Here is a 115,343-nt window from a genome sequence, read left to right on the forward strand (position 1 = left end):
GAAGTCGTTGACGACGAGCAGCGTGTCGAAGCCGAGCGTGCGGCGCGTCGCTTCGATCGAAAAGGTCCAGTCGTGATTGGTCATGCTGACCTGGTCGCCGTCGACCGGGTTCGCAATCGCGATCGCCGCGTGATTGACGCGGCCGATCTTCGTGTCCCTCAGATACTTCTTGATGACGTCGGCGACGCTCGGATACTCGGCGCAAGGATAGACCTGCACCGAACCGATTTCGCCGGGGCCCGTCTCGAGCGCGAAACGCGCATTGGTACCGCCGATGTCGGCCAGCAGCCTCGGTCCATCGGCGTGCTGGGCCGCCCCCGGCACAGCTTTAGTTTGCACACCAGTAGACATCGAGTCTCACTCCCTTGTCGTTTGCCAGTTGCGAGATGGCATTTTTTTGTAGCGCAGCGGATGCGGCGTTGAGCACGTCCATCTTGCGCGGTCCTGCGATCAGCAGAAACAGATGCTTCACGTCCTTCAGCGCGGACAGCGACCAGCTCACCCGCGCGTGCGGCGCGGCGCCCGGATGCACGGCGACGAAACGCTCGGTCGTGGTGATCGCGTGATCCCATTCGGGCGCGTCGGCGAAGATCGACGCGGTGTGGCCGTCTTCGCCCATGCCCAGCACCGCGACGTCGGGCGCCGTGGCAAAGCGCGCGTCCGCGTTCAGCGCGGCGACGTGCGAGTGCAGATCCTGGCTGGTGTCGACGAGCGGCCAGAAGGTCGCTTGTTGCGCGGCGTTCTGCAGCAACGTGGCGCGCGCGAGCTGCGCGTTGCTCGCGCTATCGGTCTCCGGCACCCAGCGGTCGTCGACCAGCGTGATCGCGATGCGGGGCCAGTCGAACGTCTGCGTCGACAACGTTTGCAGAAACGGACGCGGGCTGCTGCCGCCGGACACGGCCAGCATGGCCGGGCGCGCGAGCGGGGTTGACGTGCCGGTGCCGGCTGCCTGTGCGGCAAGCGACGCATGTAACGCATCGCCCACCGCTTTCGCCAGCGCGTCGGATTGGGCGCGCTGGTCGTCGAAAGCGTGAAGCTCGATCACTTCTCCTCCGTGCTGCATTCTTGTTGGATCTGCGGAATCAGCCTGACAGCTCTCGCGCGATGCCTGCATGGCGGGGTGGCCCGCAGACGCCTGACGCGATACCGGCGCGACTCCGTTCAGTTCGTCGGTGGTGTTGCCGTCGCCGCGCGCCGAGATGTTCATCGCGCGCGGCGCCGTCCGTCAATTCATCAAACTCAATTCTCTTCTTCGAGCCAGCAGGTGCCGTGCTGGGCGAGCATCGCGCTCGCCGCGGCCGGTCCCCACGTGCCCGCCGCGTACGGCTTGGGCGGCTTGGTGGAGGCCTTCCATTCGTTCAGGATCGGCTCGACCCAACGCCACGCGGCTTCCTGTTCGTCGCGCCGCACGAACAGCGCGAGGCGCCCGTGAATCACGTCGAGCAGCAGCCGTTGATACGCCTCCATCTGGCCTTCGCGGAAGAACCGGTCGAACGCGAGATCGAGGTATACGCTCGCGAGGTTCATACCCTCGCCGGGCTGCTTCGCGAGACAGTACAGACGGATCGTCTCGTTCGGCTGCAGCCGGATCACGAGGCGGTTCGCGCCCGCGCGCAGCGCCGACGCGCCAAGCGCCGAATGCGGCACCGCACGGAAGTTCACGACGATCTCGGCGACGCGATCGGCGAGCCGCTTGCCGGTGCGCAGAAAAAACGGCACGCCGGCCCAGCGCCAGTTCTCGATCTCGACCTTCAGCGCGACGAAGGTCTCGGTCGAGCTATCCGGCTTCACGCCTTGCTCGGTCGCGTAGGCCGGCACCGTGTTGCCGCGGATCACGCCCGAATGATACTGGCCGCGCACCGCGACCTTGCGGATTTCCTGCGAATCGACCGGTTTTAGCGCGCGCAGCACGCGCAGCTTTTCGTCGCGAACCGAGTCGGAGTCCATCGAGTGGGGCGGCTCCATCGCGACGATCGACAGCAGCTGCAGCAGGTGGTTCTGCACCATGTCGCGCAGCGCGCCAGTATTGTCGTAGAAATCGCCGCGCGCTTCGACACCGAGTTCCTCGGCGATCGTGATCTGGATGCTCTCCACCCACTCGCGGCGCCACAGCGGTTCGAACAGCGCATTGCCGAAACGCAGCGCGAGCAGGTTCTGCACCGGCTCCTTGCCGAGGTAATGGTCGATCCGGTAGATCTGCTCTTCCGCGAAGATTTCGCCGACCGCGTCATTGATCGCATTCGACGACTTCAGATCGTAGCCGAGCGGCTTCTCGAGCACGATGCGCGCGTTGTTATTCAGACCCACCGCGGCGAGCGCATGGCAGATCGGCACGAACAGCGACGGACCGGTCGCCAGATAGAACACGCGGATGCCGGGCATATCCTGGATCGCGTCGCGCAGTTGCGCGAAGTCATCCGGATTGCCGAGATCGATCTTCACGAACTCGATGCGCGCGAGGAAGCTCGTCCACGCGGCTTCGTCGAGGCCGTTTTTCGACACGTGCGGCTTGACGTGCCCCTCGACCCACTGCAGGTACTCGCCGCGATCCGCGATGTGCCGCGCGACCGCGACGATCTTGCCGTTGTCGGCGAGCATGCCGCCCGCGCGGTGCGCCTCGAACAGCGCGGGCAGGATCTTGCGCATCGACAGATCGCCGGTGCCGCCGAAGAGAACGAAGGTGAAGCTTGAGTCGGTATGCATGAGTCTCCGTCGATGTCCTGAAAGGCCGCCGCGCTGATCGGACACTGCACGTGCAGCGACCCGGAAAAGCGACCGTAGTCCAATAAAATATTTTTTGACACTGAATTGTAGTTTAACTACAATCCAAATCAAGAGGTAGCGTTAATTCGAAGAAAAAAGCGTGTGCTGTGCAGACGAAATGCACGCTTTTTGCGAATCGGCGGGCGTCCCCGGCATGCGAACGGACAATGGGGCAACGCTTTCCGGTACGCGCCAGCAGGGTGCCGGCGGACCTTACGGAAAGTCGGGGAGTCGACGGGCCTGCGGATCGTTTCCGTGGCCGACGTCAGGCTGGCGTCGGATTGGTGTATGAGGTACCTCGAGTCTGCCGCGCGACGCGGGCAGGCAAAAATCAAAAGAGGAGACAGTCAGTTGCATCCCGAACCACTCACCTCTTGAGCGTCCAGCGGCCGGACATCGGTCCGCCGGCACATGCCCTCGCGCATGCGCCCGACCGTGCTCGATCGCCCGGTGTTTTGCCTGTTAGAACCAACCACAGCACCCTGGCGACATCAGGGGCCATTCGTTTTTTTGTTCAGGTGTCTGGAGGAGATAAGCAATGAAATTTCGCGCGATCATGGGCGCTCTGTGCGCTGCGGGTCTGATGTGTGGCGTGTCGGCCGTGCAGGCCGCCGAGTCGATCGAAGTGCTGCACTGGTGGACTTCGGGCGGCGAATCCAAGGCCGTCGGCGTCCTCAAGGACGACATGACGAAGCAGGGCTACACGTGGAAGGACTTCGCGGTCGCAGGCGGCGCTGGCGCGGCTGCGATGACGGCACTGAAGACGCAGGTGATCTCGGGCAACGCGCCGAGCGCCGCGCAGATCAAGGGTCCGCTGATCCAGGACTGGGCTTCGCAGGGCGTGCTGGTGCCGATCGACTCGGTCGCGGGCGACTGGAAGAAGAACCTGCCGCCGCAAATCGACAAGATCATGCAAGCGGACGGCCACTATGTCGGCGCGCCGTTCTCGGTGCATCGCGTGAACTGGCTGTACATCAACAAGGCAGCGCTGGACAAGGCGGGCGGCAAGGTGCCGACCACGTGGCCTGAGTTCTTCGCGGTGGCCGACAAGATGAAGGCCGCGGGCATCCAGCCGATCGCGATGGGCGGCCAGCCGTGGCAAGACCTGACGCTGTGGGAAGACGTCGTGCTGTCGGAAGGCGCGGACTTCTACAAGAAGGCGCTCGTCGACCTCGACGAGAAGACGCTGACCTCGGAGAAGATGGTTCAGGTGTTCGACACGGTCCGCAAGATCCAGGGCTACTTCGACGCGGGCCGCACGGGCCGTGACTGGAACCTCGCCACGGCGATGGTCATCAACGGCAAGGCCGGCATGCAGTTCATGGGCGACTGGGCGAAGGGCGAGTTCACCAACGCCGGCAAGAAGTCGGGCACGGACTACATCTGCGCGGTGGTGCCGCAAACGGACAAGGCGTACACGTTCAACGTCGACTCGTTCGTGTTCTTCCAGCAGAAGGGCCAGAAGGCGGCGACGCCGGGCCAGCTCTCGCTCGCCAAGACGATCATGTCGCCGGAGTTCCAGGAGCAGTTCAGCCTGTACAAGGGTTCGATCCCGGTGCGTCTCGGCGTGCCGATGGACAAGTTCGACGACTGCGCGAAGAAGTCGTACGCGGATGAGCAGATCGCGATCAAGGCCGGCGGTTATGTGCCGTCGCTCGCTCACGGCATGGCTCAGCCGGATGCCGCTGCAGGCGCGATCTCCGACGTCGTGACGAAGTTCATGAACTCGCAGCAAGATTCGAAGACCGCGGTTCAGGCTCTCGCGAAGGCAGCGAAGACCAAGTAAGCGTAGGTACGAAGCGTTGCGCCCGGCCGCTTGCATCTGAAGCGCCGGGCGCGCCCTTCGGGCCGTGTCGGGTCGGACCTCGAGCTGCTTCGGTTCGCAGCGCAGTCCGGCACGACGCGGCTTACCCGGGTTTCATGGAGTCACACCCAGGCCGTCGCGGTCCCGCGCCATGTGCGCACGGGCAGCCCGGCGGTACAGTTTCAGCAGGAGTCGAGTAGTGACTGCTTCCATCAGCGGGAACGGGAAAACGGCCACCGTCGCCCGCCGCACGTCGCCCATGGCGGCCCTTGCCGATCGCTATATTCCGAAGCTGGTGCTCGCACCCAGCGTCGTGATCAGCCTGATCTTCGTGTATGGCTTTATCGCAATCACCGGCTATCTGTCGCTGTCTACTTCGCGACTGATGCCTCGTTGGGAATTCGCGGGTCTCGACCGCTATCGCGAGCTGTTCCAGAACGACGTGTTCTGGACTTCGGCCGAGAACCTCGGCTGGTTCGGCATTCCGTTCATCGGTATCTGCATCGGTCTGGGTCTGTTGCTTGCGATCCTGCTCGATCAGCAGATCCGCAACGAAGGCGCGCTGCGCGCCGTGTTCCTTTATCCGATGGCGCTGTCGTTCATCGTGACCGGCACCGCGTGGCAATGGATTCTGTCGCCGGGCATCGGCATCGAAAAGGTGTTTCACGACTGGGGCTGGACGAGCTTCGAGTTCAACTGGCTCGGCGACCCGGACCGGGCGATCTTCTGTATCGTGATCGCCGCGGTCTGGCAGTCCACCGGCTTCGTGATGGCGCTGTTCCTCGCCGGTTTGCGCGGCGTCGACAGTGAAATCTTCAAGGCCGCGCAGATGGACGGCGCGGGCCTGCCGACCATCTACCGCAAGATCGTGATTCCGAGCATGCGGCCGGTGTTCTTCTCCGTGCTGCTGATTCTTTGCCACATCACCATCAAGACGTTCGACCTGGTCGTCGCGCTGACCGCCGGCGGTCCGGGCACGTCGTCGTCGCTGCCGGCCATCTTCATGTACACGTTTTCGTTTAATCGCGGGCAGCTCGGCGTCGGCGCGGCCTCGTCGATCATGATGCTCGCCACCGTGGTGGCCGTGCTCGTGCCGCTGATGTATCTGGAATCGAGGAGCACCCGCAATGCAACCTAAGATGACGATGAGCCGTGCCGTCATTTACGCGGCCCTGCTTCTGTTCGCGCTGTACTTCCTGTTTCCGCTGTACGTGATGCTGTCCACATCATTCAAGGACATCGATCAGCTGCGCACCGGCAACCTGCTGACGCCGCCGACGAGCTGGACCTTCGCGCCGTGGGTCAAGGCGTGGAGCGGCGCGTGTACGGGGGTGCGTTGCGAAGGCATGCAGCCGTTCTTCATGAACTCGGTGCGCATGGTGATTCCGGCCGTGCTGATCTCGTCGATCATCGGCGCGTTCAACGGCTACGTGCTCACGCACTGGCGTTTCCGCGGCGCCGATCCGATCTTCACGATGCTGCTGGTCGGCTGCTTCATCCCGTTCCAGGCGATCCTGCTGCCGATGGCGCGCCTCGAAGGCATCCTCGGCCTGTCGAACACGGTGAGCGGTCTGGTGCTCGTGCACGTGATCTACGGTATCGCGTTCACGACGATGTTCTTCCGCAACTTCTACGTGAGCGTGCCGGCTGAACTCGTGAAGGCCGCGCGTATCGACGGTGCGGGCTTCTTCACGATCTTCACGAAGATTCTGCTGCCGGTGTCGCTGCCGATCTTCATGGTGTGCCTGATCTGGCAATTCACGCAGATCTGGAACGACTTCCTGTTCGGTATCGTGTTCTCCGGCGTCGATTCGATGCCGATCACCGTGGCGCTGAACAATCTCGTGAACACCTCGACCGGCGTGAAGGAATACAACGTGGACATGGCCGGCGCGATCATCGCGGCGCTGCCCACGCTGCTCGTCTACATCATCGCCGGACGTTACTTCGTGCGCGGCCTGACCGCGGGCGCGGTGAAGGGTTAAATCATCGTAGAGCGACGGCGTTTCACCGAATGCGTGCCGCCGTCACCTGACAAGACGTTTTCAAGCAGTACCAGAGACTAGAGGATTCACAGCATGGCAAGCCTTTCCATCCGTGACGTGTACAAGACCTACCCGAACGGGGTGCCGGTTCTGAAGGGTGTCAACATCGACATCGAAGACGGCCAGTTCCTGATTCTGGTCGGCGGCTCGGGCTGCGGTAAGTCGACGCTGCTCAACATGATTGCCGGTCTCGAAACCGTGACCAAGGGCGAGATCCAGATCGACGGCAAGACCGTCAACAACCTGTCGCCGAAAGATCGCGACATCGCGATGGTGTTCCAGTCGTACGCGCTGTATCCGTCGATGACGGTGCGCGACAACATCTCGTTCGGGCTGAACATCCGCAAGGTGCCGAAGCAGGAGCAGACGCAGATCGTCGAGCGCGTGTCGAACACGCTGCAGATCAAGCATCTGCTCGACCGCAAGCCGGGTCAGCTGTCGGGCGGCCAGCGTCAGCGCGTCGCGATGGGCCGCGCACTGGCGCGCGATCCGGTGATGTTCCTGTTCGACGAGCCGCTGTCGAACCTCGACGCGAAGCTGCGTATCGAGATGCGCTCGGAAATCAAGCTGCTGCATCAGCGCCTCGGCACGACGATCGTCTACGTGACGCACGATCAGATCGAAGCGATGACGCTCGGCGACCGCATCGCGGTGATGAAGGACGGCATCGTCCAGCAGTTCGGCGCGCCGCAGGAAATCTACGACTCGCCGTCGAACCTGTTCGTCGCGGGCTTCATCGGCGCGCCTCCGATGAACTTCATCGAAGGCAAGCTGGTCGAGCAGGGCTCGGGTGTCGGCATCGAACTCGATACGGGCATCGCGCGCAAGGTGCTGGTGCTGCCGTTCGATTCAGCGAAGGTGCGCTCGCACATCGGCAACAACGTGATTCTCGGTCTGCGTCCGGAGCGCATCACCGATGCGCGCAGCGCGCACGGCGACGACTCGAAGCTGCAGCCGGTCGAAGTGAAGGTCGACGTGATCGAGCCGACCGGTCCGGACACGCTGGTGTTCGCACAGGTCAACGGCAAGCGCATCGTGAGCCGCGTGCACCCGGCGTCGAACCCGCAGCCGGAGAAGAATGCGACGCTGCTGTTCGATACGTCGAAGGCGGTGCTGTTCGATCCGTCGAATGAAGAGCGGATTGCGTAAGCGGTCGCATACGCGCTAGAGACGTCGCATCAGAAAAGCCCCATGCGTTCAGTTGCGCATGGGGCTTTTGCTTTTGGAGCCGTCATGCCGACTCGGGCAAACGCAAATCCGGATTGCTGCGCGCGAGCTCGCCGACCCAATCGATGAACGCGCGCAGCCGCGAACTCAGATTGCGGCGATGCGCATACAGGATCGACAGCGGCGTGCCGGGGCTCGTGTAGTTGCCGAGAATCTCCGTGAGCGCGCCTTGCTCGATCAGCTCGGCGACCATGAAGCGCGACGGCTGGATGATGCCGTGGCCCAGCACGCCCGCGGTGATGTAGACCGAGCCGTCGTTGACGGCGAGCGTGCTATCCATCGCGACGCGCTCGATTTCGCCGTCCACTTCGAATTCGAACGGGAAGGTGCGGCCGCTGCGCGCGGACACGTAGTTGACCGCGCGATGCTCGCCGAGGTCGGCCAGCGTGGTCGGCGTGCCGAACTTCTGCAGATACGCCGGAGACGCGCATGTGACGATGCGCGCAAGCCCGATGCGCTTCGCGACGAGGCTCGACTCTTCGAGCGTGCCCATGCGGATCACGCAATCGACGCCGTCCTGAATCAGATCGATGTTGCGATCCGCGAGACCGAGACGTACGTCGATCGCGGGATATTGTTCGTAGAAGTCGTCGAGCGCGGGCAGCAGCAGCGAGCGCGCGAGCGTGCCGGACGTGTCGACGCGGATCGTGCCGGCCGGATTCTCACGCTTGTTCGATAGCGACGACTCGGCATCGGCGACGTCGGCGAGAATGCGCACGCAGCGCTCGTAGAACGACGCGCCGTCTTCGGTCACGCTGACCTGGCGCGTCGAGCGGTTCAGGAGGCGCACGCCGACGTGTTCCTCGAGCGCCTGGATCGTGCGGCTGACCTTCGCGCGCGGCAGATCGAGCGATTCCGAAACCTTGGTGAAGCTGTTCGCTTCGACCACGCGCGTGAAGATCTCCATCGCTTCGAAACGGTCCATAGGGTGCCTTGTGGTGGTGAGCCAAGAGAAGAGCGGGGCAGGTTTGCGACACGACACGAAGTCTACAGCCACGAAATCAGGTTGTCTGCCGCGCCTCTTTCGCGCGAATCAGCCACCGCCGCTCGCGGCTCAATCCCGGTCCGGCGCGCCGAGCGGAAATAGCGGCCGATACGGCCGCGCCTCGTCGACCGCGCGGGCGAACGACGGCCGCGCGAGCAGCCGCTGCCGGTACGCGCGCACGTGCGCGAACGCGGGGTCGATCGGATGCGTCCAGTCGGCGTAGAACAGGAACGGGGCGGCGCCGCAGTCGGCGAGGCTGAAGCTGTCGCCAGCGGCCCATTCGCGCTCGGCCATGTGGCGATTGAGCCAGGCGTAAGCGGTGTCGAGCATCGCGCGCGCATCGGCGACGCCACGCGCGTCGCGCTCGGATTCGGGGCGCAGGCTATCGAACACGACCTTTTGCTGCGGCGTCGAAATGTAGTTGTCGAAGAAGCGGTCCAGCATGCGCACCTCGAGCGCGGCGCGCGGGTCGGCCGGCAACAACGCGACAGGCCCCGGATAGTGCAGGCCCAGATATTCGATGATGATGGTCGCCTCGACCACCGTGCGCCCGCCGTCGACGAGCACCGGGAAGCGCTTGATCGGCCACAGCGCGGCGAATTCGGCCATGATCTGCGGGTCGTCGTATGCGAGCACGCGCATCTCGAACGGCGTGTGGTTTTCGTACAACGCGGTCAGGGCCTTCTGGCAGTACGACGAGAACGGATGGGCATAAAGCTTCAGGGGCATCGCGATCACCTTTGAAGGTTGCACAGCACGAATCCACGGTGGCGGCGAGAGCCACCGCGCGACGGCCGGGCTGGCCGTTTACCCCACGACGAACGACGGCCGAAAAAATCGACCTCAGACCTTCACGTTTGCCCCATGCGGCGGCAACGACCCCGGCTGCAGCAGCACGACCACCGCGCCGGCGCCGCCGTCATGCGGGCGCGCCTGACAGAACGCGATCACTTCGGCTTTCTGCACGAGCCACGCGCGCACCTTGCCTTTCAGCACCGGCTCCTTGCCGATCGACCCCAAACCCTTGCCGTGAATCACGCGCAGGCAGCGCAGGCCGCGCTTGACCGATTCGCGAATGAATTCCGCGAGCGCCTCGCGTGCTTCTTCGCGCCGCATGCCATGCAGGTCGATCTGCGCCTGCACGATCCAGTCGCCACGCCGCAGCTTGCGCACGACGTCGCGGCTCACGCCGGGGCGGCAATACGACAGCGTTTCGTCGGTTTCCAGCAGCACTTCGGGGTCGAATTCGTCGGAGATCGCTTCGTGCAGCACCGCTTCCTCATCGAGCAGCGTCTGCACCGGCAGCGGCGGCGGGGGATTGCGCGTGAGCGTCGCACGTGGCGGAATCGCGAGCGGCGCGACTTCGCCGATCTCGCGGCGGAACAGATCGGCGTCGGCGGCCGCTACGCGCTGCGCCGCTCGCGCCGCAGCCTGTTCACGCTCGCGTCGCTCGGCGTCACCCTTCAACGCGTTACGCAACGCGCCGAGCCCGGCGAGCCCGGACGCGCGATCGAGCTTCGGCGCGACGGCGGGTGCAGCCGTCGCGGGCGCGGGGCGCGCGCGGGCCTGCGGACGTTTCGGTTCGTTCGGATGGGGCTGATTCTTCGGCATGTCGGCAATACAGGCGGAAAGGTCGGTGGGTGGTGCGAAGCCGAGGCGGCAAAAACGACAAAGGCCGCCGGCATTGCAGCCGCGGCCTTCGTGAGCCAATGACGGCTGCGCTGCGCGCTACCGTCATTTTACTGTCGCGACCGTGGTCGCGAGTTCGCGCCGCCCGATGGCGGCGCGCCGTGGATCAGCGGATCACCGGTCCGCTTCCGCGCTCATCGCGTGCTCGCCGGCCATCTCGTTGATGGTCTCGAGATAGCGCTGCGCATCCAGTGCGGCCATACAGCCGGTGCCCGCGCTCGTGATCGCCTGGCGATAGATATGGTCCTGCACGTCGCCGGCGGCGAACACACCCGGCACGCTGGTCGCGGTCGCGAAACCGTTCAGGCCGCCCTTGGTGATGATGTAGCCGTTCTTCATCTCGAGCTGGCCTTCGAAGATGTCCGTGTTCGGCTTGTGACCGATCGCGACGAACAGGCCCTGCAGCGCGATGTCAGTGGTCTCGCCAGTCTGCGTGTGCTTGATGCGCAGGCCGGTCACGCCGGAATTGTCACCGGTCACTTCTTCGAGCACATGGTTCCACTTGATCTCGACGACGCCTTCCTTCTCCTTCGCGAGCAGACGGTCGATCAGGATCGGCTCGGCGCGGAACTTGTCGCGGCGATGGATCACGGTGACCTTCTTCGCGATGCCGGCGAGGTACAGCGCCTCTTCGACGGCCGTATTGCCGCCGCCGATCACGGCGACGTGCTGCTGCTTGTAGAAGAAGCCGTCGCAGGTCGCGCAGGCCGACACGCCCTTGCCCATGAACGCCTCTTCCGACGGCAGGCCGAGATATTGCGCCGATGCACCCGTCGAGATGATCAGCGAGTCGCAGGTGTATTCGCCCGAATCGCCGATCAGGCGAATCGGCTTCTCATCGAGCTTCGCCGTGTGGATGTGGTCGAAGATGATTTCGGTGTTGAAGCGCTCGGCGTGCTCGAGGAAGCGCGCCATCAGTTCCGGGCCTTGCACGCCGTTGGCGTCGGCGGGCCAGTTTTCGACGTCGGTCGTGGTCATCAGCTGGCCGCCTTGCGCGAGGCCGGTGACGAGTACCGGCGCGAGGTTGGCGCGCGCCGCGTAAACCGCCGCCGTATAGCCGGCGGGGCCGGAACCGAGAATCAGAACCTTGGCGTGTTTCGTAGCAGTTGCGGGCATGATCGAATCCTTGTACGGCGCGCGGCTCGCCATTGCGTAGCCGTGCGTTTTTGAACTGAAACTGTAGATGGGTATCAGACCGGCATTATAAAGGGCGGGGCGTAGGACTGCGCCATCAAGCTTTCTCATCGCCGCGATAGCGTGGCGGCGTGGGCGCGCGGGGCGAGCACGCGGCGCGATACGACGAATTCAGCGCGCGTCGCGCATCCATTGTGGTCAAACCGCCAAGTTACCGTCATTTACAGCCTCGCGCGGGACACAGCGTTTACAATAGCCCGGATCGAAGTTTCCGGTAGCCGGGATCGGGCCCGAAGCCGCGCGCGGCGAGGCTCGGGCCGCGTTCCCGGCGGCAGTTTCAGCCTGAACCGGCTACCCCAGGCAACAGGATCAATGGCAAAAGCTCCCTATACCGCGAGCGCGCAGGCATTGCCTCACCGCATGTCGCGCCTCCTCACCGAAATCCGCTGGATTCTGCAGGTGGCCCTCGGCGTGTTCCTGCTGATGTCCCTCGTCAGCTACAGCAGGCACGACCCGAGCTGGACCCATGCAGCGCAGGTCGACCATATCTCGAACTGGGCGGGCCGCGTCGGCGCATGGACTTCAGACATCCTGCTGCTGCTGTTCGGCCTGTCCGCCTACTGGTGGATCGTGCTGCTCGGCCGCCACATCTCCGCGAACTACAAGCGCATCACCCGCAACGAAGAGCCGCAGGACGACGACGCGCCGCGCGGCGTCAGCTGGCTCGCGGACGCGTTCGCGTTCATGCTCGTGCTGCTGTCGTGCAACGGCCTGGAGGCGCTGCGCATGTGGTCGCTGAGAGTGCAGTTGCCGCGTGCGCCTGGCGGCGTGATCGGCGAGGCTGTCGCGCGCGGCATCTCGCATGCGCTCGGCTTCACCGGCGGCACGCTCGCGCTTCTGCTCGGTCTCGGCATCGGGCTGTCGCTGTACTTCCGTTTTTCGTGGCTGTCGGTCGCGGAGAAGGTCGGCGAATCGATCATTTCTGCGGTGACCTTCGCGAAGCTGCGCCGCGAGGCCGGGCTCGATCGCAAGCTCGGTGAAGCGGCCGCCGTGAAGCGCGAAGGCAAGGTCGAGAAGGGCCGCGTGCGCATCGAGGAGCACGAGCCCGTGGTGATCGTGCCGCCGCTCGCCGCGCCGGCGAAGTCGGAGCGTGTCGAGAAGGAACGCCAGGTGCCGCTCTTCACCGATCTGCCAGGCGACTCCACGCTGCCGCCCATCTCGTTGCTCGACCCCGCGCCCGCCGCGCAGGAAACCATTTCCGCGGACACGCTCGAATTCACTTCGCGCCTGATCGAGAAGAAGCTGAAGGACTTCGGCGTCGAAGTGAGCGTGGTCGCCGCGTATCCGGGCCCGGTCGTCACGCGCTATGAAATCGAGCCGGCCACCGGTGTGAAGGGCAGTCAGATCGTCAACCTCGCGAAGGACCTCGCGCGTTCGCTGTCGCTCGTGTCGATCCGCGTCGTCGAAACGATTCCGGGCAAGAACTACATGGCCTTGGAACTGCCGAACCAGCGCCGTCAGACCGTGAGCCTGTCCGAAATTCTCGGCTCGACCGTGTATGCGGATGCCGCGTCGCCGCTCACGATGGGCCTCGGCAAGGACATCGGCGGCAAGCCGGTGTGCGCTGATCTCGCGAAGATGCCGCATTTGCTCGTCGCCGGCACGACCGGTTCCGGCAAGTCGGTCGGTATCAACGCGATGATCCTGTCGCTGTTGTACAAGGCGAGCGCCGAGCAGGTGCGCATGATCCTGATCGATCCGAAGATGCTCGAAATGAGCGTCTACGAAGGCATTCCGCATCTGCTGTGTCCGGTCGTCACCGACATGCGTCAGGCGGGCCATGCGCTGAACTGGGCGGTCGCCGAAATGGAGCGCCGCTACAAGCTGATGAGCAAGGTCGGCGTGCGCAACCTCGCCGGCTACAACAACAAGATCGACGAAGCGGCCAAGCGCGAAGAGAAGCTGCCGAATCCGTTCAGTCTGACGCCTGACGATCCGGAACCGCTCACGCGTCTGCCGAACATCGTGATCGTCATCGACGAACTGGCCGACCTGATGATGGTCGTCGGCAAGAAGGTCGAAGAGCTGATCGCGCGAATCGCGCAGAAGGCACGCGCGGCCGGCATCCATCTGATCCTCGCGACGCAGCGTCCGTCGGTCGACGTGATCACCGGCCTGATCAAGGCCAACGTGCCGACCCGCATGGCGTTCCAGGTGTCGTCGAAAATCGACTCGCGCACGATCCTCGATCAGCAGGGCGCCGAGTCGCTGCTCGGCATGGGCGACATGCTGTATCTGCCGCCGGGCACTGGTTTGCCGGTGCGGGTGCACGGCGCGTTCGTGTCGGATGACGAAGTGCATCGCGTCGTCGACAAGCTCAAGGAGCAGGGCGAGCCGAACTATATCGAGGGCATTCTCGAGGGCGGCGTGAGCGGCGAGGGCGACGAAGGCTCGGCGGGAACCGCGTCCACCGAAGGCGAGTCGGACCCGTTATACGATCAGGCGGTCGACGTCGTGCTGAAGAATCGTCGGGCGTCGATTTCGCTGGTGCAGCGGCACCTGCGCATCGGCTACAACCGGGCGGCGCGTCTGCTCGAACAGATGGAGAATTCGGGCGTGGTGTCGGCGATGTCGTCGAACGGCAATCGCGAGATTCTGGCGCCGGCGCGCGAAGCGGAATAGCCGCAACAAGCCATTGCAGCTATTGCGAGCGCCGCTGGGTCTAGCGCCATGTGCGCCATGTGCGCCATCGCGGCTCGACGCCGGCCCAGGTCACTTTGTGTTCAGCGAGTGCGGCGAACCGGCGCAGCCCATCACCGAATTCATTCAACGGAGAAATACCTATGCAAGCAATCGCGCAGCAGGATGCCCGACAGCGTCGAGCGGGCCGCCTCGGCGAGCGCGTGTGCCGCGGCATGCGCAAGATCGCGCGCGCCGCCGGCAGTGTCGCGATTGGTGCGTCGCTGCTCGTCGCGTCGCACGCGTTCGCGAGCGGCACCGAGCAACTGAAGGCCTTCGTCTCGCAGGTCCATTCCGCGCGCGGCACCTTCGTGCAGCAGGAAGTGCGCGCGCCGAGCAAGGCGCAGGGTGCGAGCGGCGCGCTGTCTACCGCGAATCCGGGCAAGCCGACCACGTCGAGCGGCACGTTCATGTTCGCGCGGCCCGGCAAGTTCATCTGGCAATACGAGAAGCCCTACTCGCAATTGCTGCAGGCGGACGGCGACAAGCTCTTCGTCTATGACAAGGATCTGAACCAGGTGACGGTGCGCGCGCTCGGCAACGCGCTCGGCGCGAGCCCGGCGGCGATCCTGTTCGGCAGCAACGACCTGGACAAGAATTTCACGCTGCGCGATGCGGGCGTGAAGGCCGGCATCGACTGGCTCGAACTGACGCCGAAGGCGAAGGACACGCAGTTCGAGCGTGTTGGCATCGGCTTCAAGGACGGTAATCTCGAAGCGATGGAATTGCACGACGTGTTCGGTAACGTCACCCTGCTGACGTTCTCGAACATCCAGAAAAATCCGCAACTGCCGTCCGATGCATTCAAGTTCACGGTGCCGAAGGGCGCGGACGTGATCAACGGATGAATCGCGCGGTGCGCGCCGGCGAAGCCGCGCTTGTCGAGCGCGGCTTTTTTATTTCGCCTGGCACGAGGCGCGCGGATTGCTTAAGATGCGCGCTCTGTGCCGCGATGAAAATCAAATCGTCGTACCGGCAGACGTAATGATTTAGTGCGAGACTGTAAAGACCGGCATCGCTGATGGGCTGAGTTAGCGCGTCCGATCATTTCCAGAATTGGGCGCGCAGTCTCTAACAATTTTTTGCTGCAACGCAACAAAATAACGCCTAAACTGGTCGAAGCTGGTTGTCGCTTCGAATGTCTGGAAAGGTGAGGCATGTCATGAGATTGTCTACGTCACACGATTTACGCTTGTCCCCGTCCCTCCATGTATTCGAACAGGAGGGTGGGTGGCATTGGGGGATCACGGTTCCACGGTCGGCGGGAAGTGGTTTCAAGGTCATTGCATATAGCGAAAAAACTTTTATCGATGAGGCCGAAGCCCATCGGGAAGGCAATCGCGCGCTTGAACGTTTTGCCGATGCGCCGTCGGTTTCCTTTGAACGGCAATAGCCGTGAGATTTTTCATGCACATAACGTGCACATTATTTGGGTTTGTCGGGCAAAAACCGCAATGATTACCTGTCGGTAATATTTCAATATGCAACGAATTGCATATCCTTTTTGACTTCCGAAAAATGGTAGAGATATTGTCTCGTTTTTGAGATATCGCTCTTCCTTTGACTTTCGCGGAATACGAGACCACCCACGCGCTCAGTGTCGAATTGGATGGCGTGAACTATGCCGGAACCTATCGCATCATGACGGGCAACGTCGTCGTCCATTTCTCGAACGAGAGCAAATTCGCGTCGTACGCGCCGAACCGCCCCGAGACTGTCGCCCGTTGGCTGCTCACGGACCTGTGTCGAAAGGTCGAATCGCGTCGGCGCAAAGCCGCGAAGAAATAGCCGGCGGCGCGAACGGCGGCAGGCGGTTTTACCGCCATAAAAAAGACCTGCAACTGCATTGCAGGTCTTTTTATTTTCTGGCGGCCGCGTCTAATGCAACGCGCTCAGACTGGCGCGCTCATGCATACGCAGTCTTGCGCGCCGATACGAACACGTAGTAGCACACCGCGCCGATCGCGAGCGACGGCAGCGTGGCGCCGAGATTCGGCAGCCATTGATTGATCACCTGATACGACGCAATGCCGATCGCCCACGCGACGAACGCGCTCAGGTGCCAACCGCCCGAGAAGCCGTAGCGGCCGCGCGGATCGGCGAGGACCGCGGCATCGATGCGGCGCTTGCGCACGATGAAGTGATCCATCAGCACGACGCCGAACAGCGGCGCGAATACCGAGCCGATCAACAGCAGGAAGTTCTGGTATTTCGCCATCGGCACGAGCAGCGCGATCAGCGTGCACAGCGCGCCGAACGCAGCCGACAGCAACGGCACGCTCGCGCGCGTCCAGAACGTGCCGGTCGACACCGCGGCCGAATGGATATCGGCGAACGCATTGTCGATTTCGTCGATCAGGATCAGCAGCAGCGCAAACCCGCCGCCTGCTTGCGCGAGCGCACCGGTGAGCAATGCATCGCCGCCGCCGGCCGCGAGGCCATAGACCGCGCCGAGCGCATAGAACCAGATGTTCGCGATGCCATAGCCGTACAGCGTGCCGCGGAACGTCTCGCCAGCGCGACGGCCGAAGCGCGTGTAGTCGGCGATCAGCGGCAGCCACGACAGCGGCATCGCGACCACGAGGTCGACCGCGCCGCCGAACGACATCTCGCCGGTTCCGGGGCGCTGCATCAGGTCCGCGAGATTGTGGCGCGCGAGCAGGTTCCACGTGAGCCACGCGGCGCCCGCGAGCAGCAGCCAGATCCCCCACTTGCGCAGAAAGCGCCGCACGAACGACAGCGGGCCGCTGATCGCGAGCAAGGTTGCGAGCAGGCCGAAGATCACGGTCCACACGAGCGGCATCGACAGGCCGAATGCCTGTTTCGCGAGCGCGTCGGCGGAATCGCGCATCACGATCACCTCGAACGAGCCCCAGCCGACCAGTTGCACCATGTTCAGCACGGCCGGCACCGACGCGCCGCGCACGCCGAGCGTCGGACGCAGCGACGACATCGCCGCGAGGCCGGTGTCGGTGCCGATCACGCCCGCGAGCGCGAGCAGCACGACGCCGATCACGCTGCCCAGTACGATTGCGACGAGCGCGTGCGGCAGCGACAGCCCCGGCACCAGCAGCGCGCCCGCCTGGGCGACGAGCAGGCCGATGCCGAGTGAGAACCACAGCGCGAACGCGTCGCCGGTACGGAACGCGCGGCGCGCGTCGGGCACCGGCGTGAGCGGCGCGTAGGTGGAGCCGGCCTCGCCGGCGACAGAATCTTGAGCCATCTGATGTGTGTTCCTCGTGGTGGTGCGGTGAAGCTCTGTGCTGTGAATTTATGCGCTGTCGGCGCGCCGGGTCGGCCGTCGCGCCGCCGCCGTCACTGTCATAATGCAGGACGTTGCCCGCGTTGTTGCGTCTGCTTGCGGCCGTGCGCGGGCTTTGCGCTTGTCCCGCGCGGCGCCGCTTCAACGCGGCGCGTACCCGGAAAGCCGAGATTATCCCCAAAACGTCATGTTTGAAGAAACCCGTGCCAATGTTCCGCTTGCCGAACGCCTGCGGCCACGCAATATCGACGAAGTGATCGGCCAGTCGCATCTGCTCGGTCCGAACAAGCCGCTCAGGGTCGCGTTCGAATCGGGCGAGGCCCATTCGATGATCCTGTGGGGCCCGCCCGGCGTCGGCAAGACCACGCTCGCGCGGCTGATGTCCGATGCGTTCGACGCACAGTTCATCGCGTTGTCCGCGGTGCTGTCGGGCGTGAAGGATATCCGCGAGGCGGTCGAGACCGCGCAGATCCATCGCGCGAACGGACATCAGACGCTGGTGTTCGTCGACGAAGTGCATCGCTTCAACAAGAGCCAGCAAGACGCGTTCTTGCCGCACGTCGAGTCGGGCCTGTTCGTGTTCGTTGGCGCGACGACCGAGAATCCGTCGTTCGAGGTCAATAGCGCGTTGCTGTCGCGCGCCGCGGTCTACGTGCTGAAGAGCCTGACCGACGACGAACAGCGCGAGCTGCTCGAACGCGCGCAGAAGGAGCTCGGCGGCCTCACGTTCACCGACGAAGCACGCGCCGCGCTGATCGGCTCCGCCGACGGCGACGGCCGCAAGCTGCTGAACAACCTCGAGATCGTCGCGCGCGCGGCCGCCCAGCAGAAGACCACTGAAATCGACGGCGCGCTGTTGGGCAGTGCGCTTGCGGAAAATCTGCGCCGCTTCGACAAGGGCGGCGACGCGTTCTACGACCAGATCAGCGCGCTGCATAAATCGGTGCGCGGCAGCAACCCGGACGGCGCGCTGTACTGGTTCTGCCGCATGCTCGACGGCGGCGCGGACCCGCGTTATCTTGCGCGGCGCATCGTGCGCATGGCGTGGGAAGACATCGGCCTCGCGGACCCGCGCGCCGCGCGCATCACGCTCGACGCCGCCGAGACCTACGAGCGTCTCGGCTCGCCCGAAGGCGAACTCGCGCTCGCGCAGGCGATCATCTATCTGGCGGTCGCGCCGAAATCGAATGCCGGGTACAACGCGTACAACGAGGCGCGGCGCTTCGTCGGCAAGGACCAGTCGCGCGCGGTGCCGGTGCATCTGCGCAACGCGCCGACCAAGCTGATGAAGGAACTCGGCTACGGCCACGACTATCGCTATGCGCACGATGAACCCGATGCGTACGCGGCCGGCGAGACCTATCTGCCAGACGGCATGCGCGAGCCGCATTGGTACGAGCCGACGCCGCGGGGCCTGGAAGGCAAGATCGGCGAAAAGCTCGCGCGCCTTGGCGAGCTCGATGCGCGGTGGCGCGCCGAGAACAAGCCGAAGAAGGCTTGAGGCGTTTCGCCTGTGCCGGTGCGCTAAAATCGCGTTTTCATACAACGAACATCCGTCCCATCCCATGCTCGACATCCAGTTGCTGCGCAAAGACCTCGACGGCGTCGCCAAGCGCCTCGCCGACCGCGGCTATACCCTCGACGTCGCGGCCTTCACCGCGCTCGAAGCGGAACGCCGCGATACCCAGACCCGTACCGAAGAACTGCAGGCGCGCCGCAACAGCCTGTCGAAGCAGATCGGCGCGATGAAAGGGCGTGGCGAAGATACGTCGGCGGTAATGGCCGAAGTGAGCGGCATCGGCGACGAGATGAAGGCGTCGGCGGTCAAGCTCGAAGACATCCAGAAGCGTCTGTCGGACCTACTGCTCGGCGTGCCGAACCTTGCGCACGAAAGCGTGCCGGTCGGCAACGACGAAGCCCATAACGTCGAAGTGCGCCGCTGGGGCACGCCGCGCCAGTTCGACTTCGAAGTCAAGGATCACGTCGACGTCGGCACGCCGCTCGGCCTCGACTTCGAGACAGGCGCGAAGCTGTCGGGCGCGCGCTTCACGATGCTGCGCGGCCAGATTGCGCGGCTGCATCGCGCGCTCGCGCAGTTCATGATCGACACGCACACGCAGCAGCACGGCTATACCGAGATCTACACGCCGTACATCGTGAATCCGGACATCTTGTACGGCACCGGCCAGCTGCCGAAGTTCGCGGACGATATGTTCCGCGTCGAGAAGGGCGGCGGTGAAAGCACGGTCACGCAGTACCTCATCTCGACCTCGGAAATTTCGCTGACCAACACGGTGCGTGAGAGCATCGTCGAAGCGGACGCACTGCCGATCAAGCTGACCGCGCACTCGCCGTGCTTCCGCTCGGAGGCGGGCTCGTACGGCCGCGACACGCGCGGCATGATCCGCCAGCATCAGTTCGACAAGGTCGAGATGGTGCAGATCGTCGCTCCTGATGCATCGTACGACGCGCTCGAGCAGATGGTCGGCCATGCCGAGGCGATTCTGCAGAAGCTCGAACTGCCGTATCGCGTGATCACGCTGTGCACCGGCGACATGGGTTTCTCCGCAGCGAAGACCTATGACCTCGAAGTATGGCTGCCCGCGCAGAACACCTATCGTGAGATTTCGAGCTGTTCGAATACCGAGTCGTTCCAGGCGCGACGCATGCAGGCGCGTTTCCGCAACGCGCAGGGCAAGCCGGAACTCGTGCATACGCTGAACGGCTCGGGTCTCGCGGTGGGCCGCACGCTCGTCGCGGTGCTCGAGAACTTCCAGAACGCCGATGGCTCGGTGACGGTGCCCACGGCATTGCGGCCATACCTCGGCGGAGTGGAGCGGCTGGAAGTGCCGGCGGCCTGAGCGTCACCGGCGTGTGCGTAGACGCGGTATCGTCAGCTTGGCTGACAGTGCCGCTGCCGGCACCCACGCCTCTCGGAAAAAATTTAGAAGTTTTTTCGTCGAGGGGCTTGGAAAACTGATTCGAGCTGTTTTATAATCTTTTTCTCCCAAGCAACGGCCCGCTTGGATCCGACGAAGCAGCAACAAGTTGGAATACCCGGAAAGGTGGCAGAGTGGTCGAATGTACCTGACTCGAAATCAGGCGTACGGTTTCCCCGTACCGTGGGTTCGAATCCCACCCTTTCCGCCAAATTCTGAAACCCCTTGATCATCGTGATCAAGGGGTTTTTTGTTTTTTGGTTTTCGAATTGTTTTGCCAAGTCAATCCGATATTGTTGAAGCATCATTTCTATTGGCGAAATCGATTGTTTCAATTTCTTGTACATGAGCTATTCGTTGCTCGTGGTCTTTTTCATTCCCATTTCCATACAAATCCCTTAAGCGATACGTGCTGTGCTCTCCCCTGAGTCATATGCGGGGACGCATTCAGGACATGGCCGCCGCGCGCTATAAGGGGTCGAAGTCAGAAAATTTGCGGGCGACCCGCCCCCCGATCGACTTCTTAAAGCGCGAATCTTCGCCGACCCCACAGATCTCGGCAAGATCTGCCCTTTTTTACAAATAAATACGATTTTTGGTTGGGCTCGGTCATTCATTCAGGGTACGATTTACGCCGTCAGCAGCTTTTACGGGAAGAATTTTCCTGGAAAACAACAGCTGCGGCAGTAATCGGTAAAAGGTTCGCAAGGCAAACGTTTGCGGACTGACGCGCACCAGCATTGTCAATCTGGACCACCGCGAGGAGCCTCTTCGCGAGCATCGGTTCAATCGGACATCACAGACGTGCGTTCCACGGCACCTCGGGACAAATGTTTTTAAGGAATGCAAATTCGTTTGCATCGAATCCTTACGCATTGTCCGTCCGAATCACAGCGAATTCACCTTTGGTCTTTTTATCGGGAATTTTCCCGACATTTGGAATTACTCCGCGATGATAAAACGACGTCAATTCATTGGGGGCCTGACGGCCCTGAGCGCAAGTTATCTTTTGGCCGCATGCGGTGGCGGCGGATCCGGAACCGCGGACGACAAGACTGCCGCTGCTGCCGCTGCAAGCGGCGCTTCAGGTACCGCGGCTTCCAAAACGGCCGTCGCGAAGACGAGCGATCCGAACAGTGTCTCCATTCCGCCCGCCTCGTCCATCACGGACAACTCCGGCAACGTCTGGACGCTGTCCGGAGGTGTCGGTGGCTCGGTCTACCGCAACGGTTCGCCGGCAAGCAACACCTACAACGTGCAGATGGTCCTGTTTTACGCCGGCGTGATCTATCACGAGGGCACGGGTGGTCAGTTCTATCAATGGACGGGCTCGGGCTGGAAGGGTTGCCTCGACCCGCGCCTCGGCGGCACCTCGGCTGATGGCACCACGATCCCCGGTTCGTCGTACATCATCGACAAGTCCAACAACATCTGGACGGTGACCAACGGTGTCATTTACTGCAATGGGGCGACCGTAGGCAACACGTACAACGTCTCGCTTCTGTTGTGGTACGGCGGCAAGATCTGGCATTGCGGCACGGGTGGCCAGTTCTACGTGAACAACGAAACCGCCGGTCATTGGCTGCCATGTAACGATCCGCGCACCGCGATCGCACCGGCCGCGGGCATGTTCTACGGCATGAACGGCCACTTCGACTACACCTACACGCCTCAACAGGTCGTATCGATCCTGAAGGGCATGGGCTGCACCAGCTATCGCGTGGGCTGCACCAACACTTCGACCCAGCTGAACGCACTGATCGGGCTTGCGCAGGCTTTCCAGTCGGCGGGCATGACGTTGATCGTGCTGGTCAATCAGGGCGTCTACGACTCCAATGGCAACCTGTTCGCCAACGAGAGTGCCGCTTACAACCAGGGTTACTCGGTCGCCCAAGGCATCGCGAACGCACTGAAGCCGTATGGCGTGACCATTTACGAATGCGGCAACGAGTTGACGCGCACTAACGCCACAGTGTTGGACTTCACCTGTGCGGGCACGAAGGCGTCGGACTTCAACAACACGAACTGGCCGGTGATGCGCGGCGTGATGCGCGGCATGATCGACGGTGTGAAGTCGGTTCAGTCCAACGCGAAATGCGGCATCAATTTCTGTGTGAACGATGTCGGCGCGGCGGACGCGCTGTGGGACGGTATGCAGCCCGATGGTAGCAGCGGCCACCCGACCGTGCGCTGGGACATCACCACGTGGCACAACTACGAGGTGTATGGCGACGTGTTCTCCCTCGGTGCGGACGGCGCCCAACCGGGCTTCGATCTGCCGATCTATTGCAAGGCGCGTTACGGCGTGCCGTTCCTCATCACCGAGTGGAACACCGGGCCGGAACGAGACGAGACCTATCGTGGGAACTACATCACGACGAGGCTCGGCGAGTTCTATCAGAATCGCAAGACGCACAATATCCAGGGCGTCATGTACTACGTGCTCGACAGCGGCGACCAGACGTTCGGCATCATGAAAAACGGCACACCGTTGAATCCGGCGTACAGTGCGTTCCAAAGCTTTACGGCGGCGAATCCCGACAACTAAGCCGCAGATATCGACGCAAGCAACCCTGAGCGTCGGTAAGAACCGCGCCCGACCCCTTGCCTCAGCGTATCGAGGCGAGGGGTTGGGCGCCTCATGCCACCCGCAACCCCTTCATCACCATCCGCGAGCGACGCGGCCGCCGCCGCGCTTTCCCCGAAGCAGCCACACGCAATTCGCGTGATCCGTACGATATGCGAAGAGCGGGATGCAGCGGTCGGCCTGACTGGACGTCCGCGATTTAGTTCGGGAAACTGAGCGATGGCGTTGCATGGCTCGATGAACGTTCGAGCTTTTTTCCCAAAGTCCATGTGAGCGCGCAGGCCGGGCAAGCCCACCACGCACGAACGGGGTCACTCTGATTCGGGCGCGAGCCCGAAATCGCCCCGCCAGCGCCGCCGCCTGCCGAGCATCTCTTCAGCCGGTTTGCTCGGGGTCCCTCCGCGATCCTCTGTACAATTGCCCGAAATCGCCCATCGAGCGGCGGTTGCGGGCCGCCGGGCTTTCGGGCGCGGAGGGTCATTTCGCGTTTGACCCGCGACTCACATCGACTGAATTCATGGCCATTACCTACAAGACTCCCGACGATATCGCGAAACTGCGCATTGCGGGCCGCCTCGCGGCCGATGTGCTGGCAATGATCGGCGAGCACGTCAAGGCAGGCGTCTCCACCGACGACCTCGACGCGCTGTGCAACGACTACATCGTCCACACGCAGAAGGCGATTCCGGCCAACGTCGGCTACCTGGGCTTTCCGAAGACCGTCTGCACGTCGGTCAACCATGTCGTGTGTCACGGCATTCCGAATCGCGGCGAGATCCTGAAGGACGGCGACATCATCAACATCGACGTCGCGATCATCAAGGACGGTTATTTCGGCGACACCAGCCGCATGTACTGCGTCGGCCAGCCGAGCACGGTCGCGCGTGCGCTGATCGACACGACCTACGAGGCAATGGTGGCCGGCATCCGCGAGGTGAAGCCGGGCGCGACGCTCGGCGACGTCGGCCACGCGATCCAGAAGGTCGCGCAGCGCGAGGGCTTCTCGATCGTGCGCGACTACTGCGGGCACGGCATTGGCAAGATCTATCACGAGGACCCGCAGGTGCTGCACTACGGCCAGCCGGGGCAGGGCGTGCGGCTGAAGCCGGGCATGGTCTTCACGATCGAGCCGATGATCAACGCGGGCCGCGCCGGCACGTCGGTGCAGCGCGACGGCTGGACGGTGATCACGAAGGACCGCTCGCTGTCGGCGCAATGGGAACACATGGTCGCCGTGACCGACGACGGCTATGAGCTGCTGACGCCGTGGCCGGACGGCACCGGCAACTACGACGCGCCGTGAGCGGGATCGCATATTCTGGTCAATAATAAATTTGACTCGCCGGCCGGTTCGGTTAAAGCTACGCGTTAGGGTTTCCAGGGGTTTTCGTCTGCATGAGTCCGTCATTGACCGTTCGCCGCATCACTGCTGATCAGGGCGCCGTATTTCGCGAACTCCGCACCGCCTCGCTGCGGGAGGCGCCATATGCCTTTGGCGCGACGCTCGAGGATGCGTTGTCGGCCGATGCCGCCAGTTTCGACGCGACCGCGGCGAATCACGCGGTTTCGCAGTCCGTCGGCACGTTCCTGCTTTACACCGAGGGCCATCCGGCCGGCCTCGTCGAGGCGCATTTCGACGACACCGCGGCGCGCCGCGCGTTCGTCTGCGAATTGTGGGTGGCGCCGGCCGTGCGTCATCTGCGCGGCGGCGAACTGCTCGTCGACACGGCGAGCAGCTGGCTCGCGAATGCGGGCGCCACGGAAATCTACGCGTGGGTCGCCGACACGAACCGCAACGCGATGCGCTTCTACGAGGCGCTCGGCTTTGGCCCGACCGGCGAGCACCGGCGCGTCGAGCGCGCGCCCGAGCAGGTCGAAAGTCTGCTGGTGCGGCACGTGCCGACTACCTCGCAGGTGCTTCAACAGTGATCACCCAAGCGGCGCGTCACGCGTGCCGCTCGTCTTCGCCGTCCGTTCATCACGGTTTTTTCCCGCCAGTATTTCTTTGCGCCGTCGCGCGTCGATCGCATCGACGACACGCGTCGCGCCCACGCGCGCGAGCACCGATTCTCCCGGGAAAAATAGTGGCCGCGCGCACGTACGCCTGTAAAATACGCAAAATTTTTTGCCGAACGCTATGTCGCCCAAGAAATCGCCCTTTTTCGAACTGCGCAGCGGCTCTGTCGACACGCTGATGTTCGTGGTCAAAACGACCGACCTCGATGCGATGCGTGCCGAACTGACGCGACGCTTCGAGGCGACGCCCGCATTCTTCGCTAACGACGTCGTCGCGATCGACGTACGGCGTGTCGCCGACAACGAACGCGTGCCGCTCGCCGACATCGCGCAACTGCTCGACAGCGTGCGCATGCGTCCGGTCGGCGTGGTCGCGAATGCGGAGCAACAGTGGGCGACGGAGTCGGGATTGCCGCTGCTCGAAGCGCGCGACCGACGCGGCGCGCCGGCCAGGCAGACCGATGAGGACGGCACGGCGAGCGCGGCAAGCGCGGCGGCGGGCCCCGATGCAGCCGCCGGCACGAGCGCATCCGCCAGCACCGCTTCCGGCGCCGTCGAACCCACCTCCGCCGTCGAGCCGGTGCGCCTCGCCACGTCGCCGCAAACGATGGTGGTCGACAAGCCGCTGCGCTCCGGCCAGCGCATCTACGCGAAAGGCGATCTGGTGGTGCTCGGTCTCGTCAGCTATGGCGCCGAGGTGATCGCGGAAGGCAACATCCATATTTACGCGCCGCTGCGCGGCCGGGCATTGGCCGGCGTGCAGGGCAATCACGACGCGCGCATCTTCTGTACATGTCTCGAACCGGAACTGATCTCGATCGCGGGCATCTATCGAACGACCGAGAACCCGCTGCCGGCCGACGTGCTCGGCAAGCCGGTGCAGATCTGGCTCGAAGACGAAAAACTGATGATCGAACCGCTGCGGCTCACGTAAAGCGCCGAGAAACGCGCGCTGCCCGAGCGATTTCGGCATGCGGCGTTTCAGGGCGACGCGCGCCGCGCATAAATTGACGCATTTGACGAACACAAGGTAAGGGTAATGGCAAAAATCATTGTGGTGACTTCGGGCAAGGGTGGCGTGGGCAAGACGACCACGAGCGCGAGCTTTGCGTCGGCCCTCGCGTTGCGCGGCAGCAAGACCGCCGTGATCGACTTCGACGTCGGCCTGCGCAACCTCGACCTCATCATGGGCTGCGAGCGCCGCGTCGTGTACGACCTGATCAACGTGATCCAGGGCGAAGCGAATCTGAACCAGGCGCTGATCAAGGACAAGAAGTGCGAGAACCTGTTCATCCTGCCGGCCTCGCAGACGCGCGATAAGGACGCGCTGACGATGGAAGGCGTCGAGAAGGTCATCAATGATCTGATCGCGATGGACTTCGAATACATCGTCTGCGATTCGCCGGCCGGTATCGAGTCGGGCGCGCTGCTGGCGATGCACTTCGCCGACGAAGCGCTGATCGTGACGAACCCGGAAGTGTCGTCGGTGCGCGACTCCGATCGCATTCTCGGCATCCTGTCGTCGAAGACCAAGCGTGCGATCGAAGGCAAGGAGCCGATCAAGGAGCATCTGCTGATTACCCGCTACAACCCGAAGCGCGTCAGCGAAGGCGAAATGCTGTCGCTGACCGACATCCAGGAAATTCTGCGCATCGATCTGATCGGCGTGATTCCGGAGTCGGAAGCGGTGCTGCACGCGTCGAACCAGGGGCTGCCGGCCGTGCATCTGGACGGCACCGATGTGGCCGAAGCCTATAAGGACGTCGTGTCGCGTTTCCTCGGCGAGCAGAAATCGCTTCGCTTTGTCGATTACCAGAAGCCCGGGCTGCTGCAGCGCCTCTTCGGCACCAAGTAAGGGGAGCGCACGTAATGTCGATTCTTTCGTTTTTGCTGGGCGAGAAAAAGAAGTCCGCGTCGGTAGCGAAGGAACGCCTGCAGTTGATCATCGCGCACGAGCGCGCCGGCGGCCATGCGCCAGCCGATTATCTGCCTGCGTTGCAACGCGAACTGGTGGCCGTGATCTCGAAGTATGTGAAGATTTCCGATGACGACATACGCGTGAGTCTCGAGCGTCAGGACGATCTCGAAGTGCTCGAAGTCAAGATCGAAATACCGCAGGCCTGAGCTTCCGATGGACCGCGGTCCATCTCGCATCATGTGCAGGACGCCGCATTGCATCGCGTTGGATCGACGCGATGCAATGCGGCGTTCGGCTGTTCCTCTGGCTTCTGTCTGAAGCCCGCTCTTCGCGCCCCCACGGCGCTCGTCATTTCCCGGTCGAAATAAACCGTTGCACTTCAGCGGGTGCCGTTACACGCACATCGTCAGCCTCGTGTCGCCCTCGCGCATTAAACCGGTAACGCCGCATCCGGTGTTCAACCTGAGAGGGAAATCATGAACCGAACCTTTCGCCTGCTGCTTGCCAACACCGTTCTGATTGCCGCGGGGGCCGCCGCGATGGCCTCGGCTTCGGCCGCGGAAGTCGTCATCGTCGCGCCGTCCGCGCCGCCCGTCGAACGCTTCGAAGCGGTGCCCGCGGCGCGCGCCGGCTATGTGTGGGATCACGGTCACTGGCGCTGGGATCGCGGCCGCTACGTGTGGATCGCCGGACACTGGCAGGCCGAGCGCGTCGGCTATCGCTGGATGCCCGGCCACTGGGTCGAGCATGGTCCGAACTATCGCTGGGTACCGGGACACTGGGCGTGATGCGGCCGTCGATCGTGCTTGCGACGCGCCTGTGACCGTGGAGAAATTGCGAATGAAAAAGAACCTGCTCGTGCTCGCCGCGCTGGCGGTGATGCTGTCCGGCTGCGTCGTCGTGCCGGCGCGGCCGCTATATGTGCATGCGCCGCGCGTGGTCGTCTACTGACGCGGCGAGCCGGAAGGATCCGTCGTGATGTCGTCGGCGGCATCACCGGCGGGCGGCTCGCCGTCGACGCTTTGCGCTTCCGGCACCTCGGCCTCGGGCACTTCCGGCACCGGCGCGGGCGCCGGTTGCGGCAGCGGCGCCATGTAGCGCTGGGCGAGCGACTCGTAGAGCGGCGGCGCGAACAGGCGCGACACGCGGCTCGCGATCAACGCGGTGGCCATCAGCGAAATCACGAGCGCGTGACCGTCGATCATCTCCATCACGATCACGAACGACGTGATCGGCGACTGCGTGACCGCGGCCAGATAACCGACCATCGCGAGTGCGATCAGCATCGGCAACTGCATCGAATCGAACACCATGTGCAGCAGATTGCCGAAGCCCGCGCCGATCGACAGCGACGGCGCGAAGATGCCGCCCGGAATGCCTGGCAGGTACGAGCCCACCATCGCGATCATCTTCAGGAACGGATAGAACACCGACAACTGCCCGTGTCCCTCCAGCAGGCCACGCGCTTCGGTATAGCCGCTGCCGAACGTCGCGCCGCCCGCGATCACGCCGACCACGGCGATCGCGAAGCCGCACAGCGCGGCGAACACGACCGGCCGCTTGCCGTGCAACTGGCGCAGCGGCGCCGGAATCCAGCGCGCGGTATTGAGCAGCAGCCAGCCGAAAATGCCGCCCGCGATTCCCGTGACGATTGCGGTGATCACCACCGCGACGGCGAGCAGATCGGGGAAATGCGCGCCGATCCTGATCGTGCCGAAATATGTGTAGTTGCCGTTCAGGCCGAGCGCGACGACACCCGCAACGACGATCGCGGTGATCAGCACACCGCTCGTGCGCGCCTCGAAGCTGCGCGTCAATTCCTCGATTGCGAACACGACGCCCGCGAGCGGCGTATTGAACGCAGCCGATAAACCCGCTGCCGCGCCCGCCAGTGCGAGCTGCCGTTCGATCTGCGCATTCGAGCGCGGATAGAAGCGGCGCAGATTGAACATCAGCGCGGCGCCGACCTGCACGGTCGGTCCTTCACGGCCGATCGTCAAGCCGCCGAGAATCGCGATAAAAGACACGCCGATCTTGCCGAGCAGAATCCGCAGCGATAGCAGCCTCGCGCCATACCCGCGCTGCTTCGTGTGCAGCGTTGCGATGACCTGCGGGATGCCGCTGCCCTCGGAGCCGCGAAAGAACTTGCGCGTGAGCCAGACCGCGAGTGCCGCGACCGCGGGTGTGATCACGAGCGGTGCCCACGGATACCGCTGCCGGACATCGAGAAACGCGTCATAGCCCCAGTCGATCAGGCGCGCATAGAGCACCGCGACCAGGCCGACGGCGATGGCACCGAGCCAGAAGATGCCGTATTGCCGCCACAGGCGTTTCGTGCGACGCATGACAGCGTGCGAACGGGAGGGGAAGGGCCGGGACATGAATTGGGTTCGTGCAAAGGGCCAAGTATAAAACGTGCGGGACCGACCAGAATGCGTGAAAGACATTTGAAAAAATGAACTACGCTGGATCGTCAGGGGTATCTTTTGTTGTAATTCGCCGTATTGAAAACAGGACCGGGCACGATGCCCATTTGGCAGGGAGGCGGTAAAAACGTCGGCTAGAATAGTTTCCACTTCGGAAAACGAAGAGACCCTCAATGAAGCGAATCCTAATCGTCAAGGTCACTTCACTAGGCGATATCGTGCAGGCGTTGCCAGTCGTCGCCGATATCAAACGCGCATTTCCTGGTGTTCAGGTGGATTGGGCGGCGGACGAAGCATTTGCGCAAGTCGTGCAGTGGAGCCAGGGCGTCGACCGCGTGCTATGCGCGCCGCTGCGCCGCTTCAAGAAGGCGCGTCGCTGGAGCGATCTGAAGGCGATCTTGGCATCGATCGGCGAGCTGCGCGCATACCGCTACGACTACATCATCGACATTCACGGCGTCTACAAGAGCGCGATCATCGCCTTCCTCGCGCGCTCGTCGCGGCGCTTCGGCTATCAATCTCAGGATCTTGGCGAGCGGGGCGCCGCGTTCGCCTATACCGGGCGTTTCGGTCCACGCCCGCAAGGCAGCGCGTGGCACGGCATGCGCATCAGCGCTAGCGAGGCGCTCGGCTACGAAGTGGAAGGCCCGCCCATCTACGACCTGCGGCTACCCGCAGCCGTCCCGCAGCCGTTCGCGACACAGGACGCGCCTGTCGCCGCGCTCTTTCATGCCACCTCGAAAGCCGACAAGAAATGGCCGCTCACGCATTGGGTGGCTGTCGGGCGCGAGTTGAGCGAGCGCGGTTTTCGTGTGGTTCTGCCGTGGGGCTCGGACGGCGAGCTTGCCGAAGCCTCGCAGATCTGCGCACAGGTACCGGGCGCGACCGTGCTGCCGCAAATGAGCGTGACCGAAGTCGCGCAGATGATCGACGCGTGCGCGCTCGTGGTCGGTACCGATACGGGCTTCGTGCACCTCGCGCATGCGCTGCAGAAGCGCACCGTGATGATCTTCGTCGCGACGTCGCCATCGCATTGCGGCGTCGAGACGCCGTATCGCTCGACATCGATCGGTGACGGTCGCTCGGTACCGCCCGTTAGCGCGGCGCTCGACGCGATCGACTACGTTCACGGGGCGGAGCCGGTGCTCGCGATGCAGCAAGGATCGGCCGCCGCCTGAGATCGCGCAATCGTTTGCGCAAAAGAAAAAGAGGCGCGACGCGTAGTCCACCCGTGCGGGCGGGGACTGCATCGTCGCGCCTCAAAGAACGCCCGTGTCGGGGAACAGCGGGCGGAGAGGAATCGATTACACGTCTGTTAAAACTGTCGCTTTTCGTTGGACGCCGCAGTGTCCGATGCGCACACGCCAAGGCGGCCAGCTGGCAGCTCGCGGTGCATCGAGGCTCGCGCGGCGCGCGTCGAACCGCTCCATTACGGCGACGCTGGCGCGGCCAGCAAGGCTTCTATCGCGACAGTGCGCTCAATCGAGTATAGGCGCTGTTTTTCGCCATGGTGGCGCGATCAGGTGAGAGCGGGGCAGGTCGTTCGAACACGCCCGTCCAACGCGCCGATCCTGTAACAGCCCAGTGATCTTCCCTTACAAATGGCAACGTTCGCCGGGGCGCGCATCGTGTCCAATCGGGTCATTCGGGGTTTGCGCTCGAATCAATCTGACTCGATGGAGAACAACATGAAACGCCTGATCCTGACTCTCGTGGCCGGCGCACTGCTGGCGTCGGCGCTCGGCGGCTGCGTCATCGCGCCGGCGCCGGGCTACTACTACGGCGGCGGTGGCTACTACCATCACGGCTACTACCGCTAAGCCGCGCTCGAGTTCCTCGAGCCGCTGGCCTCAGGCGACCAGCATTTCGAATGCGACCACCGCGGCAATAGCCGCGGCGTTCGCGGCCAGCGCTTCGACGACGATGGATTTCCACGACGCCGGACGAAAGCGCAGCGCGAGCAGCAGCGAGCCGAGCAAGGCCAGCGCGATGATCATCACGATATCGGCATTGTGAAGATGGACGTTCATGCGAGTCTCCCTGGTTTTTATAGGGTTATGTCAGGGAGTATAGGCAAGTCAAAAAGACGCGCAAGGCGGGGGATTTACCAAACGCGAATCGACGCAAGCGGGGTTGCGTCGATTCGCAATGCATCACTTCATCAGACTCGCGTCACGCGTCTCGCGCATGCACAGCACGCCGACGAGGCTCACGGCCGCCGCGACCGAGACGTACGCGCCAACCCACGGCAAGCCGCCATGCGCGGCCAGCATCTGCGCGATATACGGCGCGACCGACGCGCCGAGAATCCCGCCGAGGTTGTATGCAACGCCGGCGCCCGTATAGCGTACGTTGGTCGGAAACAGCTCCGGCAGCAGCGCGCCCATTGGCGCGAACGTCACGCCCATCAGGAACAGCTGGATCACGAGGAACAGCAGCACCAGCAGCGGCTCACCGCTGCCGAGCAGCGGCGCCATCGTGAAGCCCGACAGGATCGCCGCGATGATGCCGACGATCAGCACCGGCTTGCGCCCGAAGCGGTCGCTCGCGCGGGCCGACAGCGGCGTCGCGATTGCCATGAACACGACCGCGATGCACAGCAGTCCGAGGAACGTCTGCCGCGGAATATGCAGCGAGCCGACGCCGTACGACAGCGAGAAGGTCGTCGCGTTGTAGAACAGCGTATAGCAGACCACCATCGCGAGCGCGCCGAGCACGGTTGGCACCCAGTGCTGCGAGAACAGCTTCGCGATCGGCACGCGCACGCGTTCCTTGCGCTCGATCGCTGCCTGGAACGCGGGCGTCTCGGCGATCTTCAGCCGCACGTACAGGCCGAGCGCGACCAGCACCGAGCTGACGAGGAACGGCACGCGCCAGCCCCAGCTGCGGAACTGCTCGTCGGACAGCGACATGGCGAGCGCGAAGAACAGGCCGTTGGATGCGAGAAAGCCGATCGACGGTCCAAGCTGCGGGAACATGCCGAACCAGCCGCGTTTGCCGGCCGGCGCGTTTTCGGTGGCGAGCAGCGCGGCACCGCCCCATTCGCCGCCGAGGCCGATACCCTGGCCGAAACGCAGCACGCACAGCAGGATCGGCGCGAGGCTGCCGATCGCGTCGTAGCCCGGCACGAAGCCGATCAGCGTGGTCGACACGCCCATCACGAGCAGCGACGCAACCAAAGTCGACTTACGGCCGATGCGGTCGCCGAAGTGGCCGAACAGGAACGAGCCGATCGGTCGCGCGACGAACGCGATGCCGAACGTGACGAAGGCCGACAGCGCTTGCGCGGTGGCCGAGCCGTGCGGGAAGAACACCGGTCCGATCACGAGCGCGGCGGCGGTCGCGTAGACATAGAAATCGTAGAACTCGATCGCGGTGCCGATGAAGCTCGCGAAGATGATCCGCGCGCTACTGTTTTGCCCGCTTGCGGGCTGAGCCGCGGAAATCGGCGAAGTGGACATGCAGGGGTCTCCAATTGTCGTGAGGCCGCGGCGCGCTGAGCCTTGCTTCGCAGACTGGCGGCGCGCGACGGCGGCATCCTCGTTGAGGTATAGGTTTGGGCGCCGCACGCGGGTGGCGCCGCGGCACTGCAGTCGGCTCATGCGCCGCGCCGGCGGGTGTGCGGGCGGCGTGAGCCATGCCGGAAGGCTCCGGCGCGGGGAATCCGAAAATTATAGCGAGCGCGCTCGTCGCGCAGCAATGGCGGCGTAAGCTTGCGCGGCAACGAGGGGTGCGTTAAGAGCGATGCGCAATGACTCGAGCAGGTCATGTGTGGCCTGCTCGAACGCGGCGATGCGCGTGATGGCGCGGGTTGGCGCACGCGCCAACCGCGCTCAGTCGTACGTTTCCGCTTGCGGCGAGGCGAGCTCGCGCAGCTGGAACTTGCCGTTGTCGTTGAACAGCCAGTCTTCGAACAGCTCGAGCTGGCCGCGGCCGTTCAGCAGCTTGCCGGGCGGTAGCGGCAGCGGCGCCGAGCGGCGCAGCGACGCAAGCGCGGTGCTTTCGGCTTCGTCGTCGCCGTTGGTGCGATACACCGACGACTGGACGATGCGTCCATCACGATCGACCGTGAACGACACCACCACCAGCGAGCGCAGCATCGGCTGAGGCCTGCCCTGGAGCACGTACGACGGATTGCGCTCGACGATTCGTCGGGCGACCGCGTCGCGATATTGATCGAGCGTCGCGCTGTTGATCGCGGCGACCGGTGTGCTGACGGTTTCGTGCTTCGTCAGCGGAGTGATCGTGCAACCGGCCACGGCAACGACACCAAGCGCGGCGAGCAACAGCCGATGCCTGGGTGCTGCGGTGAAGAAGTGCGGGGCCACACGGGGAACAGGACGGGGAGAAGTGCGCGAGAGCATCGTCGACGAACCGCGAGAAGAACCTGATTGAATGGTAGTCAAAAACCGGCGGGATTCAATTGGCGTTCGCCCGCTGAATGTCATTGCGCGTGCCGCGACGACGCGCTTTGCTTTCCGATGTAATGGCCGGAAATATGCACGCGTTGGTCGGCGGGCGGAACCCGCCTACACTCTGGCGGCCTCATGCTGAGGCATCGGTGGAAGTCTTTTCAGCCCGCTTCTCGCGGGCTTTCTTTTACCTGCGATTCGCCAATTACACGCGGCAACAAAAAAGGCGAACCCGCCAAACGGGTCCGCCTTTTCGCTCTCGGTTCAACCGGTCGCGCCGCAAGCCATGCTCACGGCGCTGCACGATCATCGATTACTTCAAAGCCGCACGCGCCGCCTTCACCGCGGCCAGCACCTGCTCGGGCGCGGTGCCGCCCGGATGATTGCGGCTCGCCACCGAGCCCTCGAGCGTCAGATACGAGAACACGTCGTCGCCGATCAGATGCGCGACGTTCGGCAGTTCGCTGCGCATTTCGTCGAGCGTCAGGTCGGCGAGATCGCAGCCGCGATCGGCACAGACGCGAACCGCGAGCGCGACGGCTTCGTGCGCGTCGCGGAACGGCAGGCCTCGCTTGACCAGATAGTCGGCGAGGTCCGTCGCGGTCGAGAAGCCTTGCAGCGCGGCCTCGCGCATCGCCTGCGGCTTGACCGTGATGCCGGCGACCATTTCAGCGAAGATGCGCAGCGTGTCGGCGACCGTATCGACGGTGTCGAACAGCGGCTCCTTGTCTTCCTGGTTGTCCTTGTTGTACGCGAGCGGCTGGCCTTTCATCAGCGTGAGCAGCGCCATCAGATGGCCGTTCACGCGGCCGGTCTTGCCGCGCGCGAGTTCGGGCACATCCGGGTTCTTCTTCTGCGGCATGATCGACGAGCCGGTGCAGAAACGGTCGGCCAGATCGATGAAGCCGACGCGCGGGCTCATCCACAGCACCAGTTCTTCGGAGAAGCGCGACACGTGCGTCATCACCAGCGCGGACGCGGCCGTGAATTCGATCGCGAAGTCACGGTCGGAAACCGCATCCAGCGAATTCGCGCAGATGCCGTCGAAGCCGAGCGTCTTCGCGACGGCGTGACGGTCGATCGGATAGCTGGTGCCGGCGAGCGCGGCCGCGCCGAGCGGCAGACGGTTCACGCGCTTGCGGCAGTCGACCATGCGCTCGGCGTCGCGCGAGAACATCTCGACGTAGGCGAGCAGATGGTGGCCGAACGTGACCGGCTGCGCGACCTGCAGGTGCGTGAAGCCCGGCATGATGGTCGCGGCGTTCTTCTCGGCGATTTCGAGCAGCGCTACGCGAAGTTCGGTCAGCAGTTCGCCGATGCGGTCGATCTCGCCGCGCAGCCACAGGCGGATGTCGGTCGCGACCTGGTCGTTGCGCGAGCGGCCGGTATGGAGGCGCTTGCCGGCATCGCCGATCAGCGCGGTCAGGCGCGCTTCGATGTTCAGGTGCACGTCTTCGAGATCGAGCTGCCATTCGAACTCGCCGCGCTCGATTTCACCCTTGATCTGCGCCATGCCGCGCTGGATCGCGGCGAGGTCGTCGGCGGAAATGATCTTCTGCGCGGCGAGCATCGACGCGTGCGCGAGCGACCCTTCGATGTCGACGAACGCCAGACGCTTGTCGAAGAAGACCGACGACGTATAGCGTTTGACGAGCTCCGACATCGGCTCCGAGAAGCGAGCCGACCAGGCTTCGCCTTTTTTGTGCAGTTGGGACGTCATGGTGTTGGGCGGTAAAAACGAGCGGTGAAGAGGCTGGCGACGCGAGTGCGCGAGTCGTGCAGAAGCGCCGCCGCAGCGAAGAAAGACGGAGATTTTAACACCGGGCGAGGGCGGCCAAGGCGCTGCCGCCGCTCGCGGACCCATTAGCGGACCCATTCGCGAGCCTATTCGCGCACCAGCACCACCAGCTTCAGATCTTCGCGATGCGCGGGCTTGAACGTGATCTGGTCATAAACGATGCGCCCGTCGCGCGGATGGTTGAACTCGCGCCTGCCGCCCTCGCGCCCGCCGACGTCCTGCGAGGCCCAGTAGCGCGCGAACTCGTCGCTCGCGGCCGACAGCGAATCGATCAGCCCGCGCGTGGGCGCATCGTTCAGATGGCGGATCGAGTCGGCGCGGAATTCGGCGGCGAGCCGCCGCGCGCGCGTTTCCCAATCGACGATCAACGCGCGCGCGGCCGGCTCGGTGAACGTGTAGCGCAGCAGGTTGCGGTCGTGCGCGCCGTCGAGCCAGCCGACGAACAGATCGGCCGCGCGCCCGTTCCACGCGAGCGCATTCCACTGCCGGTCGAGCACATAGGCCGGCGTGTCGATGAGCTGCACGGTTTGCAGCAGCGTGGCGGGCGCATCGGCGGCGGCGGGGTCGGGCTCGGCCGGATCACGCTGCGCGGCCAGCTCGAACAGATACGCGCGCTCGGCGCGCGACAGCTGCAACGCGACCGCGATGCGCGCGAGCGCATCGGCGGAAGCGGACACCGGCCGGCCCTGCTCGATCCACGTGTACCAGGTCGGGCTCACGCCGCATAACTGCGCGACTTCCTCGCGCCGCAGACCGGGCGTGCGGCGGCGCGGCCCCGGCGGCAGACCGACCGCCTGCGGCGACAGCCGCTCGCGATGGGCGCGGATGAAGTCGCCGAGCGCGCGCGCCGGCGTGGCGTCGAGCGGCGGCGGATGATCGGCGGAGGACGGCGTCGTCATGCTATCGGCTGCGCGTGGAGGGGAGTAATAGAGATACCAGAATAATTGCCGAACTTGTACTGGTACACGGCGGGCTCTATTGTAGCGGCTGGATTCGCGCAACGCGTTGTTCGCCATCTCGACGCGCGATGAAAAAAGCCGGGTGTGGCCTGCGTCGGCCACACCCGGCTTCTGCCTGCTTCAGCGTCGATCTCAACCGGTATTGCGCAACCCCGCCGCGATCCCGTTGATGCACAAATGAATGCCGCGCCGCACGCGCGCATTGGTGTCGCCCGCGCGATAGCGTTTGAGCAGTTCGACCTGCAGGTGATTGAGCGGGTCGAGGTACGGGAAGCGGTTCTTGATCGAACGCGCGAGCAGCGGATTCTCGGCGAGCCGCTCGCTCTTGCCGGTGATCTCCGACAGCACCTTCGACGTGCGTTCCCACTCGGCAACGATGCGCTCGAACACGTGCTTGCGCAGCTTCTTGTCGGTCACGAGCGCGGCATAGCGCGACGCGACCGCGAGGTCGGTCTTCGCGATGACCATGTCCATGTTCGACATCAGGTTGGAAAAGAACGGCCAGCTCTTGTGCATCTTCTTCAGCAGCGCGAGACGGCGCGCGCGCTCGGCGTCCGACGGCGCGCTGTCCAGATGCTCGGTGACCGCGCTGCCGAAGCCGTACCAGCCGGTCAGCAGCAGCCGGCATTGGCCCCACGAGAAGCCCCACGGAATCGCACGCAGATCCTCGATCTTGCGCTGCTTCGGGTCCTGCAGCTTGCGCGACGCGGGGCGGCTGCCGATGTTCAGCTCGGCGATCTCCGCGATCGGCGTCGACTCGAAGAAATATTCCTTGAAGCCCGGCGTTTCGTAGACGAGCGCGCGATACGCGGCCATCGCCGTATCGGACAGCTGCTGCATCGTTTCCTCGTACACCGGCAGCTCGGCCAACGTGTGGTCGTGCGGCAGCAGCGACGCTTCGAGCGTCGCTGCCACGACGGTCTCCAGGTTGCGCCGGCCGATTTCCGGATTCGCGAACTTGCTCGCGATCACCTCGCCCTGCTCGGTCAAACGGATCTGACCGTCGACGGTGCCCGGCGGCTGCGACAGGATCGCCTGATAGGTCGGGCCGCCGCCGCGGCCGACGGTGCCGCCGCGTCCATGGAACAGACGCAGCGTCACGCCGCGTTCGTTGAACAGCGACAGGAGCGCCAGCTCCGCGCGATACAGCTCCCAGTTCGACGTCAGGAAGCCGCCGTCCTTGTTGCTGTCCGAGTAGCCGAGCATCACTTCCTGCTCGTTGCCCTGATGTTCGATCAGCGTGCTGATGCCCGGCAGCGCGAAGAGATCGCGCATGATGTGCGGCGCGTTGCGCAGATCGGGGATCGTCTCGAACAGCGGGATCACCATCAGGCCCGCGCGCGCGGGGTCGTGCTCGTCGCCCAGACGCCCGCGCAACAGACCCGTTTCCTTCTGCAGCAGCATCACCTCGACCAGATCGCTGACGGTTTCCGTGTGCGAAATGATGTAGTTGCGCACCGCGCGCGCGCCGAATTTCTCGCGCGTGAGGCGTGCTTCTTCGAGCACCGCGAGCTCGCTCTTCACGAGGTCGGAGTACTCGGCGTAGGGCACGCGCAGCGCGCGCGGCTGCGCGAGTTCGGCGAGCAGCACGTTCAGCTTGTCCGCTTCGGAGAGCGCCGCGTAATCGTCTTCGACGCCTGCGCACTTGAACAGCTCGGCGATCACCGCTTCGTGGATGTCCGAGCTTTGCCGCAGATCGATGCTCGCGAGATGGAAGCCGAACACTTCGGCCGCGCGAGCGAGCGGTGCGAGACGCGGCGCGGCGAGCGGCGCGCCGTGATGCTCGGCGAGCGAGTCGATCAGCACGTGCAGGTCGCGCACGAAGTCGGCGGCGTCGTCGTAGGGGGTCGCGCGAATCGGCGCGACGCCGCGGCCGGCGCTGCGCAGCGGCACGCTGCCTTCGCCGAGACGCACGCGCGCGCTCGCCGCGAGCCGCGTGTAGATGCCGATCAGCGCGCGACGATACGGCTCGTCGGTGCGATGCGGCGAGTGGTCGGGCGAGATGTCCGCGAGCTCATTGAGCGCATCGCTCACGCCGACGAGCACATTCGACATCGACAGCTCCTCGCCGAGCTTGTGCACCTGCACCAGGTAGTGCTCGAAAATCACCGCGGCCTGACGGGTGATCGCGTTTTCGAGCGTGTCGGCGGTGACGTTCGGATTGCCGTCGCGATCGCCGCCGATCCAGCTGCCCATCTGGAAGAACGGCGGCAGGCGCGCTTCGAGGCCATGCTCCTTCAGCGCCTCCTCGATGTCGGCGTACAGCGCCGGCAGTTCTTCGAGGAAGGTGCTGCGGTAGTACGACAGCGCGTTCTCGATTTCATCGGCGACCGTCAGACGCGCGTCGCGCAGCATCCGCGTTTGCCACAGCGACGTGACGCGCGCGCGCAGCATCGCTTCGTTGTGTGCGCGCTCGCGGTTCGTGAGCGGCTGGTCGCGCTCGGCGAGCAGCCGCGCGATGTCGTGCTGCGCGTCGAGAATGCTCTTGCGCTGCACCTCGGTCGGGTGCGCGGTCAGCACCGGCATGATCAGCGCGTCGTCGAAAAACCGCTGCAGCACCGGCCTCGCGGCGGCGCCGGCCGCGACGAGCCGCTCGAGCGCATGCGCGATCGTGCCCGGCTGCGAGGCCGAGCCCGCGAGCGCGTGAATGCGGTGACGACGGTTGCGGTGACGGTCCTCGGCGATGTTCGCGAGATGCGAAAAATAGCTGAACGCGCGCACGACGCTAACGGTCTGCTCGGGCGTCAGCGAGCGCAGCTTCTTGTCGAGCGTCTGCGCGGCGGCGCTGTCGTCCTCGCGACGGAAGCGCACCGCGTTCTGCCGGATCGTTTCGACAACGTCGAATATGGCGTCGCCTTCCTGCTCGCGCAGCACGTCGCCGAGCAGCCGGCCGAGATAGCGGATGTCCTGGAACAGCGGGTGGTCCTTGTCTTCGCGCGTGCGGCCGCCGTTCTTCACGGCGGGCGCGGCGGCTGGCTCAGCTTGCGACACGCCCTGGAGCTCTGCCGTTTTCGCGGCGCGCGGGAGTGTCGCGTCGCCTTCGATCTTGATCTTGACCTTGGCCGGCTTGCTGGCGGTGGCCGAAGTCGCGGCCTTTTCGGCCTTGCCGGATTTGTTTGCTTTTGGCGCCTTGTCCTGCTTGACGGGCACAGAGGTTTGCGAGGCCTTCGAGGCCTTGGCGGCTTGCGCGGCAGCGTTGGACAGGACGTCGGGCGCCGCGGCGTCGGCCGGGCGAGCGGTGGGCGAGGCAGTGTTGCGGCGGGCGGGGCGCGCCGATCCGGAAGACGTCACGATGAGTTTCCTCGGGGAAGCCAGGGTCTGTTGATTGATGAACTGCGACTGCGGAACTGCAACCAGCAAGTACAACGTGAACTGCGTGCAACAGGGACTGCGCAACGGACTACAAGACAGACTGCTAATGCGACTGCAACAAAGAGTCGAGACGGCGACCGCAAACGGCGCTTGCCGACCCACTTCGAAGCGAGCCGCGCGTGCCGCACCGCGTGCGAGGAACGACGCAAGCGCTGCCGATCGCGCGACGCCGACGAGGGAGAAGGGAGCCACGGGCAGCCAGCCCGCGAAGAGACTGAACGCACGGCACACATTGCCGCAGCATGTTCGCCGCATTGCATCATCCCGCATGCCGCCGCCCGGCGCGCGAACGACCGTGCACGACAACGCTGAATGGGGGCCTTCGCGCGCGACGCGAAGCCCGTCTCCTCCGTCGATACCGCTTGCGCACGGCGCCCCGCGGTGCTCTGGAACCCAAGGGCACAAATAAGGGCGCGTGCTAACATTGATTGTTATTCCATCCCGACATCCAGCAGCAAGCTAATGAACACCGAGACGTTTTCCACGCCACCCCACACGCTTGTGATTGCGTCGCGAGAGAGCCGTCTTGCCATGTGGCAAGCCGAGCACGTGCGATGTGCGCTGCACAAATTATATCCATCTTGTGACGTAAAAATCCTCGGAATGACGACACGTGGTGATCAGATTCTCGATCGCACGCTGTCCAAGGTTGGTGGTAAAGGGCTCTTCGTGAAAGAGCTCGAAGCCGCGCTCGCCGATGGCCGCGCCGACCTCGCGGTGCATTCGCTGAAAGACGTGCCGATGGAGTTGCCCGCCGGTTTCGCGCTGTCCACCATCATGGAGCGCGAGGACCCGCGCGATGCGCTCGTATCCAATCAATACGACTCGCTCGCCGCGTTGCCGGCCGGTGCGGTGGTCGGCACCTCGAGCCTGCGGCGTGAAGCGATGCTGCGCATGCGCTATCCGCATCTCGACGTGCGGCCGTTGCGCGGCAATCTCGATACCCGACTCGCCAAGCTCGATCGCGGCGACTACGCGGCGATCATTCTGGCCGCGGCCGGGCTGAAGCGTCTCGGTCTCGCCGAGCGCATCCGCGCGCTGCTCGATCCGGAAGATAGTCTGCCCGCGGCTGGCCAGGGCGCGCTCGGCATCGAGATTCGCGCCGATCGCGCGGACCTCGCCGCATGGCTTGCGCCGCTGCATCATCAGCACACGGCGGCGGCCGTCGAAGCGGAGCGGATGGTGTCGCGCGCGCTCGGCGGCAGCTGCGAGGTGCCGCTCGCCGCCTACGCAACGTGGGGCGACGGCGCGCTGCATCTGCGCGGCATCGTCGCGACGCCGGACGGCCAGCGCGTGCTGAGCGCGCAGGCGTCGGCGCCGGCGCCCACCATCGAACGCGCGCTCGCGCTCGGCGAGGAAGTGGCGCATTCGCTCGCGCAGCAAGGGGCACTCGAGATCGTCCGCGCGCTCAGCACCGCGAGCGGTCCCGCGGCCGCGCCCGGCGCGGCGGCCAGCGAGTGATGGCCGCCGGTACGCCCGAGAAGGCGCCGTTCACGGTCGTGATCACACGGCCGGCCGGCCAGTCGAGCGAGCTCGTCGAACGGCTCGAAGCAGCCGGCATCGCGTCGCTCGACTTCCCGCTGATCGACATCGCACCCGTCATCGACGACGCGCCGTTGTGCGCCGCGCTCGCGTCGCTCGAACGCTACGCGCTGGTCGTGTTCGTGTCGCCGAACGCGGTCGATCACGCGTTCGCGCGCCATCACGAAATCTGGCCGCACGCGCTGCCGGTCGGCGTGGTCGGCCCGGGCAGCGTGCATGCGCTCGCGCGCCACGGCGTCAGCGCGCCGGAGCATCGCGTGATCAGCCCCGCGGCGGGCGCCGACGACGAATCCACGAGCTTCGACTCTGAGGGCCTGTTTGCCGCGATCGAGGCGCAATTCGGCGCCGCGGGCTTCGAAGGCAAGCGCGTGCTGATCGTGCGCGGCGACGGCGGCCGCGAATGGCTGAGCGAGCGCCTGCGTGAAGCCGGCGCCGAAGTCGACACGGTCGCCGCGTACCGGCGCATCGTGCCGGAGCCGTCGATCGGCGCTTGGGCGCGCGTGCACGAACTGCTCGCGGGCGCGCCGCACGCATGGCTTCTGACCAGCTCCGAGGGCGTACGCAATCTGCAGGAACTTGCCCACGAGCATCTGACCGCCGGCGAGATCGAGCAGCTCAAACACGCGCCGCTCGTCACGCCGCATCCTCGCATCGCGCAGACCGCGCGGGCATTGGGTTTTGATAGGATTACGGTGTCCGGCGCGGGCGACGAGCGCATAGTCCGCGCCCTCGTGGCCGCGGCCGCCGTGCCTCCCGTCGTCCAACCGGTATCGTCCAACCCGGCTCAACCACGCATGACTGAAACGAACGCATCCACGAACGCCTCACCTCAGCCGCCGGCAAGCGCCGCCTTGCCGCCGAACCAACCTTTCACGCCGTACGAAGCGCAAAAGCGCAGCAGCACGAGCGGACCGCTGCTGTGGTTTGTCATCGTGGTGATCGCGTGCGCGGTGGGCGTGGGCGGCTTCGCGATGAACCGCAAGCTGGTGCGCACCGAGCAGGAACTCGCGCAGCGTCAGCAGGCCAACGACACGCAGACCAACGAACTGCGCATCAAGATCGACCAGGCGCTCGCCACCGTGCATCAATCGGACTCGCAGGTCGCGCAACTCGAAGGCAAGCTCGCCGATGCGCAGGCCGCGCAGCAGGCGCTGCAACAGCAGTACGCGGACCTCGCGCGCAATCGCGACGACTGGACGCTCGCCGAAGTCGGGCAGATGCTGTCGGCGGCCAGCCAGCAGTTGCAGTTGACCGGCAATACGCAGCTCGCGCTGTTCGCATTGCAAAGCGCCGATACGCGCCTCGCCGCGTCCGATAGCCCGCAGGCGCTTGCGGTGCGCAAGGCGATCGCGCAAGACATCGACAAGCTGAAGGCCGCGCCGTCCACCGATCTGACCGGCCTCGCGATCAAACTCGACAACGCGATCGATCACGTGAGCGGCCTGCCGCTGTCGGGTGAAGCACCCATTCCTCGTGCCACGCCGCACGCGGCCACGTGGGCCGACACCGCGAAGGTGGCCGCCGCCACCGGCAAGCCGCGCTGGGAAGTGTGGATCGACGAGGTCACGCACGGCATCGGCGAACAGCTGTCGAGCCTCGTGCAGGTGCGCCGTATAGATAACGCCGACGCGATGCTGGTCTCGCCGGATCAAGGCTACTTCGTGCGCCAGAACCTGAAGCTGCGTCTGCTGTCGGCGCGCCTCGCGCTGCTGTCGCGCAACCAGACCACGCTGAAGTCCGATCTGCAGGCGGCGCAGTCCGCGTTGACGCGCTACTTCGACACTTCGTCGAAAGACACGCAGATGGTCATCGATCTCGTCAAGCAGGTGGACGCCGGTTCGGCCGCGGTCGAGCTGCCGAACCTCGATACGAGCCTGCAGGCCGTCAATCAATACCGGAACCGGGGTTAATCATGGCGATCCGGGGACTTCTATGGCTCGCGGCACTGTTCGCCGTCGCGGTCATGCTCGCGGTGGGTGGGCGCTTCGACGCGGGGCAGGTGCTGTTGATCTATCCGCCGTACCGCGTCGACATGTCGCTGAATCTGTTCATCGTCGGGCTGGTGGTGCTGTTCATCCTGCTCTACGCGCTGTTGCGCATCATCCGCAATATCTGGCGCATGCCGCAGCGCGTCGCCGCGTACCGCGCACGCGCGCGTGTCGCGAAAGCGCACGCGGCGTTGCGCGACGCGATCGGCAACCTGTACGCGGGCCGTTTCTCGCGCGCGGAAAAGGCTGCCAAGGACGCGCTCACGAATGGCGACAACAAGGGCGCGGCCGGTTTGATCGCGGCGACCGCCGCGCATCGCATGCATGAATACGGGCGGCGCGACGAATGGCTCGCGCAGATCGACGAAGCCGAGTGGCAGGACGCGCGCCTGATGGCCACCGCCGACATGCGCGCCGACGGCCGCGACGCCGACGGAGCGCTCCATGCGCTGACCGAGATGCAATCGCAAGGCGCGCGGCGCATCCACGCGCAGCAGATCATGCTGCGAGCGCAGCAGCAATTGAAGAACTGGGGCGAAGTGCTGAAGCTCGTGAAGACGCTCGAGAAGCGCGAGGCGATCCATCCGGCGGTCGCGGTGCGGCTGCGTCAGCTGGCGGCGGAAAATCTGCTGCGCGACCGTCGCCACAATGCCGAGGCGCTGCTCGAATTGTGGAATTCGCTGTCGGCGACCGAGCGTCATTCGCCGCGCCTCGCCGATACCGCCGCCGAACTGCTGGTCGCGCTGAACCGCCCGCAGGAGGCGCGCAAGATCGTCGAGGAAGCGCTTGCACAGAACTGGGATGCGCGGCTGTTGCGCCGCTATCCGGACACGGCCGGCGGCGATGCGTTGCCGCTGATCCAGAAGGCCGAGGCGTGGCAGAAGGATCGGCCGGAAGACGCGCACCTGATGTTCGCGCTGGGGCGTCTGTGCCTGCATCAGCAGTTGTGGGGCAAGGCGCAGTCGTTCCTCGAACGCGCGCTGAAGCTCGCCGACAACGAGACGCTGAAAATCCGCTCGCATCGCGCGCTCGCGCGTCTGCACGAGCAGCTTGGAGACACCGATAAGGCGAGCGAGCACTATCGCGAGAGTGCGTTGGCGATGAACGTGACTTGAGTTAAGCCTCTTTAGCCGCTACCAGATGGCCGCAGCCTCGTGCTGCGGCCATTTGTTTTTCCGGCGCCGCTGTCCGGCTCGAATCGGCGGGACTGCGCTTTGCTTCACACCTCATCGGATGCGCAACCTCGGAGGTGTTCAAAGTGGCCAGCGACACTATGACGGTGCAAACCGACACCCGCAGCGGCGACGTCGAGCGCAAGGGCGTCGTCGTCATTACTGGGGCAAGTGCCGGCGTGGGGCGCGCCACCGCGTCCGAGTTCGCGCGGCAGGGCTATGACGTTGGGCTGATCGCGCGCGAACCGCGACGGCTCGCGCGTGCCGCCGAGGAGATCGCCGCGACCTATGGCGTGCGCGCACTCGCGCTGCCCGCCGACGTCGCCGATGCGGATGCGATCGAGCGCGCCGCGCAGCGCGTGGATCGCGAGTTGGGCGGCATCGACGTGTGGGTCAACGTCGCGATGGCGACCGCGTTTGCGCCGGTGTCCGCGCTCAGTGCGCGCGATGTCGAACGCGGCACGCAGGTGACCTATCTGGGCCAGGTCAACGGCATGCTGGCGGCGCTCCCCGTGATGCGCGCGCGGGGGCACGGGACGATCGTCAATGTCGGCTCGGCGCTCGGGTACCGGTCGGTGCCATTGCAGTCGATCTATTGCGGCGCGAAGTTCGCCGTGCGCGGCTTTACCGATTCATTGCGTTCCGAGTTGCTGCATGACGGAGTCGATATCCATCTGACGATGGTCGATCTGCCCGCGGTCAATACTCCGCAATTCGACTGGGCACTCAATCGCACGGGGCGCAGGGCGCGGCCGGTGGCGCCGGTATTTCAGCCCGAGGTGGCGGCGCGGGCGATTTACTTTGCGGCCACCCATCGGCGGCGGCAGGTGTGGGTCGGGTGGTCGACGGTCAAGGCGATCCTCGCGAACCGCATCGCGCCGACGCTGCTCGACCACTATCTCGCGCGGGCGGGTTACGACGGGCAACTGACCGATGAACCATTGCCCGCCGATGCGCCCGCGAATCTCTACGAGCCGGTGCCCGGCCACTACACCGCGCATGGCCGCTTCGATGATGAAGCGCGCGCGTACTGCTGGGAGTTGTTTACCGACCGCCATCGCAATGCGGTGTATGGCGCGGCGGTGCTGGCGCTGGCTGGGGGCGTCGGGTGGCTGCTGAGGCGCAGGCGGCCTTGATGCGCAATCGGTGTGCGTCCTCCCTGTCGCCGATGAAAGCTCTGGACTATCCTACGAAGGACAGTGCCGCCCGCAATCCGTGGCGCGGCGTCCTCGACTGCGAACATTCCAAAAATGGAAGCGGACAGGCCCGTTCCTCAGAAAGAGCAGACCATTGCAAGCAGCGCGCACCGCTGGATGCGCTGGCTGCCGGGACTGACGGTGCTCAAGGCGTACCGCTTGAGCTGGCTGCCGAGCGATCTGACGGCCGGACTGGTACTGACCACGATGCTGGTGCCAGTCGGGATCGCTTACGCGGAGGCATCGGGGGTCCCCGGCGTGTTCGGCCTCTACGCGACGATCGTCCCTTTGTTGGCGTATGCGCTGTTCGGCCCGAGCCAGATTCTCGTGCTCGGCCCCGACTCCGCGCTTGCGGCTCCGATTCTGGCGGTGGTCGTGCAAGTCGCGGCGGGCGACCCGTCGCGCGCGATTGCGGCGGCCAGCATGATGGCGATCGTGTCCGGCGTGTTCTGTATCGTGATGGGCTTGCTGCGGCTGGGATTCATCACTGAATTGCTGTCTAAGCCCATTCGATACGGCTATATGAACGGCATCGCGCTCGCGGTGCTGATCAGTCAGCTGCCCAAACTGTTTGCCATTTCGATCGAAGAGCGCGGGCCATTGCGGGACATAGTGAGCCTCGTGCAGGCCATCGCCGATGGCAAATCCAACTGGTACAGCTTCGCGGTGGGCGCGGGAAGCCTCGTGCTGATCCTGTTTCTCAAGCGCTTCGAGAAGTTGCCGGGCATTCTGATCGCCGTGATCGTCGCGACGTTGTGCGTGACCGCATTGCACCTCGATAGCGTCGGCGTGAAAGTGCTCGGCAAGATCCCTCAAGGCCTGCCGACCTTTGCGCTACCGTGGGTCACCGACGCCGATCTGGTGAAGATACTGCTCGGCGGCTGCGCGGTCGCGCTGATTTCGTTCGCCGATACCAGCGTGCTGTCGCGGACTTTCGCGGCACGTTTTCGCAGCCGCGTCGACCCTAATCAGGAGATGGTCGGGCTCGGCGCGGCCAATCTCGCGGCCGGCCTGTTCCACGGTTTCCCGATCAGCAGCAGTTCGTCGCGCACGCCGGTCGCCGAGGCGGCGGGCGCGAAGACGCAACTGACGGGCGTCGTCGGCGCGCTGGCGGTCGCGGCGCTGCTGCTGGTCGCGCCGAACCTGATGCACTACCTGCCCAACAGCGCGCTTGCCGCGGTTGTCATCGCGGCGGCGATCGGTCTGTTCGAGATCACGGACCTGAAGCGGATATTCCGCATCCAGCAATGGGAGTTCTGGCTGTCGATGGCCTGCTTTGCCGGCGTCGCGGTGTTCGGCGCGATTCCGGGCATCGGCTTCGCGGTGGTGATCGCGGTTATCGAGTTTCTGTGGGACGGCTGGCGACCACACTACGCGGTGCTCGGCCGCGTCGAGGGTTTGCGCGGCTATCACGACGTGGAGCGTTATCCGGACGCGAAGCGAATCCCCGGACTGGTGCTGTTTCGCTGGGATGCGCCGCTGTTCTTTGCGAATGCCGAGCAGTTTCAGGAGCGCCTGCTCGAAGCCGTCGCGGAATCGCCGGCACCGGTCAAGCGCGTGGTGGTGGCGGCCGAACCGGTGACGAGCGTGGACGTCACCTCGGCCGATATGCTGCGGGAGCTGACGCGCACGCTCGACGAGCGCGGGATTGCATTGCACTTTGCGGAGATGAAAGATCCGGTTCGCGACAAGCTAAAACGCTTCGAGTTGACCGATCTGATTGGCGATGCGCGCTTTCATCCGACGGTCAGTAGTGCGGTCGATAACTATGTCGAGACGGTTGGGGAGGAATAGACGCCCTTTGCCACCAGTTGTTCACGACGGATTCTGTTCACGGTGTCGCGGTCGCAGCGCGGAATAGTCGCGATTCAGAAGAACGTCCATCAGGACGGGCGTTTTGGGTGCGTCCGGCGCCGGATCCTTTGGATCGCGGGCGCCGAAAGCAAATTCGACGTCCACCGGAAATCGGCTCGTCGGCAGATTCGAAGCACGATAGCGATAGCTATGCAGCCGGATCTGCGACAGAGCCGTGCCCATATCATTGCCGGGCCGCCGCTCGCCATTGCCGTCGATCCAGTAACCGATATCGACCTGGAGGAGATCTTCCAGTGTCGAGCGGTTAATGCCGGTCGATAGTGGACTGAAGCGGATCGTGAAGTGCGTCGCGACTTGCTTCACTTTTGCGCGGTCGGCGGAGGGGGCAGCGGATCGGGTATCGCAACTACGATGATTTGCGTATCCGGCAAGACCGGATTCACGAAGGAATACTCCGTAACACCCGCCACGCCGCGCTCAGGCCGCGCCGCAAGAATGCGGCCGAATATCGTACGAGCGGGATCGAAGGACTGGTCGTCCCGCAGGATTGCAGTGGTCGATATGCTGAAGGCAATGTCGCGCTGCGCGTCGGTCACAGTCTCTCTCGTCTCAGTTTCTGGCGCTGACGGTCCTGTGAGCGTCGACGTACTGGGCTGTGCAGGTACTGAGGTTGCGAACGAGAGGATCATCAGAATGATGTCAGTAGGTCTTAACCACCTCCGAGCAAGCGTCGGCATGTTCTTCATGAAGTTGGCTCTATAGCCGGTTTCGAATTTCGCCATTTTTTGTGTGGGAGCAGGCACGTTTAGCAGGTCACATCAAGACGGCCTCTAATCATGGTGTCGCGGGCGCAGCGCGGAATAGTCACGATCAAGGTGAACGTCCATCAGGACCGGCGTGTTGGGTTCGTCAGGCGCCGGATCGTTTGGGTCTGGGTCGCCGAAAGCAAATTCGACGTCCACTGGGAATCGGCTCGTTGGCAGAGTGGAAGCGCGATAGCGATAGTGATGCAGACGAACCTGCGGCGGCACCGTTCCCATATCATTGCCCGGGCGCCGCTCGCCGTTGCCGTCGATCCAGTAGCCGATATCGACCTGGAGGAGATCTTCCAGCGTCGAGCGGTTAATGTCTGTCAAAAGCGGACTGAAGCGGACTGTGAAGTGGGTTACGACTCGCGTGACTTTCGTGCGGTCGGCAGAGGGGGAGGCAGGATCCGGCGCCACAAATAGAATAATTTGCGTCCGCGGGAAAGCCGGATTCACGAAGGAATACTCCGTACCACCTACTTGACCACGCAGAGGATCAGCCGCAAGAATCTGCCCGAATATCGTGTGCGCGGGATCGAAGGGCTGGTCGTCCCGCAGGATCGCCATTGCGGTGGTCAATATTCTGAATGCCATGTCGCGCTGGGTGTCAGTCACAGCCTGTCTCATCTCAGCTCCCTGACGGTCCTGAGAGCGTCGGCATACTGAGCCGTGCATGTACCGGGATTGCGAACAAGAGGATCAGCAGAATTGCGCCAGTAGGCCTGAACCACTTCCGCGCAGGCGTAGGCATCTTCTTCATGAAGTTGGCTCCTGTACCCAGTTTCGAATTGCGCCATTCTTTGAGCTGTTTCAGCAGAGACATTCAGCAGCTCGCACACCTGCCTTTCAGCACGCTGGATATCTCGCTTGACGTATTCCCAGCCCGGCTTGTTCTGTAGGTAGGAAATTAGCCAGTAGTAGTGAAATACAAGCATCCTGTGCAGACCAATGTGAACGCGATGATCGTCGGGTAGCGGCGTGTTTTCAGCCGCTGTGTAGGCTTTTTTCAGCATCGTTGTCCAATACAACGACCGAATGTTCGGCAGGTCCCTGTAGTCGTCTGGAAAGTGCTGAAGCAAAGAGAACATCCAGAAGTACTGCTGGCAGTGGCGAGACTCGTGATACAACGTGTCGGCAAATGCTCTGAGCCGGTTATCGAGAGAGGCCGGTTTGTCCCTAAGTTCAACAATGCGCGCAATCTCGCTCTCGTTGACGACGATCGCCCAATCCCCACCGATGAATGCGGCGCTAACATCCTGTCGCAGCTTGTACTGCGTTGCACGCTCTGGATCGACAATCACAACCCGTGGCATGGCGCCGCTGGTTTCCGGGCTAGCAGCAAAGCCTCGCGGCAATCCAAAGGGCCCGGCACCGAGCGCGTCTTCCAATTTCGGCATGACCGCGTTTTGAATCATTCTTATCGAATTGGGAGTCAACGGCCAGGCCACCCCGCCCCAATCGATCCCCTGCAACGCGGCCTTAATCGCAGCCGCATAAGCCTTGGTCACCGGGTACTCGACACCCTTGCGCATCGACATACCTACTGGCGTGTCGCTCTCGGCCGCACCGTTGACGAAGTGATAAAACCGCAGCCCGAAGTTCATCGGATCGCACGAGACGAATTCGGGTGGTCTATGTTCCGTCGTCGCGCTCTGGTTGGGAGAGGTCACGTCCTTTCCTGCGACCGTCGCACCGCGCTTCTCGGCATTGGGTACCGCGCCGGCGAATGGCTCGTTCGCCGCCCTGATCACCGCGCCTCTGCTAACCGCAATCACTTTATCCGGCTCGCTGGCGGCAAGCAGTTCGACCGTCGCGAACGCAAGCATGCTGCTGGTGACGAGACTCGCCTCGCCAAGCGCGTTGGTCACACCTTGAATCAGTTGACCATCGTCGAGCGTGATCCGATACGGCTGGTTCGGCAGCGCGAAGCCGGAATCGTGTTCGATCAGCACATGATGCGCCGCCAGCCTGCCGGGATCGTCTGGCGTGACGGGCAGACTGACAGGCCGTGCCGCTGGCCCCTCGGTCCGATGACCGCTCGCATGGACCCGATGCTCCCCACCCGTATAGACCTTGTACCCATCCGAATTGATGACCACCTTCGTGTTGCCCGCATGAAAGACGATTTCCCTGCTGGCCATCAGATTGATCGAATCGGTTCTACTGATGATGCTGACGACGCGTTGCGCGATGACCTCGACGTCATTGCTTTGCGCGTCGATCTGCACCTTGCCCGATGCGGCCTTGAGCCGGATGCCGAGATGTTGCGCAAACACCCGCACGCCGTTGACCGCGGACGCCAGCAGCGATCTCACCGCCGCGACGCTGACGTGTCCGCCCGCGCTGAGCGCGATGTGTTCGGCACTCGCCACGTGCGTGCTTTGCGCTGCCGTGAGACCGACACCCGCCGCGCTGGCCAGCACCAACTCGGGCTGGGTCAGTTGCGGAAAGGGAAGCTCCGCGCTTGCCTTGCCGCCGCGAATCGCGTCGTTCTGCGCCTTGATGGCCTGCGCGACCTCGCTTTGACTGGTCTGCTGTTCCTGTGCCTCGTGTCGCCGCGCGAGACTCGCGAGGTTCTCGTGGGTGTCGCGCGCCTGAGCGAGGCGCGCCACGGTCTCACCGGCATCCTTTGCCGGCGCGCTCGCGCCGTGACGCGCCTCGGTGGTGATCAGCATGCCTCGGTTGGCTCGCGCAACACCCCATGCATTCGTCGCGAGTTCCCAGCCTTCACCGCGTGCCTGCTGCCGGCCTGCGTCGCGCACGACATGCGTGTTGTAGCCCAGCACGAGGCGCGACTGTGCGTGGTCGCTGGCGATCTGTGCCTGCAGTTGCCCCGGCGTGTCATCCAGTACGACGTGATTGGTCTGGCTCGCACAGCCCGCTTTGAGTTCGCTGCTAAGGACGCCCGAGAGCGCCTGGTTGTCGGGCAGCTTCCATGGCGGCTGATTCTGGCCGTTGACCATCCGGTCCGACACGTAAGGCTTGTCCGGGTCGCCTTCGTGATAACTGACCGTGACCTCTTGACCGACGCGCGGCGGATAGATCGCGCCGAAGCCGTTGCCTTGCCACGGCGACGACACCCGCAGCCAGCAACTGGCGCTGTCGTTCTTCGGGGCACGCCGCTCCCACCCAAAGCGCACCTTCACGCGTGCATATCCATCGACCCATATCGGCTGATCCTCGGGGCCGACCACGATCGCCGTTTCCGCCGCGCAACGCGGCTTTTTCTTCGGACGGTTCTTGAAGAACGTATTGGCGGGTTGGAGCACGAAATCGGTCACGCACTGGCGCAGCGCATCGTTCGTGTCTGCGCCGGGTGACTGCGTGTTCTGCAGTGCGTTGCGGATATTGAGGGTCGTCGATACGACCAGATACTCGGCGTTGACTTCCCGCTGCGGATGATTGTCGAGCCAGAATGTTTTCCCCGTTGTCAGACCGCGCAGATTCCCTTGACCCTTCAGCCGCAGACGATGACCGCGCATTGCATCGACACGCACGCTCGCGAGGTGCCCGGCTTCATCGCGGAAGTCGCTTCGCTCACCTGACAGTCCCGTCGCACCGGCAAGCGGCTGCGAGTAGTCGCCCCAGCCGTATTGCTCGCTGTTGTCGTAGGCCCGCTCGCTGTGGCTTTCGTACTCGCCCTCGAAGCGCGCGCCGGGGCGCGTGTAGTCGTAATCGATGAGGCTGACCTTGCCTGTCGTGATCTGATGCGATGCCTCGAGCTTGTGAACGTGCTCCTCGTCGACGTGCCTGCTGTCCGGCGCGTGGTAGCGCAGTGTGTCGTATGCGTTGTCGTGTCGTTTGTGCGAGCCGGGCGAATCGCACAGTACCAGGGTCATTCCGTCGAACAGGTAGTAGATTCCCCATTCTCTCCAGATCCGCGTGAGGAAATCGAAGTCGGATTCCCACATCTGCCGGACATAGTCCCGCTTCGGGTAGCCGTTGCGCAGGCCCGGTGCGCCGAATTCCATCACGACCGGAAAGTGATATCGCTCCTTGAGCACCCGGTCAGTGATGTCCACCACGCTGGCGTCCTGGAAGATCCTGCTGTCGCAATTCTTCGTGGCCAGCCACAGCCAGGGACGGACGACGAGCCGGTAATAGGCGCGCCGTTCGTCGGCGCCCATCTGTTTGATGCCTGTGATGAGGCCCGACATCGTGCGGCGGTCGGCGCTCGCGTATGCCGCGTCGCCGCGTACCAACCCGTCACGACCGACCAATCCGTTGCCGTCCAAAGCGATCGAAATGTCGATGACCTTGCCGATCAGGCGATCAGGCACGACGAGTTCCTGTGCTTGCCACACTCCGAGCGTCGGACTTTCGATCGTCGCGACATCGAGCGTGTATCGATAAAGCTTGCCTAAGGTTTCGGTGCCGCGCAGACGGAGCGGAAACAACAAAGGCGCATTGCCCCATGTGGGTAGTGCGTCACAGGAAAGACCCAGGATGTGTTCACGGAGGTGAGCAAGTTCTCGCAATTGGCACGCTCACGATGCAATCAGAATCGCGCCGCAGCCCGTGCTATTGCCTGCGAGCCGGATCATTGGCCGGCCGTTGCCGTTCGTCATCGTCGTTCCTTGTTATGTGCGAACGACAAGTATCGGGAGGGAGATGGCCCGCGGCGATCGGAATTGGATGAATTTTTAGCGTGATTGGGCGATAAATTCGATTCGTCGGGCGAACGGATGCCTCACGGCCATCATGGGTTCCTGCCAATTGCCGGCGATCGTTATGCCACGAGTCGGTTCATTTGGCACTACATCCCGGGACAAGCTCGATTCCTACCAGCTGCTTCGAAAGCAACGGCGTTCTGTACGCCCCTGGCAAGGCCAGCAACGCGGGTGGTGTCGCCACGTCGGGTCTGGAAATGAGTCAGAACGCTATGCGCATCTCCTGGCCGCGCGAAGAAGTCGATGCGCGTCTGCACGACATCATGCGCAGCATTCATGAGGTCTGCCTGCGACATGGCCGTGGCGACGACGGTTCGGTCAGCTATGTGAACGGAGTGAATATCGCCGGCTTTGTGCGGGTCGCCGACGCGTGCTGGCGCAGGGCGTGATCTGAGCGACGGGTGGGATGCCAGCGCAATTGCTGGCTCCCGCGCATACCACAGCCTCTGTGGCACGCGCGGGGTAGAGCGCGCGTCGTCAGTGAACGACGCGCGCCCTCCGCTCAGAAGAAGCCAAGCGCCTCAGCCTGATAGCTGACCAGCAGACACTTCGTCTGCTGATAATTCGACAACGCCATCTTGTGCGTTTCCCGCCCGATCCCCGACTGCTTATAGCCACCGAATGCCGCGTGCGCCGGATACAGGTGATAGCAGTTGGTCCACACGCGTCCCGCCTCGATCTCCCGTCCCATCTTGTAAGCGCGGGTACCGTCGCGCGTCCACACGCCCGCACCTAACCCATAGTATGTGTCGTTCGCGAGTTCGATCGCTTGCTGTTCGTCCTTGAACGTCATCACCGAGGCGACCGGCCCGAAGATTTCCTCCTGGAACACGCGCATATCGTTGTTGCCGAACAGCATCGTCGGCTTCACGTAGAAGCCTTCGCCGAGCCCCGCGCCGGGCGTCGCGCGCTCGCCACCGACGAGGCACCGCGCGCCTTCGTCCCGGCCGATGTCGATATACGACAGGATCTTGTCGAGCTGCTGCTGCGAGGCCTGCGCGCCGATCATCGTTTCGAGGTTCAGCGGATGGCCGGCCTTGATGCGTTCCACACGGGCAATCGCCTTCTCGATGAAGCGCTCGTAAATCGACTCCTGGACCAGCACGCGCGACGGGCACGTGCAAACCTCGCCCTGATTCAGCGCGAACATCGCGAGACCTTCGAGCGCCTTGTCGAGGAACGCGTCGTCGCGATCGAGCACGTCGGCGAAGAAGATGTTCGGGCTCTTGCCGCCGAGTTCGACCGTCGACGGAATCAGGTTGTCCGCGGCTGCGTGCAGGATGCGCCTGCCGACCGGCGTCGAGCCGGTGAACGCGATCTTCGCGATGCGCTTGCTGGTGGCGAGCGCTTCGCCCGCTTCCCTGCCGAAGCCGTTGACGATATTGATTACCCCGGCAGGGAACAGGTCGCCGATCAGTTCGATCAGCACGAGTACCGAAGCCGGCGTCTGCTCGGCGGGCTTCATCACGATGCAGCAGCCGGCCGCGAGCGCGGGCGCGAGCTTCCATGCGGCCATCAGCAGCGGGAAATTCCACGGGATGATCTGACCCACCACGCCAGCCGGCTCGTGAAAGTGATAAGCGACCGTGTTGTCGTCGATCTCGGAGATGCCGCCTTCCTGCGCGCGGATGCAGCCCGCGAAATAGCGGAAATGATCGACGGCGAGCGGCAGGTCCGCGGCCATGGTTTCGCGCAGCGGCTTGCCGTTATCGATCGTCTCCGCGACCGCGAGCAGCTTCAGGTTCTTTTCCATGCGCTCGGCCACCGCGAGCAGCAGATTCGCGCGCTCTGTCACCGACGTCTTCGCCCATTTGCGGCGCGCCGCGTGCGCGGCGTCGATCGCGAGGTCGATGTCCGCGGCGCTCGAGCGGGGCACGCGGCAAAACGGCTGCCCGTTGATCGGCGACACGTTGTCGAAATAGTCGCCGCCGACCGGCGGCACCCACTTGCCGCCGATGTAGTTTTCATAACGCTGGCGATAGGGATACTCGATGTCGATGCCAAGAGCTTTCAGGTCAAATGGATTCATCACTTGTCTCCGTTTTGTGATGGTGATCGGGTGACTGCGCGGGACCATATCAGGCAGGAACCGTACCAATGCATCGGCATGCGAAATTTCAGGGATTGCGCCGGGCTATAAAACGGAAGTGTTCCGTTTCGGAGCAGTTGCGCGGGCAGCGGTTGTTCAGAAACGCCGCAGATTCGGCCGACGCTGATACAGATCAACGATGCGAGCCCGCACGGGGTCTCGGCGGGCGTCGGGCGGACTGTCAAACGGAGTATTCTGTCGACATGCACCAAAGCGTCCGGCACGACCCGGGCGCATTCAGGAGGAGACAATGCGCGACGACGTTCATCCGCTCAGCGTGGCGGCGGCTAACCGCCCCAAAGGTTGGCCTGCACCGGCGATCCAGAAAGCCCACGAACGTTCCGAGACGTTCGGCCTGCGCGCATCGTTCCGGCCGGATTACGACATCCTGTCCGACACGGGACTCGCGCTGAAGCGCGAGCAGAACCGGGTGCTGTGCGCGCATGCGATGCCGGTCATGGAGACGCTGCGCGAGCAGATCGTCAATACGCAAAGCATGATCGTGTTGACCAACGTCGAAGGCTTGATCCTGCATTCGATCGGCGACGACGACTTTTTGCATCGCGCGGAAAAAGTGGCGCTGCGGCCTGGCGCGAACTGGGCCGAGGATCGTCAGGGCACCAATGCAATCGGTACCTCGCTCGCCGAGGGGTGTGCGATGGTCGTTCATGGCGATCAGCACTATCTGGCGGCGAACCGCTTCCTGACCTGTTCGAGTGTGCCGATTCTCGATCCGTATGGTGATCTGATCGGCGTGCTCGACGTGACGGGCGACCACCGCAGCTATCACCAGCACACGATGGCGCTTGCGAAGATGTCGGTGCAGATGATCGAAAACCATCTGTTCTCGACTGCGTTTCGCAACGTGCTGCAAGTGTCTTTTCACGGACGGCCGGAGTTTCTCGGCACGCTGATGGAAGGGATCATTGCGTTTACCGACGATGGCCGCTTTCTGTCCGCGAACCGGAGTGCGCAATTTCAGTTGGGCTTGTCGCTCGCTGCGCTGCGCGCGCATACGCTGTCGTCGCTGTTTCAGATCTCGTATGCGCAACTGATCGATCGTTTGACGCATGGCGTTGCGCCGCATCTGATGCTGAATCTGCACAACGGTGCGGTGGTATGCGCGCGTGGGCAGTTCAGGCGGGCGTCGTTTGGGCTCGAGCGCGGGGCCGTCGATGTGCAGGGTGCAGCCGCGCCGCGACCGGTGTGTGTGAATGCGCGTCAACCGGCTGCGGGACTGTCGCGGCTCAGCGATCTCGATACCGGTGATGCTCGTGTGTCCGCACTGATTGCGAAGGTTCGCAAGGTGCTCGGCAAGGATATTCCGATCCTTATCACCGGCGAGACCGGTACCGGCAAGGAGCTGCTCGCGCAGGCGATTCACAACGATTCGCCGCGACGTGATGGGCCGTTTGTGGCGGTCAACTGTGCTTCGATTCCGGAGTCGCTGATCGAATCCGAGCTATTCGGATATGAAGATGGCGCGTTTACCGGCGCGCGGCGTAAAGGGGCGATCGGCAGGCTGATGCAAGCGAATGGAGGCACGCTGTTTCTCGATGAGATCGGGGATATGCCGTATTCGTTGCAGGTGCGGTTGCTGCGTGTTTTGCAGGAGCGGGTGGTGACGCCGCTTGGGGCGACGCGGGCGGTTCCTGTCGATGTCTCCGTTATCTGCGCGACACACCGCAACTTGCGCGAGATGATTGCGCAGAATCAGTTTCGTGAAGACCTCTACTATCGGATCAACGGGCTTGCGGTTCGGTTGCCGGCGTTGCGTGAGCGGAGCGATCTGGCGGTCGTCGTTCAAAAGATGTTGCAGTGGGAATCGGTGGAAAGCGGGGGGCGGCAGGCGCTTAGCGTTGCGGCTGATGTGATGGCGGCGTTCGGGCGGCATGCGTGGCCGGGTAACTGCCGGCAACTGGCTAATCTGCTGCGGACTGCTGCGGCGATGGTGGAAGAGGATGGGGTGATCCGGTGGGAGCATTTGCCGGATGATTTTTTGGATGATGTTCGTGGTACGGCTTGTGGCGGCGGCCACGCAAGTGAAGGCGATTCTGCCGTCTCGGCCGTCTCGGACGTTGCGAATGCGGACGCGCTGGCCACAGGCGAAGCGTCGGTGCGCGACGGCTCGCGGCTGCAGGATGTCGCCGCATCGGTAGTCGCGATGACGCTGGCGCGATACGGCGGCAACGTTTCGGCGGCGGCGCGTGCGCTTGGGGTGTCGCGGAACACCATTTATCGCCGGATGCCAGCGGCCCAAGCGGGGCGGGTTGCGGAAAAGGATTGACGCGGGAGTTTTCGCGGCACCAATCGACGATGGCCGGGAGACCGGCCATTGTTTTTTCAATAGGTCGATTTGGATGTCAGGGTGTCCCGGCGATCTACAACTGCTTACACATCTCACAATAGCCGGGTCCACCGGCTCGATGGCATCCGCGTTCTTGCAGGCACATACCACGGAGCCAGCAATGAACACCAACTTGCCTTCCGATTCATCCCCGCGCAGCCGCATTCATCCTCTGGTCGCCGCAGCTGCCGTTGCCGTGATTCTCGCCAGCGGCACCGGCATTGCCGCGATGACCGGCCTGCTTCCGACATCCCGAGCGGTAACGCCGCCGTCGTCGCAAACTGCCGCGGTCGCGGTGCAGCCAGCCAGCACGCCGCTCGACTCGGCTAAACCGTATGCGGAGCAACAAGGCACGCGGACCAACACGGTGAGCGAATCCCATGTTCATCCCCACCACAGCAGTGCGTCGTCGCCCGCGCCCAGATACGCGCATGACGATAGTTACCGTGATGCCACGCAGCCGCCATCTCGACCCGTTGCCGTCGACCCTGATGCAGGTGAAGTCGTCGCGGTCAACGCGGTCCCAACGCAGGAGCCGACCACCGGACTCGGTGCAGTAGGCGGTGCGGTGGCGGGCGGGCTGCTGGGCAATCAGGTTGGTCAAGGTCGCGGCCGTGTTCTGGCGACGATAGCGGGTGCGGTTGGCGGCGGCCTTGCCGGTAACGGCATCGAACATGCGGTACGCAAAGCTGCCACCTACCAGGTGCAAGTCAGGATGCAGGATGGCAGTTATCGAAACTTCAACTACGACAATCAGCCTGCCGTTCAGGTTGGTGAGCGGGTGCATGTGTATGGCGATTCTCTGAGTGCTTCGTAAGCACGCAGAGAACTGGAGGGCACGAGGCCTTACAAACGGTTACCAGACTGACACTTCACGTTTATTTGCCAACCAGAGCTACACATACAATCGATATCGCTAAATCGCATCAACAACCGATGCCAGCGAACAGGGAGAGAAACATGAAGCGCAGCTTCATTTTGTGGATTGCAGGCGTTTGCGCTGCGTGCGCCTCCAGCGCTGCGCTGGCTCATGTCGACCTTGGTGTTTACCTTGGCGCGCCGGGGCCGGTTTATGTCGCGCCGCCTCCGGTGGTCTACGAGGCGCCACCCGTGACGTACGTGCCTGCTCCGGCCTATGGCTACGGTTACGGCTATGGGTACCAGTACAACGACGACCGTGACAGGCACTGGCGCCATGACCATGGCTGGCACAGGAGCTGGGAGCACCGTCATCACGGGGACGATGACGACTGAACTGGCAGGCCATTCGATGCTTGGAAGCTCGCACCTATGGCAACAAAAAGCCCTGGCGTAGAAACATCGCCAGGGCTTTTCTCATCTGCGAGTCTGTCTTATCTATTAACGATCCTCGCCGGCACACTGATAGCAAGCAAACCGCCGAGCACCATGAACGCCGCGAGCATATACATCCCCGAGTCATTAGCGGCGGTAACCTCTTTCAACCACCCCACCGCATAGGGACTAAGGAACCCCGCCAGGTTCCCAATCGAATTGATCATCGCAATCCCCGCAGCAGCCCCAGTCCCCGCAAGAATCGCCGTCGGCAAACTCCAGAACAACGGCAGGGTAGTGAGGATGCCCATCGTGGCCAGCGTCAAGCCGGTCATAGCAAGCACGGTGTTATGCGTCCAAACGACGGAAAGCACGAGCCCCACAGCACCAAGAAACGCCGGAACCGCAATATGCCACCGCCGTTCCCTCGACCGGTCCGCACTCCGCGCAACGAACACCATTGCCACCACAGCCGCCGCAAACGGCACCGCCGACAGCAAGCCGATCAAAAACGCATCGGTAACGCCGGTCGATTTGATGATCGTCGGCAACCAGAAACTCACCCCATAAAGCCCCATCACAAACGAGAAGTAGGTGAGGCTCAGCATCAACACCCGTCCGCTCGTGAACACCTGCCGAATCGGCATATCGTGCTTGGTCGCTTCCTCGGCCGACACCTGACTCTCGAGCAACTGCTGCTCTTCCCGAGTAAGCCACTTGGCGTTCGAAATCCGATCATCGAGCACCACGAACACGATGATCCCGACGAGCACCGAAGGTATCCCTTCGAGCAGAAACAGCCACTGCCACCCGTGCCACCCATTCACGCCATTAAAGTTCTTCAGGATGTACCCAGACACCGGCCCGCCGATCACTCCAGACAGCGCAATCGCCGTCATAAACCAGGTCGTCATCCGCCCACGCCGATGCGCCGGATACCAGTAGGTGAGGTACAAAATGATCCCAGGAAAGAATCCCGCCTCGGCAAGCCCGAGCAAAAAGCGCATCACATAAAACATCGTCGGCGTCGTGACGAACATCGTCAGCATCGATATCACGCCCCACGAAACCATGATCCGCGCGATCCAGACCCGCGCGCCGACCTTGTGCAGAATCACGTTGCTCGGCACTTCGAAGATGAAATAGCCGATAAAGAAAATCCCCGCGCCGAAGCCGTACACCGCATCGCTCAAGCCAAGATCCGTGCTCATCCCCAGCTTCGCGAAGCCAACGTTCACGCGGTCCAGATACGCGACGATGTAGCACAGCATCAACAGCGGCGCGAGCCGCCAGGTAACCTTGCGATAAGTCGCCTCTTCGAACGTGGAAGGCGGCGCGCCAGCGCCGGGATGGTGGAGCGGATCCGCAGGACTCGCCATGACTGTGTCTCCTCTTGTTATGGAATTGAAATGCCACCGCCGATCGATTCTATCCGCGCCAGGCCATTTGCACGACGAATCGGTATTGGGGGAAAACACCGACTGCGCACGCAGCGCGTGCGCAGCGGCTAACCCATCACTACACGCAGCGCCCGCCATCCACTTCGAGGCACACGCCGGTAATGAACTCCGCCTCATCCGAAGCCAGATACAGCGCGGCATTCGCAATATCCTGCGGCGTCGAAAACCGTCCGAGCGGTATCCCCGCGAGGAACTTCTGCCGATTCTGCGGGGTATCCTCGACCCCCATGAACTCGGACAGCAGCGCGGTCTCACCGATCACCGGATTCACGCAGTTCACGCGAATCCGCTCCGGCCCGAGTTCGACGGCGAGCGACTTGCTGGCGACGATCACCGCACCCTTGCTGCCGTTGTACCAGACGAGCCCCGGCCGCGGCCGCACGCCCGCCGTCGACGCGATATTGATAAAGCTGCCACCGCCTTGCTCGCGGAAATACGGCACGAACTCCTGCACGCTCCAGTAGATGCTTTTCACGTTCACCGCATAGACGCGATCGAACTCGGCCTCGGTCACTTCGAGCACCGGCTTGTTGCGATGCGTAGTGCCCGCGTTATTGACGACGATCTGCACGCTGCCGAAGTCTTCGAGCGCGGCTTCGCGCAGCGTGCGCCAGTCGTCGCGTTGCGCGACGTTGCCGGGCACCGCGATCGCCTTGCCGCCCGCAATCGCGATCTCACTCGCGACGCGTTCGGCGGCCGGCCCGTTGAGGTCGTTGACCACGACGTTCGCGCCTTCGCGCGCAAAGGCCTTCGCGATGCCTTCGCCGAAACCCGAACCGCCGCCCGTGACGATGGCCGTTTTACCTGTCAACCGCATGATGTCTCCGTTGTTTGTGATGGATAGAGCGATGCGTTGCTGCATGTAACGCGCTGATCGCGTTGATCGCGAGCGATCCCTGCCGGACCCGCTAGCCGTGCCGGATCGCGATCGTCTTCAGCACCGTAAAGCCGTACAGCGCCTCGAAGCCCTTCTCGCGGCCATGCCCCGAATGCTTGACGCCGCCGAACGGCAACTCGACGCCGCCGCCCGCGCCATAGTTGTTGATGAACACCTGGCCCGAGCGCACGCGTCGCGCGAGCCGCATCTGGCGCGCGCCATCGCGGGTCCAGATCCCGGCAACGAGCCCGAACTGCGTGCCGTTCGCGAGCGCGAGCGCTTCGGCTTCGTCGCGGAACGACATCGCGGCGAGCACCGGGCCGAACACTTCGTCGCGCGCGAGGCGGTGGCTCGCGGGGACGTCGCGCAGCAAGGTCGGGGCCTGATAGAAGCCGCTTTCGGGCGCTTCGGGAATCACCTCGCCGTGCGCGGCCATCGCGATGCCGTCGTGTTGCGCATCCGACAGGAAGTCCCACACGCGTTGCTGCTGTTTCGCGCTGATCAGCGGTCCGCAATCGAGATCGGCCTTCGACGGCCCGACGCGCAGCGCCTGAAAAGCGCTGCTGAGCCGCTCGAGCAGCGGCTCGTAAATGGCCTGCTCGATCAGCACGCGACTGCCCGCCGAGCAGGTTTGCCCGGCGTTCTGCACGATCGCGGAGATCAGCACCGGCAGCGCGGCGTCGAGATCGGCGTCGGCGAAGACGATTTGCGGCGACTTGCCGCCGAGTTCGAGTGTGACGGGGACGTGGTTTTCGGCGGCCATCTGCGTGACGAGCTTGCCGGTTTCGGGCGAGCCCGTGAACGAGATGTGATCGATGCCCGGATGACGCGCGAGCGCGGCGCCCGCTTCGTGTCCGTAGCCGGTCACGATGTTCAGCGCACCGGCCGGCAGGCCGGCTTCGGCGGCGAGTTCGGCGACACGCAGGACGGAAAGGCAAGCGTCCTCGGCCGGTTTGACGACGCACGCATTGCCGGTCGCCAGAGCCGCGCCGACGCTGCGCCCGAAGATCTGCATCGGGTAATTCCACGGCACGATGTGGCCGGTCACGCCGTGCGGCTCGCGGATCGTCAGCACCGTGTAGCCGGATTGGTACGGCAGGGTCTCGCCGTGCAGCTTGTCGGCCGCGCCGGCGTAGAACTCGAAGTAGCGGGTGAGGGCGGCGGCGTCGGCGCGCGCCTGCTTGAGCGGCTTGCCGGTGTCGCGCGCTTCGAGCTGGGCCAGGTCTTCCTGGCGCGCGGCCACCAGCAGCGACAGTCGATACAGCACACGGCCGCGCTCGGCGGCGGCGAGCGCGCCCCAGGCGCCGTCGAACGCGCGGCGCGCCGCGTGCACGGCGGTGTCGATATCGGCCTCGGTGCCGCGCGCGATGCGCGTGAACGGCTGGCCGTCCGATGGATCGAGTACGGCGATCGACTCGCCGCCGGAAGCGGCGCACCACTCGCCGCCGATGAAATGCCGTGCTTCTTCCATGCATGCTCCTTGATGACGTGCGGCCGGCGTGCGGCGGCGCGGGTTCGAAGGGGAGACACAAAACGGTAGAGACGCGAAGCCAGACTCGCCAGACGATTATCGCGCCGATCCGACCGCGGATGCCACCTGCCGATTGGCTATAATGGCGCATTCCGTACGGTCCGGTGCGCGGCCCCGTCGTTCGGGGCGAGAGGGTTTCAGGGCCCGGCGTTCGCGGTTCGCACGCAGTTCGCACCGCATCCGCAGCCCGCGCGCCGTTCGCCGCCTTCCGATTTCCATCCCCTTCAGAGAGCGCTCATGAGCTTCAATCACGTTCCCGCAGGCAAAGACCTTCCGCACGATTTCAACGTCATCATCGAAATCCCGGCGCAAAGCGACCCGGTGAAGTACGAAGCCGACAAGGAGCTGGGCCTGCTCGTCGTCGACCGTTTCATCGGTACCGGCATGCGCTATCCGGCCAACTACGGCTTCATTCCGCAGACGCTGTCGGGCGACGGCGACCCGGTCGACGTGCTGGTGATCACGCCGTTCCCGCTGCTGGCAGGCTCGGTCGTGCGTGCCCGCGCGCTCGGCATGCTGCAGATGACCGATGAATCGGGCGTGGACGCGAAGCTGATCGCCGTGCCGCACGACAAGATCTGCCCGATGACGGCGAACCTGAAGTCGGTCGACGACGTGCCGGCTTACCTGAAGGACCAGATCAAGCACTTCTTCGAGCAATACAAAGCGCTTGAGAAGGGCAAGTGGGTCAAGGTCGAAGGCTGGGCCGACGTCGACGCCGCCCACAAGGAAATCAGCGAAGGCGTGGCGAACTACAAGAAGTAAGCGCGCCGAGGTTCATCCGCTCGCTGCATGCAGTACGAAAACCGCGCGAGTCCGCAAGGACCGCGCGGTTTTTTTGTGCGCTTTGCGCGGCGCTCGACTACCGTGCAACCAGCGCCGCGAGCGTCGTCCCGCACGCTTCATATTGCGCGCATAACCTGAACGCATCGCTCCGATGAACGGAACGCATTTTTATATTTAGGTGTAAACCCTTATTATTCGCCGCACGAGCTTGCGCGCGAACTCACGGCATACGCGCCTTTCCATCACTTCAACAACCACCGTCCGTATGATGAACCGCAGCAAGTCCCACTCGACATCGCCGCGCTGGTCGACCCGCTTCCATTCGGTCGTCACCGCGATCTATCGCAAGCGGCCGGTCTGGATGGTGTCGTTCGCGGCGAGCGAGGCGAATCTGTCGGAGGGCTTGAGGGCGGCGTGCGCGTCGACGGCGATGCTCGCGCTCGGCAACGTGCTGCACGATCCGGTGTTCGCGTGGGCCGCGATCGGCGCGTTCTGGACCTGCCTCGCCGATGCGGCCGGCTCGAACCGTGCGCGCTTCATGTCGATGATGGGCTTTGCGCTGCTGTCGACGCTGTGCGGCGGCATCGCCGCATTCGCATCGGCGTCGGGCACAGCTTGGGCCGCGCTCGCGGTGCTCGCGTTCACGACGCTCGGCGCGTTCGGCCGCATCTGGGGCGCGGCCACCTCGCAGGTGACCATCCTCGCGGCGACCGCCTGCGTCGTGATGGTCGATCGGCCGATGCACGACGCGCGTTCCGGTGTCGAGTTTCTCGGCGTGTATCTGGCCGGCTGTCTGTTCGCGATCGTGCTGAGCCTGACCGTATGGCGCATCCATCCGTTCGGCGCGAGCCGCGCGTCGCTGCGCGCAGTGTATCTGCGCCTCGCTGATATCGCGTTCGATAGCGCGCGGCTCGTCGGCGGACGGGCCGCGCCGCGTGAGTGGGCCACGCATGCCGCGCGCTTTCGCGCCGATGCGCGCGCGTCGCTCGAACGCTCGCGCGATGCGCTCGCGAACGTGCCGGCATCGAAAGCAGGCGGCGCGGCCGTCTACGACACGCTGCTCGGCTTGCTGACCGATGGCGAAGCGTTGTTCGCGTATCTGATCGCGGTGTCGGGCGCGAGCGAGAAACTGCCCGACGATCCGCGCCGCACGCAACGCGCGGTGCGCCTGCTCAATGCGATCGGCGAAGTGCTCAGCGACATCGGCAGCGCGACCGGCGACGCGCGTTGGGAACGTCTCGGGGAGCCGCAGGCGCGTCTGCGGCGTCTCGCGCATCGGCTCGAAAGCGCGTTGCTCGAACCGGTGAAGCTGCAATCCGGTTTCGAGCTCGTCGATTTTGCGCCGCGTGAGGTGCACGTTGAGCCGTGGAGCGCATGCGTCGCGCGTTATACGGCGCGCGCATGGTCGACGCTGAAGGCGAACCTGTCGTGGCAGTCGGTCGGCTTGCGCCATGCGGCGCGTGTCGGCGTGACGACGACCGCGGGCTTCGTGGTGATTCGCGCGCTCGGGCTGCCGTTCGGCTATTGGGCGACGATGGCCACTCTTCTGATCCTGCAGCCGTCGATCGCCGCGACCTGGCCGCGCAGCATCGAACGCGCGGCGGGCAGTATCGTCGGCGGCGTGCTCGCGGCGGCGATCGGCTATGCGATTCATTCGCCGCTCGGCATCTCGCTCGCGGTGTTCCCGCTCGTGATGGCGACGATGGCGCTGCGCCCCGTCAGCTACAGCCTGTTCGTGCTGTTCCTGACGCCGACCTTCGTGCTCGTCGCCGACTTCGCGACGCCGGGCGCCAACGAACTGTCGTTCGCGCTGACCCGGCTCGGCAACAACGTGCTCGGCTGCGTGCTCGCGCTGCTCGCGACCTTCCTTCTGTGGCCGACGCGCGAGAAGCTCGACCTGCGCGTCTATCTCGGCGACGCGGTGCGCGCGAATCTTGCGTATCTGCGCGCGTCGCTCGAAGCGCCGCGGCACAGCGGCAAGGAGATCGAGCAATTGCGCCGCGCGGCGGGTCTCACCAGCAACAACGCGGAAGAAGCGATCGGCCGCGTGCGGCTCGAAAAGCTCGAAGATTCGATGGCCGATACGGTTACGCTGACGGTGCTGAGCCTGCTGCGACGGATGGCCGGCACCGCGACGCAGTTGCGCCTCACCGCGAACCGTCGCGACATGCATAGCGAACTTGACGAATGGGTCGTGGCGATGAGCGCGGCGATCGAGGCCGCGCTGAACCGCACGTTGCGGCCGGTGCGGCTCGGGTTACCCGCGCGCGAGCAGTTGACGTCGCTGGAAGCGGATGTGGTGGGCGAACTGGCGCGCGTGCATCGGTTGTTGACTGAGAGGATGCGGGAGGCGAGGGGGTAGCGCGACTCAGCCCTCGGTACTCTCGCCGTCTTCGGCCGCGTCGTTCACCGCCACCACCGGCAACACCGACTGCAGCGTGAACACCCCGGCCGCCAGCGCCCGCTTATCGGCGGCCGTGAGCCGCTTGACCCAATACTCGGCGCTCGATGCGCTCGAGCGGTCCGCCAGCTCGAACGACGCCAGCACCCGCACCGGCTTGCGCGAGCGCGTATAGCGCGCGCCCGCGCCGCTCACGTGTTTGTCGAAGCGGGCAGCGACGTCGGTCGCGATGCCGGTATAGACGCTGCCGTCCGAGCATTCGAGCAGATAGAGAAACCACGCCATAACCGCGCTTCTAGCCTTTGAACGGATTGTGTTCGCGCAGCTCGTCCACGTATGCGTGGATGCTGTTCTTTTCGTTGTCGAGGAAATGGCCGACCGCATCGGCGAACGCAGGATGCGCGAGCCAATGCGTCGAACGCGTGACCGTCGGCAGAAAGCCGCGCGCCATCTTGTGTTCACCCTGCGCGCCGCCTTCGAATGCGCCGAGCTTCTCTTCGATGCAGAATTCGAGCGGCTGATAGTAGGCGGTTTCGAAGTGCAGGCACGGCACGTGTTCGAGCGCGCCCCAGTAGCGGCCGTACAACGTGCCGCCGGTTTTTTCGTCGCGCTGATAGACGACGAGCGAACTCGCGATCGGCTTGCCTTCGTATTCGGCGATCACCAGCAGCAGATTCTCCGGCATCGATTCGCCGATCATCCGGAAGAAATCGAGGTTCAGATATGGACTCGAAAAATGCTCGCGATAGGTTTGCCGATAGCACTTGCTGAAGAAGCGCCAGTCGGCATCCTTGATGTCTTCACCGCGGATGCGCCGCATCGTGATGCCGGCCTCGCGCACCTTGCGACGTTCGGCGCGAATGTTCTTGCGCTTCTTCTGTTCGAGCGTCGACAGAAAGTCTTCGAAGTCGCGATAGCCGTCGTTGAGCCAGTGAAACTGCACGCCTTCGCGTTGCATCATGCCGATATCGGTGAGCGCGTCGGCTTCGCTCTGCGTCGGAAACAGCACATGCAGCGACGATACCTCGGCTTGCTCGGCGAACGCCATCAAGGTGGCCGCGAGATGGCGCAACGCGTGCCCGTTCGCCGATAGCAGCCGGTTGCCCTGCACCGGCGTGAACGGGACCGCGCACAGCAGCTTCGGGTAGTAGGGCAGGCCGTTGCGCTTGTACGCGTCGGCCCAGGCCCAGTCGAACACGTACTCGCCGTACGAGTGACCCTTCAGATAGACCGGGGCCGCCGCCGCGAGCTTGCCCGTGCGCGCGTCGGTCAGCGTGACGAATTGCGGCGCCCAACCGGTGTCGGGAACCGCGCATTGCGTCGCGTTGAGCGCGCTCAGAAACTCATGCCGCAAAAACGGCGTGGGGTGCGGCTGCGCGGCGAGGAGGGCGTTCCATTCGGCGGCGTCTACCTCAGAGGGCGATGCCAGAATGCCCGTGCGATAATCGATACGTTGCTGGTTCAATCTGAGTGACTGTTTGCAATGACCGGCGCGGCGCGATGAAGCTGAAGCTGCCACGTCGTTCGTTGAGTTCGTTTATCCGGTTTGTTCAATTCCGTCGAGCCATCGAGCCGCGGTACCGCGAGCCGTGAAGGCTTGCCTGTCGATCCTGCCATGAAGACCCGAATCGCTCTTGCTCAAATCAATGTCACCGTCGGCGACTTCGCCGGCAACGTCGCGAAGATCGTCGCCGCCGCGCGCGCCGCGCACGGCGATGGTGCGAAGCTGCTGGTCGCGCCTGAACTCGCGCTGTCGGGTTATCCGCCCGAAGACCTGCTGCTGCGCCCCGCGTTTTATACCGCAAGCGCGGCCGCGTTGGCCGATCTCGCCGCGCAACTGAAGCCGTTCACCGGTCTGCATGTGATCGTCGGCCATCCGCTGCGCGACGGGTCGGACAACCTCGCGCACAAGCTCGTGCACAACGCGGCGAACGGCCATGGTAATGCAAACGCGCCGATCGAGCGCGGCGTGCCGCCGGTCGATACGTTCAACGCGGCGTCGCTGATCGTCGACGGCGAAGTGAAGGGCACCTATCGCAAGCAGGATCTGCCGAACACCGAGGTGTTCGACGAGAAGCGCTACTTCGCAGCCGATCCGCAGCCGTTCGTGTTCGAACTCGATGGGCTCAAGTACGGCGTCGTGATCTGCGAAGACGCATGGCATGCGTCGGCCGCGCAGATGGCGAAGGCCGCGGGCGCCCAGGTGCTGCTGATTCCGAACGGCTCGCCGTATCACCTGAACAAGGAGGCGGTGCGCTTCGACATCCTGCGCGCGCGCATTCGCGAGACCGGTATTCCAATGGTCTACGTGAACATGGTCGGCGGCCAGGACGAACTCGTGTTCGACGGCGGCTCGTTCGTGCTCGACGCGCAGGGCGCACTCGTCGCGAAGCTCGCGCAGTTCGAGGAAGCCACGGCGATCGTCGAGTTCGAGGACGGCAAGCCGCTGCCGGCCGCAATCGCGCCGGAGCAGTCGATCGAAGCGCAGGTGTACGCGGCGCTCGTGATGGGCGTGCGCGACTACATCGGCAAGAACGGTTTTCCGGGCGCGCTGATCGGTTTGTCGGGCGGCGTCGATTCGGCGCTCGTGCTGGCCGTTGCGTGCGATGCGCTCGGCGCCGACAAGGTGCGCGCGGTGATGATGCCGTCGCGCTACACGGCCGACATTTCCACGACCGACGCCGCCGAGATGGCGCGCCGCGTCGGCGTGCGTTACGACGAGATCGCGATCGCGCCGATGTTCGATGCGTTTCGCGGCTCGCTCGCCGCAGAGTTCGCGGGCCGCGCCGAAGACGCGACCGAAGAGAACATTCAGGCGCGCATTCGCGGCACGCTGTTGATGGCGCTGTCGAACAAGTTCGGCTCGATCGTGCTGACCACCGGCAACAAGAGCGAGATGGCGGTCGGCTACTGCACGCTGTACGGCGACATGGCCGGCGGCTTCGCGGTGATCAAGGACATCGCGAAGACGCTCGTGTACCGGCTGTGCCGCTATCGCAACGCGGCCACCACGTTTGCGACGCGCGACGTGATTCCGGAGCGGATTCTGACGCGCGCGCCGTCCGCCGAGCTGCGCGCGAACCAGACCGACCAGGACAGTCTGCCCGAATACGAAGTACTCGACGCGATCATGCGCATGTACATGGAGGAGGACCGTTCGCTCGCGGAAATCATCGCGGCGGGCTATCGGGTCGACGACGTGAAGCGCGTCACGCGCCTGATCAAGATCAACGAGTACAAGCGCCGTCAGGCGCCGATCGGCATTCGCGTCACGCATCGCGCGTTCGGCCGCGACTGGCGTTATCCGATCACGTCGCGCTACACCGAACCGGTGGGGTGAAAGACGGCACCCGCGCGCGGATGCCGCAATGCATCCGGCGCGGCGTAGAATAAAAATCATCCTTTCCTTTCCACTCTTCCCATCAAGAGACGAGGTCGCCATGAAGCGCATCACCGCAGTCATCAAACCGTTCAAACTCGACGAAGTGCGCGAGGCGCTCGCGGAAGTCGGCCTCACCGGCCTGACCGTTACCGAGGTCAAGGGATTCGGCCGCCAGAAAGGGCATACCGAGCTGTATCGTGGTGCGGAGTACGTGGTCGACTTTCTCCCGAAAGTGAAAATCGAAGTCGTGGTCGCGGACAACCAGTGCGATCAGGTCATCGACGCGATCATCGGCGCGGCGCGCACCGGCAAGATCGGCGACGGCAAGATCTTCGTCGCGGACGTCGAGCGCGTGATCCGCATCCGTACCGGCGAAGAGAACGAAGCGGCCGTCTGAAGCTGCGCAAGCACGCACCGGCCCGGTGCGCGCAAGAACTCAAATTCGGCCGCCGAAGAAAAAACGGTGCAATACCCTTGCGGATATTGCACCGATACGCGCCTCTCGCAGCAGCGTGAAAAAGATTCTCTCGAAGAAACCTGTGTCACTCCCCGAGGTGTGACCCTCGGGGCGCACCGTTCGATTAGAACGAGTGCTGGATACCTGCGTACACGCCGCTTTGCTGGCGGCCTTGCAGCGGGTTGTCCGTTGCAGCGGCGAAGCCCGCATTGTTCGCGTTCAGACCGAAGTTAGCATTGCGGCTGTTGCGTACCGTTGCTGCCTGCAGGTCGAGCAGCGTGCGCTTCGACAGGTTGTACGAACCGCCGATCGTGTAGATCGTCGCATTGCCCGCGCCGTTGTTGCCGTTCACGTGGTAGACCGCCGCGATCAGCGCTGCAGCCGGCGTTGCCTGCCACGTCACACCGCCCCATTCGTGATCCAGGGTAGTCGGCTGACCAGGTGCAACGCCCGTCGCACCTGCCGAACGGATTGCCTGGTAAGCGGCCTGAATCTTGAACTGGCCGAGGAACACGTTCACGAGAGCCGAGTACTCGCGCGATGCTGCGAAGACGCCGTTGGCCGTGTTATCCGTATTGATGCCGTTGTTGGCGACCGGGCCACCCCACAGCTGGCCGTTATTCTTGTTGCGGATTTCGTCGTACAGACCGCGGATCTGGAACAGCGAGGTCGTGTAGGTGATCTGCGCGCCAGCTTCGCGACCTTGCGCCGTCGTGCCGTTACCGTTCCAGCTCGTCGCATTCGACAGCGCGTATTGACCGTAGAAGTCAAAGCCCGCGATCTTCGGCGACTGGTACGCGAAGTTGTTGCTCGACTGCGGCCAGTTGCGGCCACGCACCAGCGATGCCGACGACCAGGACGACTGACCGAACGGGTCGAAGTCCCACACGCCGTTCGAGATGAAGAGCATGCGGCCCATCGTGAACGTACCGTACTGGTCGTTCGAGATGCCGACCGTTGCCCAGCGATTGAAGAGACCGCCACCGCTAGGACCTGCGCCCGTCATCGTGTTGAACGAGCCTTCCAACTGGAACAGAATCTTGTTGCCGGCGCCGATGTCTTCGACACCCTTCATGCCCCACAGGCTGGTGCCCCAGTCGCCGCTTTCCGCCTTGAAGCGGTTCGAGCTGGTGTTGGCCGCGCCGTTGGCGTTAGCGCCGGTCGGGACGCCCGACATGTACTCGAGACCTGCATCCAAACGACCATACAGCGTAACGCTGCTCTGAGCGTGTGCAACAACGCCGGCCGACATCAGCGCAGCGACGAGCAAAGCTTTCTTCATCTTCTCCTCCATACCCTGTCAAAAAAAGAAACCCAGTACTGCGAGTGGTGTTCGGACGCGATCAGCACCGAACAGGAAGCGGTACCAGGGGAGAGTGGCGGGTGGATAGGGGTGCTCCTGCCATGACATGTAGCGTCGAGCTATCTTTGCGTCATGCCGATCCCACGCCGACCGGTTCTCCTCTGTGTTTGAAGTGAAACTACTTTTAATCAACTTTGTTTTGCTACTTTGGTTACCAATTTATCAAAAATAACTTTAACTGGGAGAAGAAATTAGTACCGCCCACAGGCGGTGTCGCCAAATTGCAATACGAATGTGCGCCCGGACCCGGAGGAACCCCTCGGAAAATGGCGCAGCGCCTTGTCAGGCAAGGGAAGCGCGGCTCGGAAGGGGTCGCATTAAGGATTGTCACTATTGACGAGCCAAAAGTGGCAGGTTAGGGCGAAAACCAGGCCTGTACAGCCCGTTTTGTGGGATTTTCGGCGCTTTTCCGTCGTTCGGACGGCCGGGAGCTAGGACGTGGTAAAAACGAAAAAGGCGCTCGTAAGCGCCTTGTAAAACTACATTGACTACATTTTCGATGTTATTCGCATCGTAAGTCGCGGGTAATTTTTATTACTTGAGACTGCCCGACAGGAATTGCTTCAGACGCTCGCTTTTCGTGTTTTTGAACACTTCGTCCGGATGGCCTTCTTCCTCGACGCGGCCCTGATGCAGGAACATCACGTGATTCGACACGTTGCGCGCGAAGCCCATTTCGTGTGTGACGACGATCATCGTGCGGCCTTCCTCGGCGAGCTTCTGCATCACCTTCAGCACTTCGCCGACGAGCTCCGGGTCGAGCGCCGAGGTGGGTTCGTCGAACAGCATCACGTCCGGGTGCATCGCCAGCGCCCGCGCAATCGCCACGCGCTGCTGCTGGCCGCCCGACAGATGCGACGGATATTGCTTCTCGAGACGCGGCGCGAGACCGACCTTCTCCAGATATTCGCGCGCGCGTTCCTCGGCTTCTTTGCGCTTCAGACCGAGTACATGCACCGGCGCCTCGATGATGTTCTCGAGCACGTTCATGTGCGACCACAGGTTGAAGTGCTGGAACACCATCGAAAGCTTGGTGCGCACGCGCTGCAACTGCTTCGGGTCCGACACGCGCAACGCGCCGTCCTTGGCGGTCTGCGTGCGCACTTCCTCGCCGTCGACGAAAATGCGCCCCGCGTTCGGCTGTTCCAGAAAGTTGATGCAGCGGAGCATCGTGCTCTTGCCCGAACCGGACGAACCGATCACGCTGATCACGTCGCCGGCATTGGCTTTCAGCGACACGCCCTTGAGGACTTCGTTGTCGCCATACTTTTTGTGAAGCTCGTCGACGAAGAGCTTCTGCTTCTTGGAGTTCATCAGGATCCTTAACGCTTCTTGCTTGTCCAGGGACGCGCAGTTACTTGCCTTGCGGCCGCAGGTAAGCGAGCCAGCGACGCTCGGCGCGGCGGAACAGCCACACGAGCGCGAAAGAAATACAGAGATACAGCAGCGCGGCGATGCCGAAGGCGTTGAACGACTGATACGTCGCGGAGTTCACGTCGCGCGCGATCTTCAGGATGTCCGGCACCGTGGCCGTGAACGCGACCGTGGTCGCGTGCAGCATCAGGATCACTTCGTTGCTGTAGTAGGGCAGTGCGCGGCGCAGCGCCGACGGCAGAATCACGCGCCGGTACAGCGTGAACGACGACATGCCGTACGCGCGCGCCGCTTCGATTTCGCCATAGGGCGTTGCCTTGATCGCGCCCGCGAAGATTTCGGTGGTGTACGCGCAGGTGTTCAGCGTGAACGCGAGCAGCGTGCAGTGCATGCCGTCACGGAAAAACGCGTTAGTCAGCTCGTTGTTGCGGATGATCTCGAGGCTGTAGAGGCCCGTGTAGCACAGCAGCAGCTGCACATAGAGCGGCGTGCCGCGGAAGATATAGGTATAGAGCCACACGAGGCCCGCGAGCCATTTCTTCTTCGACACGCGCGCGACCGCGAGCGGCACCGACAGACAGAAGCCCAGGCCGATCGACACGACCAGCAGCCACAACGTGATTGCGACACCGGTAAAGCGATAGCCGTCGGTGAACAGATAGTTGCGCCAGTATTGCTGAATGATCTCGATCATAGATCCGCCTTTCGCACGCCGGTCGAGTAACGCTTTTCGAGGTACATCAGCACGAAGTTCGACACTGTGGTGATGACGAGATAGATCGCCCCCGCGAGCAGGGTGAAGAAGAAGAACCGCAGGGTGCCCTTGCCGGCGTCCTGCGAGGCCTTGACGACGTCGGCGAGACCGATGATCGACACGAGCGCGGTCGCCTTGACCATCACCTGCCAGTTGTTGCCGATGCCGGGCAGCGCGAAGCGCATCATCTGCGGGAACATCACGCGCGAGAACACCTGCCAGCTCGTCATGCCGTAGGCCGCACCCGCTTCGAGCTGGCCGCGCGGCACCGCGAGAAACGCGCCGCGGAACGTCTCGGTGAAGTACGCGCCGTAGATGAAGCCAAGTACCGCGACGCCGGCCACGAACGGGTCGATGTCGATCTGGTCCCAGCCCATCGCGTCGGTCAGGTTGTTCAGCCAGATCTGGATGCTATAGAACAGCAGCAGCATCAGCACGAGATCGGGCACGCCGCGCACGAGCGTCGTGTAGACGGTGCCGACGCCGTTCGACAGGCGATTCTTCGACAGTTTCGCCGCTGCGCCGAGCAGGCCGAGCACGAACGCGAGCGCGAGCGAGAACACCGCCAGCTTGACGGTTTGCCAGGTGCCGCTGAGGAGTAGCGGGCCGTAGCCTTGAAGGAACATAGGAAGTCCTCGACGATGCGTTTCTCGCGCACCGCGAAAGACGCGGCCCGCGCTGCGCCGCGTCGGGGACGAGCGCCTGGCTCGCCGTGATCCGCGGCGCACAGCGTGCCGCTGTGCAAATCATGCCGCAGAAACGTTGGTGGCTCCTGCAGCGCGCTTTTGGGACTTTCGTCTCGGATTGTTTTGAATCTACTGCCTTGTGTTGCTACCTGCGATTGCTACCTTCGATTGCCGCCTTCGGTGCCACTTGCACTGCCATCGCCACCGGCCCGAGCCGGCCTACCACTCAGTATCCTGCCTGTTTTGCTCAACGGCCAGGATAAATGTCGAAGTCGAAGTACTGCTTCTCGAGTTTTTTGAACGTGCCGTCCCGATGAACCTCGGCGAGCGCCTGATTGAACTTCGCCTTCAGTTCGGCATCGCTCTTGCGCAGACCGATCGCGGTGCCTTCGCCGATCGTCTTCGGGTCCTTCACTTCCGGACCGGCCCAGCCGAAGCCCTTGCCGCGCGGTGTCTTCAGAAAGCCGGCGTCGGCCTGCACTTCGTCCTGCAGCGCGGCGTCGAGACGGCCCGATGCGAGATCCGCGTACACCTGGTCCTGATTCCGGTACGGCACGACGACCACACCCTTCGGTTCCCACCAGACCTTCGCGTACTGTTCCTGCGTCGAGCCCTGCTCGACGCCGACGCGCTTGCCTTTCAGCGATTCAGGGGTGGGCAGAAGCGGAGAACCGGTCTTCGCGATCATGCGGGCGGGCGCGTCGAACATCTTGTCGGAGAAGTCGATCTGCTCACGGCGCTTGTCGGTGACGCTGAGCGAGGAGATGATCGCGTCGAACTTGCGAGCTTTCAGCGCCGGAATGAGGCCGTCCAGATCCTGCGCGACCCACACGCACTTCACGTTCATCTTCGCGCACAGCGCGCGGGCGAGGTCGGCATCGAAACCGAGGATGTCGCCATTAGGCGCCTTCGATTCGAATGGCGGATAACTGGCGTCGACCCCGATGCGCACCGTCTTCCATTCTTTCGCCATCGCGCTGGTGGCCATGACTGCCAGAGCCACGCACAGTGCGAACTTCTTCATGTTTCTCCTGAACCAAACTGATCGTCGTGATGACTTGACCCGACGAACGCCGGCCGAGGGCCGACGGTCGCTATTCTAGGCGGTCAAAATTGCCGTGCCGCAGGGATTGTCGCCGCGCGCTCGTCTTCCTTGCGCGGGCGGTTCGTGCGACGCGGCGCGCTGCTCGGGCGCGTTCCGTGTTTGCCGGACATGCCTCGCGCGGGCGTGGCGCCGGGTGGGAGCCCGTCGCGCGCCGGTTGCGGCCGGCCCGGAGAGGCTTGCCGGCGCGGCCTGCACGCCCCGCTGGACGTCCACGCGGCTTGAAAAGCGCGGTATTTTACCCGAAGAGCGGCAAGCTGCCAGCGCGGGGCGGCAGCGAGCGGCAAGACGCCGCGCAGCGCGTTGTGCGTGCGCGACGCCGGCGCGGTTTTGGGGGCGCCGGGCTGCCGGGCGCCGGGCTGCCGGGCGCCGGGCTGCCGGGCGCCGGGCTGCCGGGCGCCGGGCATCCGTGCCGTCCGCGCGATTGCATGCAGCGGTGGAACGCTGCGGTGCGGTCGCGCACGATTGTTTAGTGCCCACGCAGCCCCTACATTCCACGCATCGCTCTGATTGAGTACTTACCGGGAGACTTTCCATGATCGAGATTCGCCGCTCCGCCGAACGCGGTCACGCCAACCACGGCTGGCTCGACTCGTATCACAGCTTCTCGTTTGCCGATTACCGCGACCCCGAGCATGTGCACTTCGGGCCGTTGCGCGTGATCAACGAAGACCGCATCGCCGGCGGCCAGGGTTTCGGCGCGCATGGGCATCGCGACATGGAGATCGTCACGTATGTGCTCGAGGGCGCGCTCGCGCATCGCGACAGCATGGGCAACGGCTCGACGATCCGTCCCGGCGACGTGCAGCGCATGAGCGCGGGCACCGGGGTGCAGCATAGCGAGTTCAACGCGTCGCGCGACGAACCCGCGCATCTGCTGCAGATCTGGATCATTCCGCGCCGCGCGGGCGATCAGCCCGGCTACGAGGAAAAGCGCTTTGACGCCGACAGCAAGCGCGGCCGTCTGCGCGTGATCGCGTCGCCCGACGGCCGCGACGGCTCGGTGACGATCCATGCGGACGCGTCGATCTACGCGGGACTGTTCGACGGCGCCGAACACGCGACGTTCGCCATACCGGCGGGGCGTCTCGCCTATCTGCACGTCGCGCGCGGCACGCTGAGCGTGGACGGCACGGTGCTCGAAGCGGGCGATGCCGCGAAGCTCAGCGACGTCGACACGGTCACGCTCGAAAAGGGCGACGGCGCGGAAGTGCTGCTGTTCGATCTCGGTCAGTTGAACGGCTGATCCGAGCGGTTGATTCGCGCGGCCCGCGGCCCGCGGATCGAGCCGCGAGCAGCACCAAAACGACGACGCCACGGAAAACCTCTTCCGTGGCGTTTTTTCTATTAGCGAGGCGCCCTCCCTGGCACGCCTCGCGGATGCAACGAGCCGCTTACTGATTAGCGGCCGGCGCCGACGCCGCGCCCTTGTGATGCTCCCAACCCTCGCGCATCTTCTCGTGACGCTGTTCCATCCGCGCGAAGCGCTGCTTGATCGCCGTGCTGACAGTGGTCTTCTGCTGGTCGTTCAGGCCGTTATAGAACTTGAGCCATGCGTCGGTGGTTTGCTGACGCAGTTGGGCGTCCTTCTGCTCGATCTGCTGATGCGTCGCGGCCATCGCGTTCAGATCGAGGATCGGCTGTTGCTGCGCGGCCTTGAACTGGTCGTGAGCCTGCTTGTGATTCGCGCGCATCGCTTCGTGATTCTGCTTCATCGTATCGAGCGCGCTTTGCCACAGCTTTTCCTGATCCGCGTTCAGCTTCAGCTGATCGTGGAGTTGGGTCAGTTCCTTCATGAAGTGGCCGTGCCAGCCGCCGGGGCCGCCGTGCGCCTGCTCGGCGGGTTGAGCGGCGTAAGCGGCGCCCGCGCCGATGGCGAGAGCGGTGGCAGCAACGGCGAGAACGCGCGACATCTTTTTGGTGGACATATGAGGCTCCTTGTAATGGAATAGCCGACGATGCAACCGGTCTTTGGACTGCCTGCACTCGGTAAGGCACAGCGTAGAGAACCGCGTGCGCCGCTGTGTTACGCGCCAGGACGCCGCCATTACCAGCAATTACGCGCGGCTTTCACCGTAACACCCGGTAACCCTTCAGACCGTTTGGAAAACGAAATCCCTTTCTGCCGCGCGTTAAACTTCATTTCATGGCTACTCAAATCCTGGTCGTCGACGACGACGTCGAACTGCGCGATCTGCTGCGCGACTATCTGGCCCGTCAGGGCATCGAAGTTTCGGTGCTGCACGACGCGGGCTCACTCGAACGGCGCCTCGAGCGCGAGCGCCCCGACCTCATCGTGCTGGACCTGATGATGCCCGGCGTGGACGGCCTCACCGCGCTGCGCAAGCTGCGCGCATCGGGCGACGATATTCCCGTCATCATGCTGACCGCGCGCGCCGACGACGTCGACCGTATCGTCGGACTCGAACTCGGCGCGGACGACTACCTCGGCAAGCCGTTCAATCCGCGCGAACTGCTCGCGCGCGTGCAGGCGGTGCTGCGCCGCCGCCGCACGCTGCCGTCGGCCGCTGCGCCCGAGCAGCGCGAGCCGTTCAGCTTCGGCCGCTTCACGCTCGATTTCCAATCGCGCACGCTGCATCTCGAAGACAAGCCGCTCACGCTGTCGGGCAGCGAGTTCGCGCTGCTGAAGATCTTCGTCAATCACCCCATGCGCACGCTCACGCGCGAGCGCCTGCTGGAACTGCTGCACGGTCCCGAGTACGACGGCACCGACCGCGGCATCGACGTGCAGGTGTGGCGCCTGCGTCGCATTCTCGAAACCGATCCATCCACACCGCGCTTCATCCAGACTGTGCGCGGCCGCGGTTACGTGTTCGTGCCGGACGGCGAGCAGCATGCGTCGGCCCATTGATTCGCTGTTCGGGCGGCTCGCACTACTCGTCGTCGCGGTGCTGATGCTGTCTCATTTCGCGTGGTACGCGCTGATGCGGCTCGAACGCTCGCAACTGCAAGCGCGCTACGCGGTCGAGGAAGCGACCTTCCTCGTCGACGCGGTGCGTCAGCACGTCGCCCGCACACCGGATCAACCGCTGCCATCGCGAGTGAAGCTGGTCGACCCGGCCAGCCCGGACGTGCCGGCAGCCCGCGCGAGCATGCCGCCGCCGCTCGAGCGTTTCGTCGAGGACGTGCGCGACCGCATGCCGGCCGACACCCAGGTGCGCGTCGGTCCGCCCGGCGGACCGCCCACGCTATGGGTGCGCGCCGCGACTGATCAGAACTGGATCGTCGTGCCGGTTCAGCCGCTGCGCATGCCGCGCTCGCTCGACCGCATGGTGTTGTGGCTCGTCATTATTTTCTCGTTCGCGGTGATGGCGGCGCTGTTCGCCGCCTGGGCGCTGCAGCGGCCACTGCGCTTGCTCGCGCAGGCGGTCGCGCGCTTCGGCCGCGGGCTGCCGGTGCCGCCGGTGCCGGAGCGCGGGCCGCGCGAATTGCGGCAACTCACGCACGGCTTCAATCAGATGGTGCAGGAAGTCGCGCGCACCGAGAACGATCGCGCGGTGATGCTGGCCGGTGTCGCGCATGACCTGAAGACGCCGCTCGCGCGTCTGCGGCTGCGCGCCGAAATGATGGACGACGCGAAGACGCGCGACGGCGTCGTGCGCGACGTCGATTCGATGACGCATATCGTCGAGCAGTTCCTGCTGTTCGCGCACGACGGCGCGGACCGCAGCGAACCCGTGGAAGTTGATGCGCAGTGCGAGCGTGTCGTGCGCAGCTATCGGGCGGTGTCCAGCGATGCTCCGACCGTTTACACGGAGCTGAACGCCGGGCCGTCGTTTCTGTTGCCGGCCGCCACGCTCGACCGGATCCTGTCGAATCTGATCGACAACGCGCATGCATATGGGGCGCCGCCGGTGGTCGTGGCGACCGCGCGCACACCGCAGGGCTTTACGCTATCCGTTAGCGACAACGGCAAGGGCATCGCCGCCCAGGATCTGATCAGCGCGAGCCGGCCGTTCGTGCGGCTCGATCCGGCGCGCGGCGGCAACGGCCACAGCGGGCTGGGTCTTGCGATCGTCGAGCGGCTGGTGCGGCGCGCGGGCGGTGAGTGGGAAATCGGCAATCACGACGGCCGCGGTTTGCGGGTGTTGATGAGCTTTCCGTTCGAAGTGCTGCCGCGGGTTGCGACGGCCTCGGAAAACGCGTGGTAGGAGCAGAGTGTTGCAGTCGCGATGCGCGCGCGGGGGCGTCGGCATCGCGCGCGGCGAGCGGTCAGTCCGAAAACAGCGTATTCAACGCATTCGCCGTTTCGCTATCGACGGTATTCCACGTCACCGATTCCGCCTCGAAAATATAGTGCGTCGTATATTTGCCGAGACGCGCGAGTATTTCCTCCTGAATCAGTTCCGGCGCGACCTCCAGTTTCAGATACCACGCGGTCGACGACAGACGCGTCTGGAACGCGCCGTATTCGGCGAGCAGATGGTCGAATGCCTCAGCGTCCTGATCGCGACAGACGATCACCAGATTTCCCTTCATGCGAATCTCCCGTTAGTGCGGTAGTGACACTCCGATATCAGGATTGATGATACCTGCTTCGTTGCGGGAAGCTCGGCGTCGTTTTCGCGCGGGCAGGGCTTGGCGTGGGTTGGCTATGCGGAGAGGGCGATACCGTCGCGCTGAGTATTTCGGCGAGCGTCAGGCATTCACCATGCATTCACCGCCGTGCGCGCAGGCGGCGCGGTATCGTCGGGCGGCAGCGCTTCGGTGCGGTCGCGCCCGCCGGTCTTCGCCGCGTACAGCGCGGTATCGGCACGGCTCATCAGGCGCTCGGGCAGATCGTCGGGCGACAGCTCGGTGATGCCGATGCTCACGCTCAGGCCCGCCGCGGCCGGCAACTTCGGCGAGGGTATCGCTTTCAGCCGCAGCCGCAGCCGCTCGACGACTTCGCGCCCGCCTGCCAGATCGGTGGCCGGCAGCAGCAGGCCGAACTCTTCGCCGCCGAGCCGGCCGATCGCGTCGGAGCTGCGCAGCTCGGCGCGACACGTATCGACGAAATGTTCGAGCGCGCGGTCGCCGGCGGCGTGCCCGAAGCGGTCGTTGATCTGCTTGAAGTGGTCGAGATCGGCGATCGCCATGCACAGCGGCTCGCGGCCCGCGTGCGCGCGATCGATCTCGTGGCGCAGCAGGTCGAGGAAATAGCGCCGCGACAGCGCGCCGGTCAACGCATCGTGCCGCGCCTCCGCGGAGAGCAGCGTATTGGCCGACTGCAACTGCTCGGCGAGATCGCGGGTCGCGCGGTGGTGGCGCCGCTCGCGCACGTAGGACACGGTGATCACCCACGCGAGCGCGACGGTGCCGGACAGCGTCAGGAACACCAGCAGATGGTCGCGTTTGTGGTTGCGCAGCAGCTCCGGCCACGCGGCGAGCGGATCGACCAGATGCGCGGAAAGTCCGGAGTTCAGGCCGCCGCGGTTCTGATAGAGCGCCGGGGCCGGCTGCTCGATCATGCCGAATAGCTGCGCGGCGACCGAGGCCGGCACCCACGGCGCCTGCTCACGCACTTGCGTGTCTTCGCGGATCAGCATATCGGGGAATGTCTCACGGCGGTAGATGATGCGCCGCTCGGCGGGGCTCATCTGCGTGACGCGGGAGTTCGGCAATGCGTGGCCTTCGAGCGCGCTGTTGTGCGCCATGATGATGACGCCGTTGTCGTCGGAGACGAAGGTGCCCGCGTGCGCGACCCAGTGGCGCAACCGCGCGATGCCGACCTTCGCGACCACCGCGCCGACCAGCAGCCCGTCCGAGTACACCGGCGCGGCGATGAAGATGCCCGGCTCGCCGCTCGCGCGACCGACGCCGTAGGCTTCGGCGAACGCGCCGAGCAGTGCGCTCGTCAGATAGCCGCGCGCGCGCATATCCACGCCGACGAACGATTGCTGCGCGCCCTCGGGGTTCGACATCGTATTGCTGGAGGCGACGCAAATGCCGTTCGCGTTGACGATCCAGACCTGATCGAGCCCGGAGAAGCCTTGCGCTTCATGCAGGAATCGGCTGACCGCGGCCATCTGCGGATCCTTCAGCAATGCGGCGCGCAAGGCGGGTTCCGCCGCCTCGCCGTTCACGGCATAATTCTGCGATTGCACGAGGGCACGCTGGACCACGTCCATTTCGGCCATGGTTGCGGGGATGGCGCGGGACATCGCGAGGTCGCTGGCAATCACTTCAGCCATGTTGTCGACGATCGACGTGGACATTTGCCGCTGCGTGTGCAACGCCGCGTCCAGCTCTTGCTGTACCATCCGGTCCGCGACCATGCCAGCCACGAACCAGCAGACGAGGACGATCAGCACGAAACTGACCGGCCCGGCTACCTGGCGCAAGGTTGTCCTGTTCATCGACCCTCTGATCCGTCTGGCTGTGACATGCAACTTGCTTGTTGGTGGGCAGCGCGCTCTCAACGCTGTGTCGTTATCTGCGTCAGCTGCGGTTTCGTTCCGTCACGAGCGACGTGCGTTGCGCCATCGCCATGCCCGGATTGAACCGCTGATAAACAGGTACGTCGTTTCCCGATTTTAACCGTCGCGAAGCACGTTGCCACCGTTATTGCTGGGATGCTGTCTGCATATGCCGCGCCGATCAGATTCTTAACGGCATCCGCGCGGCATTCTTGATAGGTGTGTGGACGGATGGAGCGAATGAGCGGCGACGGCCGCGGTGTCGCGCCGATGTGGCTTGCGCACCACGCGACGAGACAGTCCCGCGACCTGTCACGCTGACGTACGCGCGAGCAGGGTACAGTGCGGCGCGGCGGCGCGTGCCGGGGCTTGCTGAAGCCTTACGCCACGGCCTTGCGACGCCGTCTCGCGATTTGCGGCGAAAGGTTGTGCCTGAAACATAGGATGGTGTAGTGTCGTGCCGTCCAAAACGAGGAAAGCCCGCCAGCCCTCGGGCGGCGCACGCGGCGACAGGAGTTCGGCGTGATGGTAGTGGTCGTGGGCGACGCGTCCACGTAGCTGTCCATTGCCGGCCCATGTGCCTCCAACGCTAACGATTTACCACGCACGCGCGTTTTGCCATGCCTGATTTCCGCTTTCCGGACCGACCCATAGACCGCCGCGGAGCAGCCGCGGCCTCCTTCGAGCGTTCGAATGCCTGTTTCAAGAGGGAGGGCATCTGATGGATTTCAGCTTCAACCTGAAGCGCACCGCCAATGCGTCGGCATGGCGGGTGTTGCCCAACCGCTGGGACTTCGTCGCATTCCCGCTGATCATCTGCCTGATCGCGATGGCGTCGATCGGCTTTCACGAGACGCTCGCGCCGATGTCGACGCTGAAGACCCAGGCGATCTCGCTCGATCCGGCCAACCTGCCCGAGTACGCGATGCGCACCACGCTGCGCATGCTCGCGGCGATGGTCGCCTCGCTGATCTTCACGCTGGTCTACGGCACGCTGGCCGCCAAGAGCCGCCGCGCCGGCCTCGTGCTGGTGCCGATTCTCGACATCCTGCAGTCGGTGCCGGTGCTCGGCTACATCTCGTTTACGGTCACCTTCTTCCTCGCGATGTTCCCGGGCCGCGTGCTCGGCGCCGAGCTCGCCGCGATCTTCGCGATCTTCACGAGCCAGGCGTGGAACATGACGTTCAGCTTCTACCAGTCGCTGCGCACGGTGCCGCGCGACCTCGATGAAGTGTCGCGCGGCTTTCACCTGACCTCGTGGCAGCGCTTCTGGAAGCTCGAAGTGCCGTTCTCGATGCCGGGCCTGATCTGGAACATGATGATGTCGATGTCGGGGGGCTGGTTCTTCGTGGTCGCTTCCGAAGCGATCACGGTCGGCAACAACACGATTACGCTGCCGGGCATCGGCGCCTACCTGGCGCAGGCGATCGGCGACAAGAACCTGCACGCGATCGGCTGGGTCATCCTCGCGATGACGGTCGTGATCCTCGCGTATGACCAGCTGCTGTTCCGTCCGCTCGTCGCGTGGGCCGACAAGTTCCGCATGGAGTTCACGAGTTCGGGCGATGCGCCGGAATCGTGGCTGCTCGATCTGATCCGCCGCACGCGGCTGATTCACCGCCTGCTGGTGCCGCTCGGCTGGATGTTCGCGCGCGCGGCTCGCGTGCGCTTCCAGTTGCCCGCGTTCAGCGCGCCGCGCTTTCACATGCCGCAGCGGGAGAAGAACTCGAAGCTCGGTGACATCATCTGGGCGACGATCGTGCTGCTCGCCACGGTGTACGTGGTGTACCGCGTGTTCCTGTATGTGCGTACCGGCGTGACGCTCGACGAAATCGGCCACGTGCTCGTGCTGGGCCTGATCACGCTTCTGCGCGTGGTCGTGCTGATCGCGATCGCGTCCGTGATCTGGGTGCCGGTCGGCGTGCTGATCGGCCTGCGCCCGGCGCTCGCGGAGAAGGTGCAGCCGCTCGCGCAGTTCCTCGCGGCGTTCCCGGCGAACCTGCTGTTCCCGGTGTTCGTGATCGTCATCGTGCGCTTTCACCTGAATCCGGACATCTGGCTGTCACCGCTGATCGTGCTCGGCACGCAGTGGTATATCCTGTTCAACGTGATTGCCGGTGCAAGCTCGTATCCGAACGACTACCGCGAGGCGGCCAAGAATTTTCACATCCGCGGCTGGCAGTGGTGGCGTCAGGCGATGCTGCCGGGCATTTTTCCGTACTACGTGACGGGCGCGATCACCGCGTCGGGCGGCGCGTGGAACGCGAGCATCGTCGCGGAGTTCGTGCAATGGGGCGATACCAGGGTTGCCGCGCATGGCCTCGGCGCCTATATCGCGCAGACCACCGCGGCCGGCGACTATCCGAAGATCATCGTGGGCATCGCCGTGATGTCCCTGTTCGTGACCCTGTTCAACCGTCTGCTGTGGCGCCCGATGTACGCCTACGCCGAAGGCAAGCTCCGTCTAGATTGAGAAATGAAGGCTTAACGCGATGCAAAATCCTAAAGCTGCTATGACCGCCGCGCCGATCCAGACGCCGCCGAAGCCCCCGCGCCTCGGCGAGGAAATCCTGCGCGTCAAGGACGTGTGCCGCGGCTTCAACAAGACTCAGGGTGAACTGCTCGTCCTCGACGACGCGAATCTGTCGCTGCGCGAAGGCGAGATCGTCGGTTTGCTCGGCCGTTCGGGCTCGGGCAAGTCGACGCTGTTGCGTATCATCGCCGGCCTGATCGAGCCGACCGACGGCGAAGTCACGTACATGGGCAAGCCGCTCGAAGGCCCGGCGAAGGGTGTCGCGATGGTGTTCCAGACCTTCGCGCTGTTTCCGTGGCTGACCGTGCTGCAGAACGTGGAAGCGGGTCTCGAGGCGCAAGGCGTCGGCGCGTCGGAGCGGCGCACGCGAGCGCTCGCGGCGATCGACCTGATCGGTCTCGACGGCTTCGAAAACGCGTATCCGCGCGAGCTGTCGGGCGGCATGCGCCAGCGCGTCGGCTTCGCGCGCGCGCTCGTCGTCGATCCGACGCTGTTGCTGATGGACGAGCCGTTCTCCGCACTCGACGTGTTGACCGCGGAAACGCTGCGTACCGACCTGCTCGATCTGTGGACGCAAGGGCGCATGCCGATCAAGGCGGTGCTGATCGTCACGCACAACATCGAGGAAGCGGTGTTCATGTGCGACCGCATTCTGGTGCTGTCGTCGAACCCGGGCCGCGTGATCGCCGAGATCAAGGTGCCGTTCAAGCATCCGCGCAATCGTCTCGACCCGGCGTTCCGCCGCCTCGTCGACGAGATCTACGCGAAGATGACCGCGCGCCAGACCGACGAAAAGACCAAGAAGGGGCTCGAGCTCGGCAGCTGGCTGCCGCACGTGTCGACCAACCTGATGGCCGGTCTGATCGAGACGCTCGCCGCCGCGCCGTATCACGGCCGCGCGGACATGCCGGAAATCGCGCGCTCTCTGCATCTCGAGGTCGACGATCTGTTCCCGATCGCCGAAGTGCTGCAGCACCTCGGTTTCGCCGACGTGCGCGAGGGCGACATTTTCCTGACGCCGCCGGCGCGCGTGTTCTCCGAGTTCGGTACGCAGGAACGGAAGATGATGTTCGCCGAGCATCTGCTGCGGCACGTGCCGCTCGCGGCGCGGATCAAGAAGGTGTTGAACGAGCGGCCGGGGCATCGTGCGCCGCGCGTGCGCTTCGAGCAGGAGCTGGAAGACTTCCTGTCGGACAGCGCGGCGGAAGAGACGCTCGACGCGGTGATCAACTGGGGCCGTTACGGCGAGATCTTTTCGTATAACGACCAGACGGAAATCTTCAGTCTGGAAGACGTGGAATCTTGAGCCCGGGTTGCCGCGCCGCGGAGGCGACTGCGGTTCAGACAAAAAAAGCGGCGAGGAAAACCTCGCCGCTTTTTTATTGCAGGTTGCCCCAGCGTGCGACCGCCGGCTCGGCCGTCGCCCACTTCCAGCCGTTGTCCTGCTGGCACGCGCTGGCCGTGAACCACCTCTCGGGCGCGTTCGGGCCGTCGCCGTCCTGCACCGAGAACACGAAGTCTTTGCACAGCGCGAGCGCCGAGTTGACCGCGCGCGTCACGCGCACCTGGCCGTGACCGTTCTCGATCGGCAACGTGTGCTTGACCGACCATGGTTTCGTTTCGCCGACCGGCATCGTGCCGACCAGCGCCGCCATCAGATCCTGCTGATCCTTGTGCATGCTGCGCATGTAGCGCGCGACCGCTTCGTCGGTGGCGGCCTGCACCGCCACGCCGACGCCGAGCGCGACGGCCGGATTGCTGGTCACGATGCCCGAAGCGACACCCGCCGCCGCGCCGCTCGCGGCGCCGATCGACGCGCAGCCGCTCGCCAGCAGGCTCGCGCCGACGCATAGCGCGCCGGCCGCGACGAGCCGAAGCCGATCACCCCACGGAACGCCAGGCGAACGCAATTTCATTGCAGCGCACCCCAGCGCTCGGTGGCGGGTTCGGCCGATGCCCAACGCCAGTCCTTACCGTCACGGCAAACCGATGCGATGTAAAACGCGCTGCTCGCGGGCTTGTCGCGCGTTGCGGTCTGATCGACGGAAAAAACGATTTCCTTGCAGTCGAGCGCACCGGTGCTGATCAGGCGGCTGACGGTCACGCGGCCGTGCTCGTCGTCTTCGATCGGGAAAGAGTGGGTGATGCTCCAGGGAGCGACCGCCCCGATCTCGAGCGGACCGGCCGCCTGCGCGATGCTGTTCTGCGTATTCGTGTGGACCACGCGCTCCGAATACTGCACGCCGGCGCGCGCGGCGGCGACCGCGCCGAGACCGATACCGGTCGCGACCGCCGCATTGCTGGTGACCTTGCCCGCGATCGCGGCACCCGCGATACCGGCGCCCGCGACCGCGCCTTCCGAGTACAACGAGCTGCAGCCGCTCAATGCCGACGATATTGCCAGCGCCAGCGCGATCAGCGCTGTTACGTGGGGGCGTTTGCCTGCGACAACGGAGTTCGCGTTGTCGGCCCACACCATGTTCTTTTGCATTTCTCCTGTCCCTGCCCGTACAGGTGCCTGCGTTCACGCGTCGCGCGTGTAAACGAAGGACACGTCGTTTATTACGCTGCCGCATTGTGCAGGATGCGTTTTGTAATTGGCAGCGAAAAAATGCAAGAAATTGCAAAACATCGTGCGCCGCGATGTTTTCTGCTGCATGGGCGGGAAGGCTTGCCTGGCTCTGCCAGGTATTTGGGAACGGCCGCCACCATCGGCGAACGGCCTACGTTGCAGCGCGCCTATGAGTCGGCTTCGTCTTCGCCGCTTTCGTCGCCGTATGCGCTCAGCCGGTTGTACAGCGTTTTGAGGCTCACGCCGAGCGCCTTGGCCGCGCGCCGCTTGTCGCCGCCGCAGTACTTGAGGGTGCCGAGAATGATCTGCTTCTGCGCGTCGGCGAGCGGCGTGCCGATCCACACGCTCATCGCGTCGCCTTGCGTGACCGCTTTCTTGACTCGCGACGCAAGATGCGGATGCGGCAATTCGACGGTCTTCTCCGCGAGAATGAACGCGCGATACACGGCGTTCTTCAACTCCCGCACGTTGCCCGGCCACGACCATGAACGCAGCGTTTCGATCGAGCGTTTGCTGAAGCTCTTGTTGGTGGTTTCCTGCTGATTCAATTGCGCGAGGAAGTATTGCGCAAGCAACTCGCGATCGTTTTCGCGCTCGCGCAGCGGCGGCGCGCGCAGCGGAAACACCGCGAGCCGGTACATCAGATCCTCGCGCAAGCCGTTTTCCTTGACCGCCACCGCCGGGTCGCGATTGGTCGCGGCGATCACGCGCACGTTGCCGCTGATCAGCTCGTTGCCGCCGACCCGATAGAACGTGCCGGTTTCGAGCGCGCGCAGCAGCTTGACCTGGCGCACCGGCGCCATTTCGGTGATTTCGTCGAGAAACAGCGTGCCGCCGTTCGCATGTTCGAAGTAGCCGATGCGGCCTTGGACCGCGCCGGTGAAGCTGCCTTTTTCGTGGCCGAACAGCTCGGCTTCGATCAGCTCATCGGGAATCGCGCCGCAGTTCACGGCGACGAACGCGCCGTCCTTGCGGCCGCTGCGCTCGTGGATGGTGCGGGCGATCAGCTCCTTGCCGGTGCCGGATTCGCCGATGATCAGCGCGGTCGCGTCGGTATCGGCGACGCGTTCGATCTGCTCGTACAGATCGAGCATCACCGGCGACGAGCCGTACAGCAGCCCGTACGATTTCAGTCCCGCGACGGCATCCCCGACGCGCTGCTTCGCTTGTGGCGAAGCATTGCCGCCGGCGGACACGGTGGGCGAGTCCAGATCGATTGACGCCATAAAAAGGGGAGTCCTGTGCAAATGAAGTTCGTGATGCGGCGCGCAGGCCTTGAATGCGATAGACCGTACAGCCACTATCTCATAAAAGACGATTTAACCACTTCGACACGGCTTCCCGCAATCGAACTGGTAGCCGCGGCGGCCGCCGTGCGCGCAATCGGTCGAAAGTGCTCGAAATTGGCCTTTTTCAGCGCGCTGAAGCGGTAAATATACCGGGCACATGCATTGCATCATTGACCGTTTGACCGAGTCGTGCGAGCTTTTGACGGCTGCGTCGCAGCGCTGCCGACCAGCGCAAAGCGGCAACCTTTCAACCCGCATCGCGCGGCTAAGCCCAAACGATCGCACCGCTTGGAGCGGCAATTCCGCGGCAACGCCACGAACGCCGAAGCAGACGAGGAGTAAACGATGACTGACACCACGCAACAACTTGCACTCGGCGGACAGAAGATCGTCGAGGATCTTCGGGTGCTGCTGAGGGACTCGGAGGAAATGCTGCGGCTCGCCGCCAACGTGCCGGGCGAAGGCGTCAATGCGTTGCGCGACCGGCTCGGCACGCATGTGGAAACGCTGCAATCGACGCTCGGCGACGCGCAACGCAACGTGCATCGACGCTATCGCGAGGCGGCGGTCAGCACCGAGCACTATGTGCGCCACAACCCGTGGCGTTCGCTCGCGCTCGCGGCGGGCACCGGATTTCTGCTCGGCGTGCTGGTTGCTCGTTAGAGGCGGCGCGGCGAGCGACGCTCGCATCGGCTCGCTGGATGGCGGGGGACGTCTGGCACGAGCCGCACTCATCCGCATCACGATCCAAGGAGTTCATGATGACACGACCCACGATTGGTTTTTTTGGCGCATTGATGGCACTCGGCGGCTTTCTGGCGGTTCGCTACGTGCAGCACAAACGCACGGGCCAGATTTCCCCGGCCCGAGAGCTCAGCCGCTGGGAAAACGAGGGCGGTGCGGTAGCGGCGCCGGCAACCTTGTCGACGGAGCTCGCGCCCGCCTCCCAGAGTACGAACGGTTCAGGGCAGGCTGACGGCGAACACCGCGCATGGCCGTTTCCGCGTGGCTAACGCGCTGCGCTCGAATCCCAGGGTGGGCGGCGGTGCAGCCAGATCGGCGGTCGGCGCCTGGAAGGATTGTTAAATGAAGTTCTATAAACCCGTATAATAGGCAAATAGACAACAATCACGCAGTAATCGGCCTGAATTTGGCCTTTATTGTTGCGCTTTTTCATCAAATGGTCGGCGGGGCGGGACACACGTCGAATCCGCGTCATTCAGCCGACCCGATCCAGCGGCATGCCCATGGGGATGTTCCGCATATTTTCTGACCCACGCTTGCAGGCTTTCGAAACGCGATGCCACATGTACTGATTGTCGATGACGACGCAAGTACCCGCGAGGCGCTTTCCGCCATCATTGGGGAAGACGGGCTGACCACCGCCACCGCGGGCGATCTACGCGAAGCGCGTATTCAACTGATCCGGCAGATGCCGGACGTCGTATTTACCGACCTGAAGCTGCCCGACGGCAGCGGGGTCGATCTGTTCGAAGATCTCGATCCGCGCTCCGGCGTCGAAGTGATCGTGATCACGGGTCACGCAACGGTCGAGTCGGCGGTCAGCGCGCTGAAAATGGGCGCGGCCGACTACCTCGTGAAACCGATCAACATGCAGCGGGTGAAGGCGATCCTGTCGCGTCTGCCGCGCGCCGGCGACCTGAAGGCCGAGATCGGCACACTGCGCGGCGAGTTGCGCCGCATGGGCCGCTTCGGTCTGATGCTCGGCAATTCGCCGGCGATGCAGGAGGTCTACGACCAGATCAGCCGCGTCGCGCCGACGGCGGCCTCGGTGATGCTGGTCGGCGAATCGGGCACCGGCAAGGAAGTCGCCGCGCAGACCCTGCACGAGCTGAGCCTGCGCCGCAAGCACGCGTTCCTCGCGGTCAACTGCGGCGCGATTTCCCCGAACTTGATCGAGTCGGAAATGTTCGGCCACGAGCGCGGTTCGTTCACCGGCGCTGACCGGCAGCACAAGGGCTATTTCGAGCGCGCGAACGGCGGCACGCTGTTCCTCGACGAAATCACAGAGATGCCGATCGAGCTGCAGGTGAAGCTGCTGCGCGTGCTCGAGACCGGCATGTTCATGCGTGTCGGCACGACCAAGGAAATCGAAACCGATGTGCGCCTGATTGCGGCCACCAATCGCGATCCGGAGCAGGCGGTGCTCGAAGGCAAGCTGCGGCTGGACCTTTACCACCGGCTGAACGTGTTTCCGATCAGCCTGCCGCCGCTGCGCGATCGCGGCAAGGACGTCGAACTGCTCGCGCAATCGTTCCTCGATGAGCTCAACGAGCGTCACGGCACGAAGAAGCATTTCCCGGTCGCGGTGAAGGAGATGCTGCTGTCGTATCCGTGGCCGGGCAATGTGCGCGAGCTGAAAAACTACGTGCAGCGTGCGCACATCATGTCGAGCGCGGATTCGGATACCACGGCGACCGTGCCGTTGCAGATCACGCTATCGAAGCCCGCGACCGGCACCGCGATCACGATCCCGTTCGGCACCTCGCTCGCGGAGGCCGACCGTCAGCTGATCCTGGCGACGCTCGAGCAATGCGGCGGCGTGAAGACGCGCGCCGCGGAAATTCTCGGCATCAGCCTGAAGACGCTGTACAACCGGCTCGTCGAGTACGGCAACGATGCGCGCGACGACGGCGATCCCACCGACGAATCACGCGCGCTCGGCGACGCGGACGCCTGATTCGCGCTCGTTCGCGCGTCATCTGCATCATCAGCGATCGCCCGCCCGGGCTTCTGGGCGGGCATTCGAACGGCACAGGCCTTGCTGCGCTCCAGTGGAACGCAAAACGAGGTCACCGACATGCCGCACCTGCCGCATTCCGCTGCCGTTTCCCCGCCGTCCGGGCCGTTGCGCGCTCACCGGCCCGAACCGGTCGAGCCTCCCGCCACGCCGCCGAACCCGGCCGAACCCGACACGATTCCCGGCCCGACACCCGAGCCGATCGAGCCCGTGGAACCGGTCACGCCGCCGATCGGCGATCCGCCGCCGCAGCCAACCCAAACGCCTCAAGCCGCCGTCCGACGGTCGCGACCACCGCAACGCTGATGCGACCCTCGATGACGTACCATCGCGCGCCCGATCCAACCGCAGCCGGACTGCAGCGGACCTTGGTCCGCTGCAGTGCATTGCTGTACTTGTTACAAAGCCGGCGCATGTTTTACCGGCAATTTACGGTTTCGCCCCCTAGACTGTAGGGATGCCGCAACAAGCGGCAGGCTTCCCCCGGAGGCACGATCATGAGACACCCCGCATTGCGACGTTCCGCGCGGCACTCCAAGCGCGGACCACGGCCGGCCGATGTCAAGACTGAACCGGCGGAGTCGCCGGACCCGGCCGCGCAGAACCGGATCGCCCCGCATACGCCGCCGGACGGCGAGCACAACCAGGGCGGGGTGCGTCAGGAAGGCCTCGAATACCAGCGCGATCTCGGCTCGGAACAGGACGCCTGACGCAGCGCAGTACGCGGGCGGAGTGTTCCGGCGACTATGACGCCGGTAAGAAGACCTCCGCTTTGGTCAGATTTAACAGAAAAATTTTCTTCGCAATAAGTGATGATTGCGGGGATTAGCTCGTTTGTCACATTTCCATACAACTTTATTTCCGATATCTCAAATATCGGCACGTTGCTTGCATGCACCGTTTTGGCGCAATTCCGCATACAACGAAACAATGGAGCACTAATGAGCAGATTGATCGTGGTATCGAATCGTGTCGCACCGATTCAGGAAGCGCGTCCGGCAGCGGGCGGGCTCGCGATCGGCGTGCTGGACGCACTGAAGGAAACCGGCGGCGTCTGGTTCGGCTGGAGCGGCGAAACGGTCAGCGAGCCATCCGCGCCCGTGATCGAGAAGCAGGGCAACGTCACCTACGCGACGGTGGGCCTCACCAAGCGCGATTACGACGAGTACTACCGCGGTTTTTCGAACACCACGTTGTGGCCGACCTTCCACTATCGCAACGACCTGTCCCGCTACAACCGCGAGGACTACGCGGGCTACCAGCGCGTCAACGCGACGCTCGCGAAGCAGTTGAAGGAACTGCTCAAGCCCAGCGACATCATCTGGGTGCACGACTACCATCTGCTGCCGTTCGCGCGTTGCCTGCGCGATCTCGGCGTGAAGAACCCGATCGGCTTCTTCCTGCACATTCCGTTTCCGGTGCCCGAGGTACTGCGCACGATTCCGCCGCACGAAGAGCTCGTCAAGGCGATGTGCAGCTACGACGTGATCGGTTTTCAAACCGAGGCGGATCGCCAGTCGTTCGTCGACTATATCGAGCGCGGTCACCATGGCACGTCGAGCGAAGACGGCATGGTGCACGCGTACAACCGCTTCCTGAAGGTCGGCGCGTACCCGATCGGCATCTATCCGGATGCGATCGCGAAGGCCGCCGAGCAGTTCACCGACCGCAAGGCGGTGCGCAGCCTGCGTGACGGCATGCGCGGGCGCAAGCTGATCATGAGCGTCGACCGGCTCGATTATTCGAAGGGGCTGGTCGAGCGCTTCCAGGCATTCGAGCGGCTGTTGCAGAACGCGCCGGGCTGGCACGGCCGCGTGTCGCTCGTGCAGATCGCGCCGCCGACCCGCGCGGACGTGCAGACTTATCAGCGCATCCGGCAGACGCTCGAAGGCGAAGCGGGCCGCATCAACGGCCGGTTCGCGCAACTCGACTGGACGCCGATCCAGTACCTGAACCGCAAGTACGAGCGCAATCTGCTGATGGCGCTATTCCGCCAGTCGCAGGTCGGCTATGTAACGCCGCTGCGCGACGGCATGAACCTGGTGGCCAAGGAGTACGTCGCGTCGCAGGACCCGGCCGATCCGGGCGTGCTCGTGCTATCGCAATTCGCGGGCGCGGCCGAGCAGCTGCCGGGCGCGCTCGTCGTGAATCCGTTCGATCTGTCGCAGATGGCCGAAGCGCTCGAACGCGCGCTGTCGATGCCGCTCGCCGAGCGTCAGGCGCGTCATGCGGACATGATGGAGCCGATGCGCGAGAACAATCTGTCGGTTTGGCGCGATACCTTCCTGGACGATCTGCGCCACGTCGCGACCGCTTCTTCGGTGACGGCCAAAGCGGTAAAGCTCGCTGACGTGACGGCATCGTCCTGAGCGGACAGTCGCGGCCCGCGCGTGGGCGGGCGACGCGGGGGCCGGTCACGTCGTGAATGAAGTGACAACGAAGATCGAAGCAAAAAGGGCGTGCATCGCGTCGTGCGATGCGCGCCCTTTTTCGTGGGTGCGTTGCGCGTCGAGCGGCCACAAACCCAGCCACAACGCGGCCACAACCCTCAAGCCGGCTGCGTCGCCTTCTGCATGACCCGCATCGTGCTGACGACCGCCGCGACCGCCGAGAACCCCGCGGCCACATACAGCGCGATGACCGTCCCGCTTTGCGGCGCGACGCCGAAGATCAGCGCGACCAGCGCCGCGCCGAGCGTTTGCCCGGTCAGGCGCGCGGTGCCGAGCATGCCGCTCGCGCCGCCGCTGCGTTCGCGCGGCGCGGACGACAGCATCGTCCGATTGTTCGGCGACTGGAAGATGCCGAAGCCCGCGCCGCACAGCGCCATGCGCCACGAAATCTGCAGTGCGTCGGGATGAGGGCCGAGCGTTGCGAGCAGCAGCAGGCCGACCGTCATCGCGGCGAGCCCGACGCCGCCGAGCCAGCCGGACGATATCCTGTCCGACAGGACCCCTGCAATCGGCGCCGCGATGATGATGATCGCGGGCCACGGCGTCATCAAAAGACCGGTTTCGACCTGCGACATACCGAGCGTTTCCTGCAGCAGGAACGGTAGCGACACGAACGCGAGCATCTGCGCGCAGAACGAGCAGACCGACGTCCCGATCGACAGCGCGAACACCGGAATACGCAGCAGGTCGATCGGCAGCAGCGGCGCGGGCCGCGTCAGTTGCCGGCGCACGAAGAAGTAGCCGACCACCAGAGCACCGAGTGCTTCGAGCGTCACGTAGCCGAAGCGCTGGCCGTGGCCGAGGCCATCGACCGCGAAAATCAGCAGGCCGAACACGATCGCGTTCATCACCGCGCTCAGATAGTCATACGGTGATTCGTGGCCGGGGTTCATCGGCAGCGCCTTGAAGCCGCCGACGATCGCCGCGATCCCGATCGGCACGTTGATCGCAAACAGCCACGGCCACGTCGCGATCGCGAGCACGCCAGATGCGACCGTCGGTCCGACCGCCGACGACACCGCCACCACGATCGCATTGATGGAGACGCCGCGCCCGAGCTGCGCCGGCGGATAGATCATGCGGACGATCGCGGTGTTCACGCTCATGATGCCGGCCGCGCCGAAGCCTTGGACCACGCGCGCGAGCGCGAGCGTCGCGAGCGAGTTCGACAGCGAGCAGCCGAGCGACGCGACCGTGAACAGGATCAGACCGGATAGATAAATGCGCCGATAGCCGATGCGGTCGCCGAGCGACGCCATTGGCAGCAGCGAGATCGTGATCGCGAGCTGATACGCGTTGACGACCCAGATCGACGCAGCGGCGCTCGCGTTGAGATTGCGCGCGATCGTCGGTAGCGCGACGTTGGCGATTGCGCTGTCGAGCACCGCGAGCGTCAGCGACAGCGCGATGACGAGCATCGCCCAGTAGCGTTGTGGAACCGGCAGGCCTAGTTCCTTGCCTTCGAAGCGGGGAGTGGAGCGCGTCGGGCCATCCGTGCGCGGGGAGGGTGCGTGCATCGATTGTTCGATTTGTCGGAGATGTTGCCGCGCCTGTGCGCGGCTCACGCGCTGGCCGCTCTGGGCATATCGGTCGGCGCGGCGGCGGCGTTACCAGCGCGCCGGCGCCGCGCTCGCGTCATTTGAGTTCGTAAAGGCCTGTGTGGGTCGTCGAGTCGATTTCGTTCAGATGCGTCATGAAGCGCGCGACCGCGTTGGTGGTTTCCGCGCTGACCGGCAGATGCGGCACCTTCAGCGCATGCAGGCGGAAAATAAACCGATGCGTGCGATCGCCGCGCGGCGGCGCGGCGCCGCCGAAGCCGACTGTCCCATAGTCGTTGCGCAACTGTATCGCGCCCTGCGGCAGCAGCGAGCCGTCGGCCTTGCCAGCGTTGCGCGGCAAAGAGCGCGCGTCGGCCGGGATGTTGACGACGACCCAATGCCAGAAGCCGCTGCCGGTCGGCGCGTCGGGATCGTGAACGGTGAGCGCGAAGCTTTGCGTGTCCGCGGGTGGCGCTTCCCATTGCAGTGACGGCGAGATGTTTTCGCCGTCGCCGCCGAACGCCTTGTCGTTGTACTCGTGGTCTCTCGGCATGAAGCCGTTGTTGGGAAAGTCGTCGGACCAGAGACGGAAGTCAGCCATGATGTGCCTCCCTTGTTGATTGCTTCTGGGATCGTCGGAGTGCGCGATGTCCCGGCGGCGAGGCGCATCTCGCGGCATGCCGGAGCGGGTGAGGACGTGCCGTGAAAGCGCCGGGAAAGCACCCGGAATACGCCGCCGAAGCGTGCCTCGAAGGTATCTCGAAAGCATGCCGGGTGAGCTTTTCGAGTGTAGCACCAGCGGCCGGAGACTCGCGCACAAGGCAGCCCGCGTGTGGTTTCAGCCGCGGTCCTCGAACTCCGGCGCGTCGCTTCTAATCCACGCGACGAGCCGCTCGATCACGCCCGCGATATCGCGATTCGCACCCCGCAAAGCGCATTCCCACACAACCGCGACGCGCCAACCGCTCGCGAGCAGCGCGGCGCGCACCTTGTCGTCGTTGCTGCGATTGCGGCCGATCTTGTCGCGCCAGAAGTCGGGCCGCGTCTGCGGCCATTTGAACAGATGACAGTCGTGGCCATGCCAGAAGCAGCCATGCACGAGCACCACGGCGCGATAACGCGGCAGCACGATGTCGGGGCGGCCGGGCAGATCGCGCGCGTCGAGCCTGAAGCGCAGACCCCGCCGATGCAGCAGGCTGCGGATCAGCACCTCCGGCTTGGTGTTGCGGCCGCGAATGCCGGACATCATCCGGCTGCGCGTCGCGCTATCGACGATATCGACCATCGTCAGCGGGCCAACGGGTCGCGCGGCCGCTCAGGCGTACAGCGGCAGGGAGTGTTTCGACGCATCGCGGGTCGGGTGGGCGAGCAGGGTCTGCACATGCGGCAGCATGATACGCGCCACTTCGCGCATCACCGGCATCACGACGCTGTTGCCGAACTGCCGGTAGGCCTGCGTGTCGCTGACCGGAATCCTGAAGGTGTCGGGAAAGCCCATCAGCCGCGCGCATTCGCGTGGCGTCAGACGACGCGGGCGCAGCGCCTCGCCCTGATAGACGAGTATTTCGGAGCCGTCCTTGTGATAACGCGCGGACAGCGTGCGCGTCACGCTATCTGGATACGCCATGCCGAAACCGAAGCCGTTGCCCGCCGCGCGATGCTTGGCCGCGTAGTTCTGCAGATACGCCCACAGCTTCGGGGTGAGCGTGTACTTCGGCTGCACGCGGCGCGCGGCGTGGTCGAAGAAGCGGTCGTGGTCCCACGGCAGCACGGGTTCCGTGCCGTCCGTGCGATGCAGGATCGCGCCGAGCCGCGGACCCTCGTCGGGCAGCCGCAGGTCGTCCCACGTGAACGCGGTCTTGCCGCGAAAGCCGACGATGATGATGCGCTCGCGATGCTGCGGCGTGAAATGCTGGCCATCGATCACGCGGTAGTGCACTTCGTAGCCGAGCTCGTCGCGCAGCGTTTGCAGGATCACGTCGAAGGTGCGGCCCTTGTCGTGCGACAGCAGATTTTTCACGTTTTCGAGCAGGAATGCGGCGGGGCGCTTCGCGGCGATGATCCGCGCGACGTCGAAAAACAACGTGCCCTGGGTCGTGCATTCGAAACCGTGCGGCCGGCCAAGCGCGTTTTTCTTGCTGACGCCGGCGATCGAAAACGGCTGGCACGGAAAGCCGCCGAGCAGCACGTCGTGGCTCGGCACGTCCTCGGCGGGAAACGTGACGATGTCGCCGATCAGCGCGTGCGCGCTGCCGCTCGCGGCGCTGTCGCCGTAGTTCTGACCGTAGTTCTCGCGATAAGTCCGCGTCGAGAATTCGTTCCACTCGCTGGTGAACACGCATTCGCCGCCGTGCGCCTCGAAGCCCATCCGAATGCCGCCGATACCCGCGAACAGGTCGATGAAGCGGAAGCGCGCCGTGTCGCCCGCCTGTTGCGCCTCACGCGCTCCTTGCCGCAGCAGATCGCGCAACGCGGGTTCGAGCATCGCGGGACAAGGCGTTTCACCTTTTTCCCAGGGACGCACCGTCTTGATGTCCTTGCCGACATGGGCTGCGATTTCGCGTTGGGTGAAACGGGCGCGCGCCTGCTTGAGCAGGTCGAATGGGGCGACGAGGGTCACGTGGCGTCCTGGCTGGGAATTTTTGCGGACATTATGACCTAAGGTCGTCCCCTTTCCCTATTTTTAGCGCGGATTGATCAGGATTTTTTCGCGATATGTTGCGTTGCTGCGTTTGTCGGCGGCGGAGGAGGAGGAGCGGTGAGGCAGTGTGTGGGCTGGTGAGATCAGGCCGACTTCGCTTTCTTCGCCGGCTGAGCCGGTTCGAATCGCGAGGTCGGAGCGGGCGCGAAGCGTTCCCATTCGGGCAGCGGCGTCGAGGCGAGCCGATCGAGCTGCAGCAGCAGGCTGTCGACTTTATCCAATTGGGCGGGAGATAGCTGGCCGCTGTCGACCAGCGCGGTCAGCCGTTTGCGCCAATAGGTGGCGGGCAGGATCGGACCGCCGAAATCGCCACGCAGCGATACGTGCATCACGCGTGCGATGTGCGCGATATCGTGGTCGATCAACGCAGCTTGCGATGATCCCGAAATCGTAGTGTCCGTATGGTCCATGACTCCTCCCTGAACGCATTTACGGCGGTGCGCGGCGAGACTTTAGGCCTAATTTGATAAAAAATTTGCCCGATCGCCCATCGGCATTCGACGATGGCGCCGCGCCGCGCGCGGCACGGCCCCCGGGAACAGCCGTTGCTGATTCCCACATACCGGCGGAATACCGCGCCGGCATCTCTGTCGACTACGCATATGGGAGCCGAACATGAACAAGGATCAAGTGAAGGGCGTTGGCGAGCAGGTCAAGGGCAAGGTCAACGAGGCCGTCGGCAAGGCCACGAACGACCCCGCGAAGGAACTCAAGGGCGATGTGCAGCAGGGCGCCGGCAAGGTGCAGAAGGCCTATGGCGATGCGAAGGAGGACGCCAAGGACAATGCAAAGCGCGGTCATCACTGACCCCGTTCGGCGTAGGTTGCCGTAACGGCGAGGCGTCGCGACGGTCGCGGCGCCTTTGTTTTTCGGACGGCGCAGATCGGAGCGCGCCAGTCCGATTTCACTGTTTGGGTCGCGGCTGACGCTCGCGCGGCGGCCGGCCTGGGAGTAACCCGTGATCACGATGATGGGCATTCCGCACGCGCCGCGAGCCCTTTAGACTTGGCGCAAATCCCAGCAGGAGGTCGCGCCAATGACACCCGAAAAGATACTTTCGATGTTCGAACGGCAGTACCTGGAAGGCAAGGCGCCGCCCGATCTCGAAGCGACCTGTGCGAGCTTCGCGACGTGGCTTGCGGCCGCGTGGGAACTGCTCGACGGCACCGAGAAGACGCTGCTGGTGACGGTCGGCGCGACGTTGTGGCGAGAGGGCTTCAACCTGCGCGCGGGCACGGCGACGAAGGACTTGTGGTGATCCGCCGATCGCGAACGGCGCTGTTGCCGCGGCGTCTGTAAGGTCTTCGCGCGGCCTCGCACGCGTTGTGGCGAGTCGGTTTATATTGGGCGGTCTTGCAATTTCTGACCCTAGGGCGACCCGAACCCATGACCGATTTATCCGCTTTCGCGATCACGAAGAAATGGCCGGCCGAGCATCCGGACCGGATTCAGCTCTATTCGCTGCCGACGCCCAATGGCGTAAAAATCTCGATCATGCTCGAGGAAACCGGCTTGCCGTACGAGCCGCATCTGGTGCGCTTCGACACCAACGATCAGATGACGCCGGCGTTTCTGTCGCTGAACCCGAACAACAAGATTCCGGCGATCCTCGATCCGCACGGTCCCGACGGCAAACCGCTGCCGCTGTTCGAATCGGGCGCGATCCTGATCTATCTGGCCGACAAAAGTGGCCAGCTGATCCCACAGGACGCCGCTGGGCGCTACGAGACGATCCAGTGGGTGATGTTCCAGATGGGCGGCATCGGTCCGATGTTCGGCCAGGTCGGTTTCTTCCACAAATTCGCCGGCAAGGAATACGAGGATAAGCGTCCGCGCGATCGCTACATCGCCGAATCGAAGCGGCTGCTCGGCGTGCTGGAACAACGCCTCGACGGACGCGCCTGGGTGATGGGCGACCAGTATTCGATCGCCGATATCGCGATCTTCCCGTGGGTGCGCAATCTGGTCGGCTTTTATGAGGCGGGAGAGCTGGTCGGCATTCAGGACTTCCCGAACGTGCGGCGCGTGCTGGCTGCGTTCGTCGAGCGTCCGGCGGTAGCGCGCGGCCTGAATATTCCGCAGCGGCCGGCCTGATGGCCTGCGTCGCCTCGGCGGTTCTTCGTGTCCTTGAAATTAGTACCGCTGAGCGCGTATAACTTTTTAGCTGAGTAAAGTTCTTACCGGCTTTTCGGGCGGCCTTCGCGCGGCAGCGCCGTGATGCGACCGGACAAAAAGGTGGAGCAATGAGCGCCGTTACATTGTTCGCATGGTCCGTTCCGGCGTATTTCCAGGATTCCGTGGTCGATCACACCTGGGTCACGACTTACGACAGCCGCGTGAAGATATATCCGGCGCTGGCGGATGTCCTGCTCGCGGGCGAGCATTATTGGTACAGCTGGGGCAGCTTCCACGCCCGAGGTGGGACGCCGGTCAGTGCGGATGGTTTTCTGGCTTCCGGCGCGGCAAATCTGCTTTATGCTAGTTGCTTATGTAAGCCCGATGTGGACTCCAACATCGATCCGGCCGCTCGTGGAACGATCTTCAGCTATGGTCGCGATGGTGTATGCCATCAGCTGTCGAACCAGATTCTTTGGGCGACCGGTGGCGCTGGAGCAGCTCCAGCTACGGTGCGCGCGTCCAGGGGCTACTGGTTGAGCAACGCGATCTTCGGAACGTACGGCAAGCAGCATGCTGCATGGGCGAGCAAAAAGATTCAGTGCTCGACACCAAGCGGGAGTGACGCCATGAAGTCAGCACATCAGGAATCCGATGTCGACGATTTTCAGGAGCATCTTCAGGCGACCTTGAAGGGTCCCGACGCGCAAGCGAAGATCAAGTCGTTGATGAATCATCGCCACGCATTTATGGTGCAGGTCGAGCGTTTGCAATACGCCCCGCAGGGTAGCGATGCTCCGTCGGCCTCGGAGCTCAATCAGGCCTATTCGTCTTTTCTCCACGACGCCGCCGACATTCTGGGTGCCGAGGACTTCGAGCGAGTATTCGGTGAACGCCCAAAGGATCACATGAACGTCGTCGATCCTTCGATATACGACCAAAGTCTGCGTCGGCCGATGCAAAAATAACGGGGCCGTTGGACTGGCGTCGCCTCAGACGCGTTTCGCGATCACCGTCGTCGAACTCGCAAGGTCGGGATTCTTTTTTGCGCTTAGCTGTTTCACGAACGATCGATCCAGCAGATGACAGAGGAAATACTGAAGGCTTGGGGCCATTTCCACGATTGGTTTCTGGACAGCGTGGTCATCGGGCAGAATCGAGCTTTCCGAACCGCTGTCCAACGACGGCAACGAGGACCAACTACCAGAAGAACTGAGCGGGACGATGGAGATTCACATTCGCGGCGATTAGTCAGCGCTGTTGGAGCCCATGTTGTAATACTTTTGCGGGCAACGCCGGGAAGCTATCTGGTCCCCCTGACAGGAATCGAACCTGTATCTAGCGCTTAGGAGGCACTTGTTCTATCCATTGAACTACAGGGAGAGGACCGGGCCGGACAGATCGGCGAGGACTCGGTGAGTCCACACTGACCGGCGAGCGCAGAGTATATCAAACCGGCGCGGGCAAAAGGAGAGCCAAGCCAGCAACCGGCCCGCGCGCCCCAACAACCTCAAAAAGAAACGGCCCCGCAGACATCGCCTGCCGGGCCGTGCAAACCACCTGACCATCCGGCGAAGGGCACCCAACCGCGCCCATCGCCCGACGTCATGACAACATTAAAACTCGACTACCGCGAACTCCGCCTTGCCCACGTCGCACAGCGGGCAGCGCCAGTCTTCCGGGATGTCGGCGAAGCGCGTGCCCGGCGCGATGCCTTCTTCGGGCAAGCCGTCTTCCTCGTTGTAGATCCAGCCGCAAATCAGGCAGACCCAGCTCTTGTATTCCGTCACTTCGATTACTTCACTCACGACACACTCTCTCGTTCAATGCAATGGCCGGCTGCTCTGCCCCTTTATGGGGCGGCGCGGCGACCCGCAATATTACCGGAATTAGTCAATTCAGCCGCAGACGACCTGTGCGCCGCGGTCGCAACGCATCCGCGAGGCCCGGGCTCGCGGCGACCGGTCTCGTCACACAAAGCGTGTACGCTTTGCTCTGCAAGCTATCTGATTCGACAGATGTGGCGCCCGCCTGGCATGGATTGCGACGATCGGTCTCAGGACCAGGCTGCTGGCGGTATCGCGTGGACGAGTTTCGCTTCCAAAGGAGAAAACGATGTTTAAAAACAGACGGTTGGTCGGCATCGTGGCGGCAGGACTGCTCGCCGTGTCGGGCGTGGCGCAGGCGGAGGGCGTGACCTTCGTGCAACCGGCGGACGGGGCGACCGTCACCAACCCGGTGCACGTCGTGTTCGGCCTCGACGGCATGAAGATCGCGCCTGCCGGCACGATGACGGAGGGCACCGGACATCATCATCTGCTGGTCGACGGCAAGCCGCTGCCGAAAGGCGAGGTTATCGCCGCGACCGACAAGTCGCTGCACTTCGGCAAAGGCCAGACCGAAACCGATCTGACGCTGCCGCCGGGCGACCATACGCTGACGCTGCAATTCGGCGACGGCGCGCATCGCTCGTATGGGCCGCAGATGAGCAAGACGATCACGGTGCATGTGAAGTAAGCCGTTGTTCGAAAAGCCGGGCCGGCGCGCGGGTGTCGCCGGCCGCACTGATTGCGTTGCACGCCGCCTTGCACGCATCTCCCCCCAGGCATCCCTGCGACCGGCCCCGCGCCCGGTACAATGAGCAGTTCCGACTCATCGCTGTCTTCTCCCCATTCCCATGTCGCTTTACACCATTACCGGAGCCCAGCTCGCGTTCGGTCACGTCGCGCTGCTCGACCACGCGGATTTCTCGCTTGAAGCGGGCGAGCGCGTCGGGCTGATCGGGCGCAACGGCGCGGGCAAGTCGTCGCTGTTGAAGATCGTCGCCGATCTGGCCAAACCCGACGACGGCCTCGTCTCGCGTCAACAGCATCTGAGCACGGTGTACGTGCCGCAGGAGCCCGAGTTCAACGCCGACGACACCGTGTTCGACGCGGTCGCCGCCGGTCTCACCGAGGCGCGCGCGCTGCTCGACGAATACGACGCGGTCGCGCATCAGCTCGCCGACACGCCGGAAGGCGCGGAACACGACGCGCTGCTTGCGCGCATGAACACGCTGCAATCGTCGCTGGACGCCGCGGACGCATGGAACTGGAGCACCCGCGTCGCGACCACGCTGCAGCAGATCGGCCTGAACGGCGAAGCGCGCGTCGGCTCGCTGTCGGGCGGCATGCAAAAGCGCGCCGCGCTCGCTCGCGCGCTCGTTGTGCAGCCCGACGTGCTGCTGCTCGACGAGCCGACCAACCATCTCGACTTCGACGGCATCCGCTGGCTCGAAGACCTGCTGGTGTCGCTGCGCGCGGGGCTGCTGTTCATCACGCACGATCGCGCGTTTCTCGACCGCGTCGCGACGCGCATCGTCGAACTCGATCGCGGGCGGCTGCTGTCGTATCCGGGCAATTTCTCCGCGTACCAGACGCGCAAGGCGCAGCAGCTCGAAGTCGAGCGTATCGAGAACGAGAAGTTCGACAAGCTGCTCGCGCAGGAAGAAGTGTGGATTCGCAAGGGTGTCGAGGCACGCCGCACGCGCAGCGTGGGGCGCATCGCGCGGCTCGTGCAGATGCGCAACGAGCGCGCCGAGCGCCGCAACGTGCAAGGCAACGTGAAGCTCGACGTTGGTCAGGGCGAGAAGTCCGGGAAGATCGTCGCGGAACTGACGGACGTGACGAAGCGCTATGGCGAGCGCACGGTGGTGGACCGCTTCACGGCCACGGTGATGCGGGGCGACAAGATCGGCTTCGTCGGTCCGAACGGCGCGGGCAAGACCACGCTGCTGAAGCTGATCCTCGGCGAACTCGCGCCAGATGAAGGCAATGTGCGCGTCGGCACCAATCTGCAGGTCGCCTATTTCGATCAGATGCGCGCTGCGCTCGATCTGGAAAAGAGTCTCGCCGACACGATCAGCCCGGGCAGCGAGTGGGTCGAAATCAACGGCCAGAAGAAGCACGTGATGAGCTACCTCGGCGACTTCCTGTTCGCGCCGGAGCGCGCGCGTTCGCCGGTCAAGTCGCTGTCGGGCGGCGAGCGCAACCGGCTGTTGCTCGCGCGTCTGTTCGCGCGTCCGGCCAACGTGCTGGTGCTCGATGAACCGACCAACGACCTCGACATTCCGACGCTCGAACTGCTCGAAGAACTGCTGATCGATTACGACGGCACGGTGCTGCTCGTCAGCCACGACCGCGCGTTTCTCGATAACGTGGTGACGTCGGTGATCGCATCGGAAGGCGGCGGCAAGTGGCGCGAATACGTCGGCGGCTTCACGGACTGGCAGACGCAGCGCGATCGATCGGAGCAACTCGCGCTCGAAGCACAGAAGGAATCGAGCAAGGAAGCGCCGAAAGAAGCGGCGCCGAAGGAAAGCGCCACGGGCCGCAATGCGCAGCGCAGCGCGAAGCTGTCGTTCAAGGAGCAGCGCGAACTGGAGGCGCTGCCGAAAATGATTGCCGACCTCGAAGCCGAACAGAAGGCGATCGGCGCGCAGCTCGAAGACGGCTCGGTGTTCGCGAAGGATGCACGCGAAGGCGCGCGTCTGACCGAGCGCTATGCCGAGATCGACGAAGAGCTGATGCTCGCGCTCGAGCGGTGGGACGAGTTGGAAAACCGCGTCAAGTGACGCAACGCGGTGCGCGCGCCGCATGGCGCGCTTCCTCGCGCATGAGCTGATGCAGCATGCGCGGGCGGCACGAAAACAATAGAGAACGCCGCTGCGCATGCATTGAATGTTCAGCGGGCGCACGTCCGTGCAGTTCCGCCGCTACCCGCCGATAGCCATTGCGCCGCCGTCCCGCGAGACGTCCATCCTCCGGCGCATGTCCCCCAGCGCCCGCCGCGCCTTATCCAGTCGGCCAATTCAGCGCGACGTCAATTGCCGCCGTGATCGAAATCAGTACAATACCCCGCGAACAGGCGTCCCCGGCGGGCTGAGCGTCGATGCCCGGCCTCTGAGCGCGCCAGCGTAAGCCGCGCAACAAAACAGCTTGCCCGCACTGCGGGCACTCCGCCTAACCCTGTTGTTTCGTTTCGCTTTTTTTGAAAACTCAACGCATTGTCCACGGCCCTGTCCACAGGACCTGTGGACAACGATGAACCGACGCACCGAGTCAATCATGTCTACGAAAAAGCCAAACGCCGCGTATAGCGAAGCGTCGATCAAGGTGTTGAAGGGTCTTGAGCCGGTCAAGCAACGACCCGGCATGTACACCCGCACCGAGAATCCGCTGCACATCATCCAGGAAGTCATCGACAACGCATCGGACGAAGCCCTCGGCGGCTACGGCCGGCAAATCACGGTCACACTGCACGCGGACCATTCGGTCTCGGTCGACGACGACGGCCGCGGCATTCCGTTCGGCCTGCACCCCGACGAGGGCGTACCGGTCGTCGAAATCGTTTTCACGCGCCTGCATGCGGGCGGCAAATTCGACAAGGCCGCCGGCGGCGCCTATACGTTCTCGGGCGGTTTGCACGGCGTCGGCGTGTCGGTCACGAACGCGCTGTCCACGCGGCTCGACGTCACCGTTTGGCGCGACGGCAAGGTGGCCGAACTGAGCTTCGCGCACGGCGACGTCGCGAAGCCGCTCCAGGTGCGTGCCGCCACCAAGGCCGACAAGAAATCCGGCACGCGCGTGACCGCGTGGGCCGATCCGAAGTACTTCGATTCGCCGAACCTGCCGCTCGGCGAGTTGCAGCGTCTGTTGCGCTCGAAAGCGGTGCTGCTGCCGGGCGTCGAAGTCACGCTCGTCAACGAAAAGACCGGCGAGCAGCAAAGCTGGAAATACGAAGACGGCCTGCGCGGCTATCTGCTCGAAGGCATGAACGGCAGCGATCTGCTGATTCCGCTGTTCGAGGGCGAGCGCTATGCGGAAAGCTCGCGTTCGAGCGAAGAGACGTTCGCCGAAGGCGAGGGCGCAGCGTGGGTCGTCGCGTGGAGCGAGGAAGGGCCGCTCACGCGCGAGTCGTACGTGAACCTGATTCCGACGCCCGCGGGCGGCACGCATGAGTCGGGTTTGCGCGACGGTCTTTATCAGGCGGTCAAGAGCTTCGTCGAGCTGCACAACCTGCAGCCGAAAGGCGTGAAGCTGCTTGCCGAAGACGTGTTCGCGCGGGTGTCGTTCGTGCTGTCGGCGAAGGTGCTCGATCCGCAGTTTCAAGGGCAGATCAAGGAGCGCCTGAATAGCCGCGACGCGGTCAAGCTGGTGTCGTCATTCGCGCGGCCGGCGCTCGAACTGTGGTTGAACCAGCACGTCGAGCACGGCAAGAAGCTCGCAGACCTCGTGATCAAACAGGCCCAGGCGCGCACGCGCGCGGGCCAGAAAATCGAGAAGCGCAAGAGCTCGGGTGTCGCAGTGCTGCCCGGCAAGCTGACCGATTGCGAATCGACGGAAATCGGACGCAACGAGCTGTTCCTCGTCGAGGGTGACTCGGCGGGCGGCTCCGCGAAGATGGGCCGCGACAAGGAATACCAGGCCATTCTGCCGCTGCGCGGCAAGGTGCTGAACACGTGGGAAACCGAGCGTGATCGTCTGTTCGCGAACAACGAGGTGCACGACATTTCGGTAGCGATTGGCGTCGATCCGCATAATCCGGACGACAAGGTCGATCTGTCGAATCTGCGCTACGGCAAGATCTGCATTCTGTCGGATGCGGACGTCGACGGCTCCCACATTCAGGTGTTGCTGCTCACGCTGTTCTTCAAGCATTTCCCGCAGCTGATCGAGCGCGGCCATGTGTGCGTCGCGCGGCCGCCGCTGTTTCGCGTCGATGCACCCGCGCGCGGCAAGAAGCCCGCGCAGAAGCTCTATGCGCTCGACGAAGGCGAACTCGAGGCGATTCTCGACAAGCTGCGCAAGGACGGCGTGCGCGACAACCAGTGGTCGATCAGCCGCTTCAAGGGTCTCGGTGAAATGAGCGCCGAGCAGCTGTGGGACACGACGATGAATCCCGACACGCGCCGCCTGCAACCGGTTGCGCTCGGTGAACTCGACTACGACGCGACCGTCGCGCGCATGACGATGCTGATGGGCAAGGGCGAAGCGGCGTCGCGCCGCAGCTGGCTCGAAGAGAAGGGCAACGAAGTGGAAGCGGACATCTGAGCGCATTTGCGCCTCGATGCGGCATACGACACTTCAAGCCAAACACGGACACGGAATCTAGATGGACGACGATAACACTCTCGACCTTTTCAACGAGCCGCCGTCGGACGGCGACGTGCTGACGCTCGGCAACTACGCGGAGCGCGCGTATCTCGAGTATGCGGTCAGCGTGGTCAAGGGCCGCGCGCTGCCGGACGTTTGCGACGGCCAGAAGCCGGTGCAGCGCCGCATCCTGTTCGCGATGAACGAGATGGGCCTCGGCGACAACGCGAAGCCGGTCAAATCGGCACGCGTGGTCGGCGACGTGCTCGGTAAGTATCACCCGCACGGCGACCAGTCCGCGTACGACGCACTCGTGCGTCTCGCGCAGGACTTCTCGATGCGCTATCCGCTGATCGACGGCCAGGGCAACTTCGGCTCGCGCGATGGCGACGGCGCGGCGGCGATGCGATACACCGAAGCGCGTCTGACGCCGATCGCGAAGCTGCTGCTCAGCGAAATCGACCAGGGCACGGTCGACTTCATGCCGAACTACGACGGCTCGTTCGACGAGCCGAAGGTGCTGCCGGCGCGTCTGCCGTTCGTGCTGCTCAATGGCGCATCGGGCATCGCGGTCGGTCTCGCGACGGAAATTCCGTCGCACAACCTGCGCGAAGTCGCAAGCGCCGCGGTCGCGCTGATCCGCCATCCGAAGCTCTCTCACGCGGAACTGATGCAGCATGTGCCGGGTCCGGACTTCCCGGGCGGCGGCCAGATCATTTCGAGCGAGGCGGAAATCGCCGCCGCGTACGAAACCGGCCGCGGCAGCCTGAAGGTGCGCGCGCGCTGGAAGATCGAAGACCTCGCACGCGGCCAGTGGCAGCTCGTGATCACCGAACTGCCGCCGAACACGGCCGCGCAGAAGGTGCTCGAGGAAATCGAAGAACAGACCAACCCGAAGATCAAGCTCGGCAAGAAGGCGCTGACGCCCGAGCAGTTGCAGACCAAGCAGACGCTGCTCGCGCTCGTCGACGCGGTGCGCGACGAATCGGGCAAGGACGCGCCGGTGCGTCTCGTGTTCGAGCCGAAGTCGAGCCGCATCGATCAGACCGAGTTCGTCAATACGCTGCTCGCGCATACGAGCCTCGAATCGAACGCGCCGCTGAACATGGTGATGGTCGGTGGCGACGGCCGGCCGCGTCAGAAGGGCTTGAGCGAAATCCTGCACGAGTGGATCGCGTTCCGTTTCGCGACGGTCACGCGCCGCACGCGGCATCGTCTGTCGAAGGTCGACGACCGCATCCATATTCTCGAAGGCCGGATGATCGTCTTCCTGAATATCGACGAAGTCATCCGCATCATTCGCGAATCGGACGAGCCGAAGGTCGCGCTGATGGCCGCGTTCGGCCTCACGGACCGTCAGGCCGAGGACATCCTCGAAATCCGGCTGCGTCAGTTGGCCCGTCTCGAGAAGATCAAGATCGAGAAGGAACTGGCCGAACTGCGCGAAGAGAAGGCCAAGCTCGAAGAACTGCTCGGCAGCGAACCGGCGATGAAGCGCCAGCTGATCAAGGAAATCGAAGCCGACGCGAAGCAGTACGGCGACGAGCGCCGCACGCTGATCCAGCAGGAAAAGCGCGCGACGTTCGAAGCGCGCGTGGTCGACGAACCGGTCACGGTGGTGGTGTCGCAGAAGGGCTGGGTGCGCGCGTTGAAGGGCCACGGGCTCGATGTCGCGGGCTTCAGCTTCAAGGCTGGCGACGGTCTCTACGCGGCGTTCCAGTGCCGCACGCCCGATACGCTGATCGCGTGGGGCAGCAACGGGCGCGTCTATTCAGTCGCGGTGGCGCAACTGCCGGGCGGGCGTGGTGACGGGGTGCCGGTCACTTCGCTGATCGAGCTCGAATCGGGCAGCCATCTGATGCACTACTACGCGGCGTCGGCGGACCAGGCGCTGCTGCTCGCGTCGAGCAACGGCTTCGGCTTTATCGCCAAGGTCGGCGACATGGTGAGCCGCGTGAAGGCCGGCAAGTCGTTCATGACGATCGACGCCGGCGCCGCACCGCTCGCGCCGATGCCGATGCTGCCGGATGCGGTGCAGGTCGCGTGTCTGTCGTCGGGCGGGCGTCTGCTGGTGTTCGGCCTCGACGAGATGAAGACGCTGTCGGGCGGCGGTCGTGGCGTCACGCTGATGGCGCTCGACGACAACGAGACGCTGGTGCAGGCGCTCGCGATCGACAAGGCCGGCCTGGTGCTGATCGGCACACGCCGCGGCGGCCGAGTCGACGAGGAGAAGCTGGCCGGCGCCGAGCTTGCGGCGCATGTCGGCAAGCGTGCGCGCAAGGGTCGCGCGCCTGACAGCAAGCTGAAGCTCGACGGCATGCGTCCGGTGCTGCCGGCTTAGTGGAGTCGATTTAACCAAGTTTGACGCTGGAAAGCCACGGGTGCCTGCTAGCATGCGGGGCGCTCGCGGTCTGTCACAAAAAGTCCGTCGCGCGAAGGGTTGGAAGCAAACGGGGTGCGGCGGCGTCGCGGCCAGATGAAGGTGGCGCGATCACAACGACAAGATACGATGCAATAGACGTCGATACCCGGAACTGCCTGTATCACGTATGGTCGAACGCGCTCAGTTGCTGCTGAGCGGGATCAAGTGTCCAAAACGGTGTGGCGTCGTCGGGAGAGGAAAACTACATGAACAAGGCTATCGAAGTCGCGCTTTTTCTGCATCTGCTCGGGGTGGCGGTGTGGGTCGGCGGTATGGTGTTCGCGCATTTCTGCCTGCGTCCGGCGCTCGGCGATCTGTCGCCTCAACTGCGCCTGCCGCTGTGGGAGTCGGTGTTTGGCCGCTTCTTCAACTGGGTCGGAGTGTCGGTGCTCGTCATTCTGATTAGCGGCGGCTTCCTGCTGATGCAGTTCGGCGGCGGTCATGCAACGTGGCCGCTGCATGCGATGGCCGGCCTCGGCATCGTGATGATGCTGATCTTCGGGCATATCCGCTTCGCCGTGTATCCGCGCATTCGCCGCGCGGTGCAGGCGCAGAAGTGGCCCGACGGCGCGCGGGCGGTCGGTACGGTCCGCCGTCTCGTGCTGATCAATCTCGTGCTGGGCGTCGTGACGATCGGCGTCGCGGTGCTGTCGCGCGGATTCTGATCCGCCGATCGCCAACGGCACCACAGGCTGCGTGCGGCCCGCGACGCGTCACGTCGTGACGCCGTACGCGAGCCATAAGCCGCACGCCACCGCCACCGTTGCATACACGGCGTACACCGGCACCTTCAGCTTCGCGAAGCACATCGCGGAGAACGTCGCGGTCAACAGGTAGATTGGTTCCAGCGGTACATGCGCGGCGATGCGCAGTACCGCGACCGCGAGAAAGGCGGTCGTAACCGCGCGCAGTATTCTCATGCCGTGCTCGAAGCGCGGGTTCACCTTCAATTGATGCAGATGCCGCTGCGCGAGCACGACGAGGCAGCCAGACGGCACGAATAGCGCGAGCGTTGCGATCAGCGCGCCTGGCCAGCCATCGACGAGATAGCCGAAGAACGGCACCACGTTCAGCAGCGGACCAGGGGACAACGGCGACAGCGTAAACGCGAGCGTGAAGTCGTTATCGGACACGCCGACCGCCGGCGTGACGAACAGCGTCTTCAGCACTGGCAACGCCGAGAAGCCGCCGCCGAACAGCGTCATGCCGGCACCCGCGAGGCGCGGCCACAGCAGCGCGAGGTCATAGCGATGCGGCAGCGGCAGTGCAAACAGCACGAGCAGCACGCCGAGCGCGGCCAGCAGCCGATAATCGCCGCGCCGGAGCGACACTGCCAGCCGCGAGTCGCGCTCCGGGCTCGCGAACCAGCCGGTGCCGAAGGCTGCTCCCAGCATCATCACATACGCCGCGGCGCTGTGCGCATAGAGCAGCGCGATGCTGCCGAGCAGCGCCGCCGCCCATTCGAGCTTGCCGTGCACCAGCGCGCGCGTCTGCTTGTACCAGGTGAGCGCAATCAGTGTCGCGAGCACGACGCTGAAGTGATGCAACAGTGTCTGCGACGCGATCGTATGCACGACGGGCGTGCGGTAGAAGATCGCGAACAGCGTCATCAGTGTGAAGAAGGGCAGCACGCTCGCCACACCGGCGACCCACGCGCCCGCGCGCCCGCGCAGCGCGTGCCCGAGCTGCACGGCGACGTTGCAGCCGACGGGTCCCGGCACCATCCACGCGAGCGCGATCAGATCCGAGAACGCCACGCGCGAGAGCCGCCCCTCGCGTTCGACGTAGTGATGCTCGAGCTGCGCCATCAACGCGAGGCCGCCCCACGACAGCGCCGACAAGCCGCACACGACCCGGAACAGCGTCCATAGCGGTTCCCGTCGCCCGCGGCGGGCAGCCTCCTCGCTGGTGATGGTCGGCATCGGCGCTGTGGATGCCCGGCGTGCGGGCGCCCGTCCTTTAATTGTTGGTGCTGGATACGCTGCTTGCGCTGTCGGCTACGTGCGCGACGCGGCGGCCGCTGGTGCTGTTCATGCCGCATACCCCGAAGCGCTCGAGCAGCGCCGGAATCGCCTCTGCCGGCACCGGACGCGAGAACAGGAAGCCCTGCGCCTCGATATGGCCGAGCGCGGCCAGCCAGGCAATCTGCTCTTCGGTCTCCGTGCCTTCGACCACTACCGTGAGCCCGAGCGAGCGCGCGAGGTTGACGATCGCGGTGACCATCACGCAGACGCTGCGGTCGCCCGGAATCGCCTGGACGAACGAGCGGTCCACCTTCAGCGTATCGACGGCGAAGCGGTTCAGATAGGACAGCGATGAATAGCCGGTGCCGAAATCGTCGAGCGCGATGCGTACGCCGAGACGCTTCAACGCGAAGATTTTTTCGGAGACGACTTCCGGAAATTCCATCATCGTCGTTTCGGTGATTTCGAGTTCGAGGCGGCGCGCGGAGATGCCGGTTTCCTCGATCGCGCGCGAGATCGTTTCGAACAGGTCGCCGCGCCAGAACTGCACCGCCGAAATGTTCACCGCGAGCGACAGCGTGTCGTAGCCCTGCTGCTGCCACTGCGCGAGCTGACGGCATGCGGTCTCGATCACGAAGTCGCCGATCGGCACGATGAGCCCGGTCGACTCGGCCACGGGGATGAACTCGTTGGCCGGAATCAACCCGTGCTGCGGATGGTTCCAGCGCACGAGCGCTTCGAAGCCGGTGATGCAGCGACGCGCGAGATCGATCTTCGGCTGATACGCGAGGAACAGTTGCCCTTCGGCCAGCGCGACGCGCAGCTGCTGTTCCCACTTCATCAAATGGTCCGCGCGATGCGACAGATGCGGCGAATAGAACTGGTAGCAGTTCTTGCCGGCGTCCTTCGCGCTGTACATCGCGAGGTCGGCTTTCTTCAGCAGGTCGATCTCGCTTTCGTTGGCGACCGAGTACAGCGCGATGCCGATGCTCGCATGCAGCACGAACGAACTGCCGCGCACGTCGAACGGCTTCGAGAACACTTCCCCGGCGGCTTCGGCGAGCGCGACCGCGCGCTTCTCGACATCGTCGCCCTTGATCACGACGACGAACTCGTCGCCGCCGATGCGGCTCAGCGTGCCTTCGTCGCCGATCGCGGTCGCGAGGCGCGAGGCCGTCATCTGCAGCACGATGTCGCCGGCGTTGTGGCCGAGCGTGTCGTTGACGGTCTTGAAGTTGTCGAGGTCGATGAAAAGAATCGCGAGGCGGCCGAGATTGAACGGCTGCGCGACGTCGTGGCGCAGCGCCTGCAGCGTCGCGTAGCGATTGCGCAGCCCGGTCAACAGGTCGTATTCGACGAGGTGGGTCATCTCGCGCTCGCGGCCGAGCAGCTTGCCGATCAGGCCGGTCGCGACGCCGAAGAAGCTCAGCATCGCAAGCGAGATGAAGCCCGCCATCAACAGATAGACGTTGCGCGTGTGGTTGTAGTCGGCGAATTCTTCGCCCTGCGAAAGACCGACGAGCACGCCGAGCGGATAGCCGTCGATGTGCCGGTATGACACGATGCGCGTGACGTTGTCGATCGAATCGACGTAGGTGCCCGACACGTGCTCCGAAGTCGGATACGTGCCGCTCGCGGTGAACGTGCTGCTGGCTTTGTTGGCGTTGCCCGTACGGCGCGCGAGCACGGTGCCGTTGTCGGAGATCACCGCGATCACGCCTTCTCGGCCGATCGCCGCGTTGTTGTAGAAGTCCGACGTGAAGTAGCTCGGGTCTTCGGACACCACGACGACGCCAGCGAACGTGCCGTCAGGATGATTCAGGCGCCGCGTCATCTGCAGCGTCCAGTGACCCGAGATGCGACCGAGCACCGGTTTGCTGATGTATAGCTGGTCGTCGTTCTCGTGCTCGTGGACCTTGAAGTGTTCGCGGTCGGACAGGTCGATGTGAGCGGGATTCAGTTCAGCCGTGTTGGCGATCAGTCTGCCGTGCTCGTCGATCAGCGACACTTGCACGAGCGTTTCGCTTTGCACGACGCCTTTTTCGACGGTGCTCGCGAGATCGAAATGATTCGGCGTCTTTTCGAACTCGTACTTGACGAAGCGCGTGATCTGATCGACCTGGTGAATCGCCTTGATGGTGTGCTGTTCGAGCGCCGAGGAAAGAATGGCGGAAGACGCCATCGCTTCGCGATACGTCGCGTCTTTCTCGACCGATAGCCGCGCGAAGATCACGGTCCACAGCAGGATCAATACGAGTACGCCGAGCGCTGGAATGATGAGCAACGCGCGCCGGCGCGTGATCATCGGATCGCGTCGCGGCATGGCTTCGCGCGGGTCGGAGAAGCGGGACTGAGTCATCGCGTGGCCCTTGGCCGGGGGTGCGTCGCTTGCAAACGCACGGGCATCGACTGCGCGAAATAGATGGATGGCTGCATGGTGACCAAGGTGCCAAAGCTGCTGCGCAGGAGGAGAGGGCGTGGCGCCGCGCCTGACCGTCCACAGGTCATCGGATACGACCGCTATATACCGTTCGATATTACTGAATGCGACTCGATTAAGGAAGCGTCCGGGCATGGGGTATACGCGGGCGCTGCGGGCGCCTCGGGCCCGCCGTTCACGAGTGCTGCATGGCCGGTATCTGGCAAGGGTTTTGCCATCCAGTCGCCATGAATTCGGACAACCAGGTATGGCGGCGCCGTAGTGCTGCGGCTTTTTGTGGTGTGACGCGGCGACATGCGGCGTGTCGCGGTGCCTTGCGCGCGAGGCCGCGGTCCGCTTATGCGAGCCGACACGTGCCGTCGATGATCGTCACCGCAGGCCCGCCGATCCAGATCTTGCCGCGTGCATCGTCATAGTGGACCGACACGTCGCCCGCGCGCCCGAGCACGGTGCCCTGACGCGCCGTATAGCGTGTGCCGGGCCGACGTTGCTGCAGGCTCAGCAGGCCCGCGAGCGCGGCGTTGGCGCTGCCGGTCACCGGATCTTCGCCGGTGCCGAAGCCGCCGCCCGCCATCAGGCAACGGACTTCGAACGTTGCCGGACCATCGGCATCGTGCGGCCCGTATACGGCGACGCCGTGCGTGTCGACCGAATGCACGAGCTCGGCTAGCGCCGCCGCATCGGGTTCGAGCGCGAGGCAGTCGCGCGCCGAATCGACCCGCACGACGAGCCACGGCGCGCCGTTATCCACCGCGCATGGCGGCGCGGTAAAGTCGATCGCCTCACTACGTAAAGCCGTAGACAGCGCCTCGTAACGATGCTCGGCGAGCGGCGTCACGCGTGCGGGCGGCGCGGCGAACGCCCATGCGCCGTGCGTCGTGTCGGCGCCATCGAGCGCTTCGAGTTCGACGAGACCCACGCCGCATTGCTGAATCAGCTTGCCGGCCTGCTTCGGCTGATAGCCGCTTTCGCGCAAAGCATGCGCGGTGCCAAGCGTCGGATGACCGGCGAACGGCAACTCGCCGCCCGTCGTGAAGATGCGCACGCGATAGTCGGCGGCGGCATCGGTCGGCTTCAGCAGAAAGGTGGTTTCGGACAGATTGGTCCAGCGCGCGATGGCCTGCATCTGCGCGGTATCGAGCGCGTCGGCATCGAACACGACGGCGAGCGGATTGCCCTTGAACGGTGTCGACGAAAACACGTCGACCTGTTTGAAACGAACGGTGTGAGCAGACATCGACAGGCCCCGGCGCAATGGACGTTGAGGGATCTCGCGGATTCTATCCGGCTGCGCGGCAGCGATCCACCGTCGCCATAAAACAAAAACGCGCCGCCGGTGCGTGACACCGGACGGCGCGTTCGCATCGCGATGCGGCGTGAATTAGTTGCGAATCTCGCGCGGCATCGCCTGCATCGTCATATCGCTTCGATGCTTATTCGACCTCGGCGATCAGTTCGATCTCGACGCACGCGCCGAGCGGAATCTGCGCAACGCCGAACGCCGAGCGCGCGTGCTTGCCGCGCTCGCCGAACACGTCGGCGATCAGCTCGGACGCGCCGTTCGTGACCACATGCTGCTCGGTGAACTCGAGCGTCGAGTTCACGAGGCTCATCAGCTTGACGATGCGCGTGACGCGATTCAGGTCGCCGACGTGCGCATGCAAGGTGGCGAGCAGATCGATCGCGATCGAGCGCGCGGCGGCCTTGCCTTCGTCGGTGGAGAGAGTCGCGCCGAGCTTGCCGACCCAGACCTTGCCGTCCTTCTTCGCGATGTGGCCCGACAGGTACACCGTGTTGCCGCTTTGCGCGCTCATCACATAGGCCGCTGCCGGCGCACCCG

General features: G+C 64.1%; 97 protein-coding genes, 2 tRNA genes and 1 pseudogene (2 of these 100 running past the window's edge). 52 read left to right on the top strand and 48 right to left on the bottom strand.

The annotated features are described in order from the left end of the window. From ACLFKU_RS15795 to zwf, 3 genes are all read right to left on the bottom strand, one after another. Positions 1 to 351, bottom strand: partial view of a bifunctional transcriptional regulator/glucokinase gene (locus ACLFKU_RS15795; RefSeq protein ID WP_410849689.1) — the beginning only. Its footprint begins 1,566 nt before the window's first position; 351 of the gene's 1,917 nt are visible here — the first part of the coding sequence; its start codon is at positions 349 to 351; its stop codon lies off the left edge, out of view. Next, positions 329 to 1,045, bottom strand: coding sequence for a 6-phosphogluconolactonase (gene pgl, locus ACLFKU_RS15800; protein WP_368584523.1), 717 nt, complete (start codon positions 1,043 to 1,045; stop codon positions 329 to 331). The genes ACLFKU_RS15795 and pgl overlap by 23 nt, the downstream gene beginning before the upstream one ends. 194 nt (positions 1,046 to 1,239) lie before the next feature. Further along, positions 1,240 to 2,703, bottom strand: a complete 1,464-nt coding sequence (zwf, locus tag ACLFKU_RS15805) for a glucose-6-phosphate dehydrogenase (protein WP_410849690.1) — start codon at positions 2,701 to 2,703, stop codon at positions 1,240 to 1,242. Positions 2,704 to 3,301: 598 nt separating this feature from the next. Between zwf and ACLFKU_RS15810 the strand changes: the two genes are divergently transcribed. From ACLFKU_RS15810 to ACLFKU_RS15825, 4 genes are all read left to right on the top strand, one after another. After that, entirely contained in the window at positions 3,302 to 4,549 is a 1,248-nt protein-coding gene (locus ACLFKU_RS15810; RefSeq protein WP_410849691.1) for an ABC transporter substrate-binding protein, read from the top strand. A gap of 217 nt (positions 4,550 to 4,766) precedes the next feature. Further along, positions 4,767 to 5,705, top strand: coding sequence for a carbohydrate ABC transporter permease (locus ACLFKU_RS15815; protein ID WP_176121165.1), 939 nt, complete (start codon positions 4,767 to 4,769; stop codon positions 5,703 to 5,705). Further along, complete coding sequence (locus ACLFKU_RS15820) at positions 5,695 to 6,552, top strand: carbohydrate ABC transporter permease (RefSeq protein WP_368584525.1); 858 nt, start codon at positions 5,695 to 5,697, stop codon at positions 6,550 to 6,552. The genes ACLFKU_RS15815 and ACLFKU_RS15820 overlap by 11 nt, the downstream gene beginning before the upstream one ends. A gap of 93 nt (positions 6,553 to 6,645) precedes the next feature. Next, positions 6,646 to 7,761, top strand: coding sequence for an ABC transporter ATP-binding protein (locus ACLFKU_RS15825; protein WP_368584526.1), 1,116 nt, complete (start codon positions 6,646 to 6,648; stop codon positions 7,759 to 7,761). A gap of 82 nt (positions 7,762 to 7,843) precedes the next feature. On the opposite strand, the gene ACLFKU_RS15830 is transcribed toward ACLFKU_RS15825, so the two are convergent. From ACLFKU_RS15830 to trxB, 4 genes are all read right to left on the bottom strand, one after another. Beyond that, positions 7,844 to 8,764, bottom strand: coding sequence for a LysR family transcriptional regulator (locus ACLFKU_RS15830; protein ID WP_368584527.1), 921 nt, complete (start codon positions 8,762 to 8,764; stop codon positions 7,844 to 7,846). A gap of 129 nt (positions 8,765 to 8,893) precedes the next feature. Next, positions 8,894 to 9,553, bottom strand: coding sequence for a glutathione S-transferase family protein (locus tag ACLFKU_RS15835; protein WP_410849692.1), 660 nt, complete (start codon positions 9,551 to 9,553; stop codon positions 8,894 to 8,896). A 114-nt stretch (positions 9,554 to 9,667) separates the two neighbouring features. Next, positions 9,668 to 10,435, bottom strand: a complete 768-nt coding sequence (locus ACLFKU_RS15840; protein WP_410849693.1) for a Smr/MutS family protein — start codon at positions 10,433 to 10,435, stop codon at positions 9,668 to 9,670. Positions 10,436 to 10,627: 192 nt separating this feature from the next. Beyond that, complete coding sequence (gene trxB, locus ACLFKU_RS15845; protein ID WP_368584530.1) at positions 10,628 to 11,629, bottom strand: thioredoxin-disulfide reductase; 1,002 nt, start codon at positions 11,627 to 11,629, stop codon at positions 10,628 to 10,630. 390 nt (positions 11,630 to 12,019) lie between these two features. On the opposite strand from trxB, the gene ACLFKU_RS15850 reads away from it, so the two are divergent. From ACLFKU_RS15850 to ACLFKU_RS15860, 3 genes are all read left to right on the top strand, one after another. Continuing rightward, entirely contained in the window at positions 12,020 to 14,329 is a 2,310-nt protein-coding gene (locus ACLFKU_RS15850) for a DNA translocase FtsK (RefSeq protein ID WP_410849694.1), read from the top strand. A 161-nt stretch (positions 14,330 to 14,490) separates the two neighbouring features. After that, positions 14,491 to 15,234, top strand: coding sequence for an outer membrane lipoprotein chaperone LolA (gene lolA, locus ACLFKU_RS15855; RefSeq protein WP_410849695.1), 744 nt, complete (start codon positions 14,491 to 14,493; stop codon positions 15,232 to 15,234). 712 nt (positions 15,235 to 15,946) lie between these two features. Further along, a complete protein-coding gene (locus ACLFKU_RS15860; RefSeq protein WP_410849696.1) occupies positions 15,947 to 16,174 on the top strand; it encodes a hypothetical protein in 228 nt (75 codons plus the stop codon). A 118-nt stretch (positions 16,175 to 16,292) separates the two neighbouring features. Here ACLFKU_RS15860 and cytX read toward each other — a convergent pair whose 3' ends face one another. Beyond that, a complete protein-coding gene (cytX, locus tag ACLFKU_RS15865; protein ID WP_410849697.1) occupies positions 16,293 to 17,609 on the bottom strand; it encodes a putative hydroxymethylpyrimidine transporter CytX in 1,317 nt (438 codons plus the stop codon). A gap of 226 nt (positions 17,610 to 17,835) precedes the next feature. Here cytX and ACLFKU_RS15870 point away from each other — a divergent pair, with 226 nt between their 5' ends. From ACLFKU_RS15870 to ACLFKU_RS15895, 6 genes are all read left to right on the top strand, one after another. Then, on the top strand, positions 17,836 to 19,149 hold the full coding sequence (locus ACLFKU_RS15870) for a replication-associated recombination protein A (protein ID WP_410849698.1): 1,314 nt from the start codon (positions 17,836 to 17,838) through the stop codon (positions 19,147 to 19,149). Between the two features lie 64 nt (positions 19,150 to 19,213). Next, complete coding sequence (serS, locus tag ACLFKU_RS15875; RefSeq protein WP_410849699.1) at positions 19,214 to 20,509, top strand: serine--tRNA ligase; 1,296 nt, start codon at positions 19,214 to 19,216, stop codon at positions 20,507 to 20,509. A gap of 198 nt (positions 20,510 to 20,707) precedes the next feature. Next, a tRNA-Ser gene (locus tag ACLFKU_RS15880) sits at positions 20,708 to 20,798 on the top strand. A 741-nt stretch (positions 20,799 to 21,539) separates the two neighbouring features. Beyond that, positions 21,540 to 23,135, top strand: a complete 1,596-nt coding sequence (locus ACLFKU_RS15885; RefSeq protein ID WP_410849700.1) for a hypothetical protein — start codon at positions 21,540 to 21,542, stop codon at positions 23,133 to 23,135. Between the two features lie 556 nt (positions 23,136 to 23,691). Further along, positions 23,692 to 24,477, top strand: coding sequence for a type I methionyl aminopeptidase (gene map / locus ACLFKU_RS15890; protein ID WP_368584539.1), 786 nt, complete (start codon positions 23,692 to 23,694; stop codon positions 24,475 to 24,477). A gap of 92 nt (positions 24,478 to 24,569) precedes the next feature. Then, positions 24,570 to 25,103, top strand: coding sequence for a GNAT family N-acetyltransferase (locus tag ACLFKU_RS15895; protein ID WP_026227959.1), 534 nt, complete (start codon positions 24,570 to 24,572; stop codon positions 25,101 to 25,103). Here the strand turns inward: ACLFKU_RS15895 and ACLFKU_RS15900 are convergent, their stop codons facing one another. Next, positions 25,104 to 25,382 (bottom strand): hypothetical protein, encoded by a 279-nt coding sequence (locus ACLFKU_RS15900; RefSeq protein ID WP_410849744.1) that lies wholly within the window; start codon positions 25,380 to 25,382, stop codon positions 25,104 to 25,106. It abuts the gene before it with no gap. Here ACLFKU_RS15900 and minC point away from each other — a divergent pair. The 4 genes from minC (at position 25,312) to ACLFKU_RS15920 (ending at position 27,896) form a co-directional block, all read left to right on the top strand. Next, positions 25,312 to 26,124: a septum site-determining protein MinC gene (gene minC, locus ACLFKU_RS15905; RefSeq protein WP_410849701.1), complete on the top strand. Its 813-nt coding sequence runs from the start codon at positions 25,312 to 25,314 to the stop codon at positions 26,122 to 26,124. The two genes, ACLFKU_RS15900 and minC, sit on opposite strands and share 71 nt — an antisense overlap. Positions 26,125 to 26,229: 105 nt before the next feature. Beyond that, complete coding sequence (gene minD, locus ACLFKU_RS15910; RefSeq protein WP_013088749.1) at positions 26,230 to 27,045, top strand: septum site-determining protein MinD; 816 nt, start codon at positions 26,230 to 26,232, stop codon at positions 27,043 to 27,045. 14 nt (positions 27,046 to 27,059) lie between these two features. Further along, the gene (minE, locus tag ACLFKU_RS15915) at positions 27,060 to 27,314 is read left to right on the top strand and encodes a cell division topological specificity factor MinE (protein WP_008922443.1); all 255 of its coding nucleotides are present in this window, start codon (positions 27,060 to 27,062) and stop codon (positions 27,312 to 27,314) included. Between the two features lie 270 nt (positions 27,315 to 27,584). Then, entirely contained in the window at positions 27,585 to 27,896 is a 312-nt protein-coding gene (locus ACLFKU_RS15920; protein WP_410849702.1) for a YXWGXW repeat-containing protein, read from the top strand. 156 nt (positions 27,897 to 28,052) lie between these two features. Here ACLFKU_RS15920 and ACLFKU_RS15925 read toward each other — a convergent pair whose 3' ends face one another. After that, on the bottom strand, positions 28,053 to 29,453 hold the full coding sequence (locus ACLFKU_RS15925; protein ID WP_410849703.1) for a chloride channel protein: 1,401 nt from the start codon (positions 29,451 to 29,453) through the stop codon (positions 28,053 to 28,055). 254 nt (positions 29,454 to 29,707) lie between these two features. Between ACLFKU_RS15925 and waaC the strand changes: the two genes are divergently transcribed. Both waaC and ACLFKU_RS15935 read left to right on the top strand, forming a co-directional pair. Next, positions 29,708 to 30,712: a lipopolysaccharide heptosyltransferase I gene (gene waaC, locus ACLFKU_RS15930; RefSeq protein WP_368584545.1), complete on the top strand. Its 1,005-nt coding sequence runs from the start codon at positions 29,708 to 29,710 to the stop codon at positions 30,710 to 30,712. Between the two features lie 510 nt (positions 30,713 to 31,222). Continuing rightward, complete coding sequence (locus ACLFKU_RS15935) at positions 31,223 to 31,354, top strand: hypothetical protein (RefSeq protein WP_013088753.1); 132 nt, start codon at positions 31,223 to 31,225, stop codon at positions 31,352 to 31,354. 30 nt (positions 31,355 to 31,384) lie between these two features. Here the strand turns inward: ACLFKU_RS15935 and ACLFKU_RS15940 are convergent, their stop codons facing one another. The 6 genes from ACLFKU_RS15940 to ppc form a co-directional block, all read right to left on the bottom strand. Beyond that, positions 31,385 to 31,564: a hypothetical protein gene (locus ACLFKU_RS15940; protein WP_013088754.1), complete on the bottom strand. Its 180-nt coding sequence runs from the start codon at positions 31,562 to 31,564 to the stop codon at positions 31,385 to 31,387. Between the two features lie 123 nt (positions 31,565 to 31,687). Further along, positions 31,688 to 32,995: an MFS transporter gene (locus ACLFKU_RS15945; RefSeq protein ID WP_410849704.1), complete on the bottom strand. Its 1,308-nt coding sequence runs from the start codon at positions 32,993 to 32,995 to the stop codon at positions 31,688 to 31,690. A 372-nt stretch (positions 32,996 to 33,367) separates the two neighbouring features. Continuing rightward, positions 33,368 to 33,898 (bottom strand): energy transducer TonB, encoded by a 531-nt coding sequence (locus tag ACLFKU_RS15950; protein ID WP_368584548.1) that lies wholly within the window; start codon positions 33,896 to 33,898, stop codon positions 33,368 to 33,370. 361 nt (positions 33,899 to 34,259) lie between these two features. Continuing rightward, positions 34,260 to 35,666, bottom strand: coding sequence for an argininosuccinate lyase (argH, locus tag ACLFKU_RS15955; RefSeq protein WP_368584549.1), 1,407 nt, complete (start codon positions 35,664 to 35,666; stop codon positions 34,260 to 34,262). Between the two features lie 164 nt (positions 35,667 to 35,830). Next, positions 35,831 to 36,643, bottom strand: coding sequence for a helix-turn-helix transcriptional regulator (locus tag ACLFKU_RS15960; RefSeq protein ID WP_368584550.1), 813 nt, complete (start codon positions 36,641 to 36,643; stop codon positions 35,831 to 35,833). Between the two features lie 192 nt (positions 36,644 to 36,835). Further along, on the bottom strand, positions 36,836 to 39,994 hold the full coding sequence (ppc, locus tag ACLFKU_RS15965) for a phosphoenolpyruvate carboxylase (protein ID WP_410849705.1): 3,159 nt from the start codon (positions 39,992 to 39,994) through the stop codon (positions 36,836 to 36,838). Positions 39,995 to 40,537: 543 nt separating this feature from the next. Between ppc and hemC the strand changes: the two genes are divergently transcribed. The 5 genes from hemC (at position 40,538) to ACLFKU_RS15990 (ending at position 47,767) form a co-directional block, all read left to right on the top strand. Then, on the top strand, positions 40,538 to 41,536 hold the full coding sequence (gene hemC / locus ACLFKU_RS15970; RefSeq protein ID WP_368584552.1) for a hydroxymethylbilane synthase: 999 nt from the start codon (positions 40,538 to 40,540) through the stop codon (positions 41,534 to 41,536). After that, complete coding sequence (hemDX, locus tag ACLFKU_RS15975; RefSeq protein ID WP_410849706.1) at positions 41,536 to 43,527, top strand: fused uroporphyrinogen-III synthase HemD/membrane protein HemX; 1,992 nt, start codon at positions 41,536 to 41,538, stop codon at positions 43,525 to 43,527. Before hemC ends, hemDX begins: the two co-directional genes overlap by 1 nt. A 2-nt stretch (positions 43,528 to 43,529) precedes the next feature. Continuing rightward, the gene (locus ACLFKU_RS15980; protein ID WP_410849707.1) at positions 43,530 to 44,720 is read left to right on the top strand and encodes a heme biosynthesis protein HemY; all 1,191 of its coding nucleotides are present in this window, start codon (positions 43,530 to 43,532) and stop codon (positions 44,718 to 44,720) included. 158 nt (positions 44,721 to 44,878) lie between these two features. After that, positions 44,879 to 45,913: an SDR family oxidoreductase gene (locus ACLFKU_RS15985; protein ID WP_368584604.1), complete on the top strand. Its 1,035-nt coding sequence runs from the start codon at positions 44,879 to 44,881 to the stop codon at positions 45,911 to 45,913. Between the two features lie 114 nt (positions 45,914 to 46,027). Beyond that, complete coding sequence (locus ACLFKU_RS15990) at positions 46,028 to 47,767, top strand: SulP family inorganic anion transporter (RefSeq protein WP_410849708.1); 1,740 nt, start codon at positions 46,028 to 46,030, stop codon at positions 47,765 to 47,767. A 21-nt stretch (positions 47,768 to 47,788) separates the two neighbouring features. Here ACLFKU_RS15990 and ACLFKU_RS15995 read toward each other — a convergent pair whose 3' ends face one another. The 4 genes from ACLFKU_RS15995 to ACLFKU_RS16010 form a co-directional block, all read right to left on the bottom strand. Next, complete coding sequence (locus tag ACLFKU_RS15995) at positions 47,789 to 48,151, bottom strand: hypothetical protein (RefSeq protein WP_410849709.1); 363 nt, start codon at positions 48,149 to 48,151, stop codon at positions 47,789 to 47,791. After that, entirely contained in the window at positions 48,148 to 48,384 is a 237-nt protein-coding gene (locus ACLFKU_RS16000) for a hypothetical protein (protein ID WP_368584557.1), read from the bottom strand. The genes ACLFKU_RS15995 and ACLFKU_RS16000 overlap by 4 nt, the downstream gene beginning before the upstream one ends. A 234-nt stretch (positions 48,385 to 48,618) precedes the next feature. After that, complete coding sequence (locus ACLFKU_RS16005) at positions 48,619 to 49,209, bottom strand: hypothetical protein (protein ID WP_368584558.1); 591 nt, start codon at positions 49,207 to 49,209, stop codon at positions 48,619 to 48,621. 8 nt (positions 49,210 to 49,217) lie between these two features. Beyond that, positions 49,218 to 52,994, bottom strand: coding sequence for a type VI secretion system Vgr family protein (locus tag ACLFKU_RS16010; protein WP_410849710.1), 3,777 nt, complete (start codon positions 52,992 to 52,994; stop codon positions 49,218 to 49,220). Between the two features lie 392 nt (positions 52,995 to 53,386). Here ACLFKU_RS16010 and ACLFKU_RS16015 point away from each other — a divergent pair. Then, positions 53,387 to 53,658 (top strand): annotated as a pseudogene (locus ACLFKU_RS16015) (glutamate dehydrogenase); the annotation flags it as partial. A 108-nt stretch (positions 53,659 to 53,766) separates the two neighbouring features. Here the strand turns inward: ACLFKU_RS16015 and ACLFKU_RS16020 are convergent. Next, entirely contained in the window at positions 53,767 to 55,293 is a 1,527-nt protein-coding gene (locus tag ACLFKU_RS16020) for an aldehyde dehydrogenase family protein (protein ID WP_410849711.1), read from the bottom strand. Between the two features lie 310 nt (positions 55,294 to 55,603). Between ACLFKU_RS16020 and ACLFKU_RS16025 the strand changes: the two genes are divergently transcribed. From ACLFKU_RS16025 to ACLFKU_RS16035, 3 genes are all read left to right on the top strand, one after another. Continuing rightward, positions 55,604 to 57,640 (top strand): sigma-54-dependent Fis family transcriptional regulator, encoded by a 2,037-nt coding sequence (locus tag ACLFKU_RS16025; RefSeq protein WP_410849712.1) that lies wholly within the window; start codon positions 55,604 to 55,606, stop codon positions 57,638 to 57,640. 181 nt (positions 57,641 to 57,821) lie between these two features. Then, positions 57,822 to 58,517, top strand: a complete 696-nt coding sequence (locus ACLFKU_RS16030; RefSeq protein WP_410849713.1) for a glycine zipper 2TM domain-containing protein — start codon at positions 57,822 to 57,824, stop codon at positions 58,515 to 58,517. 143 nt (positions 58,518 to 58,660) lie between these two features. Continuing rightward, positions 58,661 to 58,954 carry a hypothetical protein gene (locus tag ACLFKU_RS16035; protein WP_410849714.1) on the top strand — a complete coding sequence of 98 codons (294 nt, stop codon included), beginning with the start codon at positions 58,661 to 58,663 and terminating at the stop codon, positions 58,952 to 58,954. A gap of 98 nt (positions 58,955 to 59,052) precedes the next feature. On the opposite strand, the gene ACLFKU_RS16040 is transcribed toward ACLFKU_RS16035, so the two are convergent. The 3 genes from ACLFKU_RS16040 to ACLFKU_RS16050 all read right to left on the bottom strand — a co-directional run bounded on the left by ACLFKU_RS16040 (position 59,053) and on the right by ACLFKU_RS16050 (position 62,801). Continuing rightward, a complete protein-coding gene (locus ACLFKU_RS16040) occupies positions 59,053 to 60,372 on the bottom strand; it encodes an MFS transporter (protein WP_368584564.1) in 1,320 nt (439 codons plus the stop codon). A gap of 139 nt (positions 60,373 to 60,511) precedes the next feature. Continuing rightward, positions 60,512 to 61,270 carry an SDR family oxidoreductase gene (locus ACLFKU_RS16045; protein WP_410849715.1) on the bottom strand — a complete coding sequence of 253 codons (759 nt, stop codon included), beginning with the start codon at positions 61,268 to 61,270 and terminating at the stop codon, positions 60,512 to 60,514. Between the two features lie 91 nt (positions 61,271 to 61,361). Next, positions 61,362 to 62,801 (bottom strand): aldehyde dehydrogenase family protein, encoded by a 1,440-nt coding sequence (locus ACLFKU_RS16050; protein WP_410849716.1) that lies wholly within the window; start codon positions 62,799 to 62,801, stop codon positions 61,362 to 61,364. Between the two features lie 297 nt (positions 62,802 to 63,098). Between ACLFKU_RS16050 and ppa the strand changes: the two genes are divergently transcribed. Both ppa and ACLFKU_RS16060 read left to right on the top strand, forming a co-directional pair. Continuing rightward, a complete protein-coding gene (gene ppa / locus ACLFKU_RS16055; protein WP_013088778.1) occupies positions 63,099 to 63,626 on the top strand; it encodes an inorganic diphosphatase in 528 nt (175 codons plus the stop codon). Between the two features lie 286 nt (positions 63,627 to 63,912). After that, positions 63,913 to 66,009, top strand: coding sequence for an FUSC family protein (locus ACLFKU_RS16060; protein ID WP_410849717.1), 2,097 nt, complete (start codon positions 63,913 to 63,915; stop codon positions 66,007 to 66,009). A gap of 6 nt (positions 66,010 to 66,015) precedes the next feature. Here the strand turns inward: ACLFKU_RS16060 and ACLFKU_RS16065 are convergent, their stop codons facing one another. Both ACLFKU_RS16065 and ACLFKU_RS16070 read right to left on the bottom strand, forming a co-directional pair. Continuing rightward, positions 66,016 to 66,333 carry a GIY-YIG nuclease family protein gene (locus tag ACLFKU_RS16065; protein ID WP_410849718.1) on the bottom strand — a complete coding sequence of 106 codons (318 nt, stop codon included), beginning with the start codon at positions 66,331 to 66,333 and terminating at the stop codon, positions 66,016 to 66,018. A gap of 10 nt (positions 66,334 to 66,343) precedes the next feature. After that, a complete protein-coding gene (locus ACLFKU_RS16070; protein ID WP_410849719.1) occupies positions 66,344 to 67,513 on the bottom strand; it encodes a GNAT family N-acetyltransferase in 1,170 nt (389 codons plus the stop codon). Positions 67,514 to 67,663: 150 nt separating this feature from the next. On the opposite strand from ACLFKU_RS16070, the gene ACLFKU_RS16075 reads away from it, so the two are divergent. Next, positions 67,664 to 69,388: an NAD+ synthase gene (locus ACLFKU_RS16075; RefSeq protein ID WP_410849720.1), complete on the top strand. Its 1,725-nt coding sequence runs from the start codon at positions 67,664 to 67,666 to the stop codon at positions 69,386 to 69,388. Between the two features lie 100 nt (positions 69,389 to 69,488). Then, positions 69,489 to 69,827 (top strand): P-II family nitrogen regulator, encoded by a 339-nt coding sequence (glnK, locus tag ACLFKU_RS16080; protein ID WP_006048444.1) that lies wholly within the window; start codon positions 69,489 to 69,491, stop codon positions 69,825 to 69,827. 184 nt (positions 69,828 to 70,011) lie between these two features. Here glnK and ACLFKU_RS16085 read toward each other — a convergent pair whose 3' ends face one another. The 5 genes from ACLFKU_RS16085 to ACLFKU_RS16105 form a co-directional block, all read right to left on the bottom strand. Continuing rightward, complete coding sequence (locus ACLFKU_RS16085) at positions 70,012 to 71,169, bottom strand: porin (RefSeq protein WP_368584570.1); 1,158 nt, start codon at positions 71,167 to 71,169, stop codon at positions 70,012 to 70,014. A 615-nt stretch (positions 71,170 to 71,784) separates the two neighbouring features. Next, positions 71,785 to 72,564: an ABC transporter ATP-binding protein gene (locus ACLFKU_RS16090; protein WP_368584571.1), complete on the bottom strand. Its 780-nt coding sequence runs from the start codon at positions 72,562 to 72,564 to the stop codon at positions 71,785 to 71,787. 40 nt (positions 72,565 to 72,604) lie between these two features. Continuing rightward, complete coding sequence (locus tag ACLFKU_RS16095) at positions 72,605 to 73,318, bottom strand: ABC transporter permease (protein ID WP_018419774.1); 714 nt, start codon at positions 73,316 to 73,318, stop codon at positions 72,605 to 72,607. Further along, a complete protein-coding gene (locus ACLFKU_RS16100; protein ID WP_013088786.1) occupies positions 73,315 to 74,004 on the bottom strand; it encodes an ABC transporter permease in 690 nt (229 codons plus the stop codon). Before ACLFKU_RS16100 ends, ACLFKU_RS16095 begins: the two co-directional genes overlap by 4 nt. 307 nt (positions 74,005 to 74,311) lie before the next feature. Then, a complete protein-coding gene (locus ACLFKU_RS16105) occupies positions 74,312 to 75,088 on the bottom strand; it encodes an ABC transporter substrate-binding protein (RefSeq protein WP_410849721.1) in 777 nt (258 codons plus the stop codon). 613 nt (positions 75,089 to 75,701) lie between these two features. Here ACLFKU_RS16105 and ACLFKU_RS16110 point away from each other — a divergent pair. After that, on the top strand, positions 75,702 to 76,412 hold the full coding sequence (locus ACLFKU_RS16110; RefSeq protein ID WP_410849722.1) for a pirin family protein: 711 nt from the start codon (positions 75,702 to 75,704) through the stop codon (positions 76,410 to 76,412). A gap of 148 nt (positions 76,413 to 76,560) precedes the next feature. On the opposite strand, the gene ACLFKU_RS16115 is transcribed toward ACLFKU_RS16110, so the two are convergent. Next, complete coding sequence (locus ACLFKU_RS16115) at positions 76,561 to 77,094, bottom strand: periplasmic heavy metal sensor (protein ID WP_410849723.1); 534 nt, start codon at positions 77,092 to 77,094, stop codon at positions 76,561 to 76,563. Between the two features lie 218 nt (positions 77,095 to 77,312). Here ACLFKU_RS16115 and ACLFKU_RS16120 point away from each other — a divergent pair, with 218 nt between their 5' ends. Both ACLFKU_RS16120 and ACLFKU_RS16125 read left to right on the top strand, forming a co-directional pair. Then, positions 77,313 to 78,038, top strand: a complete 726-nt coding sequence (locus ACLFKU_RS16120; RefSeq protein WP_018419780.1) for a response regulator — start codon at positions 77,313 to 77,315, stop codon at positions 78,036 to 78,038. After that, entirely contained in the window at positions 78,022 to 79,338 is a 1,317-nt protein-coding gene (locus ACLFKU_RS16125) for an ATP-binding protein (RefSeq protein WP_410849724.1), read from the top strand. Before ACLFKU_RS16120 ends, ACLFKU_RS16125 begins: the two co-directional genes overlap by 17 nt. A gap of 61 nt (positions 79,339 to 79,399) precedes the next feature. Here ACLFKU_RS16125 and ACLFKU_RS16130 read toward each other — a convergent pair whose 3' ends face one another. Together ACLFKU_RS16130 and ACLFKU_RS16135 are read right to left on the bottom strand one after the other, a co-directional pair. After that, complete coding sequence (locus ACLFKU_RS16130; RefSeq protein WP_013088792.1) at positions 79,400 to 79,666, bottom strand: hypothetical protein; 267 nt, start codon at positions 79,664 to 79,666, stop codon at positions 79,400 to 79,402. A gap of 167 nt (positions 79,667 to 79,833) precedes the next feature. Next, entirely contained in the window at positions 79,834 to 81,525 is a 1,692-nt protein-coding gene (locus ACLFKU_RS16135; protein ID WP_368584577.1) for a diguanylate cyclase, read from the bottom strand. A 781-nt stretch (positions 81,526 to 82,306) separates the two neighbouring features. Between ACLFKU_RS16135 and ACLFKU_RS16140 the strand changes: the two genes are divergently transcribed. Next, entirely contained in the window at positions 82,307 to 84,058 is a 1,752-nt protein-coding gene (locus ACLFKU_RS16140; protein WP_410849725.1) for an ABC transporter permease, read from the top strand. A 19-nt stretch (positions 84,059 to 84,077) separates the two neighbouring features. Then, positions 84,078 to 85,424, top strand: coding sequence for an AAA-associated domain-containing protein (locus ACLFKU_RS16145; protein ID WP_176109243.1), 1,347 nt, complete (start codon positions 84,078 to 84,080; stop codon positions 85,422 to 85,424). A 73-nt stretch (positions 85,425 to 85,497) separates the two neighbouring features. On the opposite strand, the gene ACLFKU_RS16150 is transcribed toward ACLFKU_RS16145, so the two are convergent. The 3 genes from ACLFKU_RS16150 to ACLFKU_RS16160 form a co-directional block, all read right to left on the bottom strand. Beyond that, a complete protein-coding gene (locus ACLFKU_RS16150; RefSeq protein ID WP_368581483.1) occupies positions 85,498 to 86,034 on the bottom strand; it encodes a hypothetical protein in 537 nt (178 codons plus the stop codon). Further along, on the bottom strand, positions 86,031 to 86,609 hold the full coding sequence (locus ACLFKU_RS16155) for a hypothetical protein (protein WP_410849726.1): 579 nt from the start codon (positions 86,607 to 86,609) through the stop codon (positions 86,031 to 86,033). The genes ACLFKU_RS16150 and ACLFKU_RS16155 overlap by 4 nt, the downstream gene beginning before the upstream one ends. A 248-nt stretch (positions 86,610 to 86,857) precedes the next feature. Next, on the bottom strand, positions 86,858 to 87,916 hold the full coding sequence (locus tag ACLFKU_RS16160; RefSeq protein ID WP_368584581.1) for a sigma-54 interaction domain-containing protein: 1,059 nt from the start codon (positions 87,914 to 87,916) through the stop codon (positions 86,858 to 86,860). Positions 87,917 to 88,324: 408 nt separating this feature from the next. On the opposite strand from ACLFKU_RS16160, the gene ACLFKU_RS16165 reads away from it, so the two are divergent. From ACLFKU_RS16165 to otsA, 6 genes are all read left to right on the top strand, one after another. Continuing rightward, the gene (locus ACLFKU_RS16165; protein WP_368584582.1) at positions 88,325 to 88,642 is read left to right on the top strand and encodes a YqjD family protein; all 318 of its coding nucleotides are present in this window, start codon (positions 88,325 to 88,327) and stop codon (positions 88,640 to 88,642) included. A gap of 98 nt (positions 88,643 to 88,740) precedes the next feature. Continuing rightward, positions 88,741 to 88,992: a hypothetical protein gene (locus tag ACLFKU_RS16170; protein WP_368584606.1), complete on the top strand. Its 252-nt coding sequence runs from the start codon at positions 88,741 to 88,743 to the stop codon at positions 88,990 to 88,992. 287 nt (positions 88,993 to 89,279) lie between these two features. Further along, on the top strand, positions 89,280 to 90,680 hold the full coding sequence (locus ACLFKU_RS16175; protein WP_368584583.1) for a sigma-54-dependent transcriptional regulator: 1,401 nt from the start codon (positions 89,280 to 89,282) through the stop codon (positions 90,678 to 90,680). 129 nt (positions 90,681 to 90,809) lie between these two features. Then, positions 90,810 to 91,046, top strand: a complete 237-nt coding sequence (locus ACLFKU_RS16180) for a hypothetical protein (RefSeq protein WP_410842351.1) — start codon at positions 90,810 to 90,812, stop codon at positions 91,044 to 91,046. A gap of 191 nt (positions 91,047 to 91,237) precedes the next feature. Then, entirely contained in the window at positions 91,238 to 91,450 is a 213-nt protein-coding gene (locus ACLFKU_RS16185; RefSeq protein WP_013088803.1) for a hypothetical protein, read from the top strand. A gap of 231 nt (positions 91,451 to 91,681) precedes the next feature. Beyond that, positions 91,682 to 93,109: an alpha,alpha-trehalose-phosphate synthase (UDP-forming) gene (gene otsA, locus ACLFKU_RS16190; RefSeq protein WP_368584584.1), complete on the top strand. Its 1,428-nt coding sequence runs from the start codon at positions 91,682 to 91,684 to the stop codon at positions 93,107 to 93,109. A 179-nt stretch (positions 93,110 to 93,288) separates the two neighbouring features. On the opposite strand, the gene ACLFKU_RS16195 is transcribed toward otsA, so the two are convergent. The 5 genes from ACLFKU_RS16195 to ACLFKU_RS16215 all read right to left on the bottom strand — a co-directional run bounded on the left by ACLFKU_RS16195 (position 93,289) and on the right by ACLFKU_RS16215 (position 97,839). After that, entirely contained in the window at positions 93,289 to 94,707 is a 1,419-nt protein-coding gene (locus ACLFKU_RS16195; RefSeq protein WP_410849727.1) for an MFS transporter, read from the bottom strand. Between the two features lie 118 nt (positions 94,708 to 94,825). After that, complete coding sequence (locus ACLFKU_RS16200) at positions 94,826 to 95,329, bottom strand: YbhB/YbcL family Raf kinase inhibitor-like protein (RefSeq protein ID WP_013088806.1); 504 nt, start codon at positions 95,327 to 95,329, stop codon at positions 94,826 to 94,828. A gap of 237 nt (positions 95,330 to 95,566) precedes the next feature. Continuing rightward, the gene (locus ACLFKU_RS16205) at positions 95,567 to 96,013 is read right to left on the bottom strand and encodes a very short patch repair endonuclease (RefSeq protein ID WP_410849728.1); all 447 of its coding nucleotides are present in this window, start codon (positions 96,011 to 96,013) and stop codon (positions 95,567 to 95,569) included. A gap of 30 nt (positions 96,014 to 96,043) precedes the next feature. Then, positions 96,044 to 97,348, bottom strand: a complete 1,305-nt coding sequence (gene dcm, locus ACLFKU_RS16210) for a DNA (cytosine-5-)-methyltransferase (RefSeq protein WP_410849729.1) — start codon at positions 97,346 to 97,348, stop codon at positions 96,044 to 96,046. A gap of 164 nt (positions 97,349 to 97,512) precedes the next feature. After that, the gene (locus ACLFKU_RS16215; protein WP_368584588.1) at positions 97,513 to 97,839 is read right to left on the bottom strand and encodes a hypothetical protein; all 327 of its coding nucleotides are present in this window, start codon (positions 97,837 to 97,839) and stop codon (positions 97,513 to 97,515) included. A gap of 205 nt (positions 97,840 to 98,044) precedes the next feature. Between ACLFKU_RS16215 and ACLFKU_RS16220 the strand changes: the two genes are divergently transcribed. The 4 genes from ACLFKU_RS16220 to ACLFKU_RS16235 all read left to right on the top strand — a co-directional run bounded on the left by ACLFKU_RS16220 (position 98,045) and on the right by ACLFKU_RS16235 (position 100,512). Further along, positions 98,045 to 98,236 (top strand): CsbD family protein, encoded by a 192-nt coding sequence (locus ACLFKU_RS16220; protein WP_013088810.1) that lies wholly within the window; start codon positions 98,045 to 98,047, stop codon positions 98,234 to 98,236. 229 nt (positions 98,237 to 98,465) lie between these two features. Beyond that, a complete protein-coding gene (locus ACLFKU_RS16225; RefSeq protein WP_368584589.1) occupies positions 98,466 to 98,687 on the top strand; it encodes a hypothetical protein in 222 nt (73 codons plus the stop codon). A 128-nt stretch (positions 98,688 to 98,815) separates the two neighbouring features. Continuing rightward, positions 98,816 to 99,523, top strand: coding sequence for a glutathione S-transferase C-terminal domain-containing protein (locus tag ACLFKU_RS16230; RefSeq protein WP_410849730.1), 708 nt, complete (start codon positions 98,816 to 98,818; stop codon positions 99,521 to 99,523). Positions 99,524 to 99,672: 149 nt separating this feature from the next. Then, complete coding sequence (locus tag ACLFKU_RS16235) at positions 99,673 to 100,512, top strand: hypothetical protein (protein ID WP_410849731.1); 840 nt, start codon at positions 99,673 to 99,675, stop codon at positions 100,510 to 100,512. 340 nt (positions 100,513 to 100,852) lie between these two features. On the opposite strand, the gene ACLFKU_RS16240 is transcribed toward ACLFKU_RS16235, so the two are convergent. Further along, a tRNA-Arg gene (locus tag ACLFKU_RS16240) sits at positions 100,853 to 100,927 on the bottom strand. A 233-nt stretch (positions 100,928 to 101,160) separates the two neighbouring features. Continuing rightward, positions 101,161 to 101,352, bottom strand: a complete 192-nt coding sequence (locus ACLFKU_RS16245) for a rubredoxin (protein ID WP_013088815.1) — start codon at positions 101,350 to 101,352, stop codon at positions 101,161 to 101,163. A 307-nt stretch (positions 101,353 to 101,659) separates the two neighbouring features. Here ACLFKU_RS16245 and ACLFKU_RS16250 point away from each other — a divergent pair, with 307 nt between their 5' ends. The 5 genes from ACLFKU_RS16250 (at position 101,660) to ACLFKU_RS16270 (ending at position 109,764) form a co-directional block, all read left to right on the top strand. Next, entirely contained in the window at positions 101,660 to 102,061 is a 402-nt protein-coding gene (locus tag ACLFKU_RS16250) for a DUF4399 domain-containing protein (protein ID WP_368623457.1), read from the top strand. Positions 102,062 to 102,221: 160 nt separating this feature from the next. Then, on the top strand, positions 102,222 to 104,156 hold the full coding sequence (locus ACLFKU_RS16255; RefSeq protein WP_368584610.1) for an ATP-binding cassette domain-containing protein: 1,935 nt from the start codon (positions 102,222 to 102,224) through the stop codon (positions 104,154 to 104,156). Between the two features lie 493 nt (positions 104,157 to 104,649). After that, positions 104,650 to 106,635 (top strand): DNA topoisomerase IV subunit B, encoded by a 1,986-nt coding sequence (locus tag ACLFKU_RS16260; RefSeq protein WP_368584596.1) that lies wholly within the window; start codon positions 104,650 to 104,652, stop codon positions 106,633 to 106,635. Between the two features lie 61 nt (positions 106,636 to 106,696). Continuing rightward, on the top strand, positions 106,697 to 109,018 hold the full coding sequence (parC, locus tag ACLFKU_RS16265; RefSeq protein WP_410849732.1) for a DNA topoisomerase IV subunit A: 2,322 nt from the start codon (positions 106,697 to 106,699) through the stop codon (positions 109,016 to 109,018). Between the two features lie 287 nt (positions 109,019 to 109,305). Further along, positions 109,306 to 109,764 carry a CopD family protein gene (locus ACLFKU_RS16270; protein WP_013088820.1) on the top strand — a complete coding sequence of 153 codons (459 nt, stop codon included), beginning with the start codon at positions 109,306 to 109,308 and terminating at the stop codon, positions 109,762 to 109,764. Between the two features lie 48 nt (positions 109,765 to 109,812). On the opposite strand, the gene ACLFKU_RS16275 is transcribed toward ACLFKU_RS16270, so the two are convergent. From ACLFKU_RS16275 to ACLFKU_RS16290, 4 genes are all read right to left on the bottom strand, one after another. After that, positions 109,813 to 111,021, bottom strand: coding sequence for a chromate transporter (locus tag ACLFKU_RS16275; RefSeq protein ID WP_410849733.1), 1,209 nt, complete (start codon positions 111,019 to 111,021; stop codon positions 109,813 to 109,815). Between the two features lie 37 nt (positions 111,022 to 111,058). Next, on the bottom strand, positions 111,059 to 113,422 hold the full coding sequence (locus ACLFKU_RS16280) for an EAL domain-containing protein (protein ID WP_410849734.1): 2,364 nt from the start codon (positions 113,420 to 113,422) through the stop codon (positions 111,059 to 111,061). Positions 113,423 to 113,840: 418 nt separating this feature from the next. Next, positions 113,841 to 114,740 carry a PhzF family phenazine biosynthesis protein gene (locus ACLFKU_RS16285; protein ID WP_368584600.1) on the bottom strand — a complete coding sequence of 300 codons (900 nt, stop codon included), beginning with the start codon at positions 114,738 to 114,740 and terminating at the stop codon, positions 113,841 to 113,843. A 196-nt stretch (positions 114,741 to 114,936) separates the two neighbouring features. Continuing rightward, positions 114,937 to 115,343, bottom strand: partial view of a RidA family protein gene (locus ACLFKU_RS16290; protein WP_410849735.1) — the 3' portion only. Its footprint extends 58 nt past the window's final position; the window shows 407 of its 465 coding nt (coding positions 59-465); its start codon lies off the right edge, out of view; its stop codon occupies positions 114,937 to 114,939.

This window comes from Paraburkholderia sp. EG304 (assembly GCF_046543485.1).
In the GTDB taxonomy this organism is placed as follows: Bacteria; Pseudomonadota; Gammaproteobacteria; order Burkholderiales; family Burkholderiaceae; genus Paraburkholderia; species Paraburkholderia youngii.

What these genes read in the sequence shown, in the direction of transcription:
- ACLFKU_RS16280 (WP_410849734.1), bottom strand. Translation starts at nt 113,422, where the DNA reads ATGACTCAGTCCCGCTTCTCCGACCCGCGCGAAGCCATGCCGCGACGC.
- ACLFKU_RS15990 (WP_410849708.1), top strand. Translation starts at nt 46,028, where the DNA reads ATGGAAGCGGACAGGCCCGTTCCTCAGAAAGAGCAGACCATTGCAAGC.
- ACLFKU_RS16275 (WP_410849733.1), bottom strand. Translation starts at nt 111,021, where the DNA reads ATGCCGACCATCACCAGCGAGGAGGCTGCCCGCCGCGGGCGACGGGAA.
- ACLFKU_RS16095 (WP_018419774.1), bottom strand. Translation starts at nt 73,318, where the DNA reads ATGATCGAGATCATTCAGCAATACTGGCGCAACTATCTGTTCACCGAC.
- ACLFKU_RS16140 (WP_410849725.1), top strand. Translation starts at nt 82,307, where the DNA reads ATGGATTTCAGCTTCAACCTGAAGCGCACCGCCAATGCGTCGGCATGG.
- ACLFKU_RS16130 (WP_013088792.1), bottom strand. Translation starts at nt 79,666, where the DNA reads ATGAAGGGAAATCTGGTGATCGTCTGTCGCGATCAGGACGCTGAGGCA.
- ACLFKU_RS16185 (WP_013088803.1), top strand. Translation starts at nt 91,238, where the DNA reads ATGAGACACCCCGCATTGCGACGTTCCGCGCGGCACTCCAAGCGCGGA.
- argH (WP_368584549.1), bottom strand. Translation starts at nt 35,666, where the DNA reads ATGACGTCCCAACTGCACAAAAAAGGCGAAGCCTGGTCGGCTCGCTTC.
- ACLFKU_RS15895 (WP_026227959.1), top strand. Translation starts at nt 24,570, where the DNA reads ATGAGTCCGTCATTGACCGTTCGCCGCATCACTGCTGATCAGGGCGCC.
- ACLFKU_RS16125 (WP_410849724.1), top strand. Translation starts at nt 78,022, where the DNA reads ATGCGTCGGCCCATTGATTCGCTGTTCGGGCGGCTCGCACTACTCGTC.
- otsA (WP_368584584.1), top strand. Translation starts at nt 91,682, where the DNA reads ATGAGCAGATTGATCGTGGTATCGAATCGTGTCGCACCGATTCAGGAA.
- ACLFKU_RS16120 (WP_018419780.1), top strand. Translation starts at nt 77,313, where the DNA reads ATGGCTACTCAAATCCTGGTCGTCGACGACGACGTCGAACTGCGCGAT.
- ACLFKU_RS15825 (WP_368584526.1), top strand. Translation starts at nt 6,646, where the DNA reads ATGGCAAGCCTTTCCATCCGTGACGTGTACAAGACCTACCCGAACGGG.
- ACLFKU_RS16115 (WP_410849723.1), bottom strand. Translation starts at nt 77,094, where the DNA reads ATGTCCACCAAAAAGATGTCGCGCGTTCTCGCCGTTGCTGCCACCGCT.
- ACLFKU_RS16215 (WP_368584588.1), bottom strand. Translation starts at nt 97,839, where the DNA reads ATGGACCATACGGACACTACGATTTCGGGATCATCGCAAGCTGCGTTG.
- ACLFKU_RS15820 (WP_368584525.1), top strand. Translation starts at nt 5,695, where the DNA reads ATGCAACCTAAGATGACGATGAGCCGTGCCGTCATTTACGCGGCCCTG.
- ACLFKU_RS15985 (WP_368584604.1), top strand. Translation starts at nt 44,879, where the DNA reads ATGACGGTGCAAACCGACACCCGCAGCGGCGACGTCGAGCGCAAGGGC.
- ACLFKU_RS16040 (WP_368584564.1), bottom strand. Translation starts at nt 60,372, where the DNA reads ATGGCGAGTCCTGCGGATCCGCTCCACCATCCCGGCGCTGGCGCGCCG.
- ACLFKU_RS16205 (WP_410849728.1), bottom strand. Translation starts at nt 96,013, where the DNA reads ATGGTCGATATCGTCGATAGCGCGACGCGCAGCCGGATGATGTCCGGC.
- lolA (WP_410849695.1), top strand. Translation starts at nt 14,491, where the DNA reads ATGCAAGCAATCGCGCAGCAGGATGCCCGACAGCGTCGAGCGGGCCGC.
- ACLFKU_RS15940 (WP_013088754.1), bottom strand. Translation starts at nt 31,564, where the DNA reads ATGAACGTCCATCTTCACAATGCCGATATCGTGATGATCATCGCGCTG.
- ACLFKU_RS16165 (WP_368584582.1), top strand. Translation starts at nt 88,325, where the DNA reads ATGACTGACACCACGCAACAACTTGCACTCGGCGGACAGAAGATCGTC.
- ACLFKU_RS15835 (WP_410849692.1), bottom strand. Translation starts at nt 9,553, where the DNA reads ATGCCCCTGAAGCTTTATGCCCATCCGTTCTCGTCGTACTGCCAGAAG.
- waaC (WP_368584545.1), top strand. Translation starts at nt 29,708, where the DNA reads ATGAAGCGAATCCTAATCGTCAAGGTCACTTCACTAGGCGATATCGTG.
- ACLFKU_RS16110 (WP_410849722.1), top strand. Translation starts at nt 75,702, where the DNA reads ATGATCGAGATTCGCCGCTCCGCCGAACGCGGTCACGCCAACCACGGC.
- ACLFKU_RS16160 (WP_368584581.1), bottom strand. Translation starts at nt 87,916, where the DNA reads ATGGCGTCAATCGATCTGGACTCGCCCACCGTGTCCGCCGGCGGCAAT.
- ACLFKU_RS16065 (WP_410849718.1), bottom strand. Translation starts at nt 66,333, where the DNA reads ATGGCGTGGTTTCTCTATCTGCTCGAATGCTCGGACGGCAGCGTCTAT.
- ACLFKU_RS16200 (WP_013088806.1), bottom strand. Translation starts at nt 95,329, where the DNA reads ATGGCTGACTTCCGTCTCTGGTCCGACGACTTTCCCAACAACGGCTTC.
- minC (WP_410849701.1), top strand. Translation starts at nt 25,312, where the DNA reads ATGTCGCCCAAGAAATCGCCCTTTTTCGAACTGCGCAGCGGCTCTGTC.
- ACLFKU_RS15960 (WP_368584550.1), bottom strand. Translation starts at nt 36,643, where the DNA reads ATGACGACGCCGTCCTCCGCCGATCATCCGCCGCCGCTCGACGCCACG.
- ACLFKU_RS16105 (WP_410849721.1), bottom strand. Translation starts at nt 75,088, where the DNA reads ATGAAGAAGTTCGCACTGTGCGTGGCTCTGGCAGTCATGGCCACCAGC.
- ACLFKU_RS16235 (WP_410849731.1), top strand. Translation starts at nt 99,673, where the DNA reads ATGAGCGCCGTTACATTGTTCGCATGGTCCGTTCCGGCGTATTTCCAG.
- ACLFKU_RS16085 (WP_368584570.1), bottom strand. Translation starts at nt 71,169, where the DNA reads ATGAAGAAAGCTTTGCTCGTCGCTGCGCTGATGTCGGCCGGCGTTGTT.
- ACLFKU_RS15950 (WP_368584548.1), bottom strand. Translation starts at nt 33,898, where the DNA reads ATGCTCTCGCGCACTTCTCCCCGTCCTGTTCCCCGTGTGGCCCCGCAC.
- ACLFKU_RS16170 (WP_368584606.1), top strand. Translation starts at nt 88,741, where the DNA reads ATGACACGACCCACGATTGGTTTTTTTGGCGCATTGATGGCACTCGGC.
- ACLFKU_RS16030 (WP_410849713.1), top strand. Translation starts at nt 57,822, where the DNA reads ATGAACACCAACTTGCCTTCCGATTCATCCCCGCGCAGCCGCATTCAT.
- ACLFKU_RS16025 (WP_410849712.1), top strand. Translation starts at nt 55,604, where the DNA reads ATGCGCGACGACGTTCATCCGCTCAGCGTGGCGGCGGCTAACCGCCCC.
- hemC (WP_368584552.1), top strand. Translation starts at nt 40,538, where the DNA reads ATGAACACCGAGACGTTTTCCACGCCACCCCACACGCTTGTGATTGCG.
- ACLFKU_RS16250 (WP_368623457.1), top strand. Translation starts at nt 101,660, where the DNA reads ATGTTTAAAAACAGACGGTTGGTCGGCATCGTGGCGGCAGGACTGCTC.
- ACLFKU_RS16195 (WP_410849727.1), bottom strand. Translation starts at nt 94,707, where the DNA reads ATGCACGCACCCTCCCCGCGCACGGATGGCCCGACGCGCTCCACTCCC.
- ACLFKU_RS16175 (WP_368584583.1), top strand. Translation starts at nt 89,280, where the DNA reads ATGCCACATGTACTGATTGTCGATGACGACGCAAGTACCCGCGAGGCG.
- ACLFKU_RS16150 (WP_368581483.1), bottom strand. Translation starts at nt 86,034, where the DNA reads ATGAAATTGCGTTCGCCTGGCGTTCCGTGGGGTGATCGGCTTCGGCTC.
- minE (WP_008922443.1), top strand. Translation starts at nt 27,060, where the DNA reads ATGTCGATTCTTTCGTTTTTGCTGGGCGAGAAAAAGAAGTCCGCGTCG.
- ACLFKU_RS15830 (WP_368584527.1), bottom strand. Translation starts at nt 8,764, where the DNA reads ATGGACCGTTTCGAAGCGATGGAGATCTTCACGCGCGTGGTCGAAGCG.
- ACLFKU_RS16020 (WP_410849711.1), bottom strand. Translation starts at nt 55,293, where the DNA reads ATGAATCCATTTGACCTGAAAGCTCTTGGCATCGACATCGAGTATCCC.
- ACLFKU_RS15935 (WP_013088753.1), top strand. Translation starts at nt 31,223, where the DNA reads ATGAAACGCCTGATCCTGACTCTCGTGGCCGGCGCACTGCTGGCGTCG.
- glnK (WP_006048444.1), top strand. Translation starts at nt 69,489, where the DNA reads ATGAAGCGCATCACCGCAGTCATCAAACCGTTCAAACTCGACGAAGTG.
- zwf (WP_410849690.1), bottom strand. Translation starts at nt 2,703, where the DNA reads ATGCATACCGACTCAAGCTTCACCTTCGTTCTCTTCGGCGGCACCGGC.
- ACLFKU_RS16100 (WP_013088786.1), bottom strand. Translation starts at nt 74,004, where the DNA reads ATGTTCCTTCAAGGCTACGGCCCGCTACTCCTCAGCGGCACCTGGCAA.
- ACLFKU_RS16075 (WP_410849720.1), top strand. Translation starts at nt 67,664, where the DNA reads ATGAAGACCCGAATCGCTCTTGCTCAAATCAATGTCACCGTCGGCGAC.
- ACLFKU_RS16255 (WP_368584610.1), top strand. Translation starts at nt 102,222, where the DNA reads ATGTCGCTTTACACCATTACCGGAGCCCAGCTCGCGTTCGGTCACGTC.
- parC (WP_410849732.1), top strand. Translation starts at nt 106,697, where the DNA reads ATGGACGACGATAACACTCTCGACCTTTTCAACGAGCCGCCGTCGGAC.
- ACLFKU_RS16050 (WP_410849716.1), bottom strand. Translation starts at nt 62,801, where the DNA reads ATGGAAGAAGCACGGCATTTCATCGGCGGCGAGTGGTGCGCCGCTTCC.
- ACLFKU_RS15850 (WP_410849694.1), top strand. Translation starts at nt 12,020, where the DNA reads ATGGCAAAAGCTCCCTATACCGCGAGCGCGCAGGCATTGCCTCACCGC.
- ACLFKU_RS15945 (WP_410849704.1), bottom strand. Translation starts at nt 32,995, where the DNA reads ATGTCCACTTCGCCGATTTCCGCGGCTCAGCCCGCAAGCGGGCAAAAC.
- serS (WP_410849699.1), top strand. Translation starts at nt 19,214, where the DNA reads ATGCTCGACATCCAGTTGCTGCGCAAAGACCTCGACGGCGTCGCCAAG.
- hemDX (WP_410849706.1), top strand. Translation starts at nt 41,536, where the DNA reads ATGGCCGCCGGTACGCCCGAGAAGGCGCCGTTCACGGTCGTGATCACA.
- ppa (WP_013088778.1), top strand. Translation starts at nt 63,099, where the DNA reads ATGAGCTTCAATCACGTTCCCGCAGGCAAAGACCTTCCGCACGATTTC.
- ACLFKU_RS15810 (WP_410849691.1), top strand. Translation starts at nt 3,302, where the DNA reads ATGAAATTTCGCGCGATCATGGGCGCTCTGTGCGCTGCGGGTCTGATG.
- minD (WP_013088749.1), top strand. Translation starts at nt 26,230, where the DNA reads ATGGCAAAAATCATTGTGGTGACTTCGGGCAAGGGTGGCGTGGGCAAG.
- ACLFKU_RS16035 (WP_410849714.1), top strand. Translation starts at nt 58,661, where the DNA reads ATGAAGCGCAGCTTCATTTTGTGGATTGCAGGCGTTTGCGCTGCGTGC.
- ACLFKU_RS16045 (WP_410849715.1), bottom strand. Translation starts at nt 61,270, where the DNA reads ATGCGGTTGACAGGTAAAACGGCCATCGTCACGGGCGGCGGTTCGGGT.
- ACLFKU_RS15870 (WP_410849698.1), top strand. Translation starts at nt 17,836, where the DNA reads ATGTTTGAAGAAACCCGTGCCAATGTTCCGCTTGCCGAACGCCTGCGG.
- map (WP_368584539.1), top strand. Translation starts at nt 23,692, where the DNA reads ATGGCCATTACCTACAAGACTCCCGACGATATCGCGAAACTGCGCATT.
- ACLFKU_RS15920 (WP_410849702.1), top strand. Translation starts at nt 27,585, where the DNA reads ATGAACCGAACCTTTCGCCTGCTGCTTGCCAACACCGTTCTGATTGCC.
- ACLFKU_RS16230 (WP_410849730.1), top strand. Translation starts at nt 98,816, where the DNA reads ATGACCGATTTATCCGCTTTCGCGATCACGAAGAAATGGCCGGCCGAG.
- ACLFKU_RS16135 (WP_368584577.1), bottom strand. Translation starts at nt 81,525, where the DNA reads ATGAACAGGACAACCTTGCGCCAGGTAGCCGGGCCGGTCAGTTTCGTG.
- ACLFKU_RS16285 (WP_368584600.1), bottom strand. Translation starts at nt 114,740, where the DNA reads ATGTCTGCTCACACCGTTCGTTTCAAACAGGTCGACGTGTTTTCGTCG.
- ACLFKU_RS16090 (WP_368584571.1), bottom strand. Translation starts at nt 72,564, where the DNA reads ATGAACTCCAAGAAGCAGAAGCTCTTCGTCGACGAGCTTCACAAAAAG.
- cytX (WP_410849697.1), bottom strand. Translation starts at nt 17,609, where the DNA reads ATGGCTCAAGATTCTGTCGCCGGCGAGGCCGGCTCCACCTACGCGCCG.
- ACLFKU_RS16060 (WP_410849717.1), top strand. Translation starts at nt 63,913, where the DNA reads ATGATGAACCGCAGCAAGTCCCACTCGACATCGCCGCGCTGGTCGACC.
- ACLFKU_RS16260 (WP_368584596.1), top strand. Translation starts at nt 104,650, where the DNA reads ATGTCTACGAAAAAGCCAAACGCCGCGTATAGCGAAGCGTCGATCAAG.
- ACLFKU_RS16155 (WP_410849726.1), bottom strand. Translation starts at nt 86,609, where the DNA reads ATGCAAAAGAACATGGTGTGGGCCGACAACGCGAACTCCGTTGTCGCA.
- ACLFKU_RS15840 (WP_410849693.1), bottom strand. Translation starts at nt 10,435, where the DNA reads ATGCCGAAGAATCAGCCCCATCCGAACGAACCGAAACGTCCGCAGGCC.
- ACLFKU_RS15980 (WP_410849707.1), top strand. Translation starts at nt 43,530, where the DNA reads ATGGCGATCCGGGGACTTCTATGGCTCGCGGCACTGTTCGCCGTCGCG.
- ACLFKU_RS16225 (WP_368584589.1), top strand. Translation starts at nt 98,466, where the DNA reads ATGACACCCGAAAAGATACTTTCGATGTTCGAACGGCAGTACCTGGAA.
- ACLFKU_RS15925 (WP_410849703.1), bottom strand. Translation starts at nt 29,453, where the DNA reads ATGCGTCGCACGAAACGCCTGTGGCGGCAATACGGCATCTTCTGGCTC.
- trxB (WP_368584530.1), bottom strand. Translation starts at nt 11,629, where the DNA reads ATGCCCGCAACTGCTACGAAACACGCCAAGGTTCTGATTCTCGGTTCC.
- ACLFKU_RS16145 (WP_176109243.1), top strand. Translation starts at nt 84,078, where the DNA reads ATGCAAAATCCTAAAGCTGCTATGACCGCCGCGCCGATCCAGACGCCG.
- ACLFKU_RS16270 (WP_013088820.1), top strand. Translation starts at nt 109,306, where the DNA reads ATGAACAAGGCTATCGAAGTCGCGCTTTTTCTGCATCTGCTCGGGGTG.
- ACLFKU_RS16220 (WP_013088810.1), top strand. Translation starts at nt 98,045, where the DNA reads ATGAACAAGGATCAAGTGAAGGGCGTTGGCGAGCAGGTCAAGGGCAAG.
- ACLFKU_RS15885 (WP_410849700.1), top strand. Translation starts at nt 21,540, where the DNA reads ATGATAAAACGACGTCAATTCATTGGGGGCCTGACGGCCCTGAGCGCA.